Origin of the sequence: Micromonospora matsumotoense, assembly GCF_050951065.1 — a bacterium.
Classification (GTDB): Bacteria; Actinomycetota; Actinomycetes; order Mycobacteriales; family Micromonosporaceae; genus Micromonospora; species Micromonospora matsumotoensis.
This window is the reverse complement of the sequence record NZ_CP192025.1, coordinates 1,197,827-1,313,169: the sequence shown is the minus strand read 5'-3', so window position 1 is coordinate 1,313,169 and position 115,343 is coordinate 1,197,827. Positions and strand designations below refer to the sequence as shown.

Here is a 115,343-nt window from a genome sequence, read left to right as displayed (position 1 = left end):
AAGCCGCTCGGCGCGGCCCCAGCCTTCCTGGTTCAGTGCAAGGTCGAAGATGTGGGCGCTGACCAGGAACGCTTGCCGCTGGCGTGGGAGGCTGTACCGCTGCCGGGCTTCATGAATAGACGCGACGGCGTGTAGGTACCACGCGGAGTCGAGTAGTTCCTGGGCGATCTGAAGGTCGCGCAGGAACAGGTGAACTTCGACATCGGCTATGAGCTGCTGAAGCTCCTCCGCGCTCGGCAGGTTAGTCCTCCCCGCCAGCGCGTCGTGCAACAGCGCCAGGTCTAGAGACCGCTCCACACGATCTCCTTCACACGTTCGGCGAATGCCGCGAATTCAGGGATCGCTACGACCAGACACTCGGTCTGCCCTGGCGCTGTGAACTCCGGAAACGCGGTCCGGATCGAAGCGAACGCCCGCGGTGGCTTCGGCTCATGCTTCACTGATGTACCGACCGAAACCCCTACTCCCGCGCGTTCGCTGCGGTCGAACCACAGCTCGACCATGTTCGCGTACAGGTCCGCGATCGCCCCGGTGGCCTCCAGCGTCTCGGGCCCGACGATTTTCGCCAGGTACTCTGAGCCGCGCTCGCTGAGCTGTTTACTGGCTCGGTTGATCGTCGCCGACACCTTGTTCTGCGCTTCGTGTTTCTTGATCTCCCACAGGCGAAACACCAGAACGTCGTCCGGGTTCTTGTAGATGATCAGTCCATCTCCGCCTGGTTCTAGGGGATCGACCTTGACAGGGTGCGCCTTGACGAGCTGACGGCCATCGCGACACGTGGACCGCTCCCGCATGACCCGGCTCCACAGCAACTCGGCGATGTGCCCCTGTACGTGGTCGACATCGGCAGGTTTGCCCGGTGTACCGAACGCGATGCCAACGAAGGTCGCAACGATCTGCTGCCGGCTCCCACCGTGCGGAGCCCCGCCGTCACGGCGGTCACGCCACCAGTCGAGTACCGGAGCGGTACCGCATGCGATGGCAACCGCGTCATCGGCGAGCAACTGAGCTGCGGCCTCGCGGTCAGCACCGGTGAGGGCTCTGCCGCCGATCGTGTAATCCACTGCGGAGCCTGGAGGGCACTGAACCAGGCCGAGCAATGGAGTCAGAACAGCCAGCGTCGTCACAGTTGCCCGCAGCCGAACTCCACGCTGAACATCACGCGGTCATTGTCGGTCATCGCGGGCCTACAGCGCCAAGCCGTTCCCGGGCCTGTTCGCCGCGATGGAGGTGCCGCTGTGACCGGGCAGGCCAGCGTCGAGGCACGCCCGCTTCGGACGGACGCAGACCTGGTGCGCTCGTTGGAGTCCGGCCCATTGCTTTCTGGGGGGACACGGCGCGGGCGCGCGGGTCTCGCGCGGAGCCGTTATAACGGAAGCGTTGCCGGTGCCGGCCTTGCTCAGACTCGGCCTACTCCGCAGTGTCGACTCCAACGGCGGCCTCGTCGCGGGGCTTGCGGAGCAGGCGCCGGACGGTCTGCACGCTGACGTCGGTGCCGAGCCGGGCGCTCAGCGCCTCGGCGAGTTCGCGAACGGTGGGCAGTCCAACTGGCCCCCAGCAAGGGCAGGTTTGGTGGGTTCCCACGGGCCCGTAACGGAACAACCGCAGGCGAAGGCGTTCCAGACGATGCCGACCTCCTCCAGGAACGTCCGGTCGACCCGCTGATCTGTTTCTCCAGGCGTCGGGCCTGGGCCTTCAGAGCAGACATAGTGGCCCACTCATGGCGTCGCCCGCTCAAGCTGCCGAGGGTGGTGTCAGTCGTGGAACCCATGCCGCTTGCCGTCTCATCGGGGTGCCGCTCATCCCGACACCACCTTCCTGGGGAATCGTGGACCTTGGCACCAGGCCACCTGCTTGTGGCTTCGCCGCTCTGGGCGGGTCCGCAGCCTGGCTGGTCATGGGTGTCGCTCAGGTGAACGTGATCGTGCCGGCTGTGTAGATGCTGGCCACGGTGCCGAGCCCGGCGGTGCAGAGCAGTACGTCGGTGGCCGGGCCGGTCTGATTGCTGAGCACGCTGTCGCCTGCGAACAGGCCACCGGTGACGGTTCCGGTCAGGATCAAGGTGTAGACCGCGCCGACGATGGTGGTGTTGAAGTTCAGGGCCAGGGTGCTGGTCTGCCCGGTGTTCCAGGTGATCGTCGAGGTCGACGTGCCAGAGCCGGCGAGAGTCAGGCAGCTGCGGTTCGGGTCGTGAAAGGTGCCGAAAAAGGTCCCCGAGATGATCGCCGGGACGGCCAGGGATGTGTGCACGGGCCGAACAGGTTGGTCGAGGTGACATCGACCGCCTGCGGCATCAGGCCTTTAGCGCCGTCGCGGTCCTGCCAGGAAACGGCCAAGACCCAGACGGTGACCAGCAGCCCGAGGCTGTCGGTGACGATGAACCGCTTCCGGCCGTTGACCTTCCGGCGTCGCAGTCGCGACTCCGTTCGGGGATCCTGCTGGAAATTACTGGAATCTAGTGGAGGGTGTGGTAGCTTCTCCCGCATGGCGGAGGCGATGGATGAACTCGAAGACCTGATCTCAGGGCTGCGAGCGCAGATCCGCCGTGCGCTGTCCAGCGGCCAGCGCGCCGAAGTTCCTGGGCTTCGGGCTGAGCTCCGCGCGGCTGAGCAGCGATGGGACACGGGCCTGCTGGACATCGAGGGGTCGGATACGGGACGGTCCCCGCTGGCCCCGTTGCCTTCCGGGGCGTCGCTGTTGCCGATGCGGGAGCAGGTTCATCAAGTGCTGACGCTGTTGGGGGTGCCGGCTGCGCCGAAGCTGATCGTGGCGGTGCATGACGCGTTCTACGCCGGTGAGCTGGTCAGCGCGAAACTGACCAGCCTGCGGCGAGACGAGGAGCGGTCGTTTCGGTCGGCGCCCTTTGCTCGCCCGTACTACTTGTGCAGTGCGCTCGCGGTGGACCAGTGGGTAAGCGTGCGGGGGTTGTTGGCCGTCTCCACGTGGTCTCTGGACCGGCGGATGATCGGTCCGCTGTCCCCGCGTGTCGATTTCCTTTCAGGGGCGATCAGGCTTGCCGAGCACGTCGAGCGGACCGGTGATCCCGGGCCGCAGACGAGCAACCTTCTGTGGCGGTTTGCGACCAACATTCCCGGCGCGGCAGAATCGTTCGGCTCGGCCAGGCCTGCGGCGATCATCGCGGCTGCGCGAGCCGAGCTGGCGGTCCATGACGACTCTGATCGGGCACAACGCAAGGCTGCTGCCGAAGCGGCACGACGTCGACTCGATGACGTCCAGCAGCTGTTCGGTGCTCAACCGCTCAGGGTCGTCCGGAGCGCTGACTAAGAACTTCCCCGATATCGGCGGCCCGGTACCGCGAAGACCGGACCCGTCATTCCAGAGGATACAATGACCGTCATCGACGACCGCCTCAACGCCATCCGTGGTGCGGCACCGCGAAAGCCGCACAACGCACGAACTCTCGCTGCTCTTGCCGCTAACCCCGGCTGCCGCCGTCGCACGCTCATGGATGCCGCCGGCGTGAATAAGGTACTGATCGCTGATCGTCTCGGCCACGGCATGACTGTCGGCCAGATGTCCAGTATGGCGCTGGCCCGCGGCAAGAGCTTCGAAGCGCAAGTCAAGGCCGAGGGCGGTAACGACCTTCTGCGGCTGCTGCGGGGGCACCTCGATCTGCCAACTGCGCAGGCGCATTATCACGACCTCAACCCGGCCGACGACGACGACCGCATCAGCGCTCGGCTTAGGCGGTCACAGAGCGCCCTGGAGGAAGCGGCGCGAGCATCGGACCCAGTGGGGACGATGTTCGATCACCCGATTTTGCAACTCACCATGAACGGCGTCCGGGTCCACATCGAGCCTGACCTGATCGCCTTCAAGTTCGGCGACCGCTTCCATGTCGTCGAGATCAAGTCGTTCCCCATCGTGGACGGCACGGCAGACTCGGGCAAGGTCGCCGCCGCCGCGCAGCAAGCGGCGGTCTACGTACTGGCGATGCGCGAGATGCTGCAAACCGCCGGGCTTTCACCGGAGCTGGTCTCCCATAAAGTGATATTGGTGTGTCCCAGGGACTTCACGAACCAGCCAGTGGCCGAGTTGGTCGACGTGCGCAAGCCGCTGGCGTCCCTGCGGCGTCACCTCACCCGCATGGAGTCGATCGAAGCCCTATTGTCGCTCCTTCCTCCTGGCTTGACCTTCGACCTTGTTCTTGACGAGACGGGGCAGGCGACCCGGAGCCCGGACGATCTTGCCGCCTCCGTCGCGCAGGTCTCGGCCCGCTATTCACCGGATTGCCTTCAGAGTTGCGAGCTGGCGGGGGTGTGCCGGGCGGAAGCGGACGGCACCGTGCCGGTGCTGGGTCGGGTGGTTCGCGAGGAGTTGGGCGGCATCGATTCCATCGCGGAAGCGATCGAGCTGGCGACCGGCGGCCGGGTGCCTGACGACAGCCAACGTCAGGCCGCTCGTCTGCTCCGTAGCGCTTACCAGATGCGCCAGCAGGCTCTGGAGGCTTTGCGGTGACCGTGATGAGTTCGCTGGCCCGGGTGCTCGCCGCCGGCTCGCAGACGCCCCAGCGTGTCACCCTGTATCGCCACCTGCACATATCTGAGCGGCCGATCGTCCTGGTGCCGATCATCCTGGCCGGCGAGACGAACGCTCCGCTCGCGGTGATGGTGGGCTCTGACCCCGGGCGGCCGGAGGTCATCGTTACGCGTCAGCCGCGCGAGCGAGCCGAACGGCTTCGCTTCGCGGAACGTCTCGCCGGCCATCTACTGTTCCCGATCGCGTCGATGGCGGCGACCACACAGCGGGTCGAGACCCGCAGATCGGAACTGTCTTTACGGGCAACCCAGGCGCCTCAGGTGTGGGTGCCTAACCCGGCTGGCATCGATTACGTCCGGTTGCTGGGGCGCATGACGCGGTTCCGCTCCAGTGAAGGCCCCTGGGCCGTTGCCCCGTCCGTGCGGCAATTGGGTATCTGGCTCACCTGGCTGGCGGAGCAGGCCGAGTTCGCCGACTCCAGCGTCCTGGTGCCGGCTACCCGAGCGTTGAGCGCGGTGTGGGCGACCGGGCAGAGCGACGTCGAGGACGGCAATCTCGCCGCGCTGATGGCCTGGCTGACGCCGCCGCCGGGCATGTCCGTCATCGATGCGGCGCGCCGGGCCGAAGATCCAGCCGTGTGCCCGCCTGCCGGCCCGGCGACTGATCCCACCTTCGATCGGCTGTTCCTGCAGCCCACCCTGCGCGATCTCGCCTCAGCGGCGACTGAACCGGCCAGGCGGCAGGTCCTCAACCGGATGACCGGCATGCTCGTGGAACAGATGCGGCCCACCTGGGATCTGGTGTGGCGAGCCATCGACCTGCTGCGGGCGGAGCCGCCGGCAGCGCGGGTGGCCCGCCGATGGGAGCGGCAGCGTGATCGCTTCACCGCGTTTCATCACTACGTCACGAACGGCGGGTATCCCCAGGCCAAGCGCGACAACGCGGTACGCGGCGCACAACGCCTTGCCGAGATGGAGCAGCGGTTGGCCAGCTTCGACGCCGAGCGCGCCTACGACGACCCGCTGGTCCTCGCCGACTACCGGCTCGCTGGCGAGGCGTTCGCCGGCGAGGTCGTCGCAAGCGATCCCGATCGTCGGGTACCCGGCGCGCAACGATCCGTGACGCGGCCCCTGGTCACCGTCACCACCACGGACCCGGTACGTCTCGACAAGGGACAGCAGGTGCACGACCCGAGCCGCAACGGGCAGCGGGCGCTCATCACCAGACTCGACGAGACCACCGACGGTTGGATGATCGAACTCGAACTGCAGGACAAGATGGGTCGCGGCCGGGTACCGGAACCAGGATCCGTCCCGGCCGTCGGGGACGACGTGGTCTACACCGCGCTCGCCGATGCGTTCGTGCGTCGCGGCCGGGCCTGGCCCGCGCGGGAGAATATTCCGTGGACCCACGGCGGTCCACCGCCGGAAGCTGTTCCCGTTCCCGAGGACGCGGCGGAGGACTGGTCATGACGACACCGCAGCAGCTCGCCGAGGCCCGCACCGCCGAGATCATCGCAGCTTTTACCGGCACCCAGCGATCGGGCGTGGTCGTCGATTCGCCGCCCGGGGCGGGTAAGTCCACGCTCGTCGTTCGGACGGCCGCGGAGATCGCCGAAGCCGGTGAGCCGATCATGGTCGTTGCCCAGACCAACGCGCAGGTGGACGACCTCACCGCAAAGATCGCCGCGCGGCTGCCGCACCTTCTGATCGGCCGCCTCACCCGCGAGGACTACCGTCCGCCCGGCTCAGTCCAGCTACCGAACGTGCAGATCGGCAATCGCCTGGACGCCCTCGCGGACTGTCGCGTCGTGGTCGGAACGGCGGCGAAGTGGAGCCGGGTCGAAACGGCCGGAAAGCTGCCGTGGGCGATCGTCGACGAGGCGTACCAGATGCGTTCCGACATGCTGCTGCTCATCGCCGCGCTGTTCCAGCGGATGCTGTTCGTCGGCGATCCCGGGCAGTTGGACCCGTTCTCCCCGGTCGACGGCGAGCGGTGGGCCGGTCTGCCGTGGGATCCGATGCAGAGCGCGGTCGCCGTGCTGCTGCGGAACAACCCGGAGATCACGCCGCACCATCTGCCGCTGTCGTGGCGGCTGCCGCCGAGCGCGGCGGGGGTCGTCCAGGAGGCGTTCTACCCGTTCACCCCCTTCCAGTCCGGCACCGGCTCCGCAGACCGTAACGCCGTGATGCGCGTGCCGGGCCTGCGGCCGACTCCGGTCGACGAGGTAATCGCAATGGCGGCCGAGACCGGCTGGGGCTTCTACGAGTTACCGCACCGCAACACGCTGCGCACCGACGAGGAGGCGGTCGCCGCGACGGCAGACATCGCCGCGCGCCTACTGCAACGTGGTATGGAAACCTACTGCGAACACGCCCGCGAGGGGCGGCCATTGACCGCCGACCGGATCGCCGTCGGCGCGGCGCACCGCGACCAGGTCGCCGCGCTCGGCCGGGAACTACGCGCCCGCGGTGCCACCGGCATCCGCGTGGACACCGCCAACCGGCTGCAGGGCGCTGAGTTTGACATCACCGTCATCCTGCACCCGCTGTCCGGTCGCATCGACGCTACCGCATTCCACCTTGAGTCCGGTCGCCTGTGCGTCCTGGCCTCTCGGCATCGGCATGCCTGCATCGTCGTGGGCCGCCAAGGCATCCCGGAACTCCTGGACGCGCACCCGTCGACCGAACCGATGCACCTCAAAGCCTTCATCAAGTTCCCCGACGGCTGGGAAGCCAACCAAGCCGTCCTCGCCCACCTCGCCGGCCACCGGGTCCGCGGCCTCGGCTAAACGCCCGATCCCCCTTCGACGTCAGCGCACGTCCCCTTCGCGAAAGGGTTCCGCTCGCATGCAACTGCTGCACACTTCCGACTGGCACGCCGGACGGACCACCTACAACCATTCCCGCGCCGCCGACCTCGACGACGCCCTCACCGAGTTCATCGCAATCGCCCGGGACGTCCGGCCCGACGCGATCATCAACTCCGGTGACCTGATCGACCACTCCAAGGTCAGCCACGCCGAGATCGAGCGGGTCGTCGACGCTCTCGCCGAACTCGCGGCGATCGCCCCCACCATCGTGGTCGCCGGCAACCACGACAACTTCAGCTTGCTGCGCTACCTGGACCGGCTCGGACGCCTCAACCGGCTCTACTTCGTCAACAAGCCGCTCGGCATCGGCGGTGACCACCTCGTTCTGCCCGGCCGGGACGGCAACACGCTGCGGATCGGCGCGCTGCCGTTCGTGTCCGCCGAACGTGGCGTCGATGTTTTCGACGACCCTCGCCGATGGGCCGGCGCCTACCGTGCCCGCATCGCCGACATGCAGGCGAGGATCACCGCCGGCTTGTCGGCGGGCCTGGACCCGCGTCGCGAGCTGACGGTCTTCGCAGCGCATCTGCACGTCACCGGTGCCGGGCTCTCAGGCAGTGAGCGTGCCCGGCATTGCAGTGACGACTACGCCTGCGACCCCGCCGCCATCCCACCGGTCGACTACGCCGCGTTCGGCCACATCCACGACCCGCAGGACCTGCCCGGCCCTGTCACCGGCCGATACGCGGGATCGCCGATCCCGCTGGACTTCGGTGAGGCCGGCCAGCGCAAGAGCGTCACGCTGGTCACGCTGGAGCCTGGCATGCCCGCGCGCTGCGAGGCGATCCCGCTGCGCGGTGGCCGAGCCCTGTTCCGATTCGAAGGCAGCTTCGCGGATCTTCAATCCCAGGCCGCCGTGATCAACGACGCCCTATGCCTTGCGACAGTGCACACCGACACCCACGACCCTGCACTCACGCAACGCGTCCACGACCTGCTCGAACGCGCCACCGTCTTGGACGTGCAACAGCGTGTCGCCGGCACCCAGGGTTCCGCGCTCGTGGTCGAACCCGGCACCGCTACCGCCCAGCGGCCACTGTTGGACGCCTTCGGCGCCTACCTCCAGCAGATCGACACCCGCACCGCTGCGATCGACACGGTGCTGGCAATCATGGGCGAGTTCCTCGCCGCCGACAACGAGGACCGCGACCCCTGCTTCGCCGTCGACGCGCTGCTCACCGACGATCAGACGGCGGGTGTCGCATGAGACCGCTTGAACTCACCTTCTCCGGCCTGCGGTCCTACATCAGCCGGCAACACATCGATTTCCGCGGCAAAACGCTCGTCGGGATCACCGGCGAGACCGGCGCCGGCAAATCCTCGATCTTCATCGCCATCAACTTCGCCCTGTTCGGGACGTGTACCTTCGAAGCTCCCACCCCGAAGGTGCTCATCGCCGACGGCGGCGACGGCACGCTCGCCGTGGAACTCGTCTTTGAAGCACGCGGCAAAGAGTGGAAGGTCAGCCGACGACTGTCGAAGAAGTCGACTAACTCCCACCACCGGCTGGAGGCAGTCGACGGCTCGGAGACGCGTCTCGGCCGAGACGCCACCAACACCCGCATCCAGCAACTCATCGGGCTCGACCAGAAGACCTTCGTCCGCGCGGTGCTCCTGCGGCAGGGCAAATTCGAACAGCTACTGCACGCCTCGCCTGCTGAACGGGCGCACATGCTCAAAGGCCTGCTCGGCCTCGACATCCTCGACACCATCAGCCGGCATGCCCGCGACCGCCGTGACGCACTCGCCCCCCGGCTGCACAAACTCCGTGAGCGCAAAGCCGCTCTGCTCGACGACCCGCGCGCCGCCGCAGCTGAGGCCGCCACCCAGATCGGGCAGGCCGACGAGCAGATCAAACAGCTCGGGGCGGCCCAAGAGCAGCTCGCCGGCATCGACGCGCGGCGCGTCGACGCCGAGAACGAACGCACACGCCTGCTGGAGCTGATCGGCAAGCTCGCATCGATCATGGATACCGGCGCACCCGAGCAGCTCAAAAAACTCGCCGAACTCGATGACACCATCGCCGTGATGGACGGTGCCCTTATCGCCGAACTGAACCCCCTGCGTCAGCAGCGCGACGATCTCCTTACCCACCTCGGAGACCGCAGACCAGGCGGCCCGCTCGCAGATGTACCCGCCACCGCCGCTACCGGGCTCGGCCAACTCGGCGAACTGATCGACCGCGAGGCCGACGCCAGGTCCCGCTACGACACCGAGACCGCCGAGCTGCGAGCAACGGAGTCCGGGGCAACCGGCGCACGGGAGGAAGCCGAAAAGCTCGCCACGCTGCGCAAGGACACCGAGCAGGACCGGAAGAACGCCGCGGACCGTGAAGGCGACCTTGAGAAACAGCTTGATGCGTGGCGCGCTGCCCTGCGCGACGTCCGTGACCTGACTGCTCGCGTCACGCAGCTCACCCAGCAACTGCGTGACCGACGATCCGACCACTCAGCCTCGGCGGAGAAGCTAGAGCAGCAACGCGCCGCCGAGGAGGAAGCCCATCAGGCGGTGACGGCGGCGGAGGAAACGCTCGAGGGGCAGAAACGCCTGAACGCCGCCGCATACGCCGCCGCCGGCCTGCAGCCGGGCGACGCCTGCCTGATCTGCGACCACGAACTGCCCGACGGCTTTATACCTCCGCACGCGCCGGGCCTGCACGACGCCGAACAAGCCATGAAGAAGGCCCGAGCCCACGCCAAGCGCGAAGCCGAACTGACGACGGCGGCACTGAGCAAGGAACGAGAGACGTACACGGTCGCCGAGCAGAAAGCCACCCAGCTCACAGACCAGTCCGCCCAGGCGAGCAGCGCCCTCACCGTCCTCACGCAGCAGCTCGGCGTGATCGACCTCGACCGGCACAACGATCACAACCTCGCGCCACATATCGAGGTCCTCGCGGCCGCCCGCCAGCAGACCGCGGCCAAAGCCACGCGCGTCGAGGAGATCCGCAACAGCGCCGCGAAAGCCGCCGCGGTCGTCGAGGCCATCGACAAGGACATTGCCGGTCGTACCGCCCAACTGGAAGACGTTCACATCCAGGTGGCGGCGCTGCGCAAGAGGATCACGACCCTCATGCAGCAGATCCCGGCTGAATACCGCCCGGAACAACCCACCACGGAACTGGTAACCCGCCTACGGGACCAAGCGACCGCCGACCGGCTACGTCTGGGCGAGCAATGGAGCGAACTCACCCAGCTCAGCACCGACATCGACGCGCTGGAGACGCGACGTGAGCAGCTGGTAGAGAAACGCGTCGATCAGGTCACAACACCGGCGAAGCAGAGCCAGCAGCGGATGCTGGACGTCTCCGCGGGCCACGCCGCCCTCGCGGCGTTGCTGCACACGCCGCCCGCCACCCAGCTCGATCTCACCGCCGACCTCATCGTCCAAGCCCGATGGGCGGCCGACCTCAAGGACCTCGCCCGGGGTGCGCTCGACGCCGGCCGGGCCCGGACCGGGGATATCAGCTCACTGCTCGAACGGCTCGCCGACGAAGCAGCCGCCATCACCAGTAACGCGCCGACCGGCGGCAAGCCCATCCGCGCCGCGTACGACGACGCCGTCGGCCGCCGGGCCATCGCCGTGAAGACACACGACACCGCACTGACCCAGATCCCGGTGATGGACGACCTGGTGCGCCGCATCGCGTCCGCCCAGCCGCACCTTGACGGACTCTCCGCATTGGTCGAGCTGCTCGGCAACGGGAAATTCGGCGCCGCCGTTGTTCAGGAGCGACAGCAAAGTTTGCTCGGTGCCGCCACCGCAATCATCCGCGGCATGACCCTCGGCCGGTTCGCCTTCGGCCCCGACTTCCAGATCTTCGACGCCCACACCGGCATCCTGCGCGACGTGAAGACCCTCTCTGGCGGCGAAACGTTCCAGGCGAGCCTCGCGCTCGCGCTCGCCGTGGTCGAACAAGCCAGCAGCAGCGGCGGGAAAGCCGAATCCCTCTTCCTGGACGAAGGTTTCGGCAGCCTCGACCAGACCGCCCTCACCTACGCTCTGGATGCCTTGTCCACCCAAGTCGCCGCTGGCCGCCTCGTCGTCGTGATCAGCCACATGCTCGCCGTGGCCCAACACGTTCCAGCACTGCTCCGCGTCTCCAACACCGCCGCGGGAAGCACCGCGCGCTGGGCCACTGACGCCGAACTACTCGAACTCGCCGACGAAGCCGGCGCCGGGCCACTACACCCCTGACCGCAGGCACCACCACCGGCTGCGCCAGCAATCGGCGCCAAGGCGCAACCTAGAGCAGCAAGTATCCGCACCCGGACGGAGGTAGCCGACATCAACGCCACCACCACTCGCGGCGACACCCCACCCATCGCCGACGAAGGCGTGCACTGTCCGCCGGCGCTGCTGATTCGCCCTCTTCCTCAGCCAGCCGCGCCCAACGGGCCTCTCCAACGCCGCACACGCGAGGCGGCCCGGAGGATCACTCACCTACCGAGCGTCGGGCAGGTGATCTCGCGGTGAAACCGGCACTCGAGGAGTTCGTCCGCCAATGGCAGCCACGCCAACGGCAGTCATTCGGCATGATCTCTGCGCTTGCCGTACGACTGCAGAACCTGGTCAACAACCACGGCGACTGGAACGTGTACGACCCGCCCACGATCGCGCTCGCCGCGTTGTACCTGGTTGTCGAGCCCAGTCGCCTTGCCGGAGGGTGGACCCGCGAGCAGCTGATCGACGAGCTGCTGCCTCTGGCGCAGCGTGCCGGAACGGGCCGGCCCGATGCCGAGCACCGGGAGGTCGTGACGGCAGTGGTTGACCTGATGCACGGCCGTTCCACCGGTGGGCAGGCGTTCATCGACTTCTACGGTGACTGGACCGGCGAGAGCTATCAGCGGCTGCAGAAGCCGTTGGAGTATTTGTACCTGGTCGGCGGCGAGGACGCCGTGCCGACGGTGAAGGCCGACGCCCGTGCGGTGAACATGTTCCAAGGCCTCTACACCCTCGATCTCGAGGACCAGAACGCGGCGGAGAATTTCATCGCCGACCGGCAGCTGGCCCGCGGTGACGTCGATGAAGTGGTCGCCACAGTACGGCGCCAGCACATGACGCTCAACGCTTTGGTCGAGCGCATCCGCGACCAGATCAAGCAGATTCGCCGTGACGTGCGTTCGGTGGACTACGTCCACGACGTACAACCGACGATGGAACGAATCATGCAGGTGCTCGGCGAGCAGCTGAAGACCACGAGCGACTTCAAACACCGTGTGCAACAGCGCCTCGAACCCGACCAGCCCGGCGAACAGCAGATGCGCGAGACCGAAGCGCTGCTCGAACGCCGCTGTGACGACCTGTCCGACGTCCTACACGAGGTCAGCCAGGTTAACCAAGTCTTCGCCGAAGAACAGGACCGGCAGGTGTGGACGCGTTACCGAGGCAACCTGCACGACCCCGAGAAGACATTGTTCGCCCCGCTCATCGGTATGAAGGCCGGCGCCCTCGAAACACTCCTGGAACCGGTATGCGCGCTGGCGCTCGGCGTCCGCCGGCCCCGCGTGCCCTCCGCCCTTGAACTCGTCGAACGAACGGCGCCCAAAGTCCGCCGCGTCACGCCGGCTCCGGTCGACAACCCGTTCGAGATCGACGACATCGTCGCGCCGGTGCCGTGGATCCGCGACGAGACGCTCAACTGCCTGCGCGAGTTGTTCGGCGCAGTCGATCAGCCGACACGCCTGTCAGAACTCTTGACTCGGGCGGTCCGCGATCATCCTGATCTGTGCCGCACCGGCGAGCACGCCACATTGACGCACCTGGTGTGCCTGGTCACCCTGACCGCGTTCGCTCCGCCGCACGCCACAGAAGCCGCCGACGACCTGACGATCGCGGTCCTGACGAGGCAGCGGGAGTTGCTCGATCCCGACCGGATCCGCGTGATCAACGACAACACGCCGCTCAGCCTGCCCGGTATTGCGGGCGACGACCTTCTCTTGCAACCCGTACCAGCCGCGGCAGGAGGGAACCAGTGATTTCTTTCGAAGATGTCGGCCGACTCATCGCCTTCGGCACCAACATAGCCATGACCCCCGGGGCCAGCGGCGACCGCGCCGAATACCGCCGGCTGATCCACGAGTACGTGATGAACCCGCACTTTCGCGACGCCGTGGACGCCGTCCTCGGCGGCGCTGAATGCGAGGTCACGGACGCCAACGAGACCATCGGACTGGTGCTGTTCCCCCGCTCGGGCAGCCCTTGGTCCTGGCCGGGAAAGGCGCCGGATTTGCCGTGGAACAGGGGCGACGACTCCGTAGACCGCGCAGCCCGGATGCTGACCATCGTGGCGCTGCTCGCCATGCAGTTCCCCGCCGGTGTCGATTTGGAGGCGACGCTCAACGACACCGACCGGGCGGTGCCCTCGGTCTCGGTCCTGCAACTCGAGGAGTACATCCGGGAATTCTGCGAGCGGGAGAAGGCCAACGCGCCTGACGTCGCGGCAGGCACTCCCGACCAGGAACTCCCAATGTGGTCGTTGTGGCTGAGCAGAACCACCTACGGCGGCGCGGTCAAGCGCACCTCCCGCACCACCTCCACCTATCTCGTCTACCAGACGCTGGACGGACTGCAGCAACTGGGATTCGTCAGCGACCTCACACCAGACAGCCCCGCAGAACAGAAAAACTACCGAATCCGGCGACGACTGCTCGCCCAGTTCCCCGACTTCCTGATGAACCCCCTGTTCGAGGCGCTGCGCCCCACCAATGCTTGACTCGTCACCCGGGAGCCCGACAAATGCTTGCCCCCACTCGGCTGCGCCTCGTCAACGTAGGTATTGAACGCCCTCGCTTCGCCGACCTAATCATCGATCTACGCACCAACGGCCAACCCGACGACACCGTCATCAAGCTGCAGAACGGCGGCGGCAAGAGCACCATCATCGCCATGTGGCTGCACGCCTACGAACCGCACCGTGACAAGTTCCTGGCCAAACTCGCCATCCGGCACCAGGGTAAGGCCGGCGAGCAGAAGAAGTTCGAGCACTACATCCCAGCCGGATCAACCACCTACGTCATCTGTGAACACGCCATCGCGGGAACCGCCGAGAACCTGTTCGGGGTAGCACCGCGGCTGATTGTCGGATACGCCGCCTGGCGCGACAGCGAAGCGCAGGACCGCGCCAGCGAGTTGTTTTTCTGCTTCCAAACCAACGACGCGCTGACCTTCGACACCCTGCCCGTCCGCGGCACCGACGGCCGCCCCATGTCTCACACCGATTTCCTTGACCACCTTATCGCCTCCAAGAACAGCGACCCCACCCTGCAACTAGCCCACACCGACGATCAGGGCAAGTGGGCGGTCGAACTGGCAAGCCGTGGCTTCGACCTCGATTTTCTCCGGCGATTCCTCCTGCAGATGAACCTCGACGAAGGAGCGGCCGACCGCATCTTTACCTACGACAGCAGCCGCACATTTCTCAACAGCCTCATCAATGTGCTGGCCGACCCGAAAGACTTTACGACGGTGGCACGCGAGATCACGCGACTCAAGGTGAAGGTCGCCAATCAGGAGGTGGACGAGGCCACCGAAGCGTTCCTCACGGCCGCCCGCCGATACACCGAGCCGCTCGCCGCCGCGGCCGACCTGTTCAAGAAGCAGCAGACAGCACGCACCGCAGCGTTGACGCAGTGGGCCGACACCACCCGGCTCGTCGAGCAGTGGACCGCGACGGCGGACACCGCAACAACCCACGTCAACCAGGTCCACGGCGCCGCCACGACCGCCCGGAACACAGCAGACCGCCGGCAGAAGCACCTCGAAGGGCAGCGAGCCGCGTTGATCGCGCGCCGATGCCAGCAGGAAGTCGACCAAGCGGCGCTGGGAGCGAAGACCGCAGACGAGGAGGTCACCAGAGCGGAGGGCGGGCTTGAAGCGGCCAAGGGCTGCATTCAACTGGCCCAGCACGCCGTCGCCGCACAGGACCAGCAGCTTGCCCTCGACCAGCTCCAGGACAAGGTCCGTGATGCGGCGCCGCTGCGCCGAGACCTCGCGACCACGGCGCAACTGCTCACCAAACGACTCAAGGACGAGATCGCCGCTTTGGCCCAGAGCGACGGCCGGCTCGACTCCCAGGAACAGGCCGATGCCCGCCGGCTCGAGGTCCTCGATAAGGCGGTCACGGCCTGCACCGTGCAGGAGGCCGAGGCCCGCGCCGACCTGGAGAAGGTCACCGAGCAACGCGCCGACGGCAAAATCCTCCGGCAGGAGCTTCGCGACGACGGGTCCCTGGAGACCGACGAGCCGGCACACCGCGCCGTCACACGACACCGGCAGACCGCCGAAGCGGCCCGTAGCAACATCACCTCGAACCGTCAGCAGGCCGCCCGGTATGACGACCGGGCCAAGGAAGCCACCCAGCAAGCCCACCGACTCCAAGGCGACCTCGACACGGCCGCACACCAGATCACCACGAACGAGAACAGCCTGGCTGAGATGGTGCGGCGCACCGACAACCTCACCAACGAGGTGACGGCATCAGGGCTGGTCGAGATCGACCGCGTCGACCTCGACGAACACGCCGACATCGTCCACGCCGACATCCGCGCCCGGCTCGACGGAACACGCGCCACCGCCCGAACCCGTGCCGTACGCGTCAGCCAGCTCGAACGCAACGTCCAGGCACTGCAGGCCAGCCAGCTGCTACCCGCCCGACCCGAAGTCGACGAACTCGTCACTCAACTGCAACACCACACCGGCCGCGGCGCCGTACCCGGCTGGACCTGGCTGTCTCGCATCGCCCCCGACAAGGCCACCTCGTTACTACGCAACCACCCCGAGCTTGCCGACGGCATCGTCGTACCCATCGAGGACGACTTCGCCGCGGTGGAGGAGTGGCTCGCCGCGAATCAACACGGGATTTCCGTACCCGGCCCCGTTGTCGTGGCTTGCGGCGCTTCGTTCTTCGACGGCACGAGCGGTGATCGGCGGACCGTCGTCCTCCCCGATCCCGCGCTCTGGGACCAGCAGGCCGGCCAGGAAGCCGTCACACGTGTCGAGCAGGAACTCGACACCGCCTTGACAAGCCGTGACAAGGCCGAAACGACCATCGTCACCGGTGAGCACCTGATGCGGGAGCTCGACCGCTGGACGAGCGAGATCGGTCAAGGCGGCGCCCATCGACTTCGTGAGCAGATCGAGCAACAGAGGATCACCCGCGCAGAACTTGTCGAGAAACAGAAGCATCTGTTCGAGGACGCGCAGGACACCCACGAGCAGGCAAAGAAGCACCTTAAGGACGCCGACGACGAGCGCGCCCGCGCGGAGCAGGCCGAAGAAGCCGAACGCAAGGTCCAACCGCTGGCCGAGTTTGACGCTGGCGAAGGCCAGCGTACTCAAATTGAAGAAGATGCCCGCCGCCGGCGTGACCAAGCCGCACACAACCAGCGTGAGCACGAGGACGAGCGGCAAGAGATCCGTAATCGCACCGGCGGACTCGCAGAGCAGCGCCGGGGTCTCGCCGTCCAGACCAGCGAACTGCGTCGCCGGCTGTCCCGCGTCCACGACATCCTCTCGGGGCATCCCGGAGAGGCGACCGAACCTGAACCCAACCTGCTCGAACTACCTCGCGACGCCCTCGACAGCCGCCTACGTGACCTGAACCAGCAATACCAAGGACTCGTCACCGACGCCGACCTACGCTCCCGCATCAGTACCGCGCAGGAAAGAATGGAGGAGTGCTCGGCTGCTCTCGGCAGACTCAGCCAGGCCGCTCAGCAGCAGGCACGAGCCATGTTCCGCCAAGCCCCGCACACGTCCCTGGTCGAATGGGATCGCGCCGACAAACAGGCCGAGCGACGGGTCCGCGCTCTCATCGAGGCGCGAGGCGCCGCCCAACAACGCCACCAAGCCGCCAAGACCGCGTGGAACGCGGCTCGCGGAGAGAAGGGAGCGCAGTCACCGCTCGACGTTCAATGGCACTCGCCTGACCTGACCACCACGAACCACCACCTGGACGAGGTCCAGAAGCTGATCGCCACTGCCAAAGAGAGCATGAGGGAGACGAAGCAGACCCTGGACCAGGCGACCCTACTCCAGAACAGGCTCACCGCTTTCGCATCGACCGTTAAAGACCGCCTCGCCGCCAACCTCACCGCAGCCGGTAAATCCCTGGCCCAGTCAGGCAAGCTCGGACAGCCCGTCAGCCTCGATGATCTGCTGTGGGAGACGAGCGCCTCGCTCGACACCACCCATCCGGTCGTCACTCGACTTCGATGGATGAACGAGGCTCTGGAAGAGGCCAAACTAGCCGCCAACCCCTTGAGCCTCGCTGCCGGTCTCGACCGCTTCAGCGCCGACGACCTCGAGCGCTTCGTCACCGGCGTCCTCGAGGCCATCGAACACGTGGAACGGCAATGCCAAACGGCCGAAGGCCAGGCCCACGCCTTGGCGGAGAAGCTGCGCGAGTGCAGCGTCAACGCACCCGGTAAGGCTTCCGGCACCATCGTGAGCCGACTCAAGTCCTCACCGCTGGCCGAACTGATCGATAACGCAACCTCCAACGACTACGACGCCAGTCAGCGCCTCGCCGCCGTCCAAGCCGAACTGCGCAACTTCAGCACCGAACTCGACCATTCCGCACAGGTCGTCAGCAACACCGTCGAGTCCATCCGCAGCAAGATCCGCACCATCGCGAGCCGATCCAAACTCCCCACCGACGACCGGCTCGGCGTGTGGTCCGGCCAAGAGTTCCTAAAAATTCAGTGGAGCGAGTCGAGCCGCGACAACCGGCAGAAATTGGTCCGGGACGCCCTCGAAGTCATGATCAAACCGGAGGAGGCGCCAGCAGGTAGACGCCCAAGTCGGAAACCGGCCCCCCTTGAGGCGCTTGTCGAAGCGATCACGCCGAACCTGCGCGCGGAAGTCCTCATCCCGAAGGTGCCGTTCGACAGCAAGCACCACCCCATGGAAGAAATTGCCATGCGCACCTCCGGCGGCGAAGGCGTCACCATGGCCGTCATCATCGCCGCGCTCATGCTCTCGATGCGCAACCCGAGCCGGAAGGAACAAACGTTCCTCATCATCGACAACATCTTCGCCAAAGTCGTCGAACCGTCCTTGCTGCGCCTCATCCGCCAGGTGGCACGCGGGCTGCGCGTCCAGCTCATCCTGCTCACCGCGTCACGCGACTCGCACGCACTCAGCGTGTTCTCCAACTGGGTACAGCTCAAGGTCCAGGAGGCGGGCAAACGAGTCCTGGTCGTTCCCGAAGCGGCCGTCGCCGCAGACCTCCCGAGGCAGCTTCGACGTGAACCCCTCGTCGCAACGACAGCACCAGTCATCCTCGACACAGCCGTCGCCAGGATCAGCATCACCGACCCGATGCTCAGGACGAGCGACCCCGGCGACTCCGACGCTGTACTCGACGACGAAGTAGACGAACTTCCATGACGCCGGCAACCACGCTCGCCGCCGCATTGCAGGCACGACTACTGGCCCACGCCATCGACACGGGCCGCACCCGGGCCTCCCTCACCACCCTGCTCACCATGCAGGCAGCCATCGAAGCGCACGCCGCCACCCGACCCGGTGCCCGCCAACGGCTCAGCAATGCTATTGACGAACTCGTCAAACAGGAAGCCGCGGAAACGCCTCGTTCAGGACAGTTGTGGGACCATGCCGCGCTACCTCCTCTGCCGCGATGGGTCGTCATCATCGCCGACATCTCCGGCAAAGTCCCTCCCATCGACATGAGCACAACCACCTGGATGCCCATCATTTCGCGATGGATCGGCACGTGGCTGCGAACGTGCAAGCCGCCGACGGCCCTGCGCGCTGCGCTCCAGCAGATCAATAGCTGGCTGCTGGAGCACCTCGGCGAACAACCCGCCATACTCGCCCGGGAAGAACGCTCACTCAGCATCTTCAACGACGAGAAGACCCTCGCTCGCATCGAGCCGAGCAGCATCTTCGCCCCCGGGCGCCTGAAACCACAGGATCTCGCCTACGAACGCCCCGTCGCCCCGCTGCGTGCAGCCCGCCTTGCCGCCGCCGGCGATCTGCTCATCGTCGAAAACCAGGCCACCTTCGACTCTGCCTGGCGCGCTCTACGTCAGTCGCGCGGCCCTTTCGCCGCAATCGCCTTTGGCAACGGGTGGGAGGCGGCCCAGGCCGAACCGGTCATCGCCCTGGCCGACCACCTACAGCTTCGCGCGACTCCCGAGCGCATCGTCTACGCCGGCGACCTGGATATCGACGGCCTCGACATACCGCAAACGCTAGCCGCCAACCTCAACGCCCTCGGATTCCCCGAGCCTCAGCCGTTTCACGCCGCCTACAGCACCATGCTCGATCCCTCCCGCGATCGAACAGGCAAACGTAATGCCCCTGTCCCGGAAGAGCTCGCACGACAGGCAGTCAAGTGGCTCCAGGACGATCAACGCGACCGGGCACACCGCCTACTCGTCAATGGACAGCGCGTCGCTCAAGAAGTCTTGGACCGTAATTGGTGGGCAACGACCGAGCTGTAACTACATGGCGATTCGGTGGCGACCATCCGGGCTTCACACCACGGCCAACACCGCGCTGGTGTGCCCGGGGGTCTGGGTCTGTGGATCTAACGGTGTTTCCGGCCTGACCCGCCAGGCGTTGTGCCTGGTGAGGAGGGTGCCGTGATGACCGCGACACTGAATGACCAGACCGGACGTAAGAAGCGGCCCGAGCCGTCGGCGGAGGCGAAGGCCGCCGCTGAGCTGGTCCGGGCGGCGAAGGAACAAGGGCTGTCGTTGACCGGCCCGGACGGGCTGCTCAAGCAGTTGACCAAGACGGTCCTGGAGACCGCGCTCAACGAGGAGATGACCGATCACCTCGGTTATGCCAAACACGAACCCGACGGAGCCGGCTCGGGCAACGTCCGCAACGGGACCCGGTCGAAGACAGTGCTGACCGACAGCACCGGCCCGGTGCAGATCGACGTGCCGCGGGACCGGGCGGGCACGTTCGATCCGCAGATCGTGCGTAAGCGGCAGCGCCGGTTGTCGGGGGTCGACGAGGTCGTGTTGTCGCTGTATGCCAAAGGGTTGACGACGGGGGAGATTTCGGCGCACTTCGCGGAGATCTACGGGGCTTCGGTGTCGAAGGAGACGATCTCGCGGATCACCGACAAGGTGATCGAGGAGATGACCGACTGGTCGCACCGACCGCTGGATGAGATCTACGCGGCGGTGTTCATCGACGCCATCGTGGTCAAGGTCCGGGATGGGCAGGTCGCGAACCGGCCCTTCTACGCCGCGATCGGGGTCACCCTCGACGGGGAGAAGGACATCCTCGGCCTGTGGGCAGGCACCGGCGGGGAGGGCGCGAAGTTCTGGATGAGCGTGCTGACCGACCTGCGTAACCGGGGCGTGAAGGACGTGTTCTTCCTCGTCTGCGACGGCCTCAAGGGCCTGCCGGAGGTCGTCACGAACGTGTGGCCCCGCACGGTGGTGCAGACCTGCATCATCCATCTGATCCGCAACACATTCCGGCTCACGTCCCGCCGCTACTGGGACGAGCTGAAGCGGGACATCAAACCGATCTACACCGCCGTCAACGCGCAAGCGGCAAGGGCGGCGTTCGACGACCTGGCCGACAAGTGGGGCGCCCGGTATCCGGCGGTGATCCGCCTGTGGGACAACGCCTGGGCGGAGTTCATCCCGTTCCTCGACTACGACCTGGAGATCCGCACGGTCATCTGCTCCACGAATGCGATCGAGTCGTTGAACGCCCGCTACCGGCGGGCGGTCAAGGCCCGCGGCCACTTCCCGAACGAGCTGGCCGCGTTGAAGTGTCTGTACCTGGTGACCCGGTCCCTGGACCCCACCGGGGACGGCCGAACCCGATGGACGATGCGCTGGAAACCCGCGTTGAACGCCTTCGCCATCACCTTCAGCGACCGCTTCCCCGCCGCTGAAACCTACTAACCAAGATCGCCGGAAACACCCTTAGCGAGGCCCTGTCTCACATTCGGTGGTGACGGAGCGTGCTGTTATCCGAGGAGGATGCGGTGGCGGAGCAGGCTGAAGCCTGCTCGTCCGTGCATTTGGCGGGCGATCCGTTTGGTCTTGGTGTTGACGCCTTCGGTGGGTCCGTTGCTGTAGGGAAGCGTGAGTGCGGCGTTCACGGCGTCGCGGTCCCGTTCCAGGCCCCTGGTGAAGGCGTGCAGATGAGGTAGATCGACCGCGCGGACCTGGACCATCCAGAGCGAGAGATGGTCGGCGTTTCCCGGATCAGGCGTCAGGAGTTCGGCGAAGCCCTCGACTACGGCAGCCAGGTGGGTCATCTCTGGGCAGGCTGCGGTGAGCCGTGCCAGGAGATCTCGATACTCGGGCTTGAGGTTGTCGGGCCTGGTGAGGATCATCCGGGCGAGCCGGCGCGGGGAGATGTGGCTGCGGTCGGCGTCCGCGCGGCCTTGGTTGATGTACTTGTGCAGGAGGTTGAGGCAGCCGGTGAAGCCGAGGGCCTTGATCTCGTCGAAGAGGTGCTTGACGCCGACGCCGGGATCCTCGGCTCGACGTTTGCGCAGGTGTTCGCGGTAGGGGTCGACGAGGCCGACACGGTACTTGGGGACGCGGAGCATCCGCTCGGGCCGGTCGGCTCGCGCGTAGCGCTTGACGGTGTTCAGAGACAACTGCAGGCGGCGGGCGGATTCGAGCAGGCCGACTCCCTGGTCGAGCAGGTCACGGACCTGGTGCCAGCGTTGCAGGGTCGTCTGCGCGCGGGGCCCGTCGTAGATGGGTGCGTCCAGTACGGGGGCCCAGCAGGTGCTGTGCGTCTTCACCTCGCTCAGGGCCGCTTCGCATAGGTTGTGCCACAGGTGCCACCTGTCCGCGACCTGCACCGCGTTGGGCAGAGCACGGCGGATGGCCTCGGCGTAGGTGGCCGAGCCGTCGCGGCACACCACCTCGACGCCGGGATGCTCACGCAGCCACGCTTCGAGGGTGTCGGCGGTGCGGTCGGGCAGCACCTCGATCCGCTCATGGGTCTCGGCGTCGATCACCACGGTGGCATAGCGGTGCCGCCGGCGCAGAGCAAAATCGTCAACGCCGATCACCCGGGGTATCCGCCCAGTGGGCAACGGAATGCGCAGCAGGGCGCGCAGGGCCGTGTGACGGGACAGGCCCATGGCCAGAATCGCCAGCAAACGCGACCCTGCCCGGCCCGCTAATTCCTTGACCACGGCTTTGACCTGCCTGTTCAAACGGGCCGTGCGACGCTGGTATCGCTCCAGCACCCCGGGAACCTGCTCGCGGAAGGTGTGACGGCAGCCGCGCGTGGGGCACACCAGACGCCGCACCCGCACACGGACCACCACCCGACGCCCGTCGACCGGAACATCGGCCACCGTCCGCCAGTAATAGCCGTGGACCCGTCCCGACGAGGCCCCGCACACCGGGCAGACCGCGGTGTCCTGCGGCGTCCGGGCCCGCACCACGATCCGCTCACCCTCGTCGACCACGTCCTCGATGACCAGCGGGGACAGCCCCGAGAACACCGTCTGTACAAGCTTGTTGGCATCCTCCACATAGGAAACAACGACGCCCTGCCACCCTCCGTCACCACCGAATGTGAGACAGGGCCCTTAGCGAGACAGCCCCGGGGGTCTGTCAAATTAGCGGCCCTGTCTCACATTCGGTGGTGACGGGCGTGCTGTTATCCGAGGAGGATGCGGTGGCGGAGCAGGGAGAATCCTGCTCGTCCGTACATTTGACGAGCGATCCGTTTGGTCTTGGTGTTGACGCCTTCGGTGGGGCCGTTGCTGTACGGAAGCGTGAGCGCCGCGTTCACGGCGTCGCGGTCCCGCTCCAGGCCCCGAGTGAAGGCGTACAGGTGGGGCAGGTCGACCGCGCGAACCTCGTTGATCCAGCGCGGGAGCCTGTCGGCGTTTCCCGGCTGGGGCGCGAGGAACTGGGCGAAGCCCTCGACTGCGGCCAGGGCAGAGCCTGGTACGTAGGCCTGATGAGGGGCACAGGTTGGTAGGCAGAGGTCACCTACTCAACCTGGAGGTGCGGTAATGCGCGGCAACGGAGTGATTTTGAAGCGGTGCGGGTGTCGCCATCCGGAGACCAGGCAACGCCTGGAGTCGTCCTGCGAGTTGCTGAGTCGGCGTGGTCACGGTAGTTGGTACTTCCACTGCTCGGTGAGCACCCTGTCCGGACGGCGGGAGCGTGTCCGACGCGGCGGGTATCTCACCCGTGGGGATGCCGAGCGGGCGCGGGACGCGCTGCTGGCCAGGTCGACCGAGGAATGCACCAGCGACACCTGGACGGTGTCCCGCTGGCTGCGCTACTGGCTGTCGACCAACCTCGGCATCCGCCCCAGCACACTGCGCTCCTACACCGACCACGTCGAGCACCAGCTCATCCCCCACCTCGGGCGCCACCGTCTGACCGACCTCACCAACCTGCACGTCACGGCGACGTTCGCCGACATCGCCGTAACACCCAACCGCCACGGCCGGCCGCCGACCCCGTCGACGCTGCACCGCATCCGCGCCACCCTGCGCTCCGCCCTCAACGCCGCGATCCGGCACGGGCTCCTGCGCGACAACCCCGCGCGATTCGTCAGACTGGCCACACCGCGACGCCCCCAGGCCCGCGTCTGGACCGACCACCGGGTACAGGCCTGGCGCCAACACGGCGAACGGTACGCAGTCGCGGTCTGGACCACCCAGCAGTTGGCACACTTCCTCGGCCACACTGCCGACGACCGGCTAACCGCCATGTGGTGGCTCATCAGCCTGCGCGGCCTCCGCCGCGGCGAAACCGCCGGACTGCGCTGGGTCGACGTCGACCTCGACGGCCGGGTAATCACCATCGACCAACAACGCATCGCCTACGGCCAGACCGTCACCGTCGGCCCACCCAAGACCGCCGCCAGCCGCCGCACCGTCGCCCTGGACCACACCACCGTCACGATCCTGCGCCAACACCGCCGCCGACAACTCACCGAGCAGACAGAGCACGCAGGCGACTGGACGGACTCCGGCTACGTCTTCACACAACCGGACGGGCAGCCGCTACACCCGGACTACCTGACCCGCCGCTTCCGGCGCCTCGTGACCGACTCTGGTCTCCCACCCGTCCGTCTGCACGACCTGCGCCACGGCGCGGCCAGCCTCGCCCACAGCGCAGGCGCCGACCTGAAAGCCGTTCAGGAGCAACTCGGTCACACCAGCATCGTGCTCACCGCCGACACCTACACCAGCGTCCTACTCGACCTGCACTTCACCGTCGCCGAAGCCACCGCCCGACTCGTCCTGGCCGCCGCAGCCCGCGTCCCCGGCCGCAAGCACCGGACACCCACCCGACACCCACGAACCGCAGCAACACCCACCGCCCGACGGCCCAAACCGTTGCCAGGAACCAGAATCAGGCGCGAGCCCCACCCAGGGGCTGGCCGCGCCCACGTGACACCCAAACGACACCCAAAGATCAAGACCGTATAGCCAGATGGCTATACGGCCTGATCAGAGGTGGTGCGCCGCCAGGGACTCGAACCCCGAACCCGCGGATTAAGAGTCCGCTGCTCTGCCAGTTGAGCTAGCGGCGCTCGTTGGCAACGGAGAAAACATAGCACGGGCCGTGAGTGGGGTTCCAATCCGATACCCGGCTCCACTCTTCGGGCGAGCTTAACGGGCAAAAGGCTTCAGATCCCCCTTATGGAGGCCGTCCGGGATCGAGCCGGTGGTCAGCATGGGGCACGATGTCCGCCAGGTACGCGAGAACAGAGGTGGGGATGGGCAGGTTCACGCGGGGCGGGGCGATGGCGGGCGCTCTCGTCCTGGCGGCGTCGCTGGCTCTAGCCGGCTGCGGCGGCGACCAGAAGAAGGAAGCCGAGTTCGTCAGCGGCACCGGGGCTTCGCCCAGTACCGAGGCGGTGACCCCGGCGCAGTCCGACGGGGCGTCGCCGTCGGCGCCGGTGGCGGACGGCCTGACGGTCAGTCCGGCCGACGGGGCGAAGAGCAGACCGGTCAGCACCGAGATCAGCGTCGGCCTCCCGGGCGGCGGGAAGGTCTCCTCGGTCACCCTCACCACGGGTGACGGCAAGCAGGTCGACGGCAAGCTGCGAGTGGACGGTAGCTCCTGGGTGCCGTCGTCGGCCCTGAAGTACGGCACCAAGTACAAGGCCACGGTGACCGGTGCCGGCGCCGACGGCCAGCCCCGGCAGGGGGTGAGCACGTTCACCACGATGGCCAAGCCGAACTCGATGATCGGCTCCGGTCTCTACCTCTTCGACGACCGGACCTACGGCGTGGCCATGCCGGTGGTGGCCGAGTTCAGTCCGGGCATCCCGAAGAAGGACCGGGCGGCCGTCCAGAAGCGGATGTTCGTCAAGACCGATCCGCCGCAGCCGGGCGCCTGGCACTGGGTGTCCAGCGGCACCCAGGCGTACTACCGGGGGCCGGAGTACTGGCAGCCGGGGACGACGCTGAGCGTCCGCATCGCGCTGGCCGGGATTCCGCTGAGTAACGGCCGGTACGGCAACATCGACCGGTCGGCGACCGCCAAGATCGGGCGGTCCTTCGAGATGAAGGTGGACAACACCACCAAGCAGATGGAGGTCTTCCAGGGCGGCCAGTTGATCAAGACGCTGCCGGTCAGCCTGGGCAAGAAGAGCACTCCCTCCTCCAGCGGCACCATGGTGGTGATGGAGAAGAAGGAGAAGACCGTCTTCGACACCATGGACGAGCCAGACCCGGCCAACCAGTACCGCACCGAGATCGACTTCGCCCAGCGGCTGACCTGGGGCGGCGAGTACATCCACGCGGCACCGTGGTCCGAGGGGGTGCAGGGCCGGCGGAACGTCTCGCACGGCTGCGTCAACGTGTCGATGGCCATGGGCCGTTGGCTCTTCGCCCAGACGAAGGTGGGGGACCCGATCACGGTCAAGGGCACCCCGCGCAAGCTCGAACCGGGTAACGGTTGGACGGCGTGGAGCCTGACCTGGGACGAGTTCGTCAAGGGCAGTGCGCTGCCGGTTCCGCAGGGCGGCTCGGGTCCGCTGGTCTGACCACCGGTCCGGGGCGGCGCTGGTCGCCGTCCCGGACCGGCACGGGCCGGTGACCCATCGTCATCGCACCCGCTCGGCGGCGTGTTTCAGTTCACCCTTCGCAACCGACGGGCGTGCCGCCGCGTCTGTGAGGGACGATGGGACATCGGGGAACACGACTGTGAGGGAATCATGCGAGTTGTCCAGGACCACCTGACCGGGCCTGCCGGTCGACGCCGAGTGCTCGCGGCGGGGGTCCTCGCCGCGGCGCTGGCCCTCACCTCCGCTTGCACCGGCTCGGGCGGCGACAAGCCGTCGAGCTGGCAGGGCGGCGGCGAGGAGAGCACGCCGAAGGCCACCGCGACGATCACCGAACCGAAGGCCGACGCCACCGACGTCCCGGCCTCCACCGGCATCGTCTTCACCGCCAAGGACGCCAAGGACACCACCGTCGCGCTCACCGACGCGGCCGGCAAGGCCGTCGAGGGCAAGCTCGCCGCGGACGGCGCGAGTTGGCTCCCCAGCGGCACCCTGGAGTACGGGGAGAAGTACACCGCCACCGTGACGGCGACCGGGGAGGACGGCAAGCCGGCGACGGCGACCAGCGCCTTCACCGTGATGGCCAAGCCGGACAAGCAGGTGCGGGTCACCAGCTTCCTCGGCGACAACCAGGTGGTCGGCGTGGGCATGCCGTTGATCGTGAAGTTCGGTCGGGCCGTCCCGGAGGACTACCGCGACGACGTGCAGCGCCGGATGACGGTCACCAGCACCCCGGCCCAGGAGGGCGTCTGGCACTGGGTCAGCCCCACCGAGGTCCGCTACCGGCCGAAGGAGTTCTGGCAGCCGGGCACCACGGTCTCGTACCGGGTGCAGGCCGGCGGGCTGCCGATGGGCGACGGCTGGTACGGCCGGTCCGACCTGACCGTGGACGTCAAGATCGGCCCGTCGGTGGTGATGCAGGTCGACAACAAGAACAAGCGGATGACCGTCAGCAAGGACGGCAGGGTCGTCAAGACGATCCTGGTCAGCCTCGGCAAGAAGAGCACCCCGTCGTCCAGCGGCACGATGGTGGTGATCGAGAAGCTCCGCAAGACGGTCTTCGACACGATGGCGGAGCTGGGCCCGGAGGAGGGCTACCGCACCAAGATCGACTATGCCCAGCGGCTGACCTGGGGTGGCGAGTTCATCCACGCCGCCCCCTGGTCGGAGGGGCAGCAGGGCAGCACCAACGTCTCGCACGGCTGCGTGAACGTGTCGATGAAGGACGGCGCCTGGCTGTTCGCCAACACGAAGATCGGTGACCCGATCACGGTCAAGGGCACCGAACGCAAGCTCCAGAACGGCAACGGCTGGACCGACTGGAACATGAGCTGGGACCAGTACGTCAAGGGCAGCGCCCTGCCGTACGACCCGGACGCCGGGCAGCCGGACGCCGCCGCCTCCCCGGACGACACCACCGGGACGCCGAGCGCCGAGCCGACGCCCTGACCCCTCCGGCAGACCACGGACCGGCCCCCGCCTGGCGGCGGGGGCCGGTGTGCGTCCGGGGCGGCCGTGCGGGGGGTCGACCCCTGTCCGACCCCGGAAACGACGCAAGCCCCCTCGGGTGAGGGGGCTTGCGTCGCGGTGGAACAGATCCACCAACCGGGTGACTGATGGGAATTGAACCCACGACAACCGGGACCACAACCCGGTGCTCTGCCAACTGAGCTACAGCCACCATGCCGTCCGCGCCGGTTTCCCGGGCGGGTGCGGACTAATAATAGCCACACCCGGGCGGGGGCCGTCCAGCGGGTTCCATCCGTCGACGGGCACCGGCCTAGAGCTGCGCGGCGATCGCCTTCGCCGTCTCCACGTCCGGGCCGGGCAGCGGCACGAACAGGGTGCGCCGGTAGTACTCCAACTCCCGGATGCTCTCCTGGATGTCGGCCAGGGCCCGGTGCGCCAGCCCCTTACGCGGCTGACCGAAGTACACCCGGGGGTACCAGCGTCGGCACAGCTCCTTGATCGACGACACGTCGATCATGCGGTAGTGCAGGTGGGCGTCGAGCCGGGTCATGTCCCGGGCGATGAAGCCCCGGTCGGTGGCGATCGAGTTGCCGCACAGCGGCGCGGTACGCGGGTCCTTGACGTGGCTGGTGACGTACTCCAGGACCAGGTCCTCGGCCTCGGCGAGGGTGACCGTGGAGCGGCGCACCTCCTCGGTCAGGCCGGACTTGGCGTGCATGGTGCGGACGACCTCCGGCATCGCCTCCAGGGCCGCCTCGTCGGCGTGGATGACCACGTCCACACCCTCACCCAGCACGTTGAGGTCGGGGTCGGTGACCAGTGCGGCCACCTCGATCAGCTTGTCGCTGCCGAGGTCGAGCCCGGTCATCTCACAGTCGATCCAGACGAGAAGGTCAGCCACCGGGACAGCCTACGCGCAGCCCAGGTCCCCGCGCCTCGGCACTGTCGCGGGGTGGGACCGCTAGGGTTTCCCCGTGCCCGCCGAATCCGTCGCTTCCCCCGTCAGCGCCCCGGAGGACCAGCGAAGCCGTACGGCCCGCCGGGTCGTCACGGTGTTGGCGCTGGCGGCCGTGCTGCCGGCGCTCTACCTGCCGGGCCTGGTGCACGACTTCTTCGACCTGAAGATCTACATGCGGGCGATGGACTGGTGGGCGTCCGGGCATCCGCTCTACGACTATGTGCAGCCCGACCGGGTGCAGGGTGAGCTGTACTTCACGTACCCGCCGTTCAGCGCCCTGCTGCTGCGGCCGTTCGGGATGCTGCCGCTGGGCCTGACCATCGTCATCTTCACCGCGCTGACCTGCGTCGCCGTCGTGGTCACCACCCGGTGGCTGATGTTGCCGGTGATCGCCCGGCACGGTCTGCACCGGACGTTCGCGCTCACCGTGGCGGTGCTGCTGGTCTTCGCGGTGGAGAGCACCCGGGAGACGATCACCTTCGGCCAGATCAACATGCTGCTGGTGGTGCTGATCCTGGCCGATCTGCTCTTCGCCGTACCGGGGGCGCGGCGGTGGGCCGGGGTGGGCGTCGGGCTGGCCACGGCGCTCAAGCTCTTTCCGGGCATCTTCATCGTCTACCTGCTGGTGACCCGGCGGTGGCGGGCGGCCGTGGTGGCGAGTGTCACGGCGGCGGCGGCGACGCTGTTGGCCGCCGCGGTGGCGCCCCGCGACTCGTGGCGGTTCTGGACCCACGAGCTGTGGGCCACCGACCGGGTCGGGCGCACCGACTACACCGGCAACCAGTCGCTGTTCGGGCTGCTCAGCCGGATCGACGCGCCGCAGGAGCCGAACCGGCTGCTCTGGCTCGTCCTGGTCGTGGCGATCCTCGGGTACGGGTTGTGGCGGGCGGCCCGCGCCGCCGCGGCCGGCGACTGGTTGACCGGCCTCACCCTCACCGGGCTGGTCGGTGGGCTGGTCAGCCCGATCACCTGGACCCACCACATCTACTGGTTCATTCCGGCGGTGGTGGTGCTGGTGGACGCCGCGCTCGACGCCGACCGGGAGACCGAGGCGGGGGCGCGACGCCGTCGGCGGCTGCTCACCCTGGCCACCGGCACCGGCCTAGTGATCGTCTACGGGGTGGTCTCGTTCTATGACTGGGGGGTGGCGCCGGCCCGCACGGACAACCCCTGGGAGTTCCTGCTCCGCAACGCGTACGTGCTGCTGGCGCTGCTGCTGCTGGCGCTGCTCCCGATCCGGCGGGACCCACTGCCGACCGCCCGGTCGACCGCTTAAACGGACAGATATTCCCTTATCCGGCTTTTGGCGCTAATCTGGTGTCAGCCGGTCACGGCCCGCAGCGCACCGATCCCCCGGTGAAGACGGCCCTCCGCGTCGGCAGCGCGGAGGGCCGTCACCGTGTCCGGCCCGCCGGACGGATCCGACGGGCCGGTGGGGCGGTAAGGGTCAGGACTTCGGCGTCGGCTCCCGCCGGGTCCGGGCGAAGGCCAGCCCGCCCAGGGCGAGCCCGCCGAGCCCGGCCAACAGCCCGACGACACCCAGCACGGTCACCGTCGAACCCGAGTCGTCGTCATCGTCGTCGTCCTTCGCCGCCGTCGCGGCCGACGCCGGGGCGGCCGAGGGAGACGCGGCCGCCGCCGCCAGGGCCAGCACCGGCGCCGGGTTCTCCGGCTCCTCGGCGCCCGGCGTGGGCTCCTCGATCCAGCGCGACACGTTGCCGTCGGAGTAGGTCTGGAGCGTCTTGAGGACCATCTTGTCCACCTGCGGCAGCGGGCCCAACGAGATCGGGAACTCCTGGAACTCGCCCGGCTTGACGCCCCCACCGGCGGCGGCCGTCCAGGTCAGCTTGGACACCGCCTCGGTGAGCTGGCTGCCGTGCACCTCGATCGGCGGGTCCACCTTGCGCTTCTCCACCGCGACCGTCCACCCCGGCACCGGCATCGTGGAGACCGAACCGACCGGGGCGTTCTCCGGCAGGTTCACCTCGATCTTGACGGTGGAGGCGGTGTCGCTCTCGTTGGGCACCCGCAGGGCGAACCGACCGTAGCTGCCCTGGGTCGCCTCCTTCGGGTTGACCGTGACGTGCGCCGCGGCGGGCCCGGCGAAGCCGAGCACCGTGGCGGCGACGGCGGTGAGGGTGAGCGCGGCGGCGGATGCGGAACGCCGGAGACGGATCATCTGGGACGGGCCCTTCTTACTTGATCGGCACGGTGGCGGTCACCGTGGCCTGGTCGATGTCGGACGTGCGGACCGTGAAGCGCAGTTGCCACTCCCCCGCCGACGGGAAGCTGAACTCCCCCGTCGCGTGGTTGTCGGTGAGCTTGAGCAACGGAATGTCGATCGGCTCCACCCCGGCCGAGGGCAGCGCGGCGGTGGCCTTCCACTCCACCACCGGCTGCGGCCGGTTGTCCGGCGTGTACGCGTACAGGTGCATCGAGTTGTTGCCCCGCTCGGCCGGGTCCAGCTCCACCTGGAGCGACAGGATCGGGCTGGTCAGCGTGGTCGAGTAGTAGCCGGCGTCCGCGCCGGAGCCGCCGTCGACGGCGGTCCGGGCCGGTGGGGTCTGCACCAGGGTCGCCGTGACGCCGAGGATCACCGCGGTGATCGCCAACTCCACCCAGACCGCGCGCCGCACCGGCACCGGCCGGGCCGCCGCGGTCCGCCGTCGCACCAACTGCCGGGAGTACGCGGCCACCCCCACCACCAGCGCGAACAGCCCGATCTTGGCGAGCAGCAGCCGACCGTACGTGGTGCCGGTGAGGGCCTGGAGGGTGGCCACCTCGATCAGCCCCTGCACGACGCCGGCCAGCAGCAGTGCCGCCACCGCCAGCGCCGCCCAGCGGGACCAGATCGGCAGGATCGCCCCCAGCTCCCGCTCGTCGGCCTGGCGCAGCAGGAACCCGGCCAGCATCACCAGACCGCCCAACCAGACCGCCATGCTGCCCAGGTGCACCGCGTCGACGAGGACCGACACCGCCGGCGCCGGGGAGGCCGCCGGGTGCCCGGCCAGTGGCCAGGTGAACAGCCCGGCCACCCCCAGCCCGGTCAGGATGATCCCGTCGGTGCGGCCCACCGGCCCCCGGGTCAACGGCCGGAGCAGGAAGACCGCCGCCGCGAGCAGGCCCAACCGGATCAGGTGCGTGGTGCCGTACCCGCTGCCCAGCACCTCGGACAGGCCCTCACCGGTGACGTCGAACAACCCCCCACCGGCGGTGTACGGCACCTGCATCCACACCTCGGCCGCCGTCGCGGCGGCAAGCAGCCCCGCGCCGGACCAGAGCAGCCGGGCGGGCCCCCGCCGGGGCAGCCGCAGCGGCCAGAGCGCGGCCAGCACCAGCGCCGGGCCGACCACCAGCAGCAGACCCGCGTACCCCAGGTACTTCGTCACCTTCACGCCCACGCCGACCACCGGGTCGGCCCGGCTGTCCGAGCCGGCGTCGGTCGGCGGCGTCGACGGTGCCCCCACCGAGTAGGTGAACGCCCCGGAGACCGGGTGGCTGTCGGCGGAGATCACCCGGTAGCTGACCAGGTAGGTGCCCTGTGGGCCGGCCGGGTCCACCCCGATCGTCACCACCGAGCCCTCGAAGCGGGGCTCGCCCCGGTCGGCCCGGGAGCCGTCCGGCGCGATGACCCGCACCTTGTCGGGCACCTTGCGGACCGACTCGCTGAACGTCAGCACCACCTCTGACGGGGCGCTCGGCACCACTGCCGAGGCCACCGGGCTGCTGCTGGACAGCACGGCATGGGCGCTGGCCGACCCGGCCGGGGCGAGCAGCAGGGCGACGAGGGTGATCAGTAGGCCGGCAGCGGCACCCACGCGGGCCAGCCAGCGACGATCGACGGCGTTCATCCCGCCATGCTCGCTGACCGGAGGCCGGAACGCCCACCCGGCCACCCCACGGCGGCACGGCGCGGCCACGGCGGCCGGGGTGCCTGCCGGAGGTGGTGGGACGTCATGAGCAGGTAGTCGTCCGGCAGCGGGGATAAGTTCCCGGCGTGAGCGGGACCATTCAAAGGGCCGAAGGACCCTGCCCCTCCCCGCCACGCCGCGTAGCCTGGCTTGTCGTGATCCCCGCTCACCGCGACCCCACCGCCACCGCCCGTTACGGCCCGCTGGCCGGCCCTGACCGGCCACCGGTGGCCCGTCCGGCGACCCGGCGACCGGGCACCCGGGGGAACCCGGCGACCGGGCGGTACGACCAATGGGCGTGACCACAGCACGCACCGCCGCCGGCCGTTGGCCGGTCGTCCGGCCCTGGTTCGGCCTCGCCGCCCGGCTCGGCCTCGCCGCCGTCTGGCTGTTCGCCGGCGGCGCCAAGGTGGGTGACCTGGCCGCCTCCGGGCGGGCCGTCAACGCGTACCAGGTGATGCCGTACGAGGTGGCGACGGCGATCGGCGCGGCACTGCCCTTCGTGGAGCTGGCGCTGGGCCTGCTGCTGCTCGCCGGGCTGGCCACCCGGCTGAGCGCCGGGATCTCCGCCGCGCTGCTGCTGGTCTTCATCGCCGGCATCGCCTCGGCCTGGGCCCGTGGCCTGGCCATCGACTGCGGGTGCTTCGGCAGCGGCGGGCAGCTCGCCGCCGGCCAGGCCCCGAGCTACCTCCCGGAGATCCTCCGGGACCTGGGATTCCTGGCGCTGGCCGGATTCCTGCTGATCTGGCCCCGCACCCCGTTCTCGGTGGACGGCTGGCTCGCGGGCGACCCACCCGTGGAGGACGACGATGAGTAGTCGCAAGGGACGCAACGAGGCCGCGCGGGTGGTCCGCGAACAGCTCGCCCGGGAGAAGCGGCGCAAGCGGACGCTCTGGACGTCCGTCGGCGCGGTGGTGGTGCTGGTGATCGCCGGCCTGATCGGGTGGAGCGTCTACTCCAGCCAGAAGTCGGACACCTTCACCGCCCCGCCGGGGGCCAACGACGCCGGCACCGGCGTCGTGCTCGGCACCGGGCCGGTCACCATCGACCTCTACGAGGACTACCTCTGCCCGGCCTGCAAGCAGTTCCAGCAGGCCAGCGGCGAGACCGTCAACCAGTTGGTCTCCTCCGGCAAGGCCAAGGTGGTCTTCCACCCGGTCGCCTACCTCAACCGGTTCTCCACCACCGAATACTCCACCCGGTCCTCGGCCGCGTCCGGCTGCGCCGCCAAGGGCGGCAAGTTCAAGGAGTTCACCGACGCGCTCTTCGCCCAGCAGCCCGCCGAGGGCAGCGCCGGGCTGAGCAACGACCAGCTGATCGACATCGGCGCGGGGGTGGGGCTGGACAGGGACGACTTCGGTTCCTGCGTCAGGGACGGGACGTACACCGCGTGGACCGAACACGTCACCGACGACGCCAGCAAGGCCGGGGTCACCGGCACCCCGACCATCAAGGTGAACGGCACCGCAGTGGAGGACCGCAGCCCGGCCGGCATCACCGCAGCGGTGGAGGCGGCCGGCAAGTGACCCCGGCACCCCTGCGCCGGGCCGTCCTGCTGCTCACCGCCGCACTGCTCGGACTGCTCGGCTCCGCCGCACCGGCGTACGCGCACGGGGCGGACGCCCCCGACGGCACCGACTACCGCACGGCGGTGACCGGGATCACCCCGGCCCGGCCGGGGCTGACCGTCCGGGCCGTCGAGGCGGGCGCCCGGCTGGAACTGGTCAACCACACCGGCCGGGACGTCGAGGTGATCGGCTACTCCGGGGAGCCGTACCTGCGGGTCGGGCCGGGCGGGGTGTACGAGAACAGCCGCTCCCCCGCCACGTACCTCAACCGCACCCTGGCCGGCGACACCGCGCTGCCCGCCACCGCCGACCCGGCCGCCGCGCCGCAGTGGCGCAGGATCGGCGACGACCGGCGGGTCCGCTGGCACGACCAGCGGGTCCTGTGGCGGGAGTCCGGGGTGCCCGCCCCGGTGGCCGCCGACCCGGACCGGGAGCATCGGGTCCGCGACTGGACGGTGCCGTTGCGCGACGGCGTCGAACCGGTGGAGCTGCGCGGCACCCTCGACTGGGTGCCGCCGCCGGACCCGTACCCGTGGTGGGTGGCCGCCACCCTCGGCGCCCTGCTGGTCGCCGCGGCGGGGCTGCTGCCGGCCGGCACCGGCGCGGGGAGCCGGGCGCTGCGCGGCGTCGGCGCGCTGCTCGCCCTCGGTGGTGTCGCCGCCGTCGCCCTGGTGCTGGGGCGGGAGCTGGACGCCGGGGCGCAGGGCGTCGGCGGGGTGCTGCTCGGGCTGGCCGCCGGGCAGCTCTGGCCGCTGCTGACCGGGCTGGGCGCGCTGGCGGCCGGCGGCTGGGCGCTGGCCCGACGGCCCGCCGCCGACTTCGTGCTCGCCCTGGCCGGCGCGTGCCTGACCCTCTTCGTCGGCGTCGCCAACCTGACCGTGCTGTCCCGCGCGGTCGCCCCGGTGCCCTGGTCCGGCGGCACCGCGCGGGTGCTGCTGACCGGGGTGCTGATCGCCGGGGTGGGCGCGGTCGGCGCCGGCCTGCTCCGGCTGCACGCCGCCGCCCGCGCCGCCGCGCCCCGGACCGCCGCCGACCCGGCCCGGACCTGACCCGGCCCGTGACCTGACCCGGCCCGGACCTGACCGCGCCTGCGGGCCCCGGCGTGGCGACCATGCCCCGGGCACCGGGATGCGGGCTTCCTGAGGCAGCCGGTGAGGGCCGGGGCCGGTTGCCGGCATCGCGGGGTGCTCCCGGGGCCGTCCCGGCCCGACCCACCACCGGCGCGGCTCCGGCAATCGCGGGGTGCTGCCGGGGCCGGCCTGCGGCGATCAGCCGATCGGTCGGGGGTGGAAGCCGTAGGGCAGTTCCAGGCGGTGGCGGGAGAGCAGGGCCGAGTCGGCGAGCAGATCGGCGGTGGGGGCGTCCGCGACGATCCGGCCGGCGTCCAGGATGACCGCCCGTTCGCACAGCTCCGCCGCGTAGGGCAGGTCGTGGGTGACCATCAGCAGGGTCACCGGCAGGGCGCGCAGGATCTCGGCCAGCTCCCGGCGGGCCGCCGGGTCCAGGTTGGACGACGGCTCGTCGAGGACCAGGATCTCGGGGCGCATCGCCAGCACGGTGGCCACCGCCACCCGGCGACGCTGCCCGAACGACAGGTGGTGCGGGGCCCGGTCCCGGTGCTCGGCCATCCCCACCGCGGTCAGCGCCTCGTCCACCCGGGCGGCCAGCTCGACGCCGCGCAGCCCCAGGTTGGCCGGGCCGAACGCCACGTCCTCGGCCACCGTGGGCAGGAAGAGCTGGTCGTCCGGGTCCTGGAAGACGATGCCCACCCGGCGACGGATCTCGGCCAGGGTGTCCCGGTCCCGGGACACCGTCAGCCCGCCCACGCTCACCACCCCCTCGGTCGGGGTGAGGATGCCGTTGAGGTGCAGCACCAGCGTGGTCTTGCCGGCGCCGTTCGGGCCGAGCAGGGCCACCCGGCCACCGCGCGGCACGGCCAGGTCCACCCCGGCCAGGGCGACATGACCGTCCGGGTACGCGTACCGGACGCCACGGACGTCCAGGGAGACAGCGGTCTGCACGTACCCGATCATGTCAGGGCGAGTGCGGTCGCGGCGATGGTCACCGCCACGACGGGCACGGTCGCCGCCGCCGCCCACTGCCCGGCGGTCGCCGCGCCGGACCCCTGCCAGACCGCCGGCATCCGCCCGGTGTAGCCCCGGGAGAGCATCGCCAGATAGACCCGCTCACCGCGTTCGAAGGCGCGCAGGAACAGCGCGCCCACCCCGGCGGCGAAGCCGCGCAGCTGCCACAGGAAACGCGGGTCGTCGCCCCGGGAGATCCGGGCCACCCGCATCCGGCGGGCCTCACCGACCAGCACGTCGAGGTAGCGCAGCATGAACGTGGCGATCTGGGTGATGATCTGCGGGCAACGCAGCCGGTCCAGGCCGACGATCAGGTCCCGGGTGGTGGTGGTCGCGGCCAGCAGCAGCGACGCGAGCACCCCGAGGGTGCCCTTGGCGACGATGTTCCACGCCCCGTGCAGGCCGTCCACCGACAGGCTCAACCCGGCGACATCGGTACGCGCACCGGCGCCGAGGAACGGCAGGGCGACGGCGAAGAGCACGAACGGCAGTTCGATCGTGGCGCGCAGCAACAGCCAGCGCGGACCGACCCGGGCCAGCGCGGCGACGACGGCGACCAGCAGGGCGTACCCGCCGAAGGCCCAGAACGCCTCGCGCGGGGTGGCCACCACGGCGACGGTGAACAGCACCATCGCGGCGATCTTCACCTCGGGCGCCAGCCGGTGCACCCGGGAGGGGGTGTCCCGGTAGAGCACGTGCGCGTGTCCGGCACCCACGTCGTACCGCCTGGTCAGCCGACGGTGCCGGCGGGCTGCCGGTCGTCGTCGTGGCCGGCGGGCCGCCCGTCGGGGCCGGGGGTGTCGGCCGGGCGACGGCGCAGCAGCCAGAACAGGCCGCCGCCGACGGCGAAGGTGAGCAGCACCCCGACCACCCCGGACAGGCCGGTGGAGAGGAAACCGTTGTCCACGCCCCGGATGCCGTAGTCGGCGAGCGGGCTGTCGGCCAGCTCGTGGTCCCTGGCCCGCTGGGCCGGGCAGGAGCCGCCGGTGATCTCGTCGTCGGCGTTCACCGTGCAGCCCTTGAGCAGCGACGAGTCCAGGCCGTCCGGATGCGACGAGGCGTAGTTGCTGACCACGCCGGCCAGCAGCAGGGCGACCAGCAGACCGGCCGCCACGAACCCCCAGGAGCGCTTCCTCACCGGACACCTCCGACAGCCGGGACGGGGGCCGGCGCGGTCGCCGGCTTCAGCGCGCGCAACGCGTACACCAGATCGGGTCGGACCTTGGCGACGGTGGCGACCGTGGTCGCGGTGATCAGCCCCTCGCCGATGCCGATCAGCAGGTGGACGCCGGCCATCGTGCCGGCCAGGCCGGTCAGGTTGCCGCCCAGGTCGGTGGTGCCGCCGAGCCAGTACTGCACGACGAACCCCTGGGACGCGACCACCACGCTGACCAGCGCCGAGACGAACGCGGTCACGGCCAGGCCGGTGGGGGTGCGGGGCAGCACCCGCAGCAGGCCGGCGATCAGCAGGTACGCCGCCGCGGTGCCGAGCAGCGCCATGTTGGTGATGTTCAGGCCGAGCATGGCGACGCCGCCGTCGCCGAAGACCAGGGCCTGCACGATCAGCACCACCGACACGCAGAGCGCGCCGACCCACGGGCCGACCAGCAGCGCGGCGAGCGCGCCGCCGAGCAGGTGACCGGAGACCCCGGCCGTGAAGATCGGGAAGTTGAGCATCTGCACGGCGAAGATGAACGCGGCGACCAGGCCGGCCATCGGCGCCAACCGGTCGTCCAGGTCACGCCGGCCGCGCAGCACGCAGAAGGTCAGGGCGGCCAGCGCGACGGCCGCGAAGACGCCCGCGACGGGACCGTTGATGATCCCGTTCGAGATGTGCATCGCCAGGGTTTCCACATGACCTCCAGTCGGCCGGCGGGCTCAGCCTATTTCCCGGTGAGTGTTGTTGCCAAGGTGCGGCAACAAGCCATGGTGTTGTTCACCGGCGGGCCAACGCCGGGTCACCAACCGGCCTGGGTCCCGCCCGCGTTGCCGGGAACGCCGGGCCCCGAACGCTCCCGCACGGGCGACGCCCTGGCCCGCCGGAACGCCCCGGGTGTCCCGGCGGGGATCGGCCGGGCCGTCACCGCCCGGCGGTAGGGTCGTCGCCATGACCGCGCCCGACCGGCTCTCCCCCGGCGACCCCGCTCCCGACTTCACCCTCCCCACCGACACCGGGGAGACGCTCGCCCTGGCCGCGCTGCGCGGTCGCCGGGTCATCCTGTACGCCTACCCGGCCGCGATGACTCCCGGCTGCACCAAGCAGGCCTGCGACTTCCGCGACTCGCTCGCCTCGTTGCAGACCGCCGGTTACGAGGTGGTCGGCATCTCCCCCGACAAGCCCGCCAAGCTGGCGAAGTTCCGCGAGCGCGACGCGATCACCTTCCCGCTGGTCGCCGACGTCGACAAGGCGGTGCTCACCGCGTACGGCGCCTTCGGCGAGAAGCAGCTCTACGGCCGTACGGTGACCGGGGTGATCCGGTCCACCTTCGTCATCGACCCGGACGGAAAAGTCGAGCACGCGTTCTACAACGTCAAGGCCACCGGCCACGTCGCCAAGCTGCGCCGCGACCTCGGCCTCGCCTGAGCCCCTCGCACCCGGCCACCACGGTCGGTAGCTGATCCGATACCGATACCCACCCCCGGTGCTCGCCGAGGCGGCCGCCGCCGCCCACTCCGTCGCCGGTGTGCTGAGGCTGCTCGGCGTTCGCCTCAACCGCGCTTCCCCGCACCATCAGACCGTGGTCCGGTATGCGCTGGCCCGCCCCGAGCCGGGACCTCGAAACTGGCCGAGTTCATCCGACAGGCGACGGACGGCACCTGCGCCCTCAGTCACGGGACGGTCTCGAACATTCTGCGTCGGACCGGGCTGTCCACCGTTTCCGCGCGACGCTCTAAACTCTGACCCGAGCGGGAGTGGCGGAATGGCAGACGCGATAGGTTTAGGTCCTATTGTCCGAAAGGGCGTGGGGGTTCAAGTCCCCCCTCCCGCACCACAACGTCCTGTCGGCAACGTCACGATCGCGGGTCCGCGGCGGGTCGGGGCAGCAGGATTGGCGGCGTGAGCCTGCGCTTCGTCCTCGACCCCGACCTCACCCCCGAGCTGCGGGAACGCGTCATCGACCTCTGGGTCGACGTCACCAACGCCGGTGGCGCGGTCGGCTTCGTCGCCCCCGTCACCACCACCGACGTACGCCCCGTCGCCGAGGCGACCTTCGCCGCCGTCACCCACGGACCGGACCGGCTGCTGGTCGGCTACGAGGGCGACCGACCGGTCGCGGTGCTGTTCCTCGCCGACAACCGGTTCCGACTGAAGGCCCACTGGGGCACCCTCAAGCGGGTGATGGTCCACCCGGACGCCCAGGGACGCGGGCACGGGCGGGCGCTGATGCGGGAGGCCGCCCGGCGCGCGCCCGAGCTGGGTTGGCAGGCGCTGCACGTGACGGTGCGCGGCGGGCTCGGCCTGGAGAAGTTCTACGACCGGCTCGGTTACCGCGAGGTGGGCCGGCTGCCGGGCGCGCTGCGGGTGGCGCCCGGCGACGACCGCGACGAGATCCTGATGTGGCGCGACCTGGGCACCCCGGCCTGACCACCGCTCGATCGACTCAGGTCCGGCGACGCGGCGATGTCGGTGGCTCCGCTACCGCGACCTTCCCGGTGAGCCGGTCGACCCGGTCCAGGCACTGTTCGGCGAGGTCGAGCGAGGCGTACACCTGGTCGACCAGCACCTCGAAGCGGGCGTGGCAGTCCCCGGCGGTGTGGGTGACCACCGGCACGTCGAGATGGTCGTACGCCAGGCGGTCAGCCCCGCGCGGCGCAGTCGACCTGCCGGCTGGCGTCCGACGCCGACGATGCGGCGAGCGCGGGTGGGCCGGTCCCGTCCTGCGGGGCGGGTGGGGCGGGTGGGGCGGCGGAGGCGACCGTCGACGGGCTGGCGGGGGTCCGGCTCGGGGTGGCGCTGGGGCGGGGCGAGGGCGGCCGGGTGGACGGGGCGGTCCGCGCGGCCGGGGCGCTGCCGCCGTACATCTTCACGGTGCTGCGCTGGACGCGGCCGGGGGACATGGTGATGCCGGTGGCGGTGACGCGGTGGCCGTACACGTCGGTGACCCGGACGGCGTACGGGCCGGGGCCGGCCCCGGAGTCGATCAGCCAGTAGTTGTAGTCCTGCCGGGCGGCGGTGCGCCAGGCACCGGAGCCCTGTCGTACCTCGACGGCGCGTAGCGGGTTGCCGTGCTCGGCGACCAGCGCGGCGAACCAGTACTGCGACGCACCCTCCTTGATCCGGAAGGTGAGCGGGCCGGACAGCGGCGGGTCGACCGCCGCGCGGTAGCTGACGCCGACGATGCCCTGCACCGGATCGGCGATCCGGGCGAACGCCTCGCGGGAGAGGTCGACGTGCCCGGGGGCGCACTCCGGGCACTGGTCCATGATCAGGACCCGGACGGTGCCCCGGGGACCGGTGACGTCGAGGTAGCCACCACAGGCAGCACCGGCGCTGTACTCGGTGGGGCCGAGCGCCACGTAGAGCCGGTTGGCCGGGGCGGACGGATACGAGCAGTTCCCACCGGCCCCCTTCGAGTCGTAGAAGGTGGCCTTACCCTTGTGGACCGTACCGCCGATGGGCGGAGCCGCCAGCGGCATCCGCCCGGCGGCCAGGGCGACACCGGCCGGCGCGGCAAGCCCGGCCGGCGCGGCGGCGCAGGCGGGGGCGGCACCGGAGCGCAGCGCCAGGCTCAGCCCGAGCACGGTGGCGAGCGCGGCCACGCCCCGGCGGCCAGCCACCGGCGGCGTCCGCCACCCCGGGCACGGCGACGCCCCGGCCCGGGACGCCCGGCGGACCCGTCGGGGGCCGGCCCGGGATCGCCGGTGGATTCCTCGGACACGCTGCCATCGGTCACGCCGACCGATGCTGCCGGAGCGGGCGACCCGGGACAAGCCGGCTAAGCGAAAGCTAAGCCGGTCAGCCGATCTGGTTGCGGTAGTGCCCGGACGCGATCACGGTGAGCGACCGCAGCGGCTCGGCGACCTCCGGTCGGGTGCGCAGCAGATCCTCCAGGCGGACCCGCCAACGGCCGGCTTCGACGGCGGCGGCGTCGGGGGTGGTCCGGGCCCACGGCCGCAGCCGCTGCTGGGTGTCGCGCAGGGACCGCGCGTGGTCGGGGCCGAGCAGCGCGCCGGATTCGGCGCACAACCAGTCGAAGAGCCGGTCGTCGGGGACGGCCGAGACGATCAGCCGGGCCATGTCCCAGGCCACGCGGGGCTGGTGGAGAACCTGCATCTCGACTCCTTCGTCGACGGTGGTGGCGATTCGGCCATCATCGATCCGTGACCGCCCCTGGGGCAACCCCCGGTCGGCGGAGGACGCCTCGACCGTCCGGCACCGCCCCTGCCTCGGTGTGCCGTCTCCCGCCCGGTCCCGCCGGCCAGGCCCGGTTCACCGTCGGCCGGACCTCACCAGGCGACACCGATGCCGTCGCCGGGATACCAGTGGTCGAGCGGGGTCTCCCGGTAGGCGAGGAACCGACGGCCGGTGCGCTCGGCGTGCTCGGCCAGGACGCCGGTGGTGGTGACGTTGTCGGTGAGCAGGATCGCGCCGGGGGCCAGCTTCGGCTCGACGGCGTCGCACTCGCGGCGTTCGTGGTCGTGGCTGTGGTCGCTGTCGTGCAGGAACAGGTCGACCGGCCGGTCCAGGGCGGCGATCGCGGTGACCGAGTCGCCGACCACCAGGTCGATCACGTCGGACCAGGGCGCGCTGCGGGCCAGGTAGCCGGCCTCCGGGTTGACGTCCAGCGAGGTGAGCCGGCCGGGGTGCCCCTCGGCGGCGTTGCGCAGCAGGGCGGCGGCGAGGACGCAGCTACCCAGCCCCTTGTCGGTGCCGGTCTCGACGACGTGGGCGGGCCGGGTGGCCCGGACGATCGCGTACCAGCCGACCCGGCGCGCGTAGCGGACCCGGCGGTCGGCCAGGCCGCGCCGGGCGGACCGGGCGGTGGCCTGTTCGATGTGCCGGCGCAGCGCCGCGTCGCCGGTGATCTCGGCGAGGTGTCCCCTGACCTGGGCCACCGGGACGTCGCAGACCACGCTGACGAACCAGGTCAGGTGCTGCCGGCTGAGCTGGGTCAGCTCGTAGGTGTAGTTGTGGTGTTCCCGGGAGGTGGCGAGCCACCGGGCCGAGGCGCGGAGCACCTTCGCGTCGTAGCGGGCGACCCGGGCGAGCCGGCCGGGAAAGGCGGCCACCGGTGCCAGCGGGGTACGGGCGATGGCCCGGCGCAGTTTCGTCGCATCCACGGCGAGGTTCTACCAGCCGCAGGTGACCAGCGACTGAACGTCCAGCGTACGGCAGCTTTTCGGCCCTCGGCCCGTCGGGCGTACGCGGGCTGCCCGACTGCGTGGCGGCTCAGTAACATGCGGCCATGGCCGCAGGCGAACATCTCTCGGATTCCGTCCCCGTCGCGTCCCCCGAGAGCCCCGGTCCACCACCGAAGCGACGGCGGGGCTGGCGGATCGCCCTCGTGGTGATGCTGGCGCTGGCCCTGCTCGGGGCGGGCGGCGTCGGTGCGGGCGCGCTCTATCTGCGTTCGGTGGAGAAGGACGTCGCACGGGTGGACGCCTTCACCGGAGTGCCGGCGGAGAGCCGGCCGCCGGTGGTGGCCCGGGACGCCACGAACATCATGATCCTGGGCAGCGACTCCCGGGACCCGGAACGAACCGAGGGGTCCCGCACCGACACGATCATCCTGGCCCACCTGCCGAAGGACCGGAAGAGCGCCCAGCTCGTCTCGATCCCCCGCGACACCTGGGTCCGGGTGCCCCGGTCGACCGACGGCCGGCACGGCGGCCGGACCGCGAAGATCAACGCGGCGTACGCCTGGGGTGGGATTCCGCTGATGGTGCAGACCGTCGAGGAGTTCACCCGGGTGCACGTCGACCACGTGGCGGTGGTCGACTTCGCCGGTTTCCAGGAGATCATCGACGCCCTGGGCGGGGTGGACATCACCGTCGACCACCGGTTCACCTCGATCCATCCGCCGCTGCGCACCTTCTCGGCCGGCCGGCAGACGATGGACGGCGCGACGGCGCTGGACTACTCCCGGCAGCGCAAGCAGTTCCCGGACGGCGACTTCGCCCGGATCCGGCACCAGCAGCAGGTGATCCGCGCGATCCTCGACAAGGCGGCCACCGGCGGCATCCTGACCAGCCCGGGGAAGCTCAACGGCTTCGTCCGGGCCGCCTCGTCGTCGGTCTCCGTCGACCGGGAGATGTCGCTGCTGGACCTGGCGACCGAGCTGCGCGGCCTGCGGGGCGGCAACCTGACCTTCGTCACCAGCCCGTCACGGGGCACCGGCCGGGTGGGCACCGAGAGCGTGGTCTTCGCCGACGCGCAGAAGTCGCGGGAGTTCTACGACGCGGTCCGCCGGGACGCCACCGCCGAGATCGTCCGCGCCGCCCGCTGACCCGCCGCCGGGGCGCGTGCCGCTGGGGCGGTGCATGCGCACGACTCCCGTCCGGCAGACCGTCCCGCATTCCGGCAGGTGTGCTGCCGGAACGCCTTGCTCCTGAAATATTTCATGCATAGAGTCGCGGCATGAATGACGGAGCCGTCGCCGCGTCGCCGGACCGGCTGCTCGACCTGTTCCACGGGGTCCGGCTCACCCCCACCCAGCGGCGCATCGCGCACTGCCTGGTGCAGCACGCGGGCACCGTGGCCTACCTGTCGGCGGCCGAGGTGGCGGAGCTGGCCGGGGTCAGCCAGCCGTCGGTGACCCGGTTCGCCGTGGCGCTCGGCCACGACGGCTACCCGGCGCTGCGCCGCCGGCTGCGCGAGCTGACCGCCGCCGACCCCGACGGTCGCCCCGACGACGGCAACGAACTGCAACTCGCGGTACGCGCCGAGATGGCGAACCTGGAACGGCTGGCCGGCGAGTTGGCCGACCGGGACAAGATCGCCACCGCCGGCCGGCTGCTCGCGGCGAGCCGCCCACTGCCGGTGCTCGGCCTGCGCGCCGCCGCGCCGCTGGCCGCCTACTTCGCCTACTTCGCCGCCAAGGTGCTCCCCGACGTCCGGGTCATCGACGACGGCGGCAGCCTGCTCACCGACCGGCTCGAACAGGCCGCCTCGGCCGGGGCGGACGCGTTGCTGGCCTTCGTGCTGCCCCGCTACCCCCGGGAAACCCTCGACGCGCTGCGCGCCGCCCGCGACGCCGGCCTCACCGTCGTCGCGATCACCGACTCCCCGGTCAGCCCCGCCACCGAGTACGCCGCGCTGGTGCTCCCCGCCGCCGTCGGCACCGACCTCGTCTTCGACCTGCACACCGCCCCGATGACCCTGGCGATGGTGGTGCTCCAGGCCATCTGCGACGCCGCACCGCTCCAGACCCAGCGCCGCCTGGAGGCGTTCGAGTCGTCCGCCGCCCGTCGTCAGTTGTTCCTCGGCTGAGAGGAGTACGCCATGCACCAGCCCGTCCGCGCCGCCCGCGGCACCACCCGTACCGCGAAGGGGTGGCCGCAGGAGGCCGCCCTGCGGATGCTGATGAACAACCTCGACCCGGAGGTGGCCGAACGCCCCGACGACCTGGTGGTCTACGGCGGCACCGGGAAGGCGGCCCGGGACTGGCCGTCGTACCACGCGCTGGTGCGCACCCTCACCGAACTGCGCGACGACGAGACGATGCTGGTGCAGTCGGGCCGCCCCGTCGGGGTCATGCGGACCCACGAGTGGGCCCCCCGGGTGCTGCTGGCCAACTCCAACCTGGTCGGCGACTGGGCCACCTGGCCGGAGTTCCGCCGGTTGGAGTCGCTCGGCCTGACCATGTACGGGCAGATGACCGCCGGTTCGTGGATCTACATCGGCACCCAGGGCATCCTCCAGGGCACCTACGAGACGTTCGCCGCGGTCGCCGCGAAGTGCTTCGGCGGCAGTCTCGCCGGGACGCTGACCCTCACCGCCGGCTGCGGTGGGATGGGCGGGGCGCAACCCCTCGCGGTCACCATGAACGACGGGGTCTGCCTGATCGTGGACGTGGACCGGACCCGGCTCGACCGGCGGGTGCACGACCGCTACCTCGACGAGGTCGCCGACGACCTGGACGACGCCGTCGCCCGGGTGCTGGCCGCGAAGCGGGACCGGCGGGCGCTGAGCGTCGGCGTGGTCGGCAACGCCGCCACGGTCTTCCCCGAACTGCTCCGCCGGGGCGTCGCCATCGACGTGGTGACCGACCAGACCAGCGCGCACGACCCGCTGTCGTACCTGCCGGAGGGGGTGGAGCTGGCCGACGCGCGGGACTACGCGGCGGCGAAGCCGGCCGAGTACACCGACCGGGCACGGGCGTCGATGGCCAGGCACGTCGAGGCGATGGTCGGCTTCCTCGACGCGGGTGCGGAGGTGTTCGACTACGGCAACTCGATCCGGGGCGAGGCGCAGTCGGGCGGGTACGCGCGGGCGTTCGACTTCCCCGGCTTCGTGCCGGCGTACATCCGGCCGCTGTTCTGCGAGGGCAGGGGGCCGTTCCGCTGGGCGGCGCTCTCCGGTGACCCGGCCGACATCGCCGCCACCGACCGGGCCGTGCTCGACCTGTTCCCGGAGAACGAGTCGCTGGCCCGGTGGATGCGGATGGCCGCCGACCGGGTCGCCTTCCAGGGCCTGCCGGCCCGGATCTGCTGGCTGGGCTACGGCGAACGGGACGTCGCCGGGGTGCGGTTCAACGACATGGTCGCCTCCGGTGAGCTGTCCGCACCGGTGGTGATCGGCCGGGACCACCTGGACTGCGGCAGCGTCGCCAGCCCCTACCGGGAGACCGAGGCGATGGCCGACGGGTCCGACGCGATCGCCGACTGGCCGCTGCTCAACGCGCTGGTCAACACCGCCAGCGGGGCGTCCTGGGTGTCCATCCACCACGGCGGCGGAGTGGGCATCGGCCGGTCCATCCACGCCGGTCAGGTCTGCGTCGCCGACGGCACCGCGCTGGCCGGGCAGAAGATCGAACGGGTGCTCAGCAACGACCCGGCGATGGGCGTCATCCGGCACGTCGACGCCGGCTACGACACCGCCCGCGAGGTCGCCGAACGCACCGACGTCCGCATCCCCATGGCGGAGGGCACCGCGTGAGCGACCTCGCCGGCCGGTTCCGGGAGTTGTGGGGCGGGATCGCGCCGGTCGGCCGGGACGCCGACAGCGGCGGCTATCTGCGGTACGCGCTGACCGCGCCGGAGCTGCGGCTGCGGGAGTGGTTCCGGGCGCAGGCCGACCACCGGGGCATGCCGGTCAGCGGGGACGGCAACGGCAACCTGTTCGCCTGGTGGGGCGACCCGCCCACCGGAACCCAGGCCAACGACGCACAGGCCACCGGCACCCGGGACAGCAGCACGCAGGACCGCGACGGGCCGACCAGGGGCGGGGCGGTACTCACCGGCAGCCACTTCGACTCGGTGCCGCACGGCGGGGCGTACGACGGGCCGCTCGGCATCGTCAGCGCGTTCCTCGCGGTGGACGAGCTGCGGGCCGCCGGGGCCACCCCGGTCCGGCCGGTGGTGGTGGCCGCGTTCGTCGAGGAGGAGGGGGCCCGGTTCGGCGTACCGTGTCTGGGGTCCCGGCTGCTCACCGGCGAGATCGACGTCGACAGCGCGGCCGGGCTGCGCGACGCGGCCGGGGTGAGCTTCGCCGAGGCGCTGGGCCACCGGCCGGCGGGGGCCGACCCGGCGCTGCTGGGCCGGTTCGCCGCCTTCGTGGAGCTGCACGTCGAGCAGGGCCGGGCGCTGGTCGACGCCGACGCGCCGGTCGCGGTGGCGAGCGCCATCTGGCCGCACGGGCGGTGGCGCTTCGAGCTGCGCGGCGAGGGCAACCACGCCGGTACGACCCGGATGGCCGACCGCCGCGACCCGATGCTCACGTTCGCGTTCACCGTGCTGGCGGCGAACAAGGAGGCCCGGTTGCGCGGCGCGCACGCCACCGTCGGTCGGGTGGCGGTGGAACCGAACGCCACCAACGCGATCCCGTCGAAGGTGACCGGCTGGCTCGACGCCCGGGCCGCCGAACCGGAGACCCTGCACGACCTGGTCGAGGCGGTGCAGGCCAAGGCCGCCGAGCGGGCCCGGCGCGACGGCACCGCGCTGACCGTGACCCCGGAGTCGACCACGCCGCTGGTCGCCTTCGACGGTGGGCTGGCCGGGCGGTTGGCGGCGCTGCTGGCCGCGCCGGTGCTGCCCACCGGGGCCGGCCACGACGCCGGGGTGCTGGCCGCGCACCTGCCCACCGCGATGCTGTTCGTACGCAACCCGACCGGGGTGTCGCACTCCCCCGCCGAGTCGGCCACCGACGACGACTGTGCGGCCGGGGTGGTCGCGCTGGCCCGGGTGCTGGAGGAGCTGGCATGCCACTGACCCGTTGGCTGGCCGAGCAGGCGTGGCTGCCCGATCATGCCGCGCCGACCCCGGACGTGCTGATCGAGGCCGAGGACGGCCGGTTCACCGCCGTCACGCCGCTCGCCCGGGGCGCGTCGCCGCACACCGGGGTCGAGGTGCTCGCCGAGGCGGTACGGCTGCCCGGGCTCACCCTGCCCGGCCTGGCCAACACCCACTCGCACGCCTTCCACCGGGCGCTGCGCGGGCGTACCCACGGCGGTCGGGGTGACTTCTGGAGCTGGCGGGACGTGATGTACGACGTCGCCGGCCGACTCGATCCCGACTCCTACCTGGCCCTGGCCCGCGCCGCGTACGCCGAGATGGCGTTGTCCGGGGTCACCTGCGTCGGTGAGTTCCACTACCTGCACCACGGCCCCGACGGCCACCCGTACGACGATCCGAACGCGATGGGCGCGGCGCTGGTCGAGGCGGCGGCGCAGGCCGGCATCCGGATCACCCTGCTGGACGCCTGCTACCTGACCGCATCGGTGGCCGGTGAGCCGTTGGCCGGGACGCAGCGGCGCTTCGGCGACGGGGACGCGCTGCGCTGGGCGGACCGGGTCGACGGGTTCCGGCCGGCCGGGGCGCACGCGCTGCGCGGGGCGGCGATCCACTCGGTGCGCGCGGTGCCGGCGGACCAGCTCGCCACCGTCGCCGGGTGGGCGTACCGGCAGGGCGCCCCGCTGCACGTGCACCTGTCGGAGCAGCCCGCCGAGAACGACGCCTGCCGGACGGTGCACGGGCGTACGCCGACCGGGCTGCTCGCCGACCGTGGGGTGCTCGGCCCGGACGTCACCGCCGTGCACGCCACCCACCCGACCAGCGCCGATCTGGCCCTGCTGGCGGAGCACCGGACCGGGGTGTGTCTCTGCCCCACCACCGAACGGGACCTGGCCGACGGGATCGGGCCGGCCCGGCTGATGGCCGACGCCGGCATCCCGCTGAGCCTGGGCAGCGACAGCCACGCCGTGGTCGACCTGTTCGAGGAGGCCCGCGCGGTGGAGCTGGACGAGCGGCTGCGTACCCGGCGACGCGGGCACTTCACCGCCGCCGCGCTGCGCGACGCGGCCACCGTCACCGGGCACGCCGCGCTGGGCTGGGCCGACGCCGGACGGATCGCCGTCGGCGAACGCGCCGACCTGGTCACGGTCCGACTGGACAGCCCGCGTACCGCCGGGGTGCCGTCGGTGGGGGTGTTCTTCGCGGCCACCGCCGCCGACGTCGACCAGGTGGTGGTGGAGGGGCGGCAGGTGGTGCGCGACGGCCGGCACCTGACCGTGGACGTGCCGGCGGAGCTGCACGCCGCGATCGCGGCGGTGACCGGTGCCTAGCCGCACCAGTCCGGCGACGCGCGGAACGCGACGCCCGGCGTGCGGTATCCGACGGCCGACGCACGGGACCCCACGCCCCGCGCGCGGGGCGCAGCGGCCGGCGGCGGGAGGGGCGGCGTGAGCAGCCTGTTGGTCGACAACATCGGCGAGCTGGTCACCAACGTGCCGGCGGCCGGCGGCGACGGGCCGCTGGGCCTGCGGCGCGGGGTCGCCCTGCTGGTGGAGGCGGGTCGGGTCGTCTGGATCGGGCCGGCCCGCTATGCGCCGGCCGCCGACCGGCGGATCGACGCCGAGGGTGGCGCGGTGCTGCCCGGCTTCGTGGACAGCCACGCCCACCTGGTCTTCGCCGGGGACCGGGCGGCCGAGTTCGCGGCCCGGATGGCCGGCGAGCCGTACACCGGGGGTGGCATCCGGACCACGGTCGGCGCGACCCGGGCCGCCTCCGACGACGACCTGCGGGACACCGTGCACCGGCTGCGCGACGAGGCCATGCGGCAGGGCACCACCACCATGGAGATCAAGAGTGGGTACGGCCTGACCGTCGTCGACGAGGCCCGCTCGCTGCGGATCGCCGCCGAGGTGACCGCCGAGACCACCTTTCTCGGCGCGCACGTCGTCCCCGCCGAGTACGCGGGCCGGCCCGACGACTACGTGGGGCTGGTCTGCGGGCCGATGCTCACCGCCGCCGCGCCGTACGCCCGCTGGGTGGACGTCTTCTGCGAGCGGGGCGCCTTCGACGCCGACCACGCGCGGGCCATCCTCACCGTCGGGCAGTCCGCCGGGCTGGGCCTGCGGCTGCACGCCAACCAGCTCGGCCCGGGGCCGGGGGTGCGGCTCGGGGTCGAGCTGGGCGCGGCCAGCGTCGACCACTGCACCCACCTGTCCGACGCCGACATCGACGCGCTCGCCGACTCGGCCACCACCGACGGGTCGACCGCCGGGGACGGCTCGACCGCCGAGGACAGCCAGGCAGGCACCGTGGCGACCCTGCTGCCGGGCGCGGAGTTCTCCACCCGGTCGCCGTACCCGGACGCCCGACGGCTGCTCGACGCGGGGGTGACCGTGGCGCTGGCCACCGACTGCAACCCCGGGTCGTCGTACACCTCGTCGATGCCGTTCTGCGTCGCGCTGGCCGTCCGCGAGATGCGGATGACCCCGGCGGAGGCGGTCTGGGCGGCGACGGCGGGCGGCGCGCGGGCGTTGCGCCGCACCGACGTCGGGGTGCTGCGCCCCGGCGTACGCGCCGACCTGATGATCCTCGACGCCCCGTCCCACCTGCACCTGGCCTACCGGCCGGGTGTCCCACTGGTCCGCCAGGTCCTGCACAACGGAGTGCCGCAATGTCGACTGTGACCGTCCAGCCCACCGGTATCACCCCCGCCGACGTGCTCGCCGTGGCACGCGGCGACGCCCACGTCGTGCTCGCCCCGGCCGCCGTCGAGGCGATGATCACCAGCCGGTCCATCGTGGACGGCATCGAGGCCGACGGCCGCCCGGTGTACGGCGTCTCCACCGGGTTCGGGGCGCTGGCGAACACGTTCGTCGCCCCGCAGCGCCGGGCCGAGTTGCAGCACGCGCTGATCCGCTCGCACGCCGCCGGGATCGGTGCGCCGATGCCCCGCGAGGTGGTCCGGGCGATGATGCTGCTGCGGGTCCGCTCGCTGGCGCTGGGCCGCTCCGGGGTCCGGCCGCTGGTCGCCCAGGCGCTGGTCGACCTGCTCAACGCCGACGTCACCCCGTGGGTGCCGGAGCACGGCTCGCTCGGCGCGTCCGGTGACCTGGCCCCGCTGGCGCACTGCGCGCTGGTGCTGCTCGGCGAGGGGTGGGTACGCGGCCCGGCCGGCGAGCAGGTCGACGCCGCCGACGCGTTGCGGGCAGCCGGGCTGGCGCCGATCGCGCTGGCCGCCAAGGAGGGGCTGGCGCTGATCAACGGCACCGACGGCATGCTCGGCATGCTGCTGCTGGCCGTCGCGGACGCCCGGCACCTGTTCGCCATGGCCGACGTGACCGCCGCGCTGGCCATCGAGGCGATGCTCGGCTCGGAACGGCCGTTCCTGCCCGAGCTGCACACCATCCGGCCGCACCCGGGGCAGGCCGCCTCGGCGGCGAACATCCACCGGCTGCTCCAGGACTCACGGGTGATGGACTCGCACCGCGACGATCTGGCGCACGCCGTGCAGGACGCGTACTCGATGCGGTGCGCCCCGCAGGTGGCCGGCGCGGCCCGGGACACCCTCGACTTCGTCGAGACGGTGGCCGGCCGGGAGCTGGTCTCGGTGGTGGACAACCCGGTGGTGCTGCCGGACGGCCGGGTCGAGTCGACCGGCAACTTCCACGGCGCCCCGCTCGGCTTCGCCGCCGACTACCTGGCCATCGCCGCCGCCGAGGTGGGGGCGATCGCCGAGCGCCGGGTGGACCGGCTGCTCGACGTGACCCGTAACCGGGACCTGCCGGCGTTCCTGTCCCCCGACGCCGGGGTGAACTCCGGGCTGATGATCGCCCAGTACACGGCCGCCGGGATCGTCGCGGAGAACCGCCGGCTGGCCGCGCCCGCCTCGGTCGACTCGCTGCCGACCAGTGGCATGCAGGAGGACCACGTCTCGATGGGCTGGGCGGGGGCCAAAAAGCTGCGCACCGTGCTGGACAACCTGACCAGCCTGCTCGCCGTGGAGCTGCTGTCGGCCGTCCGGGGCCTGCAACTGCGCGCGCCGCTGACGCCGTCACCGGCGGGACGGGCAGCACTGGACGCGCTCGGCCCGGCGGCCGGCGCGCCCGGCCCGGACGTCTTCCTCGCCCCGGTGCTGGCGGCGGCCCGGTCGGTGCTGGCCGGCCCGGACCTGCGCGCCGCCATCGAACGGCAGATCGGACCGCTGAGCTGACGCTGACGGGATCGTAGCGGTCAGTAGTCAAGGCCGACTCGCCGCGACAGGCTACCGAGCGTGAGCAAACTCCCGAGAGCCACTACCCCGATGCAGACCCTTTGCTCTGCTGCCACTGACGCGACAGTCGCTTGAACAGCGAAAACCCATACGCAAATTCCAAGGACAGTAATCCTGGCGAACACTCTGTGTGCCTGTCGCCTGGAGAGCAGCAGAGCAAAGGATGTCGGGTGGAGATGTGGGGGGCCTAACCGAGACTACTTTCGGTGACTAGTCATGGTGCCGTTCCTTACTCGACGGCCGGGCGTCGTCGCGTATCCCGGCGACGATGAGTCGGTCCACGGCCGGGTGTCGTCGCATACGCCCGCAGGGCGACGGGTCGGTCGACGGCTGGCTCAGCTGGCGGGGAGCACCTTGGCGGCCAGCTTCGCCAGCTCGCGCAACGCCTTGCCCCGGTGGCTGATCGCGTCCTTCTCCTGCGGGGTCAGCTCCGCGTTGGTGCGGTCCTGGCCGTCACCGAGGAAGATCGGGTCGTACCCGAAGCCGCCGTCGCCGCGCGGGGCGCGCAGCAGCCGGCCGGGCTGACGGCCGTCGACCAGGTGCTCCTTGCCGCCGGGCAGCACCAACGCGACGGTGCAGACGAAGGCCGCGCCCCGGTGCGCGTCGGGCAGATCGGCGATCTGGTCCAGCACCAACTGGAGGTTGGCCCGGTCGTCGCCGTGCCGCCCGGCCCAGCGGGCACTGAACACCCCCGGCATGCCGTTGAGCGCGTCGACCGCGATGCCGGAGTCGTCGGCGATGGTGGGCAGGCCGGTCCGCCGGCATCCCTCCCGCGCCTTGATCAGGGCGTTCTCACCGAAGGTGAGGCCGGTCTCCGGCAGCTCCGGGTACTCCTCGACGTCGTCCAGCCCCAGCAGGGCGATCCGGTGCGCGCCGAGCGCGCCGTCGAGGATGCGCTGGAGTTCCACCAGCTTCTTACGGTTACGGGTGGCGAGCAGGACCTTGTTCATGATGCGAGCGCCTTCCGCTGGGCCTCGGCCAGTTCCAGACAGCCCAACGACGCGACGTCCAGCAACGCGTCGAGCTGCGCCCGGGAGAAGACCCCGTCCTCGCCCGTGCCCTGCACCTCGACGAAGTCGCCGTCGCCGGTGCAGACGACGTTCATGTCCACCTCGGCCGCCACGTCCTCGACGTAGCAGAGGTCCAGCAGCGGCTCACCGGCGACGATCCCGACGCTGACCGCGGCCACCGACCGGTGCATCACCTTCTCCGGCTTGCCGGCCAGCGACTTGCGGGCGGCCAGCCAGCTCACCGCGTCGTACAGGGCGACGTACGCGCCGGTGATCGAGGCGGTACGGGTGCCGCCGTCGGCTTGGAGCACGTCGCAGTCGAGCACGATCGAGTTCTCCCCGAGCGCCTTCAGGTCGACGCAGGCGCGCAGGCTGCGGCCGATCAGCCGGGAGATCTCGTGGGTCCGCCCACCGATCTTGCCGCGGACGCTCTCCCGGTCGGAGCGGGTGTTGGTCGCCCGGGGCAGCATCGCGTACTCGGCGGTCACCCAGCCGAGCCCGGAGCCCTTGCGCCAACGGGGCACACCCTCGGTGACGCTGGCGGTGCAGAGCACCCGGGTGCCCCCGAACTCGACGAGCACCGAGCCCTCCGGGTGGGTGCTCCAGCCCCGGGTCAACGTCACCGGTCGGAGTTGGTCGGGTCGCCGCCCGTCAGGTCGTGCCATCCCTGCACCCTATGCGGTCGCATGATCGGCGCATGCCCGGGTGCCCGGTGTGCTCAGATGTCGTAGGTGGCGCCGGCCCGGACGACTTCCAGCGGTCCGGTGAACGCCCCGGCCGCCGAGGCGAGGGTGTGCGCCTCGCTGCCCCAGGCCACCACCAGGTGGGTCAGCAGCAGCCGGCCCACCCCGGCCTTGGTGGCTGTCTCGCCGGCCTCCCGGCCGGTGAGGTGCAGGTCCGGCGGGTTGTCCACCCCGTCGAGGTAGCTGGCCTCACAGAGGAAGACGTCGGCGTCCTGGGCGAGTCGCAGCAGCGCGTCGCAGGGGGCGGTGTCCGAGGAGTAGCAGAGCACCCGGCCCTCGTGCTCCAACCGCACCCCGTAGGTCTCGACGGGATGGTTCACCCGGTCGACGGTGACGGTGAACGGGCCGATCGGGAAGGTCCCCGGTTGGAGGCCGTAGAACTGGTAGACGTCCTCGACGCTGCTGTCGTCCTGGCCGTAGGCGGTGGCGAGCCGGTCCGGGGCACCCGGCGGCGCGTATACCGGAAGCGGCGGGTACGGGCCGTCCGGGGCGTACCGCCGGACCACCACGTACGACGCGGCGTCGAGGATGTGGTCGCAGTGCAGGTGGCTCAGGAGGATGGCGTCGGGGGCGTGCAGGCCGGCGTAGCGCTGCAGGGTGGACAGCGAGCCCGGCCCGAAGTCCACCAGCAGGCGGAAACCCTGCGCCTCGACGAGGTAGGCGGAGCAGGGGGACTCGGGACCGGGGAAGCTCCCCGCGCAGCCCAGGACGGTCAGCCGCATCCGGTCGCCCCACGATTACTGTGAGTAGTCGACACGCCGGGGTCAGCAGCGCTGGTGATCTCAACCGACGCGTACGCCACGCTGCGCAGCCTACGCGCAGCTACGGCAGGGCAAGAATCATCTTCTGGAAGTTGTCATCAACGCGACACCCACGGGGCCGGCCGACGGTCCGTCGGCCGGCCCACCCGGTGGGGTCAGGCCCAGAGCTGCCCCTCCAGGGCGCCCTCGGCGTCGGCGAGGGTGCCGCCGTACGCCCCGGTGGAGAGGTACTTCCAACCGCCGTCGCAGACCACGAAGGCGACGTCGGCCCGTCGACCGTCCCGCACCGCCTCGTGCGCCACGGCCAGGGCGGCGTGCAGGATCGCCCCGGTGGAGAAGCCGGCGAAGATTCCCTCCACCTCCACCAACTGCCGGGTACGCAGCACCGCGTCCCTGGTGCCGACGGAGAAGCGGCGGTTGAGCACCGTCGCGTCGTACAACTCGGGGACATAACCCTCGTCGATGTTGCGCAGGCCGTAGACCAGCTCGCCGTAGCGCGGCTCGGCCGCCACCACCTGGATGCCCTCGACCTTTTCCCGCAGGAACCGCCCGGTGCCCATCAGGGTGCCGGTGGTGCCCAGGCCCGCCACGAAGTGCGTGATGGTGGGCAGGTCGTGCAGCAGCTCAGGCCCGGTGGTCTCGTAGTGCGCCCGCGCGTTGGCCTCGTTGCCGTACTGGTAGAGCATCACCCAGTCCGGATGATCGGCCGAGATCTGCTTCGCGGTGGCGACCGCCTGGTTCGAGCCACCCGCCGCCGACGAGAAGATGATCTCCGCACCGTACATCCGGAGCAGCTGGATCCGCTCGGTGGAGACGTTCTCCGGCATCACGCAGACCAGCCGGTAGCCGCGCAGCTTGGCCACCATGGCCAGCGAGATACCGGTGTTGCCGCTGGTCGGCTCCAGGATGGTGTCCCCGGGGCGGAGGCGGCCGGCCTGCTCCGCCGCGCGGACCATGAACAGGGCCGCGCGGTCCTTGATGCTGCCGGTCGGGTTCCGGTCCTCCAGCTTCGCCCAGAGCCGCACCGGCGGCACCCCGTCGGGCACCGTCGGCGAGAGCCGGGGCAACCCCACCAGGGGGGTGCCGCCGCAGGCGTCGAGCAGGCTGTCGTACCGCGCCATGACGCCCGCCCTCAGCGGGGGGCGACGGCCGCGCGCCGAGCCGCCACCGACGCGGTGGTCGCTCGGTGCTGGCTGAGCGCCGCGGTGGCGGCACGGTGCTGGCTGATCGCCGCAGCGGCGGCGAAGCCGAACGCCCCACCGGCGACTGCCGGCAGCACGGTCACGCTGTCGCCGTCGCTGAGCTTGGCGTCCAGCGCGCCCAGGAACCGGACGTCCTCGTCGTTGACGTAGACGTTGACGAAACGGTGCAGCGCACCGGCGTCGGTGACCAGCCGGGCCTTCAGGCCGGCGTGCCGGGAGTCCAGGTCGGTGAGCAGGTCGCTCAGGGTGTCCCCGGCGCCCTCGACGACCTTCGCGCCGCCGGTGTAGCTGCGCAGGATGGTGGGGATGCGAACCTCGATGGCCATGACGTACTCCTTGATCGGGTGTGCCTCGGTGCCGGACGGGAAGGGTGCGCGGAGCTGAAGGTCAGCTACCGGAACACTCGTAGTCGACCGTCGCCGGGCTCTGCCCGAACATGTAGGACTGGACCGCGTGCGGGTCCACCCCGGCGTCCACGATCCGCACCGGCTCCTCGGTCACCACACCGTCGACGATCCGGAAGGACCGGATCTCCTCGGTGTCCGGCTCGCGGGTGGAGACCAGCACGTAGTGCGCGCCCGGCTCACCGGCGAAGGCGACGTCCGTCCGGGACGGGTACGCCTCGGTGGCCGTGTGCGAGTGGTAGATGACGACCGGTTCCTCGTCGCGGTCGTCCATCTCCCGCCACACCCGCAACTGCTCCATCGAGTCGAACTCGTAGAACGTCATCGAGCGGGCCGCGTTGTCCATCGGGATGTGCCGGGTCGGGGTGTCGCCGCCGACGGGTCCGGCGACCACCCCACACGCCTCGTCCGGGTGGTCCCGGCGCGCGTGGGCGACGATCGCCTCGACGATCGACCGGTCGATGCTCAGCACGTCGACCAGCCTAGCGCCCGTCTGCCGGAACCGGCGAGGCGGTGACCGTCACAGTTCAGTCGATCAAGGCGTTGAGCAGGGATTCCTGGAGATAACCCAGATAGGCGTAGACCGACAGTTGGAACACCCGGGACGAGGTCGGGTCCTCAGCGACCGCGTCGTCGAGCTCCTCGCCCAGGTCGGTGCCGTCCTTGATCTCCAACCGGACGCCCATCGCGAGCCGGGCGTCGTTGAGCGCCCGCAACCACGCCTCGGCCGCCTCGGCGTCCAGCCGCACCTCGCCCCCGGCGGAGTCGGGCAGCGCGGCCAGCACCGCGCCGGCCTGGTCGATCTTGGCGGTCTTCAGGTCGCCCTCGGTGTAACGGCGGAACTCCGCCGTACCGGCCGGATCGTCCGGGTAGGCGTCGGGGAAGAGTCGGCCGACGACCGGGTCGGTGTGGTCGAAGCCGTCGGTGAGCAGACCGACCACCTCACTGGCGACCTTGCGCAGCACCCGGACCTCGTCCACGGCGAAGGTCGCCACGTAACGGCCGCCCTGGCGACGGAACATGCTCACCGTTTCGCCTCCGTTCGCGACTGCGGGGCTCGCAGGCCCGGCTCACTCCTCGCGCTCACCGGACCGCCTCGGTTCGCGACTGCGGGGCTCGCAACACCGGCTCACTCCTCGCGCTCACGACCGGTCCACCGTTGCCCAGAGGCCGTACGCGTGCAACTGCGACGCGTCGTGCTCCATCCGCTCCCGGGCGCCGCTGGACACCACGGCCCGACCCTTGTGGTGCACGTCCAGCATCAACTTCTCGGCCTTCTCCCGGCTGTAACCGAACAGCTTCTGGAAGACCCAGGTCACGTACGTCATGAGGTTGACCGGATCGTCCCAGACGATCGTCACCCACTGCCGGTCCGCGACCGGCACCTCATCGGTGTCCGGCGTCTCGACCGGTGCAACCTGTGGAGCCGCCATGCCCCCCATCGTGCCACCGGAAGTGGCGATCCGATGAACCGGAACGCCGGGGCGGCGTGGATCACCCTCCCGAGCTGCGGAAACCGGGCAGGGTACGGACACGGCGGGAATACCCACGGGGACCCTCGGCGGCTCAGGCGAGCAGGATGCCGTGGTCGAGGGCGTCGGAGAGGACCCCGTCGAGCGAGAGCCGCAGCGCCTCGAACCGCCGGGTCACCTCACGGGACACCTCCAACTCGACCTCCCGCAGCGCCCGTTGCGCCCAGGACCGGGCGGCGTTCGAATCGTCGTTGCCGGGGCTGCGCCAGTGCTGCCAGCACCCGCCGGAGAGGGCGATCCCGATCGGCGGCAGCACCTCGGCACGCAACGCGCCGGGATGACCGGGCAACGCGTCCAACGCGCCTGCCCCGGGCAGCAACGCCACCCCGGCGGTTCTGGTGACCAGGAGCACCCGGTCCAGCTCCCGACCGGACGGATGGTCGGCCAGCCCCCACCGGACGGCGGCGCCGATCCGGTGGCGCACCCCCTCGGGCAGCGGTGCGCCGAAGACCTGGGCGGCGGCACCCTCGATGATCTCCCGGGCGGCCCGGTCCTGCTGGTCGGTGGCGAGCAGAGAGAGCGCCTCCAGCTCCCGGTCGAGCAGTTGCGGCAGGCCCGCGCAGCCCACCCCGAAGACGATCTCCTGGACGGCGCGCAGGTGGATGGCGGCCAGTTCGAGGGCGAGGTGCTGACCGACAGCACGGGCGCAGGCCCGGGTCTGCCGCTCCAACCGGTCGGCCCAGTCGTCGCCGGGCGGGTCGGCGACCACCGGCACCCGCCCGTGCGTGCCGGGTGGCTCGGGCGACCGGGAACTCGCCCGGCGCAGCCCCTCGGCGGCGGCCCAGCCGACCAGCGCCCGGCGCAGCGCCGGGTGCTCGCCCCGGTGCACCGGAAACCAGTCGGCCCCGGCCAGCGCCGGCACCGTGGCCAGCAGCGTGGCCCGGTGCGCCGCGACGGTCACCGCCACCGGGTCGACCGGTGGGCCGACGGCGGGCCCGACCGGGGGCGGCGGGACGGACACCCCCGTGCCGTCCGTCGCCACCGCCTCCGATGCCTCCCAGCCGCCCGCTCCGGGGGTGACCACGAAGAGGACCCGCACCGACGCGCGGGCCACCTCGGCGAGCAGGTGCAGCTCGGCGGCGGTGAGGGTCTGGTCGGCGCCGATCACGAAGAGCAGCGCGCCGGACCGGACCACCGCGTCCAGCAGGACCCGCCCGCCGGCCACGCCCAGGGTGTCGGTGTCCGGCGTGTCGAGCACGGCGAAGTGCCGCAGCAGCGGCTCCGGCAGGCTCAACTCCACCCGGCGCGGTGCCCGGGCCAGCGCCGGACCGGCCGCCGCCTGGTCTGCGCCGTAGGAATGGGGCTGGCGGTAGCCGGGCACGTACGCCGCCCGGGTGGCGACCCGGGCGTGCCGGACCAGCAGGCAACTGCCCGCCGGTACGACGAGCATCCCGGCGGGAATGGCGAGCAGCGCGGCGAGCACCTCGCGGCGGGCCGCTCCGGCGGGGCCGGCGGCGACCACGGTGAGTGGTTCGTCGGGGTGGACTTCGGCGACCCGGAGGTGGTGCGGGAACGGGCCCCGACGGGGCGGCCCGGCGGTACCGGGATCGTCGGACGGGTCGTCGGTCATGTCGACCCCGGGGAGTGGTCCGAGCTTCATGCGGCCTCCGCTTGACGCGGGCGACGGTCTGCACCCGCGTAGGACGTCAGATCGGTGACGTTTGGCTGACGGAAGGTTACGGGGCGCACCCGGTTCCGCCGGAACATCTCGGATACTCAGCGGCAACTGCGACATTACTCAACTTCGCAGCGTGACCAGGCCCCTCCGGACCGATTTACATCGATATGCTGCTCGGATGAGTCGGTGGAGTTTCGTCGGCCGAACGGATGAACTCACCCGTCTGTTGGCAGCGGTGCACGAGGGCCAGGGACACGGGCTCTTCCTCAGCGGCAGCGCGGGCATCGGCAAGAGCCGGTTGCTGCGCGAGGGAGTGGCCGCACTGCCCACCGACCGGTACGCGCTGTCGTTCGTCGCGGCCAGCACCGCCACCGCGGCACTGCCCTTCGGCGGGCTCGCCCCGGTGCTGCCGGCCGAGCAACCGCCGGGCCTCTCCCCCGCCGGGGTGCTCCGCTGGGGGGTCGAGGTGCTCCAGGAGCAGGCGGCCGGGCGGCGCATCGTGCTCGCCATCGACGACGCCCACCTGCTCGATCCGCCCTCGGCGGCGCTGGTCCACCTGCTCGCCCGTGCCGAGAACACCACGGTGCTGGGGACGCTGCGCAGCGGCGAGCAGATCCCGCTGCCCATCCGCGCACTGTGGACCGACGATCTGGTCGCGCACGCCGAACTGGCCCCGCTCGGCCCGCGCGAGACCACCGGTCTGCTCGCCGCCATCCTGGCCGGGCCGGTCGACGCCGGTTCCGCCGAACGGTTGTTCCGGCTCTCCGCCGGCAATCCGCTGCTGTTGCGGGAGCTGGTGCTGGCCGCTGCCACCGGCGGCGAACTGGTCCGCACCTACGGGGTGTGGCGGTGGACCGGGCGGCTGGAGCTGGCCCCCAGCCTCACCGACCTCATCGACACCCGGATCGGGCAGTTGGAGCCCGGCGTCCGGGCGGTGGTGGAGCTGGTCGCCTTCGGCGAACCGCTCGGCCTGCGGCTGCTCGACCAGGCCGCCGACCAGGCCGACGTGGAGGTCGCCGAGGAACGCGGCCTGATCACCGTCGTGCCGGACGACCGGCGGGTCGACGTCCGACTCGCCCACCCGCTCTACGGCGAGGTGATCCGCCGACGCTGCCCGGTCAGCCGGACCCGCCGCCTCAAGGCCCAGCTCGCCGAACGGTTGGAACTGGTCGGCACCCGCCGCCGGGGCGACCTGCTGCGGGTCGCGGTGTGGCGGCTGGACTCCGGCACCGCCCAGGACCCGGCCCTGCTGCTGCACGCGGCCGTCCAGGCGTTCACCCGGTACGACGTGCCGCTGGCCACCCGACTGGCCCGCGCGGCCCTCGACGCCGACGGCGGTTACGACGCCGCCGAACTTCTCGCCACCATCCTGATGTTCGGCGACCGGCCGGCGGAGGCGATCGGGGTGCTCGACGCGGTGGCCGGTGACATCGCCTGTGAGCAGCGCCGCAGCCGGTGGCTGACCGTACGCGGGATGGTCAGCTACTGGGGGCTGAGCGACGAGTCCACGGTGGACACGATCGCGGCGGCCGGGCAGTCCCTGAGCGATCCCGGGCACCAGGCCCGGGTCCGCGCCTTCGAGGCGATCATGCGGTTGCACGGCCTGGACGTCGACGCCGCGCTGCGACTCGGCCGGTCGGTGCTGGACCGGCCGGCAGCCAGCGTCGCGGCCCGGGAACTCGCCCGGTCCACGATCGCCCATGCCGACGCGGTGCGCGGCCGGTTCCGGGCCAGCGCCACGGCGATCGACCGGGTGCAGGCGGAGGCGGCAAACTGGCGGGTCGACATGCCGTACCTGCAACTGGCCATGGAGCTGGCCCGGGGCACCTGGCCGGCATCGACGCCATCGCGGCCGACGAATTCGCCGACCAGGCCGGCGCCGGGGACTTCCGGCTCGGCACCGGCTACCTGTCCATCCTCCAGGCGTACGCGGCGCGGCTGCGCGGTCGTGGCGACGACGCGCTCAAGGCCAGCCTCGACGCCTGCGCCGTGCTCGCCACCAGCCGGGTCTTCGCGGGCCTGGCCCACGCCGAGCGGGCCCAGGCGGCGGTGTTGCGCGGTGACGTGGCGACCGCGGTGGCGGCGATGGCGGAGGCCGACCGGACCCAGGCCCCCGGGATGGCGGTGCTCCAACCCTGGCTGGAGCAGGCCCGGGGCGCGGTGCTGGTGGCCGGGGGCGACCTGCCCGGGGCGACGAGGCACCTCTGCGAGTCGGCCGACCGGCTGCGCGCCGACGGCTTCGCCGGGCACGAGGTGCTGGTCCTGCACGACCTGGTCCGGCTCGGCCAGGCCGCCGCCCCGGTCGGGCCGACCTGCACCGACGGCAACCGGCGTACGGTGGCGCAGCGGCTGGCGGAACTCTCCGAGACCGTCGACGGGGTGCTGACGCCGCTGCTCGCCCGGCATGCGCGAGCAGCGGCCGAGCGGGACGGGGCGGCCCTGCTGGAGGTGGCCGACGAATTCGCGAAACTCGACCTGACGGTCTGGGCGGTGGACGCCACGGCGATGGCGCTGCGTGGGTGGCGGCGGGACCGGTCGACGTCCGCCGCCGCCGCGCACGAACGGCTCGCCGCCCTGCTCACCCGCTGCGACCAGATCCGCACCCCGGCGCTGGACGGGCTACGCCCCACACTGAGCGACCGGGAGTTGGAGATCGCCGGTCTCGCCGCCGCCGGGGTGACCAGCCGGGCCATCGCGGGTCAACTGTTCCTGTCGCCCCGGACGGTGGAGAACCATCTCCAGCGGGTCTACAGCAAGCTCGGCATCACCGGTCGCGGTGAGCTGGGCGCGGCGTTGCGGTCGATCCCGGGCCACGACGGCGGCCGGACCCGGTGAACTCTAGGCTGGGCTGGTGAGCCACCTTCGCCCCGCCCTGCTGACCGACCACTACGAGCTGACCATGGTCAGTGCCGCCCTGCGGGACGGCACCGCCGACCGCCGGTGCACCTTCGAGGTGTTCAGCCGGCGGCTGCCCACCGGACGCCGGTACGGGGTGGTCGCGGGGACCGGCCGGCTGATCGACGTGATCAAGGATTTCCGGTTCACCCCGGAGGAGGTCGAGTTCCTGCTCCGGACCGGGGTGGTGGACGAACCGGCCGCCCGGTGGCTGGCCGACTACCGCTTCACCGGCGATATCGACGGGTACGCCGAGGGCGAACTGTTCTTCCCGGGCTCGCCGATCCTCACCGTCTCCGGGGGGTTCGCCGAGTGTGTGGTGCTGGAGACGCTGGTGCTGTCGGTGCTCAACCACGACTGCGCGGTGGCTGCGGCAGCCGCCCGGATGGTCACCGCAGCCCGGGGCCGGGCGCTGATCGAAATGGGTTCCCGGCGGGCCCACGAGGAGGCGGCGGTGGCCGCCGCACGGGCGGCGTACCTGGCCGGATTCCGGTTCACCTCCAACCTGGCGGCCGGCCAGCGCTACGGCATCCCCACCGCCGGCACCGCCGCCCACGCGTTCACCCTGCTGCACGACGACGAGCAGACGGCGTTCGCCTCGCAGGTCGCCACGTTGGGCCGGGACACCACGCTGCTGGTCGACACGTACGACATCAGCCAGGGCATCCGGACCGCCATCGAGGTGGCCGGGCCGCAACTGCGGGCGGTCCGGATCGACTCCGGCGACCTCGCGGTCATCGCCCAGCAGTCCCGGGAGCTGCTCGACTCGCTCGGCGCCACCGAGACCAAGATCATCGTGTCGGGTGACCTCGACGAGTACGCCATCGCCGCGCTCGCCGCCGAACCGGTCGACATGTACGGCGCGGGCACGGCCGTGGTCACCGGCTCCGGCGCACCCACCGCCAGCCTGGTCTACAAGCTGGTCGAGGTGGACGGGCGGCCGGTGGTCAAGCGGTCCGAGAACAAGGGCACCATCGGCGGCCGGAAGGTCGCGGTGCGCCGGCACAAGCCCACCGGCACCGCGACCGAGGAGGTCGTCGTCTCGCAGGGGGTGCCGGACCGGCAGGCCAACGACCGGCTGCTCCAGCACTCGTTCGTGGTCGACGGTGAACCGGTCGTCCTGCCGAGCATCGCCGAGTCCCGCGAGCACCTGCGCCAGTGCCTGATCTCCATCCCGTGGGAGGGGTTGAAGCTCTCCGCGGGCGATCCGGCGATCCCGGTCACCGTCGTACCGGCAGGTTGAGTCGTCCTGGCAGGCTGGGGCGTACCAGCCGGCTGAATCGTGCTGGCGAGCGGGGAGGAAGGGGACACCGATGGCCAACGCGCTGATCATCGTGGACGTGCAGAACGATTTCTGCGAGGGCGGGTCACTCGCCGTCGCCGGGGGTGCGGGGGTCGCCGCCGGCATCTCCGGACTGTTGGCGGACGCGCCGCAGCGGTGGGACCACGTGGTCGCCACGAAGGACTACCACGTCGACCCGGGGGCGCACTTCGGTGATCCGCCGGACTACGTCGAGTCGTGGCCCCGGCACTGCGTGGTCGGCACCTCGGGCAGCGAGTTCCACCCCGGCCTGGCGACCGACCGGGTCGAGGCGATCTTCCACAAGGGCGAGCACGCCGCCGCGTACTCCGGGTTCGAGGGGCACGCCGACGACGGTGAGTGCCTGGCCGACTGGCTGCGCCGGCACGACGTGGACCGGGTCGATGTGGTCGGCATCGCCACCGACCACTGCGTGCGGGCCACCGCCCTGGACGCCGCGCGGGAGGGCTTCGCCACCACCGTGCTGCTCGACCTGACGGCGGCGGTCGCGCCGGCGACGCTGGACGTGGCGCTGCGGGCGATGGACGGTGCCGGGGTCACCATGCACGGTGCGCCGGTGATCAACGCCGCATGAGCCGGTAATCACTTGCCGATGTCGTACCCCCGGTCGAGGATGACCGCCGGAGGTACGGAGCATCATGACGTTGACGCCTTACCGGCAGGCCCTGGCCCAGCCCGGTCTGCGGGCCCTGCTGCTGGTGGCGGTGCTGGCCCGCATCCCGCTCACCGCGACGGGGGTGACGCTCACCTTCTTCGTGGTGCTGGAGCTGGGCCGGGGTTACGGTGCCGCCGGCCTGGTCGGTGCCGCGTCGGTCGCCGGCGCGGCCATCGGTTCACCCCTGCTCGGCCGGTTGGTGGACCGGCGCGGCCTGCGTCCGGTGGTCGCGGTGACCACCGCCGTCGAGGCGGTCTTCTGGGCGAGCGCCCCGACGTTGAGCCTGCCGCTGCTGCTGCCCGCCGCGTTCGTGGCCGGGTTGTTCGCGCTGCCGGTCTTCTCGGTCATCCGGCAGTCGATCGCCGCGCTGGTGCCGGCGTCCCGCCGACGCCCCGCATACGCGCTGGACTCGATGTCGATGGAGCTGTCCTTCATGATCGGGCCGGCGCTGGCCGTGGCGCTGGCCACCGCCGTCTCCCCCCGGGTCACCCTCTGGGCGGTCGGCGCGGGCATCGTCGGCGCCGGCATCGCCCTCTGGCTGCTCAACCCGCCGACCCGCGGTGCCGAGGAGCCGGCCGGCCCGCAGCCCCGGGTGCCCAGGCGGCAGTGGTTGACCAGCCGCCTGCTCGCCGTGTTCGCGGTGAGCGCCGCCGCCACGCTGGTGCTCGGCGGCACCGACGTGGCGGTGGTGGCCGTGCTGCGGGCGGGTGGCGAGGTCGGCTGGACCGGTGCGGTGCTCACCGCTTGGGCGGTCGCGTCGCTGATCGGCGGCTTCGCGTACGGCGCGGTCCGCCGGTCCTTCTCTCCGTTGGCCCTGGCCGCCCTGCTCAGCCTCTGCACCATCCCGGTCGGGTTGGGCGGCGGTCACTGGTGGCTGCTCTGCCTGGCCCTGCTCCCCGCCGGTGCGCTCTGCGCCCCCACCATCGCCGCCACCGCCGACGCGGTCAGCCGGCTCGCTCCCGCCGGTGTACGCGGTGAGGCGATGGGTCTACACGGCTCCGCCACCACGGTCGGCATCGCGCTCGGCGCTCCCCTGGCCGGCGCGGTGATCGACGCCTCGGTGCCGCTCTGGGGCTTCGCGGTCACCGGGGCGGTGGGGTTGCTGGTGACCCTCGTGGTCCTCCCGCTGGAACTGCGGCACCGCCGCTCGCCCGCCACCCCGGCACCGACCGCGCCCACCCCGGCACCCGCACCGACCGTGTGAGGCCACCACCGCCGACTGGCGGCCCTGGTCGCCCACGCCCTGGTCGCCCACGCCCTCGTCCCGGCCGACGCGCCGAGGCACCGACCGCGTGAGCCACCACCGCCCACCGCGGCCGGGTCGCGTCAGGGCGGCGGTGGGCCGTGGTCGGCGTGCGCTGCCACGACAAGGAGATTGCCGCGATCATCGGGGCCAACCCCCATGGGTGCGCTCGGCATCGAGATTCTCCACCCGGGAGACACCGCCGTTCCCGATGGTGCGCGGGTCGTCACGAACCGCCCCGCCGTCGCGAAACCGACCACCTCGCCGGCCAACTCCACGTCGGCACCTTGCGCCGTGACCCCACACGTCTGCTGATGAGCCTTATGCCTCAGCGTCATAGTTATGCTCCTGGGGCATAGAGCCCCATCGAGAATGTGTCACCCGACGGGTTCCATACCCAGCGGGAGGCCCGGCGAGGCGAGGGACGGCCGTTGCACCGCTCGTCGCCCCACTTCGCGACGATCTCGCTCAGCTCCTCAGCTCCTCAGCTCCTCAGCGAGGCTCGCGACGTCGCTGCGGGCGGCGTTGCGGTCCCCGCTGGGTGCCGGCCCGGGACAGGGCGGTGCGCACCAGCACAACGGGCAGGAAGCCCCGCACCAGCACAGCGGGCAGGAGGCCCGCACCAGCGCAACGGCCGGGAAGCCCTGCACCAGCGGAACCCGGGCGCTGCGCAAACGCGGATTCCGGCAGGCACAGAACAGCGACCGGACCTGCCCCGTGGCACCCGGAAACGGCGAAGGGCACCGTGCCCCGGGTGGGGTGCGGTGCCCTTCGGCGGTCTGGGTCGGGCGTCAGCGCTGGTCGAGGTTCCCGGACGTGTCCTCCTGGTAGCTGGCGCCACCGTTGACCGCGCTGGTCAGCGGCTTGGCACCACCCTCCGGCGGGCCGGCGAGGCTCTGGCCGGCGGCCAGCTCGGGGAACTTCGCGTCGAATGCCGGGCGCTCCGAACGGATCCGGGGCATCCGGTCGAAGTTGCGCAGCGGCGGCGGGCAACTGGTCGCCCACTCCAGCGAGTTGCCGTGGCCCCACGGATCGTCCACCTCGACGACCGGCCCGGTCTTGTACGACTTCCAGCAGTTCCAGATGAACGGCAGGGTCGAGATACCGGTGATGAACGCCCCGATCGTGGAGATCATGTTGAGCGTGGTGAAGCCGTCGCTGGGCAGGTAGTCGGCGTACCGGCGGGGCATACCCTCCGCGCCGAGCCAGTGCTGCACCAGGAACGTGGTGTGGAAGCCGATCATGGTGAGCCAGAAGTGGATCTTTCCCAGCCGCTCGTCGAGCATCCGGCCGAACATCTTCGGGAACCAGAAGTAGATGCCGGCGAAGACGGCGAACACGATGGTGCCGAAGAGCACGTAGTGGAAGTGCGCCACCACGAAGTAGGAATCGTGCACGTGGAAGTCCAGCGGCGGGCTGGCCAGGATCACCCCGGTGAGACCACCGAAGAGGAAGGTGACCAGGAAGCCGAGCGCGAAGAGCATCGGCGTCTCGAAGGTGATCTGGCCGCGCCACATCGTGCCGATCCAGTTGAAGAACTTCATCCCGGTCGGCACGGCGATCAGATAGCTCAGGAAGCTGAAGAACGGCAGCAGCACCTGGCCGCTGGCGAACATGTGGTGCGCCCAGACGCTCATCGACAGCGCGGCGATCGCGATCGTCGCGGCCACCAGGCCCTTGTAACCGAAGATCGGCTTACGCGAGAAGACCGGGATGACCTCGGTGATGATGCCGAAGAACGGCAGCGCGATGATGTAGACCTCGGGGTGGCCGAAGAACCAGAAGAGGTGCTGCCACAGCATCGGACCGCCGGTGGCCGGGTCGTACACGTGGGCGCCGAGCAGGCGGTCGGCGGCGAGCGCGAAGAGCGCGGCGGCCAGCAGCGGGAAGACCAGGATCGCCAGCAGGCTGGTGACCAGCATGTTCCACGTGAAGATCGGCATCCGGAACATGGTCATGCCGGGCGCGCGCAGGGTCAGGATCGTGGTGATCAGGTTGACCGCGCCGAGGATGGTGCCCAGACCGGAGATGGCCAGGCCGACCACCCACATGTTCGCGCCGACACCAGGCGAGTGCTCCATGGTGCTCAGCGGGGTGTAGGCGGTCCAGCCGAAGTCCGCGGCGCCGCCCGGGGTGAGGAAGCCGGCGGTGGCCATGGTGCCGCCGAACAGGTACAGCCAGTAGGCGAAGGCGTTCAGCCGGGGGAACGAGACGTCGGGGGCGCCGATCTGCAGCGGCACGACGTAGTTGGCGAACGCGAACACGATCGGCGTCGCGAAGAACAGCAGCATGATCGTGCCGTGCATGGTGAACAGCTGGTTGTACTGCTCCGGCGACAGGAACTGCAGGCCCGGTCGCGCCAGCTCGGCTCGCATGACCAGGGCCATCAGGCCGCCGACCATGAAGAACACGAACGCGGTGACCATGTACATGATCCCGATCTGCTTCGCGTCCGTGGTGCGCAGCAGCCGCGCGATGGCCGACCCCTTGACCGGCTCTCGGACCGGCCATGGCCGGGTCACGACCGGCTTGGGTGCGACGGTGGTCACGAATGGCCTCCGGTTCTCGGTTGTCCCGCTCGGCACGCGCTGTCAGCTGCGAGCCGTCATCCGAAAGGATGTTAGTCCCCGGTAGGTCGCAGCACCGCTCGGGGTGCTCTGGCACCATGTCCGGCCGACCGTCGCGCCTACAGCGGGCCGACCAGGAGCCGGTAGTGCTCACCGAAGATCCGCCCGCCCCGCCCACGCAGCAACGGGTCGCGCAGCGCCGGCGGCACGTCGCGGGTGCGGTTGCGGTCCCGGGTCCGGTCGCGCACCCATCGGGTACGCGGGCGGCGGCGGCTCTCGTACGCCACCAGGGCCGCCTCGACGCTGCCGGCGGCCCGCAGCGACTCGGCGAGCACCACCGCGTCCTCCAGTGCCATCGCTATCCCCTGGGACAGGGTCGGCGCGGTGGCGTGCGCGGCGTCGCCGACCAGCAGCACCCGCCCCCGGTGCCAGCGGCCCAGCTCGACCTCGTCGGTGAGCCCGACCTGGACGTCGTGCCAGGCGGCCAGCACCGCGGGGACCGGCCCGCCGTAGTCGCCGAAGAGTTCGTGCAGCCGGGCGACCGGGTCGGCCGGCGCGACGGTGCCGGCCTCGTCGGCGTAGCAGTACAGCCGGCCGGCACCGAGCGGCACCACCAGGAACCCGGCCCGGCGGCCGAGCAGCGCCGTCCAGTCGGCGACGTCCGGGCCGTCGCGCACCACGCCCCGGTAGACCACCTGACCCGCGGGCCGGGGCGGGCCGCCGAGCGCGGCCAGGGCGCGCACCGCCGAGCGGGGGCCGTCCGCGCCGATCACCAGGTCGTACTCGCCGCCGGTGCCGTCGGTGAAGGTGACCGCGACCCCGTCGGGCAGCAGCTCGACGGCGCTCACCTCGGCGCCGTGCCGGACCGCGCCCCCGGCCCCGCTGAGCAGCACCTGGTAGAGGTCGCGGCGGGGCAGCGCCCGGCACTCGCCCACCTCGGCCCAGAGCGCGTCGAGGTCCACCTCGCAGAGCGGGTCGCCCGCGGCGTCGAGGAAGCGCTGGCGGTGGATCACCTGCCCGAGGGGGCGGACCGGGCCGTCGAGGTCCAGTCGACGCAGCGCGCGGGCGGCGTTGCCGGGCAGGTAGAGGCCGGTGTCGGTGAGTTCGTTGGGCGGGAGTCTCTCGGTGACGTCCGGCCGGAAGCCGGCCAACCGCAGGGCCCGGGCGACGGCCAGACCGGCGATGCCCGCGCCGACGACGAGGATGCGCAGGGGGGAGCCACGCATGGTGGTGTACGCCTCCGGAGGGGATCGGTACGCGGTGAAGGCAAGACACTACTCCGCGCGATCGGCGCACACCAGAGTCGGTGAGCCCCACCGAACCACTCCGGATTGGACAGAAAGTTGTTCCGCCAGCTGAACGCCGTTCGATCGAAGAATACCCATGGGCTGAATGTCGCTCGTCTCACTAGAGTGACGGCGTGACGACGGACGAGTCATACCGCTCGGTCAAGTCGGCGGGTCGGGCACTGGACGTGCTGGAGGCGCTGGCCGCCCCCGCCGGCCCCCGCTCGCCGGTGGAGCTGAGCCGGGCGCTGGGCATCCCGAAGAGCAGCCTGCACGCCATCCTGCGGACCCTGCTGGACCGCGAGTGGGTGGCCGCCGACCCGACCGGCACCCGGTTCTCAGTGGGGTTGCGGGCGCTGGAGGTCGGCGCGGCGTTCCTCGCCGGCGCGGACGCCGCCGCCCTCTACGACGTGACCCTGGACCGGCTGGCCGAGTGCTCCGGCGAGACGGTGCAGCTCTACCGCCTCGACCGCGGTTCGGTGGTGCTCCTGGCCCGGCGGGACTCGGCGCACATCGTCCGGCCGGTCTGCGCGGTGGGGCGGCGGCTGCCCGCGCACGCCACCGCGGCCGGCAAGGCACTGCTCGCCGCCCGGACCGACGAGGAGGTCGACCGGCTGCTCCAGTGGCCGCTGCCGGCGGTCACCGGTCGGACGGTCACCACTCCGGAGGCGCTGCGCGCGGAGCTGGCCGCCGTCCGGCGGCGCGGCTGGGCCGAGGAGTGGGAGGAGTGCAGCCCGGGGCTGGCGGCGGTGGCGGTGGCCGTGCCACTACAGGAGGCGGCGGTGGACGCGATCGCGGTGGCCGCACCGGTGGACCGGCTGGGACCGGAGGCACGGACCCGGCTGGCGGCGGTGTTGCGGGAGGCGGCGGCCCAGGCGCGGACCGCCCGCGCCCTGCTCGCGCCCCATCGGTAGGACGAGGTTCCCGTACAGGGACGTGAATAGTTGTCAACTTAACCGGTTCAGTTGCGCCATAGTTTCAAGTATGTAAATGTGTTCAGGACCATGGGAGCGCTCCCGGTCACATCCGAGACAAGGTCCGGCGCCCCCGCGCCGCAGCCAAGGAGCATCATGAAGCGTCCATTGCGGGCCCTCGCCGCCGCCGGCCTCCTGGCCGTCGGTTCGATCGTCGCCGTCGCCTTCGGCGGCACCGCCTCCGCCGACACCCAGATCTGCGAGCAGTACGGCTCGACCGTCATCGGCGGCCGGTACGTGGTCCAGAACAACCGTTGGGGCACCACCGCCCAGCAGTGCATCAACGTCACCGGCAGCGGCTTCAACATCACCAGCCAGCAGGGCTCCGCGCCGACCAACGGCGCACCCGTGTCGTACCCGTCGATCTTCGTCGGCTGCCACTACACCAACTGCTCGCCGGGGACCAACCTCCCGGCCCAGGTCAAGTCGATCAGCAGCGCCCCGGGCAGCATCTCCTTCAACTACGTGGGCGGCGCGATCTACGACGCCGCCTACGACATCTGGCTCGACCCGTCGCCCAAGCGGGACGGGGTCAACGCGATGGAGATCATGATCTGGTTCAACCGGCAGGGCAGCATCCAGCCGATCGGCTCGCCGGTGGGCAACGCGAACATCGCGGGCCGCAGCTGGCAGGTGTGGCGCGGCAACAACGGCGGCAACAACGTCATCTCGTACGTCGCGCCGTCGGCGATCCAGGGCATGAGCTTCAACGTGCTGGACTTCATCGCCGACACCCGCAACCGTGGGGCGATCACCAACGACTGGTACCTGACCAGCATCCAGGCCGGCTTCGAGCCGTGGCAGGGCGGCGCCGGGCTGGCCGTCACCAACTTCTCCCAGACCGTCAACACCGGTGGCAACCCGCCGCCCACCACCGCCCCGCCGACCACGCCCCCGGGCAACGGCGGCGGCTGCGCGGTGAAGTACACGTCGAACTCGTGGAACAACGGCTTCACCGCCGACGTGACCGTCACCAACCGGGGTTCCAGCGCCATCAACGGTTGGACCCTGACCTACAACCTGCCCAGCGGGCAGCAGGTCACCAGCTCCTGGAACGCCAGCGTGACGCAGAGCGGGTCCACGGTGACCGCCCGCAACACCAGCCACAACGGCACCCTCTCCCCCGGTGGCAGCGCGACCTTCGGCTACCAGGGCTCGCTCAACGGGACGTACTCGGCGCCGACCAGCTTCTCGCTCAACGGCGTCGCCTGCGCCCGCGCCTGACCCCACACCACCCACCACCACGCGGGGGGCGTGACCGACAGGTCACGCCCCCCGCGCCCCTGCGGCCCACGCCGCCAGGTCGGAACCGCGGGCGTCGCACGGGTCGGCCCGACGCCCGCGGGTGACCAGGCCGGCCTCCCTGGCGACCGCTCAGCCGCCCAGCGCGTCGATGTCGCGCATCTCCTCGGCGGTCAGGGAGAAGTCCCAGATGGCGGCGTTGGCCCGGATGCGTTCCGGGGTGACCGACTTCGGGATCACCACGGTCTCGTGGTCGATGTGCCACCGCAGCACCACCTGCGCCGGGGAGACGTCGTGCGCGGCGGCGATCCGGGTCAACACCGGATCGGCCAGGTCGCTGGCCTTGAACGGGCTGTAGCCCTCCAGCACGATCCCCCGGTCCCGGTGCTCGGCGTGCCGCTGCCGGTCGTACAGCGACGGGCTCCACCGGATCTGGTTGACCGCCGGGTTCTCCTCGGTGGCCTGGATCAGCTCGTCGAGCTGGGCGGTGGCGTAGTTGCTCACCCCCACCGCCCGGGTCAGGTTCTCGTCCCGGGCGGCCAGCAGCTCGCGCCAGACCGGGATGCTGTCCGCCGGCGACGACGGCGGCCAGTGGATCAGCCAGAGGTCGACGTGGTCGGTGCCCAGCGCCCGCAGGCTCGCCTCGATCGTCTCGCGTTCCCGGCCGACCCGGTCCGGCGGCAGCTTGGTGGTGATGAAGACGTCCTCCCGGCGCAGTCCGCTCTCCCTGACCGCCCGACCCACCTCCTCCTCGTTGCCGTACATGGTGGCGGTGTCGATGTGCCGGTAGCCGGCGTCCAACGCGGACAGCACGGCGTCGTAGCCGGCCTCGCCGGTGGCCTGCCAGGTGCCGAAACCGAGCAGCGGCATCCGTACGTCGCCGGGGAGCAGGACGGTGGGTTGGTCGAGGTCCATGCCCAACGTTCTACCCGACATCGCACCGGACATGCCGGGCACCCGGCGAACCGGGACGGATTGCCGGAGAATGCCGGTGTGCCGCGCATCGACCCGGGCCGACGGCGAGGAGCATCGTGTACCTGACCCACCTGGAGTGTCCCCGCTGCGGCCGGGAGGACGACCCCGGCCGGCTCACCAACCTCTGCACGTGCGGCTCACCGCTGCTGGCCCGCTACGACCTGGCCGCGGTGGCCGCCACGGTGACCCCGGAGCGGTTCGGGTTACGCCCGGCCGACCTGTGGCGCTACCGGGAGCTGCTGCCGGTGGCCGACGAGCGGCACGTCACCACGCTGGGCGAGGGGTGGACGCCGCTGTTGCGCGCCCCCGCGTACGGCCACGAGATCGGCATCGACGACCTGATCGTCAAGGACGAGGGGCTCACCCCGACCGGGTCGTTCAAGGCCCGCGGAGCGGCCGTCGGGGTGAGCCGGGCCCGGGAGCTGGGCGTACAGCGGTTGGCCATGCCCACCAACGGCAACGCCGGAGCGGCCTGGGCGACGTACGCGGCACGGGCCGGGATGGCGGCGACCATCGTGATGCCGCTGGACGCCCCGGCCATCTGCCGCCGGGAGTGCGTGGCCGCCGGGGCCGACCTGCGCCTGGTGGACGGGTTGATCGGCGACGCCGGACGCTGGGTGGCCGAGCTGGTGGCCGACGCGGACGGGGCGATCTTCGACGCCGGCACACTGCGCGAGCCGTACCGGTTGGAGGGCAAGAAGACGATGGGGTACGAGATCGTCGAGCAGCTCGGCTGGCAGGTGCCCGACGTGATCATCTACCCGACCGGTGGCGGGGTCGGCCTGATCGGCATCCACAAGGCCCTGCACGAGCTGCGCGAGCTGGGCTGGGTGGGCGACAAGCTGCCCCGGTTGGTGGCCGTGCAGTCCACCGGCTGCGCGCCGATCGTCCGGGCGTTCGCCGCCGGTGAGGACCGGGCCCGGCCCTGGGTCGAGGCGCACACGGTGGCGTTCGGGATCACCGTGCCGGCCCCGCTGGGCGACGAGCTGATCCTGACCGCGCTGCGGGAGAGCAGCGGCACGGCGGTCGCCGTCGACGATGCGGAGATCCTCGCCGACCTGCGGGACTTCGCCGCCCGGGAGGGGCTGCTGCTCTGCCCGGAGGGGGCGGCCTGCCTGACCGCCGCCCGGCACCTGCGGGCCGGTGGCTGGATCCGGGCCGACGAGCGGGTGGTGGTGCTGAACACGGGCTCGGGGCTGAAGTACCCGGAGACGGTGGACGTCTCCGGCGTACCCGTGCGCTGACCTCGGGCCGAGGCCGGCCGGCGTCCCCTGTCCCGCCGGTCCCCTCGGTGGCGGAGGGGACCGGCCCGCGCAGGAACCCGGCCCGCGCGGCGCCCCAGGAATGTGCGGGAACCCGGCACGCGCAGGGCCCCGGCGCGCATCGGCGCGGGTCGGGGCCCTGCGACGGTCCTCGGCGGGGCCGGGTCAGGAGGTCGGCGGCTCGTCCTCACCGGCGGCCTCCGCCGCGTCGGCCTCCTCCTTGGTCCGGTGCACCACCTGGTCGGCGTGCTCCGGCGGGCCGTACACGGTGTAGAGGACCAGCGGGTTGGGCCCGGTGTTGACGAAGTTGTGCTTCGTCCCGGCCGGCACCACCACCAGGTCACCCTGGGCGACCTCCCGGGTCTCCCCGCCGACCCGGGCCTCGCCGGTGCCGCTGACGAAGGTCAGGATCTGGTCGATCCCGTCGTGGACCTCCTCGCCGATCTCACCGCCCGGCGGGATGGTCATGATCACCAACTGGGTCTTCTCGCCGGTCCAGAGCACCCGGCGGAAGTCCGGGCTCTTCTGGGCGACCGTCGCGATCGTGAAATGCTCCATGTCCCGCCCATACCCGCAACGGCAACGAATCACGCCGGGCTGTGCAGATGATGGAATTCCCCACCCTGGGAAGGTTTGCCGGTCGCCGAATCGGGCAACGAGCACTTCGACCGGCGCAGCGATCGCACCGGTCGAACCAGGTCCCCGCTGGCGTACCGCCGGATGGCTGCGGTGGTGGGAGACGGTCGGAGCGCGGCGACGGACGGCCGATGGGCCGTACGGCGCCGTGCGCCCGTATCTGCCTGCCGAGCTGTGGAAACTCCGTACGCCGGCCGTCGTGCGCCCGGCCGCCGGCCCGGCTGCCGGCCGGGGCTAGCCTGCTGGGGTGGCCCGACTGCTGCTCGTCGAGGACGACCTGACCATCCGCACCCCGCTGGTCCGGGCGCTGCGCGACCGGGGGCACGCGGTGGCCGCCGCGTCGACCGCGATGGAGGGGCTACGGCACACCCTCGACGACCGACCCGACCTCGTCGTGCTCGACCTCGGCCTGCCCGACCTGGACGGCGGCGAGCTGCTGCGGATGTTGCGCGCGGTCAGCGCCGTACCGGTGATCGTGGCCACCGCCCGCGACGACGAGCGGGAGATCGTCCGGCTGCTCGACGCCGGGGCGGACGACTACGTGGTCAAGCCGTTCACCGCCGTCCAGCTCGACGCCCGGGTGCGGGCCGTGCTGCGCCGGGGCGGCCCCGACCGGCCCGACGAGGAAGCCGCGCTGGTGGTCGGCGGGCTGCGCATCGACCCGCGCGCCCGTCAGGTCACCCTGGACGACGTGCCGGTGGAGCTGACCCCGCGCGAGTTCGACCTGCTGCACCACCTCGCTGGCCGGCCCGGCGCGGTGGTGACCAAACGGGAGCTGCTCACCGAGGTCTGGCGGATTCCCTACGGCGGGGCGGACAAGACCGTCGACGTGCACCTGTCCTGGCTGCGCCGCAAGCTCGGGGAGAGCGCCCAGCAGCCGCGTTACCTGCACACCGTCCGAGGGGTCGGGGTACGGCTCGCCCCGCCCGGGACGGACGGGTGAGACGGCCGGCTCTGCCGGTCGCCCCTTCGGCACGTCCCCCGGGCGGGGCGACGACCGCACCGGTGCACCGGGGTCGGGCACCGGCTCGGCCGTGGGTCAGCGGGCGGCGCAGGTCAGCACCGTCGGGGGTTGGTTGTCGCCGGTGACGACGAGCCCCCAGGTGGTGGTCGCGCCGGGGCTCAGGTTCCCGTTGTAGTTGGCGTTGGTCGCGGTGACCTGCCGGCCGGACTGGCTGACCGTGGCGCTCCAGGACGAGGCGATCTGCTGGGTGCCCGCGAAGGTGAGCGCGGTGCTCCAGCCGGTGCTGGCGGCACCGCCGATGTTGCGGACCGTCACCTCGGCCTGGAAACCACCCGACCAGGAGCCGGTCACCCGGTAGCCGGCCGAGCAACCGGTCACCGGCGCCGGCGTCCCGGTGGGGGTCGCGGTCGGGGTGGCCGTCGGCGTCGCGGTGGGAGTGGGGGTCGCGGTCGGGGTGGGGGTCGCGGTCGGGGTGGCGGTGGGAGTGGGGGTCGGGGTGGGCCCGTCCGAGGTGGTGTAGTCGGCCGGGGTGTACGCCGCCGCGCACGTTCCGCCGCAGGAGGCGGGCAGCGCGAAGCGGTAGACCCGACCGTTGTTGACCAGCGTGCCGGCCGCGTCGCGGACCCGGATCTGGAAGTCGGTGCCGCCGGAGGCGGTCGCCCCGATCACGTACGACTGTCCCATGTCGCTGTTCATGGTGGCGGCCGTCCACACCCCACCGGCCAGGTACTCCACCCCGTGGATGCCGTTGGCCAGGTGCGAGACGGCGATCGCCGGCCAGTACCGCTGGGCGCCCTTCATGAAGCCGATCCGGATGTCACCGGAGTAGTTCGGCGCGGGCACGAACGACCAGGAGACGTGCCGGTTGTTCCAGTGGGTGGGGTTCATGTCCCCCACCGGCGTCCCGTTCCGGACGAACCGGTTGAGCGAGGCGGTGGAGAGGTCCAGGTGGTAGGGATCGTCGCGGCACCAGGCGTTGCCGTCGCCGCAACTGTCCGCCACCACCATGGTCAACGTCGCCCCGTTGTAGGCGTCCGTGGTCCACGAGCCGTTGCGGCAGAACGGCTGCCCGGGTGCGCCGTCGTTGACGCCGGTGCAGTAGTCGCCGACGGTGACCCGGACGAAGCGACCACAGTTCAGGCCGTTGTTCCACAGGCCGATCTTCGCCGCCTGGCTGGCCGGAATCGGCCGGATCGGGTACGACGAGTAGTCACCGGGCAGGTCGTAGGCGTTGAGCGCGACGAAGTCCGGCGAGTCCAGCTCCGACTGGGGCAGGCCGCAGCCGCCGTACGGGGCGCCGAGGCCGTCGAAGTGGGTGGCGTTGCCGGTGACCGGGGTGGTCGGCTCGGGCACCGCGAGCGCCCGGGCGGGCAGCGGGACGGCCAGCAGCAGCGCGGCGGCGGTCAACGCCGCGAGCAGGCCGGCACGGTGACGCGACGATGTCATGGGGGTACGCCTTCCGGGCAGGATGGAGCGGGGACATGGTGTTCGGATGCCCTTCCACGCCCGGCGTGCCGCCCACCCATGCCATCACCGGCACCGACCACTGTCAATGCCCGATGTGGAGGGCCCGGGTACGACGCCGATCCGTCACCACGATTACCGGGCAACCCCTGTGACGGGGGCGGTCGGCCCGGTAGATTGAGGTATGGTGCCCGCCCCCGGGGGTCGGGTGGCGGAACCCGTCTACCGACCCATCCTCACCAGCAGACGGGGTGAGCTGGAGGCGCTGGGTCATCTGGACAGCGCCTCGGCTCCCCTGGTCGCCCCGCTCCTCGACGTGTCCACGACCGACACCGGCCTGCCCGAGCTGCTGCGCCGGCTGCCCGCCGGGTTGGTGCCGGCCGTCGATGTCTGCGCGCTGCCCGAAGGGCCGGGTGGCGAGCTGGCCCGGTGGGACGTACCGGTGCTCCCGGTGGTCGGGTTGGCGTGCGGCGACCGGCGGTTGGCGGCGCACGGCGCGGCCTGTCGCGCGTACGCCCGGGGTGCGGTGGTGCGGTTGCGGGTCGGCCGGGACCGGGCCGGCCCGGATGCCGCCACGACGGCGGTGGAGCGGGTGTGGCGGCGGACCGGGCTGGTCCCGGAGCAGTGCGACCTGCTGGTCGACGCCGGTGACGTGTGCTGCCTCGCCGACCTTCGGGCCGCCGAGCCCCGGGTGCGGTGGATGGTGGACTGGGCCTGCCGGCACGCCTGGCGCACGGTGACCGTGGCTGCCGGCGGGATGCCGCCGTCGCTGTCCCGGCTGCGCACCGACGAACCGGTCCGGGTGGACCGCTGGGACCTGCTGTTCTGGCGTCGGCTGGCCGACCTGGGCGTGGGGTACGGCGACTACGGGGTGGTCGCCGCCCCGCCGGGCGACGTGGAGCCGGGCGACCGGCTGCCCACGGTGCGGTACACCACCGAGGACGGGTGGTGGATCTACCGCTGGTCGCGGCGGGGTGGCCGGGGCGACGAGCGGTTCGCCGACCTGTGCCGCACTCTGGTCACCGCCGCACACTGGCCGCCCGCCGGGGCGAGCTTCTCCTGGGGTGACCACGAGTTGCTGCGGCGGGCCCGCCGGGCGACCGGGGCCGGCTCACCGGCCAACTGGACGGCGTGGAGCACCTCGCACCATCTGGCGCACGTGCTGACGGAGTTGACCGGTCCGGTCGACGGGCGTCGTCGGGCCCCGCCGACGAGCGCCGAGGACCGGGACGGGTTCACCAGGCCGCATCGCGGCGGAGAGCACTGGCGGGCCCGCTGATCGGGTCACTCCTGCTCGGTGAAGCCGAACTGGACCACGCCCTCGTCGTCGACGGAGGCGTCCACGGAGGTGTCGTTGAGCAGTTCGGCGGCATCGGGGTCGAGGAAGATGCGGGCCCCCTCGGTGTCGACGACCTGATCGCCCTGCGCCGGCACGGGCACCAGTTCGATGGTCAGCGCGCCGGCCTCGGTGTCGGCGGCGATCCGCAGCCCGCCGTCCTGGGCGACGTCCTGCTGGGCCGTGAGGTCACGGATCACGAGCACGGCGTTGTCGGTCATGGTGAGCATGGCGGGACTCCTCGGCATCTTCGGGATGTTCGGGATCGGACGTCGCGCGACGACAGTTGCGCGCTCCCTGCGGCGGGCCGGTGCCCGCCGGGTGATTCGGGGCGCCTTCGCGCGGCCCTCCCACCCACCGTGCCCGCTGCCCGGGGGTTCGTCAAATAGAGCGGGGTCTGTCGAAGGCCCCCGCCGAACATCCCCGTTTCCGCTCCTCAGCGCCCTGATCCTTCCTACCCTGAGCGCATGGACGCTGCCAGAAGGTACGCCGCCGAACTGCTCGGCACCCTGCTGCTGGTCTTCGTCGGAGTGGGCACCGCAGTCTTCGCCCAGATGCAGGGCGGAGTGGTGGTCGTGGCGCTGGCCTTCGGGTTCGTCCTGGTGGGGCTGGTGTACGCGATCGGCCCGCTCTCCGGCGCGCACCTCAATCCCGCGGTGACGATGGGGGTGCTGCTCTCCGGCAAGATCTCCGTGGTCGGCGCGGTCGCGTACTGGATCGCGCAGTTCGTGGGGGCCACGGTGGCCAGCTTCGTCATCTGGGGGCTGGTGCGCTGGGGAGGAGTGGCGGACCAGACCGGGGCGTTGGGCACCAACGGCTACGGGGTGCACATCAACCGGGGAGGCACGGCGGTGCTGGAGGTCGTCCTGACGTTCCTGTTCGTGCTGGTGGTGCTGGTGGTGACGAGTCGGGTCGAGCACGCCGGCTTCGCCGGCCTGGCGATCGGCCTGACCTTGGTGGCGGTGCTGCTGGTGGGGATCACCCTGGACGGCACCTCGATCAATCCGGCCCGGTCGTTCGGCCCGGCCGTGTTCGAAGGCGGTGCGGCGCTGCGGCAACTGTGGGTGTTCATCGTCTTCCCGCTGCTCGGCGGGGCGCTGGCCGCACTGGCCGCCCCGCTGCTGGTGGAGCCGAGCCGGCACTTCCGCGCCGAGCCCGACGCGCCCGATCCGGCTGCGCCGGACCCGACCTGACCGCCACCGGCGGACCACCGGCCCGGGACCATCACCCTGGGAAGAAAATCTACGGTGTCGCGGCTTGCTTGACGGAAATCTTCGTGACAGCGTCAGCGCATGCATCGTCGTCTCTTTCCCCGGACGCTGGCGCTGGTGGCACTGGTCGCCACCGTGGCCGCCGCCGGTGCGCTTCCGGCCACCGCCGAGTCACCCGGCCCGGCGGCCACCCGGCTGCACGCCACCATCGACGCCGTCCTCGCCGACCCCCGGCTCGCCGGGGCGCAGGCCGGGGTGGTCGTGGTGGACACGGCCACCGGCCGGACCCTCTACGACCGCAACGGCGACCGCCAACTGGTGCCCGCCTCCAACACCAAGCTGCTGACGTCGACGGCAGCCCTGGCGCTGCTCGGCCCCGGGCACCGGTTCAGCACCGACGTGCTCACCGACGGCCGGCGTCGGGCCGGGCTCGTCGCCGGCAACCTCTACCTGCGGGGCGGCGGCGACCCGACGATGCTGGCCGCCGACTACGACGCGCTGGCCGCCCGGGTCGCCGCCGACGGGGTACGGATGGTGACCGGGCACCTGGTCGCCGACGACACCCGCTACGACGCCGCCCGGCTCGGTGCGGAGTGGGCCTGGGACGACGAGTCCTACTACTACGCCGCGCAGGTCTCCGCGCTGACCGTGGCGCCGGACACCGACTACGACGCGGGCACCGTCATCGTGCGGGCCGCCCCGGCGGGCGCGGCCGGGGCGAAGCCGGTGGTGACCCTGAGCCCGCCCAACGGTTACCTGCGGATCGACAACCGGGCCGAGACGGTCGCCGACGGCGAGACGACGCTGTCGTTCGAGCGGACGCACGGCGGCAACACCATCGTGGTCACCGGCCGGATCGCGGTCGGCGCGGCGGCGACCAGCGACTGGATGACCGTCTGGGAACCCACCGGCTACGCCGCCGCCGTCTTCCGGGACGCGCTGCGCCGGCACGGGGTCCGGGTGCTCGGTCGGACCGTGCCCGGCCGGGCCACCCCGGCGGACGCCACGCCGGTGGCCCGGCACGACTCGATGGCCCTGGCCGAGTTGCTGGTGCCCTTTCTCAAGTTGTCCAACAACGGGCACGCCGAGGTGCTGACCAAGGAGATCGGCCGGGTCATCTCCGGTTCCGGCAGTTGGCCGGCGGGGTTGACCGCGATCAGCGAGTACGTCGCCGACACCGGAATGGACACCGGCACCCTGCGCCAACTCGACGGCTCCGGGTTGTCCCGGCGCAACCTGATCCCGGCCGACGAGTTCGTCGCCCTGCTCTCCGCCGTCCGCCGGGAACCCTGGTTCGACACCTGGTACGCGGCGCTGCCGATCGCCGGAAACGCCGAGCGCCTCGTCGGTGGCACCCTGCGCAGCCGGATGCGCGGCACGGCGGCGGCGGACAACGTGCACGCCAAGTCCGGCAGCCTGGCGGGGGTGTCCGCCCTGTCCGGCTACGCCACCGACGGCGACGGGCGGGTGCTGGCCTTCTCGGTGGTGTTCAACAACTACCTCACCTCGTCGGTCAAGGCGTTGGAGGACCAGATCGCCATCGCGCTGGCCTCCTACCGGGAGGCGGACGGCAGGTCGACGCGCGCGACGCCGCCGGTGGCCCCGGAGTCACCACGGGTGCCCGAGGGCCGGGAGTGTTCCTGGGTCAAGCCGATCGTCTGCTGAGCGCGCCCGATGGGTCAGCGCCGCTGCAACACCACCACCGGGATCTCCCGGTCGGTCTTGCTCTGGTACTCGTTGTAGGCCGGCCAGATGGCGGTCATCGTCGGCCACATCCGGGCCCGCTCCGCCGGCTCGGCGGTACGCGCCCGGACGGTGAACGCCTCCGCACCGACCTGCACCTGCGCCTCGGGTTCGTCGCGCAGGTTGAGATACCAGGAGGGGTGCTGGGGCGCACCGCCCTGGGAGGCGACGACCAGGTAGTCGTCGCCGTCCCGGCCGTAGATGAGCGCGGTGCGGCGCAACTTGCCACTGCGCCGGCCCCGGGTGGTCAGCAGCAGCGTGAAGACGCCCGGCTGCCACTCGTGCCCCTCGACGCCGCCGGTCGCGACGTACCGCCGGATGTGATCGGCGACCCAGCCCTCGGGGCTGTCCAGCACCTGCTCGTCGGTCGACATCTGGGCCTCCGGGTAGCTCGTGGGCATCGACCCGGCCACGCTATCCCGACATAAAGCCCAAAGGAGGGCTAACGACTCAACGCACCGCTGCCGCCTGGAGGTTCACGTTGCCGCAGCTGCTGTTGAAGGTCTTCTCGACGGTCCAGCGGATCAGCAGCTTCGCACCCCGGGGCGCCTGGTACCGGATGACGAACTGGGCGGTGTGGGTGGTGTGCGGGTCCTCCAGCCGCAGCGTGCGGGTCGCCCCGCCGGTGGACAGCCGCGCGTCCAGCCGCCCCTGGGCCATCCAGACCCCGGCGAAGAGGTGCACCGTTCGCGGTTCCCCGTCACCCGCCACGGCCAGCGCGAACCCGTTACCGACACCGCAGACGAACACGCCGGTGCCGGTGGCGGAGACGGCCGGCACCGGAGCGCCGTCGCGCCAGCCGAACAGCTCGGGGTTGGTGTCGTACCGGTCGCGTGCGCCCCGACCGCCCTCGTCCCGGATCTCGCCGCTGCCGCCGCCCTTGCGGACCAGGGTCTCCGGCCGGTTGAGCCCCCAGTGCACCCAGTCCCGGGTGCCCAGCGCGGTCAGGTCCACCTCGGCGGGCACGTCGGCCCGGGAGACGCTCAGCGTCGGCGCGGCCGGGGACGCCACCGGGGTGGCGGTCGGCGTCGGTGGCTCGCTCGGTGGCGGGGTGCGTTCCCGGGGCTGCAACCCGGGCGTGACGACCCCGGCCTCGGCCGAAACGCCCACCCCCGCCGCCCCGGTCGGGTATCCGGCCGGGGTCGGCGCGCCGGCCGGCAGCACCAGGTCGGACTCCGGCGGGTCCGAATCCGGACCCAGATAGGTCACCAGCACCGCGAGGCAGGCCAGGCCGGCCACCGCCTCGATCGCCCAGCGGCGACGTTGCCGACGTCGGGCCTCCCGACGCTGCGCGATACGCGTCGTCGGGCCCGGCCCGATCCGCCAGGTTTCTTGGTCGTTCACGTGTGTCCCACTCCCCAGCCCGACGCCCGCGACCGGTCGGGGAGGGGGTGCGGTCGCGCCGTGAGCGTTCTCACGTTGTCATTCCAGGGCCGGGATGCGCCATATGCCAGCGGGTGGGCGTTTCCAGTTTGTTACCAAGTGCGAGCGATGGAAAGTTACCTGCCAATCATGAAAGCCCAGCTCAACCTCACGATGGCGCGGAGATCAATAATAGGTGGTCGTCAGCGGATCTCGAAACCCAACGACTGGACGAGCACCATCGCCTGCTCCGGGTCGATCACCGCGCCGGCCCGCTCGACCGCCGTCGGGTCCAGCGCGGTGAGGTCGCTGCCCCGCAGATCGGCCCCGGTGAACCGCACCGCGTGCAGTTGGGCGGCCGACAGGTCCACCCGGGCCAGGGTCGCGCCGGTCAGATTCGCCCCGGTCAGATCGGCCTCACGCATCCGTACGTCGCTGAGCTGCGCGCCGCGCAGGTCGGCCCCGGGTAGCGCGACGAACGACCAGTCCCCACCCGACACCCGCAACGGACGCAGCTCGCACTGGTCGAACGTGCTGCCGACCAGCTTGCAGCCGGTGAACTCGGCCTCGAACAGGTTGCACCGGCGGAACACGCAGCGGACGAAGGCCGAGTCGGTGTGCCGGGAGGAGTTGAACGACACCCCGCCGAAGGAGCACTCGGTGAACGAGGCGCCCCGGCTGACCGCTTCGGTCAGGTCGACGTCGGAGAAGACGCAGCGGACGAAGTGCCGGTCGACCAACTCCTCGGCGTACCAGTCGGTGTGGCGGAACGTCTCGTCCTCGGCGGCCTGCGGCATCGCTCCACCATAGGTGCGAGCACCGACACCGTCGGCGCACCTACCGCCCGGCGCGCACCGGCTAGTACGTTCGGTGACGTGAACGTGGCACGCAGCACCGACCCGGACCGCATCGGCTTCGACCCGGGCCGGCTGGCCCGGATCGACGACCACTTCGGCCGGTACGTCGACGACGGGCGGCTGGCCGGCTGGCAGATCGTGGTCACCCGGCGCGGCGAGGTCGCGCACTCCTCGGTCCACGGGCTGCGCGACCTGGAGGCGGGCACCCCGGTCGAGCCGGACACCATCTGGCGGATCTACTCGATGACCAAGCCGATCACCTCGGTCGCGGCGATGATGCTGTGGGAGGAGGGCCGGTTCGAGCTGACCGACCCGATCAGCCGCTGGCTGCCGGAGTTCGCCGACGTCCGGGTCTTCGACAAGGGCTCGGCGCTCAAGGCGTACACCGTGCCGGCGGTCGAGCCGATCCGGGTCTGGCACCTGCTCACCCACACCGCCGGGCTGACCTACGGGTTCGCGCAGACCTCGGTGGTCGACGCGCTCTACCGGGCCGCCGGCTACGACCTCGGCGTCCCGCCGGGGCTGGACCTGGCCGGGGCCAGTGCCGGGATGGCGAAGCTGCCGCTGCTGTTCCAGCCCGGCACGGGTTGGAACTACGGCGTCTCCACCGACGTGCTCGGCCGGCTCGTCGAGGTGCTCTCCGGGCAGAGCCTGGCCGATTTCCTCACCACCCGCATCCTCGCCCCGCTGGGCATGACCGACACCGGGTTCTGGGTCGACCAGGCGGATGCCAAGCGGCTCGCCGCCCTCTACACCCCGCACCCCGGCACCGGTCGGGCGGTCCGCGCCGATCAGCTCGGTGCCGCCGCGCTGGCCCCGCCGCAGTGCCTGTCCGGCGGGGGCGGGTTGGTCTCCACGGCCGCCGACTACCACCGGTTCACCCAGCTGCTGCTGCGCGGCGGCGAGCTGGACGGCGTACGACTGCTCGGGCCCCGGACGGTGCGCTACATGACCCGCAACCACCTGCCCGGCGGCGGCGACCTGGCGTCGTTGCAGCCGCAGGGGTTCGCCGAGACGGTGCTGGACGGCATCGGCTTCGGGCTGGGCTTCGCCGTGGTGCAGGACCCGGTGCCGGCCAAGGTGCCGAGCAGCGTCGGCGAATACTACTGGGGTGGGTTGGCCAGCACCGCGTTCTGGGTCGACCCGGCCGAGGAGATCACCGCGCTGCTGTTCACCCAGCTGATGCCGTCGAGCACCTACCCGCTGCGCTCCCAGCTCCGCCAGCTCGTCTACGCGGCCCTGGTCGGCTGAGCCGGGCCTGCCGGCGGCGGCACCGCCCCGGCCGGCAGCGGCGGTGCCGGCCGGGTCAGTCGGCGAGCCGGGCCGGAAAACCGCCGGTGGCGATCGGGCCCCAGCTCTCGACGGTGATCCTGATCAGCGACTTGCCCTGCGCCACCATGGCCGCCCGGTACTCGTCCCAGTCCGGGTGTTCCCCGGAGATGCTGCGGAAGTAGTCCACCAGCGGCTCCAGCGCGTCGGGCAGGTCGAGCACCTCGGCCACCCCGTCGACCTGCACCCACGGGCCGTCCCAGTCGTCGGAGAGCACGCAGGCGGAGACCCGGGGGTCACGGCGGATGTTGGCGGCCTTGGCCCGTTCCGGATAGGTGGAGATCATCAACCGCCCGGCGGCGTCGACCCCGCAGGCGACCGGGGAGGACTGCGGACGGCCGTCGGCCCGGGTGGTCATCAGCAGCACCCGGTGCCGGGGACGGACGAACTCGATCAGGGCGTCCCGGTCGACCCGGGTGGTGGTTGCGATGCTGCGTGCCATCCCCCGGTTCTACCAGGCCCGTCGGCCGGCGACTCGGCGGGCGTCAACCGGACCGGCCGCCGACCCGGCCCGGCGCGGGCTGGGCGGGGACCCGGGGCCGGGCCGTGGGCCGCCAGGCGCGGCCGTTGGCGTAGATCACCCGGAACCCGAGGTACGCCGCGAGCGGCGCCCAGTGCGCCGAGCCCATCCGCAGCTCGGCGGCGTTGTGCCGCTGGCCGTTGGCGAGCACGTCGAGCAGCACCGTCTCGAAGGCGGCCGACTCGACCCAGTCGACCTCGCGGGTGAAACCGCAGATCAGGGCCGCGCCGGTGACGTCGAGGAAGTCGCGCAGCGTGGCGTCGGAGGCGCGCAGCACCGAGCAGCTGCCGAAGTAGAGCCGCCGGCCCTCGGCCCGGCCGGCCATCCGCTCGGCGACGTCGGCCAGCTCGACGGAGTCCCAGTCGGTGAGGCAGAGCCGGCTGGGCTCGCCGTGCATGGCGAAGAAGCCGACCCGGTGGTCGGCGTACTGCTTGAGCAGCCAGCGGTCGAGGAAGTAGAACAGCTCGTCGCGGGTGGCGGCGTCCTTGTGGATGTAGCGGATGCGGCCGAGCCGTTCGAGCAGGTCGAGGGTGGGCAGCACGGACCCGCGTTCGTTGAGGTCACGGTGCCACTGCCCCTCGACACAGAAGACCCCGCCCCGCGCCACCTGCACCTCCCCGACCTCGCCGGCGCGGACGACGTTACCGGGTCCCGGTCACGAACCCACATCACCCTGGATGCCCGACTGATCCGTTTCGGGATACTCCGCCGCTATGGGGAAATCCGTCCCGCGCCGGCACGACCTGACCGAATTGCAATTCACCGCAATTCACAGGTGACACCCAGCTATCACCAACTGTGAGGACAATTCCCCTTTATCACCGCGAATCAGCCGGCCAGCTGTCAGGGTGGAAGTCGCAGGACGTCCCGGGCGATGCCCTGTTCACCACCCCAATCACTGCCAATCGGGAGGACTTCTGTGCGCCAGAACACTGTGAAGCGGGCACTCGTCGCGTTCGCCCTGGCTCTGCCGGGAGCCGCGATCGCCACGGTGGTCGCCGCGCCAGCGGCCCACGCCGACGGCTGCTACACCTGGAAACGCGACCTCTACCAGGGGCGCTCCGGCGATGACGTCCGCCAGTTGCAGATCCGGGTCGCCGGTTGGGCGGGCCGCGGGGGAATCGTCCGGATCGACGGGGACTTCGGCCCCGAGACCACCGCCGCGGTCAAGCGCTTCCAGACCGCGTACGGGCTGCGCAGCGACGGCGTCGCCGGCCGGCAGACCTTCACCAAGCTCTACCAGCTGCAGGACAACGACTGCACGCCGGCCCACTTCAGCTACCGCGAACTGGACGACGGCTGTGGCGAGGGCGGGTGGAGCGGCGGTCCGGTCTCCGCCACCGACACCAAGGCCACCGCCGTGCGCACCATGTGGAAACTGGAGGCGCTGCGGCGCGGCCTGGGCGACAAGCCGCTCAACGTCACCAGCGGCTTCCGCGACTCCAACTGCAACAAGCAGGTCGGCGGGGCGTCGGACAGCCAGCACCTCTACGGCAACGCCGCCGACCTGACCTCGGGCAGCAGGTCACTCTGCGAGATCGCCCGCGCCTCCCGCGACCACGGGTTCAGCGGCATCTACGGTCCCGGGTACGCCGGCCACGACGACCACGTCCACGTGGACTCCCGGCGGGAGAACAACCGCGACACGTCGACGAACCGCACCAGCTGGGCGGCTCCCGACTGCGGCGTCAGCCGCTGACCGGCACACTGGCCGACGCCGGTCCGGCCCCACGGGATCATCGGGGCCGGGCCGGCGTCGGGGCACCAGGGGCGCCGGACGGGCCTGCCCGCTCAGCTCGCCCGGGGCCAGCGCGGCGCGGTGGCGGGGGCGCCACCGGCCGTCCCGGCACGCCGGAGCGCACCCCGGGCCGCAGCCCCGAAGTGGTGGGCCGCGCCCCGGGTGTGCCGGGTCGGCCGACCTGGTCACGGGCCGGGTAGCCGGCCGCCGGGGCGGTCCGCGCCGGGGCCGTGCCGGGCCGGGGCGTGGTGTACGTAAACGGGAAGGGCACGTGCACGAACGGGTTTCCGTGCCGGATCAGCGCGTCGATCTGACGCTCGTTCAATCCGTGGTTCTCCAGCACCCGCCGTCCCCAGCGGTGCAACCGGCACGGGTAGGACGCACCGTCGTTGCGGCACAGCGGCCCGTTGGGCCATTCCTCGGCGGCGTGCACCACCACCGCCCGCACCGCGAGCCGGACGTCCTCGGGTGTCAACGAGGCGGGCACCGGCACCTCACCCAGAACCTGATCGATGGGGTCCGTCGACTGCTCACCAACTCGCACGGCAGGCCTCCCGCAGTTCGGCAGCAGTTGCGGCTGAATCGCCGCAACGCATCCTCGCGCAGTGGTACGGGCGGTGACCGGCGGCGGTTCAATCCCCCCAGGCGGTGAGCAGATCCTCCGGCGTCAACACCCGCACACCGTCCACCACCGCACCGGCCCGGGCGACCGCCAGCAGCGCCACCTGTTCGTCGGCACCGGGCAGCCGGGACCGGTGCAGGGTGAGCCGACCCAGGTCGTGCCCGTCGAAGGGTCGGTTCTCCAGCCACTTCACCGAGCCGACGAAGGTGATCCGCCGGGCGACCGGCCCCCGGTCCGCCCCGACCAGGTCGATCTCCGGGTCGTTGGTCCGGGTCCAGTAGCCGCCCACCACGGCGGTGTCGTCGGGCAGGTGGCCGGCCGGCAGTCGCCGCAGCGCCTCCCGTACCACCGGCTCGATCGCCCGGCCCCGCCAGGACGTCCAGGAGGTGCGGATCCTGGCGAGGGTGAGATCGCCCCGTCCGCGCTCGATCTCGGGCAGGTACGGGCCGAGGAAGGTCAGCCAGAAGCGCAGGTACGGGTCGGCGACGGTGTAACGGGTCTCCCGGGAGGGGCGGGTGGACAGCGGGGTGGCCACCTCGACGATGCGCTTGTCGGCCAGCAACCGCAGTGCCCGGCTGAGCGAGGCCTGGGGCAGGTCACCGGCCGCTCGCGCGATCAGGGAGAAGGTGCGTTCACCGGAACCGATGGCCCGCAGCACCAGACCGGCCTGCGACTGGGTCGGGAACTCGGCGGCCAGCGCCCGTTCCGCACTGACCAGCAGGGCGGAGGTCGGGTCGGTGACCGCCTCGGCGAGGTAGTCGGCGAGGCCGGCCCCGGCGGGCCACTCGTCGAGGATCAGCGGCAGGCCGCCGGAGACCAGATAGGCGTCGAAGGCGTCGGCCGGTGCCGCCCCGAGCATGTCCCGGACGTCGGTGGGGCTCAGCGGCGGCACCACCAGCTCCGTCGCCCGCTGGTGGAACGGCCGCCCGTAGTCGTTCAGCGCCTCCATCATCGCCAGGTCGGAGCCGATGCAGACCAACAGCACCGGCAGCCGTGACAACTCCCGGTCGAACACCTTCTGCAGGGTGCCCTCCAGTCCGGGGTCCGTGGCGATCAGGTAGGGCAACTCGTCGAGCACCACCACGGCCGGCCGGTCCGTCGGCAGGGCGGCGGCCAGCAGGGTGAGCGCGGCGTCCCAGGTGCTCGGGCGTTGGGCGGCGAAGAGTTGCGCACCGGGCAGGCTGGACCCGACCACGGCCTCGACGAACAGGGCGAGATCGGCAGCCAGGGTGGGCTGGGCGGATGCGGTGAAGAACAGGTAGGGGACCCCGGCCCGGTCGACGAACTCCTCGACCAACCGGGACTTGCCGACCCGACGACGTCCACGCATCAACAGCGCCCGACCGGGGCGTCCGGCCCGCCCACCCCGGCTGACCTTGCCCAGGATGCCGTCGAGAAGGCCGAGTTCCCGGTCACGTCCCACAAAGCCGTCCACGCCCAGCTCCGATACTCTCATCGGTGATACCACCACAGATGAGGGTATCAACTCTGAGGGTCTGGTGCTGTCAGGCCAGGCCCGCGTCGTGGACCAGCAGCGCCACCTGGACCCGGTTGTTCAACGCCAGTTTGGTCAGCAGCCGCGACACGTACGCCTTCACCGTCGCCACGCTCATGAACAGCTCCGCCGAGATCTCCGCGTTGCTCCGGCCCTGGCCGAGCGCCACCGCCACCTCCCGTTCCCGCTCGGTGAGCCCGGCCAGCAGCCGCAGCGCCCGGTCCCGGCGCGGGTCCGGGCCCGGCGTCGGCCCGTCGGTCAGGTGGCTGATCAGCTGCCGGGTCACCGTCGGCGACAGGGTCGCCTCGCCGGCGGCCACCCGGCGCACCGCCCGGACGATCTCGGCGGGTGGGGTGTCCTTGAGCAGGAAGCCGCCCGCGCCGGCCCGCAACGCCCGCAGCACCTGCTCGTCGGCGTCGAAGGTGGTCAGCACCAGCACCTCCGGCGGGTGCGGCAGCGCCCGCAGCGCCTCGGTGGCGGCCAACCCGTCCACCCGGGGCATCCGGATGTCCATCAGGACCACGTCGGGCGCGCACCCGGCGACGGCGGCGGGCACCTCGTCGCCGTCGGCCGCCTCGCCCACCACCCGCAGGTCCGGCACGCCACCGAGAATCATCGACAGCCCGGCGCGGACCAGCGCGTCGTCGTCGACGATCAACACCCGCACCGGGGCGTCGCCGCCGTCCGTCGTGCCGGTCACCGGGTACCACCGGGCAACCGGGCGGCGGTCCCGGCCGGGCGGTTCATGCCCGCCACGGCAGTCGGGCGGCCAGCCGGAAGTCGCCGGTCGCGTCGTCCCGACCGTGCGTCAGCCGGCCACCAGCCAGGGTGACCCGCTCGGCGATGCCGACCAGCCCGGTGCCGGCGCCCGGCAGCACCGACCAGGGTGGGCCCACCGGCCACGGGTTGCGGATCTCGACGCTCAGCTCCCGTCCCGGGCCGCCGGCCAGCCGGACGGCGACCGTCGCCCCGGGAGCGTGCTTGCGCGCGTTGGTCAGCCCCTCCTGCACGATCCGGTACGCGCCGCGCCCCACCGCCGTCGGCACGTCCGCCGGGTCGGCGACCTCGTCGACCAGGGTGACCCGCACCCCGGCGGCCCGGGACTCGGCGACCAGCGCGGGCACGTCGGCGAGGGTGGGTTGGGGGCGTTCCGGGCCGGTGTCGCCGCCGGCGGTGTCGGCGCGGAGCACCCCGATCACCTCGCGCAGGTCCTGCAGGGCGGCGTGGGCGCTGCCCCGGATCACCCCGGCCGCCCGCGCCACCTCCTGCGGTGACGCGTCCGGGCGGAACTCCAACGCCCCGGCGTGCAGGCTGAGCAGCGAGATCCGGTGCGCCAGCACGTCGTGCATCTCCCTGGCGATCCGGGTGCGTTCCAGCTGGCGGGCCTGGTCGACGCGGAGCTGCTGCTCGGCCTCCGCCCGGTGGGCGCGGTCGCGCAGTGACAGCACCAGTTGCCGGCGGGCCCGGACGAACATCGCCCAGGCCACCACCACGCCGATGAACATCACCGTCCAGGCCACCGTCCCCCAGTAGGGCAGCGACGGATCGGGGCGGACGGCGGTGTAGAGCGGGACCGTCAGCAGGTGGAAGCCGACCAGCGCCGCGCCGACCGGCAGCGGCCGGTGGACCAGCACGGTGAACACCACGATCAGCAGCGCCACCCCGGCGGTCACCGAGAACAGGGCCAGCGGCAGTCCGACCACGGCCAGCCCGACCGGCCAACGCCGGCGCAGCCAGAGGGCCGCGCAGCAGGCGAGACCCGCCAGCAGGTCGACCCCGACCAGCCAGGACGGGCCCGCGTTGTGGGCGAACTGCGGGTTCGATGACACCGCGTCACCGAACGCCACCAGCGCCCAGCCGAGGGCGAGCAGGAAGGCCACCACGTCGACCAGCCAGTCCCGGGGCGTACGCCGGGGCGACCTCGCCTCGGGCGTCAGCGCCCCCGGCAGCAGCCAGGGATGATCGGGTACGACGGCAGCACTCACCCACCCATGCTAGAAACCCGGCCGGCCTCCCGGACACCGACCAAAGTCGAGGTCTGCCGGTAGACCTAGGTAGGGGTGACGCTCGACCGCCGGCCGCAGCGCCCGGCCGGGTGGCTCCGACAGGCTCGACGGCATGATCACCGCTGACCACCTCACCAAGCGGTACGGCCCGCACGCCGCCGTCGATGACGTCTCCTTCCGCTGCGAACCCGGCACGGTGACCGGCTTCCTCGGCCCGAACGGGGCCGGCAAGTCCACCACCATGCGGATGCTCTGCGGGCTGACCCGCCCGACCTCCGGCGCCGCTGCCGTCGCCGGCCGCCCCTACCGGGAGCTGCCCAACCCGGGGCGGGAGGTGGGCGTGCTGCTGGACGCCTCGGCGCAGCACGTCGGGCGCAGCGGGCGGGAGACGCTGACCCTGGCCGCCCGGACCATGGGCGTGGACGCCGGGCGGGTGGCCGCCGTCCTCGACCGGGTGGGCCTGAACCCGGTGGCGGCGAAGCGACGGGTCGGGGCGTACTCGCTGGGGATGCGGCAGCGGCTCGGCCTGGCGCTGGCGCTGCTCGGCGAGCCCCGGGTGCTGGTCCTCGACGAGCCGGCCAACGGCCTGGACCCGGAGGGGATCTTCTGGATGCGCGGGTTGCTGCGCGACTTCGCCGACCGGGGCGGCACCGTGCTGCTCTCCTCCCACCTGCTGCGGGAGGTGGAGGCGGTCGCCGACCGGTTGGTGGTGATCGGCGGTGGCCGGGTGGTGGCCCAGGGCGGCAAGGACGAGCTGCTGGCCGGCGCGGGCACGCTGGTCCGGGCCCGCGACCCGCACGCCCTGCGGCTCACCCTCGACCGGGCCGGGCTGGACGCCACCGGCAGCGCCGACGGCGGGTGTGTGGTCCGCGCCGAGCCCGACGCCGTCGGGCAGGCCGCCGCCGACGCCGGGCTGGTCCTGACCGAGCTGCGCCCGGCCGGTGGCGGTGGCCTGGAACAGCTCTTCCTCACCCTGACCGCCGGCGCGAGCACCAAGGAGGCCGTGAAATGACCACCGTGACGACCACACCCCCCGCCCCCGTCCGGGAAGCGGTCCCCGGACCGTCCCTGGCCCGGCTGATCGGGGTGGAGCTGCGCAAGCTCGGCGACACCCGGGCCGGCCGCTGGCTGCTGGCCTCGATCGGGCTGATCGCCGCCGCGATCGTCGCGCTGCAACTGCGCTTCGTCGACGACGCCGCGCAGACCTTCACCAATTTCTTCACCGCGTCACTGGCGCCGGTGGCGCTGCTGCTGCCGGTGCTGGGCATCCTGTCGATCACCGCCGAGTGGTCCCAGCGCACCGCCCTGACCACGTTCGCCCTGGTGCCACGCCGGGAGCGGGTGGTGGTCGCCAAGCTCGCCGCCGTGCTGCTCGCCGCGCTGGCGTCGGTGCTGGTCAGCCTGACCGTCGCCGCCGCCGGCACCCTGCTGGCCGGGGTCACCGGCGGGGCGGGCAGCTGGGACTTCGACTGGACGGTGGCCGGGCACGCCGCCGTGTTCCAGGCCATCAACGTGCTGATCGGCGCGGGGTTCGGGTTGCTGCTGCTCAACACCCCGCTGGCGATCGTCACCTCGCTGCTGCTGCCGACGGTGTGGGGCATCCTCTCCGCGATGATCTCGGCGCTGCACGGCCCGGCCCGCTGGCTGGACACCTCGATCACCATGGAGCCGCTGCTCGGCCCGGACGTGACCGCCGGGCAGTGGGGCCGGCTCGGGGTGTCCCTGCTGGTCTGGGTGGCCGCGCCGCTCGCCGCCGGGCTGGTGCGCACGATGCGGCGGGAGGTGCACTGACCATGCGGGCGGGGGAGCCGGGCGCACCGACCACGGTCGGGGGTGACGTCGGGGAGCTGGTGGTGATGTGGGTCGGCTTCCCGCTGCTGGGCGCCGCCGTGGGCGGGCTGCTGCCGCTGGTCGCCGACTGGGTGGCCGGGCTGCCCTGGGCCCCGGTGCAGGGCTGGTTCGAGCTGGTCGCCGGGTTGCCGTACCGACGGGCGCTGGCCGGGGGCGTGGCGCTCGGCGTGCTGGCCGGCCTGTTCGTCGCCTTTGTCGGAACCCAGGAACGGCTGATCGTCACCGTGGACCGGGCCGGGGCACGGCTGCGCCGCGACGGCGTCGACCGTGATCTGGCCCGCCGGACCGTCACCGCCGTCTTCGCCGACCGCAAGGAGCTGGTGCTGCTCGACCCCGCCGGTGCGGAACTGGCCCGGGAACGGTCCGACCTCAGCCCGCGTCGACTGCGCGACGCCTTCCGTGAACACGGTTGGCCGTGGCAGGACGCCGACCCGCACCGGGACGCCTTCCGCCGATGGGTGGCGGGGCTGCCCGACCTCCCGCCGGGGGCCGACCCGCTGCTGCGCGTCCGGCAGCAGGCCGTCGAGGCCGACCGGCAGCGCGAGGCCCGGGAACTGCGCGGTGAACTGGCCCGGCTCGGGGTGGTCGTCCGGGACGAGGGCAGCCGGCAGTACTGGCGGACCGTTCCGCTTCCCCGGGAGGAAAACCCCGACGGGCGGTAGCCTTGCGGTGGAGGAGATCTCCGGAACCGGGAGCGTGCCCCATGACCGAGCAGCAGCCGTACCGGGTGCTGGGCCGGCACCCCGGCTTCGAGCTGCGCCGGTACCCGGCCCACCTGGTCGCCGAGCTACGGATCGACGGTGGGTTCGCCGCCGCCGGCACCGCCGCGTTCCGGCCGCTGGCCGCGTACCTGTCCGGGGCCAACCGGTCCCGACGGCGGATGGGGGCGAGCGGGCCGGTGGTCCAGGAGGCGACCGGCTCCGAGCAGATCGCGATGACCGCGCCGGTGGTCCAGGAGGAGGGCGACCGACCCGGGAACTGGTTGGTGTGGTTCGTGCTGCCGGCGCGGCTCAGCCCGGCCACCGTGCCCGAGCCGGAGGACCCCCGGATCACCGTCCGGGAGATCCCGGAGCAACTCGCCGCGGCGGTCCGGTTCGCCGGGCGGTGGACCGACCGGGCCTTCGCGCAGCGGGCCACCGCGCTGGGCCGGGCCGTCACCGACGCCGGCCTGACCCCGTCGGGGGCGATCCGGTACGCCCGGTACGACCCGCCGTGGAAGCCGTGGTTCCTGCGACACAACGAGGTGGTGCTGCCGGTCGTCGAGTGACCCCGGCGTGCAGCAACGCGGTGCCCAGACCGGCGAGCAGCCCGGCCAGCGACGGGAGCGCATCGGAGCCGGCGATCGGGCTGTTGCCGGCCAGCGCGGTCAACGGGGCACCGAGCCCGAGAACCGCGCTGACCAGCAGCGCGCCGGACAGCAGCGCCAGCGGGACGACCAGGGTGACCGGGACGAGCAGCGCGTACCGCCGCCATGCCGGTCGACCGCCCGACCAGGGCCGGGTCAGCACCGTCACCCCCACCAGCAGCACCGCGCCGAGCACCGCCGCCGGGGGCAGCCGGTCGGCCGGCCCGACGAGCCGGACCAACGGCAGGCCGACCCCGCCGACGACGGCCACCCCCACCGCCACCGCGGTCCGGGCCCGCCCCCGCCCGGGTGCGGCGGCCAGCGCAGCCGCCACGGTCAACGCCAGCAGGAGCAGACCGGTCATCAGGGCGGCCGGACCCAGTTCGGGTTCCCGGTCGGTCGGTGCCCGGGTCAGCACGGCGACCAGCGCCAACACCGCCGCGACGACGGAGAGTCCGGCCAACACGGCTCGGTCCCGACCGGGCGCTGCGTCCCGGCGTACGGCGGAGGCAGCGGTGAGGGCGACGGCCAGCCAGCCGAGGACGACGAGCGACACGGTCGCGCCGGGGCCGGTGGGGTCGGCCCGGTCGACGGCGACGTCGGCGGCCAGCGCGCCGCCGCCGAGCAGCACGGCCCGCAGGGTCCAGGGTCGCCGGCCGCCACCGGCCAGCACCAGCCCGGACACGACCGCCATCAGCGCCAGGAAACGCAGGTCACGGGCCCAGTAGGTGTGCGCCTCGGGGAGCCGCTCCGACCACGGGCCGACCGGCTCGGTGAGCGGTTGCCACACGGTCATGCCGACCGCCCAGAGCAGCACGGCCAGGGCGGCGAACCCGGCACCGACGGCGACGAGCCGGCCGGCCGATCGCGGAGCGTGACCGGCCGGGGAGGACATCATGGATGGTCAGACGCCATCCTGGCGGTTACGGTTCCCCCTCTGGGGAGGTGCCGTCGGTGTACGTGGTGTCCGTGATCAACTACAAGGGCGGGGTGGGTAAGACCACCGTGACCGCCAACCTCGGAGCCGAACTGGCCAACCGGGGGATGAAGGTGCTGCTGATCGACCTCGATCCGCAGACCAGCCTGACGTTCAGCTTCTACGACCCGGACGACTGGCGGGAACGGCTGCGCGACGGCCGCACCGTGAAACGCTGGTACGACGGCCTGCGCGGGGACACCCCGGCGGTGACCCTGGGTGAGCTGGTGGTCTCCCCCGGCCCGGCCAACGCGCACCTGTCCGGGGCCGGGCGGCTCGACCTGATCGCCTCGCACCTCGGCCTGGCCGACATCGACCTGGCGCTGGCCCGGGGCGTGGCCGACGGGGAGGACTACGACCGGGAGCTGTTCCGGGTCCGCGGGGCGCTGGCCGAGGGGCTGCACGACGCGGCGCTCGACGGCTACGACCTGGTGCTGATCGACTGCCCGCCGAACTTCAACGTGGTCACCCAGTCCGCCGTCATCGCCAGCGACCACCTGCTGATCCCGGCGAAGGCGGACTACCTGTCCACCCTCGGCATCGACCACCTCTGCGGCAGCGTCCGCGAACTGGTCGACCGCTACAACGCCGACGCCCGCCGGTTCGCCACCAGCCGCCGGCACCACAAGGTGGCCCCGGACATCGCCGGGGTGGTCTTCACCATGATCCAGCTGACCGCGCAGCGGCCCATCGCCGCCCACCAGGGCTACCTGGACCAGGTCCGCGCCCTCGGGCTGCCGGTCTTTCCCACCGCCCTGCGGGAGAACATCACCCTGTTCGCCGGGAACACCCCGCGCGGGGTGCCGGTGGTGCTGCGTCACCGGGTCACCTCGCCGGTGGTGCAGGAGGAGTTGCGGCAGATCACCACCGAGTTCATCGCCCACCTGCAACCGCGCGAGGTGGTGGTGTGACCGGGACGCCGCCCGGCGGGGACCTCGCGGCCGGGGTGCTGGCCCGGGTAGGTGAGTTGCTGTCCGGGCTGTCGGCCGCCGACGTCGCCGCGCTGGCGCAGGGCCGGGCCCGGCTGGTCGTCGTCCCGGTGGCACCGACCGGTGACGCCGCCGACCGGCCGGCCGCCCCGACGCCGGCGACTCCCCCGCCGGCCGCGCCGGTGCAGCCCACCCCGTCGGGCGTCGACCTGGACGCCGCATCGGCCACGCTGGACACCATGGCGCACCGCCGGGACGGTACGGCGTACCTGACGCCCTGGTCGATCCGGGACCTGCGGGCGCTGGCCGCCCGGCTCGGGTTGCGCGGGGTGGGCGGCCTGCGCAAGGCGGAACTGGTGGAACGGCTGGTCGACCGGACGATCGGGTTCCGCGTCGCCTCCGCCGCCGTCCGCGCCCGCTGAGCCGGCTCCGGCTCCGCACCGACCCGCAATCGATCCGACCGGCCCGGCACCGACCCGACCGGCGGCCATCCGACCGGCCCGATCCGTGTCCATCCGACCGGCCCGATCCGACCGGCGGCGGGGTCCGTGGCCGGCTCGCGGTCGGGGGGCCGGTCGCACAGCCCGGACCTGCTCGTCCCTCCGGTCGGAGCCGACACTTTCGATCTTGTGCGACACCGGGCCGGTGGATACGCTCCCGCGACTGTCTCCACCTGAGAAAGGACCGCAGTGACCTCTCCTGTCACCGCCCAGAAGTCCTGGGTCGTCGCCCTGCTGCTCTGCTTCTTTGTCGGTGTGCTCGGCGCGCACCGGTTCTATACCGGCAAGGTCGGCACCGGCGTGCTCCAGCTGATCACCCTCGGCGGATTGGGCATCTGGGCCTTCATCGATCTGATCATGATCCTGGTCGGCGCGTTCCGCGACAAGCAGGGCCAGCCGCTCGCCAAGTGAGCCGGTGAGGCCGGGGCCGACCGGTCCCGGCCCCACCCGCAGCGGCCCCGGTCCCGGGGGCGTCGCCGGGTGGGTGGGGCCTCGGCCCGCAGCGGTTGGCGGTGGGCGGGAATTCACCTCGTCGACCTCCCGCCGGCCGGGTTCCGGCCGATAACATCGCCGGGCATGGATATGAAGAGCAGCACCCGCCCGCGACCCGGGCGGCTGATCGCCGCGCTCGCCGCCGCCGTCACCCTGGCGGTCCCGGTGGCGGTGACCGCGACCTCGGCGTCCGCGGCGGCCACGTCGACCGTGGCGCAGGCCCTCGCCGCCCAGGACGGTCGGACCGCCACGGTCACCGGTTACGTGATCGGCCAGCCGACCGGCGCCAGCACGGTGCTCACCTCCGGCTACACCGCCGACACCGCCATCGCCCTGGCCGACACCGCCACCGAGACCGGCACCAGCCGGATGCTCTACGTCCAGATCACCGCCGACTACCGCAGCACGTTCGGGCTGTTGACCAACCCGACGCTGCGCGGCCGGCAGGTCACCGCGACCGGGACGCTGACCGCGTACTTCAGTCACGGTGGGTTGAAGAGCCCGAGCGCGATGAGCCTCGGCGGCGGCAGCACGCCGACGCCCACCGCGACCGCCGCCCCCACCCCCGCGCCCACCGGCTCCACCGGGCCGTACGACTCGACGTACTACGCGAACGCGGTCGGCAAGAGCGGCAGCGCGCTGCGCGGCTCGCTGCACACCATCATCAGGACCCAGACGAAGCTCAGCTACGACCAGGTGTGGGACGCGTTGAAGGACACCGACCAGGACCCGGCGAACGCCAACAACGTCATCCTGCTCTACAGCGGACGGTCGCAGAGCAAGAGCAGCAACGGCGGCGGGTCCAACGACTGGAACCGGGAGCACGTCTGGGCCAAGTCGCACGGTGACTTCGGCACCGCCACCGGGCCGGGCACCGACGTGCACCACCTGCGCCCGGAGGACGTGACGGTCAACTCCGCACGCGGCAACAAGGACTTCGACACCGGCGGCAGCGCGGTCGCCGAGGCCGCCGGCAGCTACACGGACGCCGACTCGTTCGAGCCCCGCAACGCGGTCAAGGGCGACGTCGCCCGCATGATCATGTATATGGCGATCCGGTACGAGGGTGACGACGGCTGGCCGAACCTGGAGATGAACAACTCCGTCAGCAACGGCAGCGCGCCCTACCTGGGCCGGCTGCCGGTGCTGCTCCAGTGGCACCGGCAGGACCCGCCGGACGCCTTCGAGCAGCGCCGCAACCAGCGCATCTACGAGCGCTGGCAGGGCAACCGCAACCCGTTCGTCGACCACCCGGAGTGGGCCACCGCGATCTGGGGCTGAACGGTCCGGTTGTCACAGATCACCCCGGTCGGGCCGTGAGGACGCGGCCTGACCGGGTAAACCCCCGGCATGGCACACACCGTTCCCGACATCAGCCTCAACGACGGCAACACCATCCCGCAGCTCGGCTTCGGGGTCTACCAGATCGAGCCGAAGGACACCGCCGCGGCCGTCAGCCGGGCGCTGGAGATCGGCTACCGGCACATCGACACCGCCGAGATGTACGGCAACGAGGCGGAGGTCGGCGAGGCGATCCGCACCTCCGGGCTGGACCGGGGCGAGGTCTTCGTGACCAGCAAGCTGAACAACGGCTTCCACCGCCCCGAGGACGCCCGCAAGGCGTTCGAGTCGACGCTGTCCGCGCTGAAGATGGACCACATCGACCTGTTCCTCATCCACTGGCCGCTGCCGACCCGTTACGACGGCGACTTCGTCTCCACCTGGAAGGCGCTGGAGGAGTTCCAGCGCGACGGCCGGGCCCGCTCGATCGGGGTGTCGAACTTCCAGGTGCCGCACCTGGAGCGGCTGGCCGCCGAGGCGGACGTGGTGCCGGCGGTCAACCAGATCGAGGTGCACCCGTACCTCACCAACGAGCAGGTGCGCGCGTACGGCGACGCCCACAACATCCTCACCGAGGCGTGGTCGCCGATCGCCCAGGGCAGGGTGCTCGACGACCCGACGATCGTCGACATCGCCGAGCAGGTGGGGCGCACCCCCGCCCAGGTGGTGCTGCGTTGGCACGTGCAGCGCGGCGACATCGTCTTCCCGAAGTCGACCACGCCGAAGCGGATCGAGGAGAACTTCCGGATCTTCGACTTCACCCTGGACGACACGGCCATGGAACGGATCAGCGGGCTGGACAGGGGCGAGACGGGCCGGACGGGCCCGAACCCGGACGTCTTCGACTACATCCCCGCCTGAGCGCGACATGCGCCACGGGCGGGACCCGCGCGCGGGTCCCGCCCGTGGCGCGTCTCGGCGGGAATGCTGCCTGGTGGGCGCGGCCGACGACGGGTAGGCGTGCGCCCATCGGTGCCGGCCCCGGGCGCGGGCGTCGGCGAGGGCCGCCAGCGTGGCGGCGGTGGCCAGCCCCCGGCCCTGGTGATCGGGGAGGATCGCCCAGCCCAGCTCGTAGACCGGGACGTCGTGCCAGACCCGTTCCCAGTAGCCGACGCTGCCGACCTTGCGCCCGTCGGGCAGCACCACCGTGAACATGCGGCCACTGCGCGGGCCGTGGCCGCGTACGTACCGTTCGTGCCGGGCGACCACCTGCTCGTCGGTCTCCGGGCCGCCGGTGTGGTCGCGAACCTCCGGCACGTTGAGCCGGCGCAGCAGTTCCAGGTCGTCGGCCTGCCACCGCGCGATGCGTACCCCGGTCATCCGGCTGCCCCGTCCGTGTCGGCGGCACCCATTGAAGCAGCCGGCACCGACAACCGGGCGGTTCCCGGCGGCTCGTCACCGCCGAGCCGCCGGGAGCCGGTGGCGGGTCACCACGCTGTCGAGCTGATGACGCAAACGAGTCAGCCACCATATCGGTCATTGATAGATGCGCATCTAGGTCCGTAGCATCCCCGGCATGCGTGCCGCCCGCATCACCGCCACCGCCACCGTCGCCGCGCTCGTGAGCCTGGTCGCGGTCAGCGCCGCCCGCGCCGACGACACCCCGGCACTCACCACCCCCGGCGCCCCGGTGGTGGTGACCAACGACCCGCACCGGCTCACCCTGAGCTGGACCCCGTCGACCTGGAAGGGCGAGCCGGGCGGCCCGGTCACCTACGACGTGCTCTCGCCGATCGGGCCGAACGCCTACCGGGGTCTGGGCAGCACGGAGACCGCCGGCATCACCCTGACCAACCTGGCCCCCGGCACCGACTACCGGATCGCCCTCCAGGCGTACGCGATCGGCGGTTACTCCGACGCCTCGCCGGTCACCGAGGTGCGCACCGCGTACGGGCGGGCGAAGGTCGACTACCTCAACCTCGACTGGGCGCCCACCGACAACCAGGCCCAGTTCCGGCTCGCCGTCACCAACACCGGCACCGCGCCGCTGGACCTGACCACCGTGCGGGTCCGCTACCACCTGCGTTTCGAGAACGGCAACGCCGCGCTGAGCACCGAGTGCGACTGGGCGACGCTGGGCTGCGCCACCATCCGGCGTACCCTCCAGTATTTTCCGCCGCCCGCGCCGCCGCCTGGTCCCAGCCCGACCCCGACCGTCTACCCGGTGCCCGGCACCCCGTTCCCCGGCTGGGTGGAGCTGACCTTCACCACCGGCGTGCTCGCCCCCGGGGCGTCCTCCGGGCCGATCCAGCTCCGGTTGCACCGCCCGAACTGGACGGCGATCGACGAACGCGACGACCCGAGCTGGCAGGCGGCCACCGGCGCGTGGGCCGCCAACAGCCGGATCACCCTCGACGTCAACGGGGTCCGTGAGTACGGCGACAACTGGGGCTGACCACCGGCCCACCCTCCACGGGCAAAGGCCGCTCGCCAGCGGCATGCCTCACGCGTGTGCTTCGCCGGCGACGGCGCGCTGGGCCGCGACGATCGTGTCGACCGGCAGGCTAAGGCCGCACAGCACGGCGGCCAGGTAGTCCAGCACCCGCCAGTGCTGCTCGTCGGTCAGTCCGAGCCGCCGCCACGCCCCGCCGGCCGCCCGGCCACCGTCCCCGCCGGGGTCGCCGAGGGCCACGGCCAGTAGGGCGGTCAGGCGGCAGGCGAGCCGGGGCCGGTCCAGCCCGATCAGGTACGGCGCCAGCTCGGCGTCCGCGGCGACCAGACGCAGCCAGCGGATCACCACCGCCCGTACGCCGGCCGGGCCGAGCCAGTCGAACGCGTTCCGGGGGCAGGTGACCAACTCCGTCGTCCGCACATCCGTCAGTACGGATCACCGCGCACCCTCAGTTCATCAGGCGACCTGGTGATGGCGAGATCACCGCCGGGCGGCGTACGGAGGCAGTATTCCCGGTGCGGCGTATGACGGTGGGTCATATTCATGCCCGACAGGCATGACCGCTTCAGGAGTCGTCGTCACCCGGCGAGAGCGGTCCTGTCGGTCGTCACCCGGCGAGAGCGGCCCCATCGGGCGTCGTCACCCCTGACGAGAGCAGTCCCGGCGGGCGTCATCCGGCGAGGTCCATCCCGTCATCGCAGCAGCATCGGGTGGTGGGACACAGTGCGACCGGCCCCGGCGCACACCGAATCGGGGTCAGGCCGACGCCAGATGGTCGGCCAGGAACGCCATGGTGGTCTGGTTGGCGGCCCAGCCGTCGGGGAACTTCACCGGCACGTCCAGGTACACCGACTCCGTCGACGGGTGGGCGTCCAGCAGCTCACCGATCCCGGCGCGGGCCACCACGATGCAGGCGTGCCGGTGCCGGGAGGTCAGCACGCACAGCCGCCCCGACTCCAGGTGGAAGTTCGTCGCGTCCCGCCGGCCGGAGAGCGGGTGCAGCACGATCGTCACGTCGTACTCCCGACCTTGGAGCCGGTTGGCGGTGTCCACGGTGATGCCCGCCCCGGCCGCGCCGAGCTGGGCGCGGATCGCGGCGACCTGGTCGCGGTGCGCCGCACCGACGGCGATCCGGTCGGCGGTCACCGGCGCGCCGGCCGGCGCGTGCTCGGAGACCGCGACCGCCCCCGGCGCAGCACCCGCAGGGCGAGCGCGGCGCACGCCGAGGCGGCCTCCGCGTCGGTACGCAGGGTGTGCCGGGCCGACAGCTCGTGCAACGCCCAGCCGGTCCCGACGGCCAGCTCCACCGCCGCGTCCAGCGCGTCGCCCGACCCCGGGCCGGTGAGCGTCAATGCCCGGTCGGCCGGGCCGGTGCCGGCCCGGAAGCCGGTGAACGGGTAGAACGCCGCCGCGACCACCGGGGCCGCCGACGCCGGCAGCCGCCAGGACACCGGCAGCCGGTGCACCGGCAGCTCCGGGTTGTGGCGCAGCAGCACCGCCACCGCCGCCTGCATCGGGTCCCAGCTCAGGCCCGTCCAGCGCAGGGTCTCGACGGTGGAGAACGGGTCGAGCTGCCCGGGATCACCCACGAACAGCGCCCGCTCGAACCGCCCGGCCACCCGCAGCAGCGCATCCGAGCGCATCTGGTACGCCTCGTCGACGATCGCCCACGGCCACCGCCCCTCGGTGACCGTGGCCCACTTGGCCGCCGTACCGATGGTGACGGCCGGACCCCCGAGGTCGGCGACCTTGGACGCGACCCGGACCGTGTCGTGCCCCCGGACCCGCTCCGACGGCCGGTAGTCGGTCGCGGACAGCCGGCCGATGCGCAGCTCGGGGGCCTTGGTGGCGAGCCGGTCGATGAGGTCGTCGACCTGCTCGTTGGTCTGCGCCACGATGATCAGCGGCTCACCGGCGGCGGCCAGCTCCACGGCGGCCCGCACGACGAGGGTCGACTTGCCGGCCCCGGGCGGCGAGTCGACGACGACGCCCCGGTGGTCGCCCGAGCGCAGGTCGGCCAGCACGGCCGTGACGACCCGTTCCGCCTCGACGGCCGGCGGCACCTCAAGCCCGAGCATCGACCTCACCTCCCACCAGCACCTACCGCCTATGCCAACGGCGGTACCGTCACGATACGGATGTCATCAGCTAGTTGGCTCGTCACCCAGCTCCTCGCGCTCCAAGTCATAGGCAGACGCAGACTCGTCACTTTCGGTTTCACCGCTGCGAACAGCCCGCTTACCCATCGCAGCTCCTACAAGATTCAGGAGCGCCTCGGCACGCGCGTCGAAGAATTTATCAAAGTCGGCCCGTCGGAGATACTTCGGCTCAATGGCGTGCGTCGCCAGGATAGCGTCCAGATCCTTCGACTTGATTCCAGCGGCACGCTCGATCTTTGGCAGGTAGTCCCGGGGCGACTGGCCGCCGATCTTGAGATTAGTCTGCCGGGAAAGGGCTGTCTTATTGACGATACTCTCCCGCCATATCGGGTCAATTCCATTCCGCTCGCACCACACCTTGGGAAAAATGTGGTGAATATCTACCTTGTAGTTGTAGAACGCGGCTTGACCGAGCGCTTCCGCCTTCATCCAGTCCCTCCCACCCTGTCGCATCAACAGCGCATAGATTCCCTTGTAAGCAGCACTGTTGCGAGTCCGAAGGGTATAAAGGCGATCTTCATGGAAGGAGGCATCGGTAACTGTAAGCGGTTCCCTGATTCTACCCTCCAACCAGGAGGTGACCTGTTCGAGATCACGGGCGAAGCGGGTGTCCGTCGCGCCGCCATACAGCTCACCGAGCACACCGCACCAAAACCACTGTCGCAGTTTTGTGTCATGGCCCCACAGCGCGGCCTCGTCGCCAAGGGCCGCGCCGATCGCAGCTAGCGGAACCAGCTGGGTTCGGTAAGGCACGTCGCGGGCATCGAAGATGTGCTCTGCCGCCAGAAAAGCAGCCGCCCATTCCAATGCCTCGGTAACCTTTGGCGCCCAATGCAGGAACTCGGTCAACTTGAGTCGCAGCATGTCTCGTCGCTTGCAGCCCACGCCAGGCGCATTACGCGCATCACCCTCATAGGCCCGCTTACGCTCCCAAGTGGCGAGTAGAGTTACCGCCTGCAGAAAATCGGTATTCTCCAAGAAGCGGAGCACCCGATGCGGTTCCAGCCTTTGCTGCACGTCCCGCCAGTAATCATTGAGGCGAAAATCTTCACCCTGCGCAGTGAAGTACGCCTTGTCGCCTGCGTAGGTTGCGGTCAGCAGCTCGAAGACGTTCAGTGCGACGCCACCGGTGTTCACCTTCTCGAAGACAGTGCAAACCGCTTCCTTCGGCGTCGTCTTGGTCAGCTTGATGACTGGCACAAGATACGAGCTTAAGTTATCGAGAACGCTACTCTGGAACTGCTTCCACTTAGCTCGCCGATCGAGGTCGACCCCGATAAATTCGAGCGACCAGTCAAGCTTGGCGTCACCATCGAGCGCGATGCTAAACGGGAACATCCCCGCCGCGCACTCCTTCTCCATGGTGCTGTAATCAGCGACAATCCGCCTACCGAAATCGTCTCGGATTACGCGGTCCTCGGGAACACTGACGATCGCCTCCTCGCGGTCGCCCTCGTCACGAAGAGCCTGGTCGACATCGATGTAGTACCACCGCTTCAGGCGCTTTCCCCGGTCATCAGTGGTGTCAACAACCTTCCCAGACATCAACGATTGGTACAGGGATGTGAGACGTTGTTGCCCATCAAGAAGTAACTGCTCCGGCCCGGGAAGGCCCGTGGCGGGAACGCCGGCAAGTGGTTTCGGCTTGAAGCGCGCCCCATCGCCACCGGTCTCCAAGGTCATGACCACACCGATTGGATAGCCGCGCGTTATCGTAGCCAGCAAGCTTACGATACGCGCATCATCCCATTTCCAGTCGCGCTGAAAGTCGGGCAGTTGCACCTTCCCCGCCCGGATGTCGCGAAGCAGTTCAGCCAAAGGCCAATCTGGACTTTCGAACGGCATAGGTCGATGCACCTCTTTTAGGCGATGGTCGAGCCAGCTGGACAGTCACGCCGACGACCGGTAGCGGACCACGTCAGGTAACCCTGCCACGCTCGCGACAGCATCAACTGTCCCACTGCGGGCCTCGGACCTTACCCCTCAAGACCTAGGAAGGGAGGAGGCCAAGGTAGCCTCCCGTCCGGAGACCCCGCTCCACCTCATCGCTGGTGAACGAGTTCCGTCGATGATTCGCGAGAATCATCTCGGCCGAGCCTGCCGTGTCTGCGCTGATCAGCGCTACCGCAATGGGCAAGCAGAAGCAACGGGAACAGTCATGTCGACGCCACCAGTCGCTGCTTGGCCCTATGCCTTCTGTCTGGGATCTGACAGCATCAGTTCAACATTATCCACGTAGCTACATCAGCTTCGGCTGATCCGCTTGGCGGTATGGCAGTCCTGACGCCCATCAGGGCCTCGGCAGGTCGGACAGGTGCAGGCGGTCCCCCGGTATGCCGGCCAGGGGCAGCCAGCGGCGGGCGACGGCGAGCATGGCGGGTGGGCCGCAGACGTACACCTGCTGGTGGGTTCGGTGGTAGCGCAGGGCATAGGTGACCGCGTCGCCCTGCTCGGCCGGGTCGGCGTGCGGGTCGTCGGAGAAGACGGGCACGATGGTCAGCCAGTCGTGGGCGCACTGGAGCTTGTCGAGGGCGATCGAGTCGTAGAGGTCGAAGAAGGTGCGGGCGCCGACGATCAGGGTGACCCGGCGGCCGTCGGGGGCGGCGGCGACCTGCTCGACCAGGGCGCGCAGCGGGGCCAGCCCGGTGCCGCCGGCCACCAGCAGCAGGTCACCGTCGCGCAGGTGCTGGCCGGTGTCGTAGGGCGGGCCGAGCCAGAGCAGCTCGCCGGGGCGTACCTCGTAGGCGAGGCTGACCGAGACGCTGCCGACGTGGACGGCGCGGACGTGCAGCTCGATGGTGCCGTCGGGGCGGGGCGCGTTGGCGGGGGAATACCAGCGCCACCGACCGGGGACGTGCGGCGTGCTGACGGGGACGGCCTGGCCGGGGAGGTACGACAGTCGCTGCCAGGGTCGTACCGTCAGGATGGCGGTCTCTTCGCCGGCCTTCTCGCGGGCGACCACCAGGGCGGGCCGCCACGGCGGGTCGTCGTCGGCCCGCGCCGCCGCCTGCCGCAGCAACTCCACCGGCACGTCGGCCCGGGACAGCTTGACGATCAACGCGGCGTGCGGCAGCAACGCAAACCGGCGAAAGGCGTGACCCAGCACGGTCAGCGTCACGGCCTGCGCCGCTGGCTCCGGGTCGGTGGCGAGCCGGCACAGCGTGGCGATCAGCAACTCGGCATCGTGCGCGGCGAGCCGACCCGGCAACGCCACCCGCAACTCGTCGGCCTCCCTCACCGGGCCACCGCCCGGCGTACCTGGGCGATCCGCTCGTCGGGCAGGTACGCCGCCCAGCAGACTCCGACCAGGTAGTCACCGATGCGCCGGTGCTGCGCCTCGGACAGGCCGAGCCCACCCCAGGCGTCCGCCGGCTCCCCGGCGAGCGCGGCGGTCACGCTCGCCGTCAGTTGCCCGGCCAGCCGATCAACATCCACCCCGATGAGGTACGGGGACAGCTCCGCGTCCGCCACCACCAGTCGCAGCCACCGGCGTACGATCTCGGCCGGCGTCACGCCTGCTCCCCGCTCGGGCGTGGCCGTCGGCTGGGATGGGAAACCTGTTGCGGCGGTAGTCATGGTGTCTGCGGCCCCTGCACGTCGCGGAAGTGGTGACGGGCACCGGGGCGGGCGGGGACGAGGTCGTGTCGTTCGGGTCGACACGCCCCGGAGCCCAGCACCCGCCCCGGGCCATGCATTCACCCTGGTCAGGCGATCCCGCAGACGACATGACCACGGACTGCACCTCCACGGTCACCGCGCTGCACGGACTGCCGATACAGTGCACGTTGACCTAACTCGACATGAGCTGAGGCGGCACCATGACGACCGTGCAGCGATGGAGCGGTCAGGAGAGCAGGACCCTCCGCCACGCACTCCGGATGAGCATCCGCGACTTCGCGTCACATCTCGGCGTGGCTGAGCGGACAGTGTCCAAGTGGGAGGCCGGCGGCGCTAGTGTCACCCCACGCCCTGAGATGCAGTCAGCGCTCGATACCACGCTGGGCAAGGCTCCTGCGGAAGCACGGGACCGTTTCGTGGCCACGCTGCAAGCCGCAGCACCGTCCCCCACTGTCGCGCCTTATCCGCCGGTTAGCGACGCAACGCAGCTCGGTGACCTCGTCGCCGTCTTTTCGAGCCGCTCAGAGTTCTCCACCCAGATCTCGCCCGACCATCTTCTGGGCGGCGCAACGATGGTTCGCGCTATCGGGCTCTCGCTCAACCTGCTTGCCCAGGGCTTCGCCGACAGCCAGTGGCGTGGCCTACTCGGAGCAGGTGGACGAGCCCGCTGCCTGTTCCTTGATCCCGCAGGGCCGGCCGTGCAGGCACGCGAGGCAGAGGAAGGATTCACACCAGGTCAGCTCTCCGGGCTGACCAAGCTGAACATCGAGACGCTGATGCGGGTTCGCGAGCGGCTGCCGGAAGGACTACGCGATCACCTGGAACTGGCCGTCTACGACGACACACTCCGCTTCAACGTGGTCTTGGCGGATGACCTCTGTGTGGCGCAGCCGTACCTGCCGGTGAGCCGAGGGGTCGATTCTCCGACCTTCGTGGTCAGACGGCAGGATGACCGGTCCTGCCTGTATCCGATCTTCGAGCAGTTCTTCGAGGCGCAGTGGCAGCGAGGCCGGCAGTTATGAGCGACCTGCTTCCGGTGGCCGAGGAGGCAGTGGCACGGGCAGCCGAGATGATGCGGCACCGCTCCCCCGGTGCCCTCACCGCCAAGGGCGAGCGGGACTTCGCGTCGCAGCTCGACTACGAGATCGAGCGGGAGGTTCGCGCGTTCCTCCAGGCCGCTACTCCCGAGATCGGGTTCCTTGGTGAGGAAGGCGGGGTCCAGGCCACTGGCGAGATGCAGTGGGTGCTCGACCCGATCGACGGGACGGCCAACTTCGTGCGCGGCATTCCGCTGTGCGCGGTGTCGCTGGGGCTGTTGCACGGGGATGACGCAGTCCTCGGCGTCATCGAGGCACCCTTCCTGGGGAACCGGTATGTCGCCGCCCGTGGCGACGGCGCGACAGTCGACGGGAAGCCCATTCGGGTCAGCGACACCAGCAGGCTGAGCGATGCGGTGGTGGCGATCGGCGACTACGCCGTCGGCTCGGACGCCGCCATCAAGAACCGGGCGCGTCTCGCTTTGACGGCACGGTTGGCCGAGGCGGTGCAGCGAGTGCGGATGACCGGGACCGCCGCGCTGGACCTGGCCTGGCTTGCCGAAGGCCGGATCGACGCGGCGCTTACCCTGTCCAACCATCCGTGGGACATGACGGCCGGAGTGGCAATCGCTCGCGAGGCGGGCGCTGTCGTTGTGGACCGAGACGGAAGCGGACACTGCCCACGCTCGTCCGTAACCCTCGGCTTAACTCCCCGTCTGGTGGAGGAGGCGCTGACGCTGGTCGGCGCAGTCTCTCGGACGGCTGACCAGAGGCGTCATCGCATCCGCGCAACGTGACGGCGCACGGCCGGCGGCATGAGCGCGCTCCGACCATTCCAGGTTGCCCGAACGACGTAGCTTGGATGATGGCGCCTACGAGTTAATGGCATGGCCCGCCCTTCCGAACAGGAGAGCTATGGACGCAAATTCGATAACTGCCATTTCTGCAACTGTGATTGCCATCGCCTCACTTGTAGTCTCGATCACCGAAGCAAGGGCAAGCCGAAGGCACAACTTCCAATCGGTTCGTCCGTTGCTGAGCCTGGACTGCCTCCGGACGGATGGCGGCCTGACAGGAATCCGAATCCAAAATGCCGGCCTCGGACCGGCCATTATTCGGAAAGCTACGCTTTATCTCGACGGCGAGGAGGTCGGGCCGTGGGAGAAGCAGGCTGTCGATCACCTGCGGAGCACGTTCGCAGTCTTGCCTAACTTTACATCTCTTCGCCGAGGCAGACCCATTCCAGTCGGCCGAGAACTGATAATCCTTGCCGTAGAGTCTTACGACCCGGCGAGAGACGACGAATTTTGGACGGCGGTAACGCAACGGATCAGGATTCATGTGCAGTACGAGTCGATTTATGGCGATAAACAGCATGAAGCACGGTTTGAAGGGTCACCTCGCCATAAAATCGAACTGGCTAGATCAAGACAGGGATGATGTCAATTTTCGCACTGCAGTGCGAATTTCGCTGGTCAGGCCAGCTGCTGGAACAACCAGGCGGCGCCCAGCGAGAGCAGTAGGACCTCAGATGGATGAGACCCCGTACTGTCAAAGAACTGACAGCCAACGCAGACACACCATGCCGGCCGCTACCTTGCCCGAGTGATGGATCTTGAGATGGGTGTCTACGAGCATCTGATCACTCGCCAGCTCGCCACCCATCTCCACCACCTCGACCCAGCCCACGTCCAGCACCACCCCCTCGACCCCGCCGACTCCCACCACCCCCTCACCCGCCACCTCTCCGCCCTGATCAGCCGGGCCCTGCAAGCCGTCCCCAACGGCGAGGACAAGCTCCGCCACCAGGTCGACCTGACCAACCGGATCGCCGAAGCCATCGCCACCCTCAGCCCCGCCGCGACCGACCAGCACGACCAGATCGCCGATGCCAGAAACCTCCTGCACGCCATCGCCGCCCCACCCACGCCCCCGGCGCAGCCGACCTTCCCGCAGCGCCCCACCACCCCGCTCTCCACCGGCGCGCTGCTGGTCAACGGCCGCCACCAGCCCCGCATCGGCCACGAGGTCAACCACGAGATGGCGTCGGCGGAACGGGTCGACCTGCTCTGCGCGTTCATCAAGTGGCACGGCCTGCGCATCGTCGAACCCGCCATCCGTGAGCTGATCCAGCGCGGCGGCAAGCTACGCGTCATCACCACCACCTACCTGGGCGCGACCGACCAACGCGCCCTCGACCGGCTCGCCGAACTCGGTGCCGACATCAAGGTCTCCTACGAGACCAGGACCACCCGACTACACGCCAAGGCGTGGCTGTTCCGCCGCCACCACGGGCTGACCACCGCGTACGTCGGGTCGAGCAACCTGTCGAAGGCCGCACTGGTCGACGGGGTGGAGTGGAACGTCCGGATCTCGAACGTCGAGCAGCCGCACGTCATCGACACGTTCACCGCCACCTTCGAGGACTACTGGAACGATCCGGCCTTCGAGACCTACGACGCCGGGCGGGACGCCGAGCGTCTGCGCCGTGCCCTCAGCGGGGAACGGCGCGAGGACTCGCCGACGCAGATCGCCAACCTGGATGTGCGGCCGTACCCGTACCAGGCGGAGATCCTGGCGGACCTGGACGCGGAGCGGCAGGTACACGGCCGGCACCGCAACCTGGTGGTGATGGCGACCGGCACCGGCAAGACGGTCGTCGCCGCCCTGGACTACCGACGCCTGCACCGCGCCGGGCAGGTCGACTCGCTGCTCTTCGTCGCGCATCAGGAGCAGATCCTGCGGCAGAGCCTGTCGACGTTTCGGCAGGTCATGGGGGACGGCAGCTTCGGCGAGACGCTGGTGGGCGGCCAGGTGCCGACGCGCTGGACGCACGTCTTCGCCTCCATCCAGTCGCTGCACCGGCGGGAGATCGACCCGCAGGCGTACGACATGGTGATCGTCGACGAGTTCCATCATGCGGAAGCGCCGACGTACGCCCGGTTGTTGGCGCGGCTCGCTCCGCGCGTACTGCTGGGGCTGACGGCGACGCCCGACCGGGCTGACGGCGGCGACGTGCGGCGGTGGTTCGACGGCCGGGCGGCCGTGGAGCTGCATCTGTGGGAGGCGCTGGAGCGGCAACTGCTCGCACCGTTCCAGTATTTCGGGGTACACGACGACACGGATCTGTCGCACCTGCGCTGGCGGCGCGGCCAGGGGTACGACCTCGCGGAACTCGACGGCGTCTACACCGGTGACGACGCGCGGGCGCGGATCATCCTCCGGGCCGTCCGGGACACTGTGGACACCGACCGAATGCGGGCGCTCGGGTTCTGCGTGGGTATCGGGCACGCCGAGTTCATGGCCGACTGGTTCACCCGGCACGGCGTACCGTCGGCGGCGGTGACCTCGCGGGTCGACCGGGCGGACCGGGACGGGCTGCTGCGGGAGTTCCGGGCCGGGAAGCTGCGGGTGCTGTTCACGGTCGACCTGTTCAACGAGGGCGTCGACCTGCCGATGGTCGACACGATCTTGATGCTGCGGCCCACCGAGAGCGCCACCATCTTCCTGCAACAGCTCGGCCGTGGACTGCGCCTCGACGACGACAAGCCGTGCCTGACGGTGCTCGACTTCATCGGTGGGCAGCACGCCAACTTCCGTTTCGACCTGCGGTGGCGGGCGCTGACCGGGGTCAGCCGCCGGGCCGTCAAAGCCGCCGTCGAGCAGGACTTTCCGTCGCTACCCAGCGGCTGCCACGTGCAGCTCGACCGGGTCGCCAAGGAGATCGTGCTCGACAACCTGCGCACCGCGCTGCCCACGTCCAAGAAGGGTCTGGTGGCCGAGCTGCGGCAGCTCGGTGACGTCAGCCTCGCCGAGTTCCTGCGGGAGACCGGCCTTGAGGTGGCCGACGTCTACCGGTCGGCGTCGGTCGGCGGGTGGGCCGGGCTGCGGCGGCTCGCCGGCCTGGACCTCTCCGCACCCGGCCCGGCCGACCGGGAGTTGGGCCGGGCCATCGGCCGGATGCTGCACCTGGACGACGTCGACCGGCTCGCCCTGCTGGCCCGGGTCGCCGCCGGTGACCCGCCACCGGACGGGCGACTATGGAACATGTTGCACTTCGACCTGTGGGGGCCGCAGGTGCCGCTGGCCGCCCGGGAGGATCGACTCAAGCGGTTGTGGGCAGAGCCGGCGCGGTGCGCCGAACTGCGTCAGCTCGTCGAGGTGTTGCGCGACGGCATCCACCGGGTCACCGCGCCCGTCGGGGTGCTACGGGTGCACGCCCGCTACAGCCGCAACGAGGCGTGCGCGGCGTTCGGGATGCCGAATCCCGGGTCGCTGCGGGAAGGCGTGAAGTGGCTGCCAGCCGAGCAGGCGGACCTGTTCTTCGTCACCCTGGTCAAGTCGGAGCAGCACTACTCCCCCACCACCATGTACGCCGACCGGGCGATCACCGAGCGGCTGTTCCAGTGGGAGTCGCAGAGCACCACGTCGGCCGGCTCGACCACCGGACAGCGCTACATCCACCACGCGGCACGGGGTTCGACGGTGCACCTGTTCGTGCGGGAGACCCGGGTGCCGGACCGGGACCTCGGCGCACCGGCCTACCTGTACGCCGGCCCGATGACCTACCAGCAGCACAGCGGGGAACGGCCGATGCGGATCGTGTGGGAGCTGGCGACCCCGCTACCCGCCGACCTGTACGCCGCGGCCCGCACCATCGCCGCCTGAGCGGTGGCGACACCGGGACGACTGATCCCGGTCCCGCTCGAAGCCGACCCGGGTCGCCTCATACCCCGCGCTCCGGGCTCGGCCAGCTGGCGGTCACGCAATCGTTCCAGTCGCCCCGATCACTCACCGTGCCGCCGCTGTTTCATGATGTGCTGCACCGCCATTCACCGCTCAAACGCTCGGCGAGCCGGGCGGTGACGCGGCGGCCACGGTGAGACAATCCCCGGATCGACCGCGAACGATCATACGGGGGCCCTCCATGAGCTTCGACTCTCTCATGACGGACCACCCCGCCTGGCAGGCAGCGGGCTCGGGCAGGGCTCGCGCACTGACCCTCGATACGGGTGCCGTGTGGATCGTCAAGGTTCGCGGTCAGCAGTTCACCACGACCCTGATACGCGGTGAACAGACAGCGCTGCCCCTGGAGGTCTTCTCGCTCCCTCCGGTGCCTCATCCCCAGGCTGATCCGATCCACACGTCACTGGCCAAGGTGGGATCGGTAGCACGCCTGCGCAGCCCGAACCTGTGGGAGGCGCTCGCGACAGCGATCATCCGGCAGGTGATCCGGGCGGGGCAGGCCCGAAAGTTGTACCGGGAGTTCTGCCTCCGCTTCGGAGACGTGATCGCACTATCCGATGAGACGGACCTTCACACTTTCCCATCCGCCGAACGTGTGCTAACTCTAAGCGATGACGACTTCACTGAAAGTGGCATGTCGTTCAAGCGCCGACCGCTTCGGCACGCCGCAACGGCATTCCTCAGCCACGGTGCGTCCTGGGTGGACCTCTCACCGCCAGTGCTGGTCAAGGAACTCCAAACCGTCTCCGGCATCGGACCGTGGAGTGCCGGGGCCGCTGTTGCCGACTGGAGCAACGACTGGGCCCTCTACCCCTACGCCGACCTGGCCGTCCGCACCTGGGCCCGACACGCGAACCCCCACCACCACTGGGCCTCTGACGAGCCGACTTTCGGCCGGCAGTGGCGGCGGGTGACCGGTGACCACCTGGCCACGTACACCCTCCTCACCCTTGCCTACGGCACCCAGCAGGCCGGAGCTGTCTGACCCTCCCATCCTCGGCGTCACCCCCGGCACACCAATTGATTTACTCCTGGTCAATGCCCCGTTGCGTGACTACACCCTCCGTCCCCGGGTCAACGACTTCACCCTGCCGGTACTCGGCATGGGCTACCTCGCCACCTATGCCGCCGCCCAAGGCTTCACCGTCGGCGTCCTCGACGGTGAAGCCCTCGGTCTCGGTATCACACAGATCCAGACCATGGTCAACGAGGCCGCGCCACGCTGGGTGGGCTTCAATCTGCTGGCACCGACCTACCAGCTGAGCGCTCGCATCGCTTCGGGACTCGACCCGGCGATCCAGCTCATGGTCGGCGGCCATCAGGCGAAAGCGATGCCGCAGGCCGTGATCGGGGACCCCCGGTTCGCCCGACTGGAAGCGCTGGTCCTCGGCGAAGGCGAAACCCGGGTAGCGGCGCTCCTCGAAGACCGCCGCAATCGGGTGCGGTTGCCCGGGGTGATGTGGCGGGATCCGGTGCTACGTACGCCGGTCACGGGCGGCATGCCGGGCATGGCGTGGCACCTGGCTCCCGACATCAATGCCCTGCCGTTCGTCGACCGTCGGTTCTTCTCTGCCGACCCGTACCGGCCGGAGGGTGGACCGCTTGAGGCGGCCATGGTGGGCGCACGCGGCTGCCCGTACGACTGTTCATTCTGCGGGGCAGCCGTCAGTGCCAACCCGGACGTCACCATCCGCACCCGCGAGCCGGCCAACATCATCGCCGAGATGGACGAATTGCACGCCTGCCTAGGCGTGACGGCGTTCCGGTTCGTGGACGACCTCTTCCTGGGCCACGAACGCTTCATCCGCCGATGCATGGCGGCGTTCTCCGAGGCGGGCATCGGCGACCGGTACCTCTGGGACGCCACTGGTCGTATCAACGTCCTCGCCCGGACCAGCGACGCCCTGCTGGAGACGCTCGCCGGCAACGGCTGTCGTGAGGTGGCCCTGGGCATCGAATCCGGCAGCGAGCGCCTACTCGGCCACATCGGCAAGCGGATCAGACCGGAACTGACGCGGAAAGTCGTGCACCGACTCACTCGCCTGGGCATCAGCGTCAAGGGCTACTTCATCCTCGGCCTGCCGACCGAGACACATGCCGAGCTGGAAGCGACCGTCCGACATGTCCACGAACTGTGGGATCTCGCCGAGAACATGCCTGGCAGTTTCCGGGCGAGCGTCTTCGAGTTCCGGCCCTATCCGGGCACCCCCGAGTGGCAGCGACTGATGGCGACCGGCCGGTACGACCCCGCCGATCTCCTCGACTACACGGCCGTAGACCTGACCGGCGACGGACTGGATGAGGCGATGCGCGCTCGCGACGAATTCAACTTCTCGGTGAATCTCCAGTTCGGAGAGGTCGAGCTACCCCAGGTACGACGCCAACTCGTCGAGTTGGCGCGCGCCCAGCATGAGCGGTCGTCCACCCGATGACCGGTCGGTTCATCGTCGTCGACGGCCCGAGCGGCGTCGGCAAGACGACCACTGTCGCACTGCTCGCCAACCTGGTGACCGCGGACGGATGGGAGGTCCACCGCACCAAGGAACCGAGCCACACCACGCTGGGCGAGACAGCACGACACGGCACGGACGAGTATCGCGGTCTGACGCTCGCCTGCCTGGTGGCCGCTGACCGCTACCACCACCTTGAGACCGAGATCCGTCCGGCACTCGCCGCCGGGAAGGTGGTCATCTGCGATCGGTATCTCGCCACCTCGTTGGTGCTGCAAAGACTCGACGGTGTCGACGGCCCGTTCATCTGGGCTATCAATCAGCACATCGAACGTCCGGATCTCACCATCATCCTCACCGGCGACCCGGTCCGCTCCCGCGCTCGAGCCGCCGCTCGCGGCATCCACAGCCGTTTCCATCGCGGGGGCCCGGAGGCAGGGCGGCAGGAACGGGAACGCTACGACCAGGTGGCGAAGGAGCTGACGGACGCGGGATTCCCCAT

Annotated in this window: 99 protein-coding genes, 3 tRNA genes and 6 pseudogenes (2 of these 108 running past the window's edge); 58 read left to right on the top strand and 50 right to left on the bottom strand. The window is 71.0% G+C overall.

The window, feature by feature from the left end; translation table 11 throughout:
* The 4 genes and pseudogenes from ACQP1S_RS06125 to ACQP1S_RS06110 form a co-directional block, all read right to left on the bottom strand.
* Positions 1–297: the beginning of a DEAD/DEAH box helicase gene (locus tag ACQP1S_RS06125; protein WP_432903953.1), read on the bottom strand. Its footprint begins 3,189 nt before the window's first position; 297 of the gene's 3,486 nt are visible here — the first part of the coding sequence; the start codon lies at positions 295–297; the stop codon falls past the left edge of the window.
* Positions 282–1,064, bottom strand: coding sequence for a hypothetical protein (locus tag ACQP1S_RS06120; protein ID WP_432903951.1), 783 nt, complete (start codon positions 1,062–1,064; stop codon positions 282–284). The genes ACQP1S_RS06125 and ACQP1S_RS06120 overlap by 16 nt, the downstream gene beginning before the upstream one ends.
* An 844-nt stretch (positions 1,065–1,908) precedes the next feature.
* Positions 1,909–2,250: a hypothetical protein gene (locus tag ACQP1S_RS06115; protein WP_432903948.1), complete on the bottom strand. Its 342-nt coding sequence runs from the start codon at positions 2,248–2,250 to the stop codon at positions 1,909–1,911.
* 41 nt (positions 2,251–2,291) lie between these two features.
* Positions 2,292–2,405: pseudogene (locus ACQP1S_RS06110) on the bottom strand (IS5-like element ISFal3A family transposase); the annotation flags it as partial.
* A 79-nt stretch (positions 2,406–2,484) separates the two neighbouring features.
* Between ACQP1S_RS06110 and ACQP1S_RS06105 the strand changes: the two are divergent.
* From ACQP1S_RS06105 to ACQP1S_RS06055, 11 genes are all read left to right on the top strand, one after another.
* Positions 2,485–3,285, top strand: coding sequence for a hypothetical protein (locus ACQP1S_RS06105; RefSeq protein WP_432903946.1), 801 nt, complete (start codon positions 2,485–2,487; stop codon positions 3,283–3,285).
* Between the two features lie 63 nt (positions 3,286–3,348).
* Positions 3,349–4,479 (top strand): hypothetical protein, encoded by a 1,131-nt coding sequence (locus ACQP1S_RS06100; RefSeq protein WP_432903943.1) that lies wholly within the window; start codon positions 3,349–3,351, stop codon positions 4,477–4,479.
* Between the two features lie 5 nt (positions 4,480–4,484).
* Positions 4,485–5,972 (top strand): hypothetical protein, encoded by a 1,488-nt coding sequence (locus ACQP1S_RS06095; protein ID WP_432907829.1) that lies wholly within the window; start codon positions 4,485–4,487, stop codon positions 5,970–5,972.
* Positions 5,969–7,291 (top strand): AAA family ATPase, encoded by a 1,323-nt coding sequence (locus ACQP1S_RS06090; RefSeq protein ID WP_432903940.1) that lies wholly within the window; start codon positions 5,969–5,971, stop codon positions 7,289–7,291. Before ACQP1S_RS06095 ends, ACQP1S_RS06090 begins: the two co-directional genes overlap by 4 nt.
* Before the next feature lie 58 nt (positions 7,292–7,349).
* A complete protein-coding gene (locus ACQP1S_RS06085) occupies positions 7,350–8,579 on the top strand; it encodes a metallophosphoesterase family protein (protein ID WP_432903937.1) in 1,230 nt (409 codons plus the stop codon).
* Entirely contained in the window at positions 8,576–11,569 is a 2,994-nt protein-coding gene (locus ACQP1S_RS06080; RefSeq protein ID WP_432903934.1) for an AAA family ATPase, read from the top strand. The genes ACQP1S_RS06085 and ACQP1S_RS06080 overlap by 4 nt, the downstream gene beginning before the upstream one ends.
* A gap of 275 nt (positions 11,570–11,844) precedes the next feature.
* Positions 11,845–13,350 carry a hypothetical protein gene (locus ACQP1S_RS06075; protein WP_432903932.1) on the top strand — a complete coding sequence of 502 codons (1,506 nt, stop codon included), beginning with the start codon at positions 11,845–11,847 and terminating at the stop codon, positions 13,348–13,350.
* Positions 13,347–14,087: a hypothetical protein gene (locus ACQP1S_RS06070; RefSeq protein WP_432903929.1), complete on the top strand. Its 741-nt coding sequence runs from the start codon at positions 13,347–13,349 to the stop codon at positions 14,085–14,087. The genes ACQP1S_RS06075 and ACQP1S_RS06070 overlap by 4 nt, the downstream gene beginning before the upstream one ends.
* Positions 14,088–14,110: 23 nt before the next feature.
* Positions 14,111–18,763 carry a hypothetical protein gene (locus tag ACQP1S_RS06065; protein ID WP_432903927.1) on the top strand — a complete coding sequence of 1,551 codons (4,653 nt, stop codon included), beginning with the start codon at positions 14,111–14,113 and terminating at the stop codon, positions 18,761–18,763.
* Entirely contained in the window at positions 18,760–19,842 is a 1,083-nt protein-coding gene (locus tag ACQP1S_RS06060) for a Wadjet anti-phage system protein JetD domain-containing protein (RefSeq protein ID WP_432903924.1), read from the top strand. The genes ACQP1S_RS06065 and ACQP1S_RS06060 overlap by 4 nt, the downstream gene beginning before the upstream one ends.
* 144 nt (positions 19,843–19,986) lie before the next feature.
* On the top strand, positions 19,987–21,273 hold the full coding sequence (locus ACQP1S_RS06055; RefSeq protein WP_432903921.1) for an IS256 family transposase: 1,287 nt from the start codon (positions 19,987–19,989) through the stop codon (positions 21,271–21,273).
* Positions 21,274–21,338: 65 nt separating this feature from the next.
* Here the strand turns inward: ACQP1S_RS06055 and ACQP1S_RS06050 are convergent, their stop codons facing one another.
* Positions 21,339–22,874 carry an ISL3 family transposase gene (locus ACQP1S_RS06050; protein WP_432903918.1) on the bottom strand — a complete coding sequence of 512 codons (1,536 nt, stop codon included), beginning with the start codon at positions 22,872–22,874 and terminating at the stop codon, positions 21,339–21,341.
* A 128-nt stretch (positions 22,875–23,002) separates the two neighbouring features.
* Positions 23,003–23,278: pseudogene (locus tag ACQP1S_RS06045) on the bottom strand (transposase); the annotation flags it as partial.
* Positions 23,279–23,489: 211 nt separating this feature from the next.
* On the opposite strand from ACQP1S_RS06045, the gene ACQP1S_RS06040 reads away from it, so the two are divergent.
* A complete protein-coding gene (locus ACQP1S_RS06040) occupies positions 23,490–24,797 on the top strand; it encodes a site-specific integrase (RefSeq protein ID WP_432903915.1) in 1,308 nt (435 codons plus the stop codon).
* A 28-nt stretch (positions 24,798–24,825) separates the two neighbouring features.
* Here ACQP1S_RS06040 and ACQP1S_RS06035 read toward each other — a convergent pair.
* A tRNA-Lys gene (locus ACQP1S_RS06035) sits at positions 24,826–24,901 on the bottom strand.
* 186 nt (positions 24,902–25,087) lie between these two features.
* Here ACQP1S_RS06035 and ACQP1S_RS06030 point away from each other — a divergent pair.
* Entirely contained in the window at positions 25,088–26,362 is a 1,275-nt protein-coding gene (locus ACQP1S_RS06030; protein WP_432903913.1) for an Ig-like domain-containing protein, read from the top strand.
* Positions 26,363–26,533: 171 nt separating this feature from the next.
* A complete protein-coding gene (locus ACQP1S_RS06025) occupies positions 26,534–27,829 on the top strand; it encodes an Ig-like domain-containing protein (protein WP_432903910.1) in 1,296 nt (431 codons plus the stop codon).
* Positions 27,830–27,988: 159 nt separating this feature from the next.
* Here the strand turns inward: ACQP1S_RS06025 and ACQP1S_RS06020 are convergent.
* Positions 27,989–28,061: transfer RNA gene (locus ACQP1S_RS06020), tRNA-His, on the bottom strand.
* A gap of 99 nt (positions 28,062–28,160) precedes the next feature.
* Positions 28,161–28,718 (bottom strand): oligoribonuclease, encoded by a 558-nt coding sequence (gene orn, locus ACQP1S_RS06015; RefSeq protein ID WP_244252394.1) that lies wholly within the window; start codon positions 28,716–28,718, stop codon positions 28,161–28,163.
* A gap of 106 nt (positions 28,719–28,824) precedes the next feature.
* On the opposite strand from orn, the gene ACQP1S_RS06010 reads away from it, so the two are divergent.
* The gene (locus tag ACQP1S_RS06010) at positions 28,825–30,084 is read left to right on the top strand and encodes a glycosyltransferase family 87 protein (protein ID WP_432903907.1); all 1,260 of its coding nucleotides are present in this window, start codon (positions 28,825–28,827) and stop codon (positions 30,082–30,084) included.
* 171 nt (positions 30,085–30,255) lie between these two features.
* On the opposite strand, the gene ACQP1S_RS06005 is transcribed toward ACQP1S_RS06010, so the two are convergent.
* The gene (locus tag ACQP1S_RS06005; protein WP_091251649.1) at positions 30,256–30,987 is read right to left on the bottom strand and encodes a YcnI family copper-binding membrane protein; all 732 of its coding nucleotides are present in this window, start codon (positions 30,985–30,987) and stop codon (positions 30,256–30,258) included.
* 16 nt (positions 30,988–31,003) lie between these two features.
* A complete protein-coding gene (locus tag ACQP1S_RS06000) occupies positions 31,004–32,659 on the bottom strand; it encodes a copper resistance CopC/CopD family protein (protein ID WP_432903904.1) in 1,656 nt (551 codons plus the stop codon).
* A gap of 352 nt (positions 32,660–33,011) precedes the next feature.
* On the opposite strand from ACQP1S_RS06000, the gene ACQP1S_RS05995 reads away from it, so the two are divergent.
* The 3 genes from ACQP1S_RS05995 to ACQP1S_RS05985 are packed head-to-tail and all read left to right on the top strand — an operon-like array spanning position 33,012 to position 35,336.
* Positions 33,012–33,536, top strand: a complete 525-nt coding sequence (locus ACQP1S_RS05995) for a MauE/DoxX family redox-associated membrane protein (RefSeq protein WP_091251647.1) — start codon at positions 33,012–33,014, stop codon at positions 33,534–33,536.
* Positions 33,529–34,245 (top strand): thioredoxin domain-containing protein, encoded by a 717-nt coding sequence (locus ACQP1S_RS05990; protein WP_091251646.1) that lies wholly within the window; start codon positions 33,529–33,531, stop codon positions 34,243–34,245. The genes ACQP1S_RS05995 and ACQP1S_RS05990 overlap by 8 nt, the downstream gene beginning before the upstream one ends.
* The gene (locus tag ACQP1S_RS05985) at positions 34,242–35,336 is read left to right on the top strand and encodes a hypothetical protein (protein ID WP_432903900.1); all 1,095 of its coding nucleotides are present in this window, start codon (positions 34,242–34,244) and stop codon (positions 35,334–35,336) included. Before ACQP1S_RS05990 ends, ACQP1S_RS05985 begins: the two co-directional genes overlap by 4 nt.
* 219 nt (positions 35,337–35,555) lie before the next feature.
* On the opposite strand, the gene ACQP1S_RS05980 is transcribed toward ACQP1S_RS05985, so the two are convergent.
* From ACQP1S_RS05980 to ACQP1S_RS05965, 4 genes are read right to left on the bottom strand one after another with little or no spacing between them, the layout of a single operon-like run.
* Positions 35,556–36,320, bottom strand: a complete 765-nt coding sequence (locus ACQP1S_RS05980) for an energy-coupling factor ABC transporter ATP-binding protein (RefSeq protein ID WP_432903897.1) — start codon at positions 36,318–36,320, stop codon at positions 35,556–35,558.
* A complete protein-coding gene (cbiQ, locus tag ACQP1S_RS05975; RefSeq protein ID WP_432903894.1) occupies positions 36,317–37,087 on the bottom strand; it encodes a cobalt ECF transporter T component CbiQ in 771 nt (256 codons plus the stop codon). The genes ACQP1S_RS05980 and cbiQ overlap by 4 nt, the downstream gene beginning before the upstream one ends.
* A gap of 14 nt (positions 37,088–37,101) precedes the next feature.
* A complete protein-coding gene (locus ACQP1S_RS05970) occupies positions 37,102–37,509 on the bottom strand; it encodes a PDGLE domain-containing protein (protein WP_091251637.1) in 408 nt (135 codons plus the stop codon).
* The gene (locus ACQP1S_RS05965; protein WP_357674718.1) at positions 37,506–38,225 is read right to left on the bottom strand and encodes an energy-coupling factor ABC transporter permease; all 720 of its coding nucleotides are present in this window, start codon (positions 38,223–38,225) and stop codon (positions 37,506–37,508) included. Before ACQP1S_RS05965 ends, ACQP1S_RS05970 begins: the two co-directional genes overlap by 4 nt.
* 253 nt (positions 38,226–38,478) lie before the next feature.
* Here ACQP1S_RS05965 and bcp point away from each other — a divergent pair, with 253 nt between their 5' ends.
* From bcp to ACQP1S_RS05950, 3 genes are all read left to right on the top strand, one after another.
* Positions 38,479–38,955, top strand: coding sequence for a thioredoxin-dependent thiol peroxidase (gene bcp / locus ACQP1S_RS05960; protein WP_432903890.1), 477 nt, complete (start codon positions 38,479–38,481; stop codon positions 38,953–38,955).
* Between the two features lie 323 nt (positions 38,956–39,278).
* Positions 39,279–39,364: transfer RNA gene (locus tag ACQP1S_RS05955), tRNA-Leu, on the top strand.
* Positions 39,365–39,429: 65 nt separating this feature from the next.
* Positions 39,430–39,957, top strand: a complete 528-nt coding sequence (locus ACQP1S_RS05950) for an N-acetyltransferase family protein (RefSeq protein ID WP_432903887.1) — start codon at positions 39,430–39,432, stop codon at positions 39,955–39,957.
* 43 nt (positions 39,958–40,000) lie between these two features.
* On the opposite strand, the pseudogene ACQP1S_RS05945 reads toward ACQP1S_RS05950, so the two are convergent.
* The 4 genes and pseudogenes from ACQP1S_RS05945 to ACQP1S_RS05930 form a co-directional block, all read right to left on the bottom strand.
* Positions 40,001–40,165, bottom strand: a pseudogene (locus tag ACQP1S_RS05945) (NADH-quinone oxidoreductase subunit D); the annotation flags it as partial.
* Positions 40,166–40,169: 4 nt separating this feature from the next.
* On the bottom strand, positions 40,170–41,150 hold the full coding sequence (locus tag ACQP1S_RS05940) for an expansin EXLX1 family cellulose-binding protein (RefSeq protein WP_432903883.1): 981 nt from the start codon (positions 41,148–41,150) through the stop codon (positions 40,170–40,172).
* Between the two features lie 178 nt (positions 41,151–41,328).
* Complete coding sequence (locus ACQP1S_RS05935) at positions 41,329–41,646, bottom strand: hypothetical protein (protein ID WP_432903880.1); 318 nt, start codon at positions 41,644–41,646, stop codon at positions 41,329–41,331.
* Positions 41,647–41,819: 173 nt separating this feature from the next.
* Positions 41,820–42,653 carry an O-methyltransferase gene (locus ACQP1S_RS05930; RefSeq protein WP_432903877.1) on the bottom strand — a complete coding sequence of 278 codons (834 nt, stop codon included), beginning with the start codon at positions 42,651–42,653 and terminating at the stop codon, positions 41,820–41,822.
* 125 nt (positions 42,654–42,778) lie between these two features.
* Between ACQP1S_RS05930 and ACQP1S_RS05925 the strand changes: the two genes are divergently transcribed.
* The 7 genes from ACQP1S_RS05925 to hutH all read left to right on the top strand — a co-directional run bounded on the left by ACQP1S_RS05925 (position 42,779) and on the right by hutH (position 51,972).
* Positions 42,779–43,819, top strand: a complete 1,041-nt coding sequence (locus tag ACQP1S_RS05925) for an LCP family protein (RefSeq protein WP_432903874.1) — start codon at positions 42,779–42,781, stop codon at positions 43,817–43,819.
* Between the two features lie 131 nt (positions 43,820–43,950).
* Positions 43,951–44,802: a MurR/RpiR family transcriptional regulator gene (locus tag ACQP1S_RS05920; RefSeq protein WP_432903872.1), complete on the top strand. Its 852-nt coding sequence runs from the start codon at positions 43,951–43,953 to the stop codon at positions 44,800–44,802.
* 12 nt (positions 44,803–44,814) lie between these two features.
* The gene (hutU, locus tag ACQP1S_RS05915) at positions 44,815–46,470 is read left to right on the top strand and encodes a urocanate hydratase (protein ID WP_091251617.1); all 1,656 of its coding nucleotides are present in this window, start codon (positions 44,815–44,817) and stop codon (positions 46,468–46,470) included.
* Positions 46,467–47,741, top strand: a complete 1,275-nt coding sequence (locus ACQP1S_RS05910; RefSeq protein ID WP_432903868.1) for an allantoate amidohydrolase — start codon at positions 46,467–46,469, stop codon at positions 47,739–47,741. Before hutU ends, ACQP1S_RS05910 begins: the two co-directional genes overlap by 4 nt.
* Entirely contained in the window at positions 47,738–49,093 is a 1,356-nt protein-coding gene (locus tag ACQP1S_RS05905; protein ID WP_432907827.1) for a formimidoylglutamate deiminase, read from the top strand. Before ACQP1S_RS05910 ends, ACQP1S_RS05905 begins: the two co-directional genes overlap by 4 nt.
* Positions 49,094–49,210: 117 nt before the next feature.
* Entirely contained in the window at positions 49,211–50,446 is a 1,236-nt protein-coding gene (locus tag ACQP1S_RS05900) for an amidohydrolase family protein (RefSeq protein WP_432903865.1), read from the top strand.
* Entirely contained in the window at positions 50,434–51,972 is a 1,539-nt protein-coding gene (gene hutH / locus ACQP1S_RS05895; protein WP_432903862.1) for a histidine ammonia-lyase, read from the top strand. The genes ACQP1S_RS05900 and hutH overlap by 13 nt, the downstream gene beginning before the upstream one ends.
* A gap of 395 nt (positions 51,973–52,367) precedes the next feature.
* Here hutH and rdgB read toward each other — a convergent pair whose 3' ends face one another.
* The 9 genes from rdgB to ACQP1S_RS05850 all read right to left on the bottom strand — a co-directional run bounded on the left by rdgB (position 52,368) and on the right by ACQP1S_RS05850 (position 59,284).
* Positions 52,368–52,982 (bottom strand): RdgB/HAM1 family non-canonical purine NTP pyrophosphatase, encoded by a 615-nt coding sequence (gene rdgB / locus ACQP1S_RS05890; RefSeq protein ID WP_091251610.1) that lies wholly within the window; start codon positions 52,980–52,982, stop codon positions 52,368–52,370.
* Positions 52,979–53,707 (bottom strand): ribonuclease PH, encoded by a 729-nt coding sequence (gene rph / locus ACQP1S_RS05885; RefSeq protein WP_091251607.1) that lies wholly within the window; start codon positions 53,705–53,707, stop codon positions 52,979–52,981. Before rph ends, rdgB begins: the two co-directional genes overlap by 4 nt.
* A gap of 53 nt (positions 53,708–53,760) precedes the next feature.
* On the bottom strand, positions 53,761–54,507 hold the full coding sequence (locus tag ACQP1S_RS05880; RefSeq protein ID WP_432903858.1) for an MBL fold metallo-hydrolase: 747 nt from the start codon (positions 54,505–54,507) through the stop codon (positions 53,761–53,763).
* A gap of 194 nt (positions 54,508–54,701) precedes the next feature.
* Positions 54,702–55,667, bottom strand: a complete 966-nt coding sequence (locus ACQP1S_RS05875; RefSeq protein WP_432903855.1) for a PLP-dependent cysteine synthase family protein — start codon at positions 55,665–55,667, stop codon at positions 54,702–54,704.
* Between the two features lie 11 nt (positions 55,668–55,678).
* Complete coding sequence (locus tag ACQP1S_RS05870) at positions 55,679–56,074, bottom strand: MoaD/ThiS family protein (protein ID WP_432903852.1); 396 nt, start codon at positions 56,072–56,074, stop codon at positions 55,679–55,681.
* 61 nt (positions 56,075–56,135) lie between these two features.
* Complete coding sequence (locus tag ACQP1S_RS05865) at positions 56,136–56,624, bottom strand: Mov34/MPN/PAD-1 family protein (RefSeq protein ID WP_091251597.1); 489 nt, start codon at positions 56,622–56,624, stop codon at positions 56,136–56,138.
* A 55-nt stretch (positions 56,625–56,679) separates the two neighbouring features.
* Entirely contained in the window at positions 56,680–57,174 is a 495-nt protein-coding gene (locus ACQP1S_RS05860; protein ID WP_176739142.1) for a DUF2017 domain-containing protein, read from the bottom strand.
* Between the two features lie 120 nt (positions 57,175–57,294).
* On the bottom strand, positions 57,295–57,585 hold the full coding sequence (clpS, locus tag ACQP1S_RS05855; protein WP_091251593.1) for an ATP-dependent Clp protease adapter ClpS: 291 nt from the start codon (positions 57,583–57,585) through the stop codon (positions 57,295–57,297).
* Between the two features lie 133 nt (positions 57,586–57,718).
* Entirely contained in the window at positions 57,719–59,284 is a 1,566-nt protein-coding gene (locus ACQP1S_RS05850; protein WP_432903847.1) for a hypothetical protein, read from the bottom strand.
* A 196-nt stretch (positions 59,285–59,480) separates the two neighbouring features.
* Between ACQP1S_RS05850 and ACQP1S_RS05845 the strand changes: the two genes are divergently transcribed.
* From ACQP1S_RS05845 to ACQP1S_RS05825, 5 genes are all read left to right on the top strand, one after another.
* Positions 59,481–61,688, top strand: a complete 2,208-nt coding sequence (locus ACQP1S_RS05845; protein WP_432903845.1) for an AAA family ATPase — start codon at positions 59,481–59,483, stop codon at positions 61,686–61,688.
* Positions 61,640–62,137 (top strand): response regulator transcription factor, encoded by a 498-nt coding sequence (locus tag ACQP1S_RS05840; protein ID WP_432903842.1) that lies wholly within the window; start codon positions 61,640–61,642, stop codon positions 62,135–62,137. The genes ACQP1S_RS05845 and ACQP1S_RS05840 overlap by 49 nt, the downstream gene beginning before the upstream one ends.
* Positions 62,138–62,153: 16 nt before the next feature.
* Positions 62,154–63,440: a nicotinate phosphoribosyltransferase gene (locus ACQP1S_RS05835; protein WP_432903839.1), complete on the top strand. Its 1,287-nt coding sequence runs from the start codon at positions 62,154–62,156 to the stop codon at positions 63,438–63,440.
* 70 nt (positions 63,441–63,510) lie between these two features.
* Positions 63,511–64,092: an isochorismatase family protein gene (locus ACQP1S_RS05830; RefSeq protein ID WP_432903836.1), complete on the top strand. Its 582-nt coding sequence runs from the start codon at positions 63,511–63,513 to the stop codon at positions 64,090–64,092.
* Positions 64,093–64,156: 64 nt separating this feature from the next.
* Positions 64,157–65,377, top strand: coding sequence for an MFS transporter (locus ACQP1S_RS05825; RefSeq protein ID WP_432903833.1), 1,221 nt, complete (start codon positions 64,157–64,159; stop codon positions 65,375–65,377).
* An 830-nt stretch (positions 65,378–66,207) separates the two neighbouring features.
* On the opposite strand, the gene ctaD is transcribed toward ACQP1S_RS05825, so the two are convergent.
* The gene (gene ctaD / locus ACQP1S_RS05820; protein ID WP_432903830.1) at positions 66,208–67,965 is read right to left on the bottom strand and encodes an aa3-type cytochrome oxidase subunit I; all 1,758 of its coding nucleotides are present in this window, start codon (positions 67,963–67,965) and stop codon (positions 66,208–66,210) included.
* A 137-nt stretch (positions 67,966–68,102) separates the two neighbouring features.
* On the bottom strand, positions 68,103–69,209 hold the full coding sequence (locus ACQP1S_RS05815; protein ID WP_432903827.1) for an FAD-dependent monooxygenase: 1,107 nt from the start codon (positions 69,207–69,209) through the stop codon (positions 68,103–68,105).
* A gap of 194 nt (positions 69,210–69,403) precedes the next feature.
* Here ACQP1S_RS05815 and ACQP1S_RS05810 point away from each other — a divergent pair, with 194 nt between their 5' ends.
* The gene (locus tag ACQP1S_RS05810) at positions 69,404–70,183 is read left to right on the top strand and encodes an IclR family transcriptional regulator (protein ID WP_091251573.1); all 780 of its coding nucleotides are present in this window, start codon (positions 69,404–69,406) and stop codon (positions 70,181–70,183) included.
* A 156-nt stretch (positions 70,184–70,339) separates the two neighbouring features.
* Positions 70,340–71,467: a GH12 family glycosyl hydrolase domain-containing protein gene (locus tag ACQP1S_RS05805; protein ID WP_432903824.1), complete on the top strand. Its 1,128-nt coding sequence runs from the start codon at positions 70,340–70,342 to the stop codon at positions 71,465–71,467.
* Between the two features lie 150 nt (positions 71,468–71,617).
* Here the strand turns inward: ACQP1S_RS05805 and ACQP1S_RS05800 are convergent, their stop codons facing one another.
* Entirely contained in the window at positions 71,618–72,400 is a 783-nt protein-coding gene (locus tag ACQP1S_RS05800) for an aldo/keto reductase (RefSeq protein ID WP_091251569.1), read from the bottom strand.
* A 116-nt stretch (positions 72,401–72,516) separates the two neighbouring features.
* Here ACQP1S_RS05800 and ACQP1S_RS05795 point away from each other — a divergent pair, with 116 nt between their 5' ends.
* Complete coding sequence (locus ACQP1S_RS05795) at positions 72,517–73,704, top strand: threonine synthase (RefSeq protein WP_432903821.1); 1,188 nt, start codon at positions 72,517–72,519, stop codon at positions 73,702–73,704.
* 183 nt (positions 73,705–73,887) lie between these two features.
* On the opposite strand, the gene ACQP1S_RS05790 is transcribed toward ACQP1S_RS05795, so the two are convergent.
* Positions 73,888–74,280 carry a cupin domain-containing protein gene (locus tag ACQP1S_RS05790; protein WP_091251564.1) on the bottom strand — a complete coding sequence of 131 codons (393 nt, stop codon included), beginning with the start codon at positions 74,278–74,280 and terminating at the stop codon, positions 73,888–73,890.
* 325 nt (positions 74,281–74,605) lie between these two features.
* On the opposite strand from ACQP1S_RS05790, the gene ACQP1S_RS05785 reads away from it, so the two are divergent.
* The gene (locus ACQP1S_RS05785; protein WP_432903818.1) at positions 74,606–75,301 is read left to right on the top strand and encodes a response regulator transcription factor; all 696 of its coding nucleotides are present in this window, start codon (positions 74,606–74,608) and stop codon (positions 75,299–75,301) included.
* A 96-nt stretch (positions 75,302–75,397) separates the two neighbouring features.
* Here the strand turns inward: ACQP1S_RS05785 and ACQP1S_RS05780 are convergent, their stop codons facing one another.
* Positions 75,398–76,768: a cellulose binding domain-containing protein gene (locus ACQP1S_RS05780; protein ID WP_432903815.1), complete on the bottom strand. Its 1,371-nt coding sequence runs from the start codon at positions 76,766–76,768 to the stop codon at positions 75,398–75,400.
* 226 nt (positions 76,769–76,994) lie between these two features.
* Here ACQP1S_RS05780 and ACQP1S_RS05775 point away from each other — a divergent pair, with 226 nt between their 5' ends.
* Positions 76,995–78,065 (top strand): beta family protein, encoded by a 1,071-nt coding sequence (locus ACQP1S_RS05775; protein WP_432903813.1) that lies wholly within the window; start codon positions 76,995–76,997, stop codon positions 78,063–78,065.
* Positions 78,066–78,070: 5 nt separating this feature from the next.
* Here ACQP1S_RS05775 and ACQP1S_RS05770 read toward each other — a convergent pair whose 3' ends face one another.
* Positions 78,071–78,352: a HesB/IscA family protein gene (locus ACQP1S_RS05770; RefSeq protein WP_091251560.1), complete on the bottom strand. Its 282-nt coding sequence runs from the start codon at positions 78,350–78,352 to the stop codon at positions 78,071–78,073.
* Positions 78,353–78,589: 237 nt separating this feature from the next.
* Here ACQP1S_RS05770 and ACQP1S_RS05765 point away from each other — a divergent pair, with 237 nt between their 5' ends.
* Positions 78,590–79,315 (top strand): MIP/aquaporin family protein, encoded by a 726-nt coding sequence (locus ACQP1S_RS05765; RefSeq protein WP_432903810.1) that lies wholly within the window; start codon positions 78,590–78,592, stop codon positions 79,313–79,315.
* A 99-nt stretch (positions 79,316–79,414) separates the two neighbouring features.
* Complete coding sequence (dacB, locus tag ACQP1S_RS05760; RefSeq protein WP_432903807.1) at positions 79,415–80,998, top strand: D-alanyl-D-alanine carboxypeptidase/D-alanyl-D-alanine endopeptidase; 1,584 nt, start codon at positions 79,415–79,417, stop codon at positions 80,996–80,998.
* A 14-nt stretch (positions 80,999–81,012) separates the two neighbouring features.
* Here dacB and ACQP1S_RS05755 read toward each other — a convergent pair whose 3' ends face one another.
* From ACQP1S_RS05755 to ACQP1S_RS05745, 3 genes are all read right to left on the bottom strand, one after another.
* Positions 81,013–81,450 carry a nitroreductase family deazaflavin-dependent oxidoreductase gene (locus ACQP1S_RS05755; protein WP_091251699.1) on the bottom strand — a complete coding sequence of 146 codons (438 nt, stop codon included), beginning with the start codon at positions 81,448–81,450 and terminating at the stop codon, positions 81,013–81,015.
* Positions 81,451–81,526: 76 nt separating this feature from the next.
* Positions 81,527–82,420: a hypothetical protein gene (locus ACQP1S_RS05750; RefSeq protein WP_432903805.1), complete on the bottom strand. Its 894-nt coding sequence runs from the start codon at positions 82,418–82,420 to the stop codon at positions 81,527–81,529.
* 221 nt (positions 82,421–82,641) lie between these two features.
* Entirely contained in the window at positions 82,642–83,235 is a 594-nt protein-coding gene (locus ACQP1S_RS05745) for a pentapeptide repeat-containing protein (protein ID WP_432903802.1), read from the bottom strand.
* Positions 83,236–83,313: 78 nt separating this feature from the next.
* Between ACQP1S_RS05745 and ACQP1S_RS05740 the strand changes: the two genes are divergently transcribed.
* A complete protein-coding gene (locus tag ACQP1S_RS05740) occupies positions 83,314–84,546 on the top strand; it encodes a serine hydrolase domain-containing protein (protein WP_432903800.1) in 1,233 nt (410 codons plus the stop codon).
* A gap of 55 nt (positions 84,547–84,601) precedes the next feature.
* Here the strand turns inward: ACQP1S_RS05740 and ACQP1S_RS05735 are convergent, their stop codons facing one another.
* The gene (locus ACQP1S_RS05735) at positions 84,602–85,066 is read right to left on the bottom strand and encodes a PPOX class F420-dependent oxidoreductase (RefSeq protein ID WP_432903797.1); all 465 of its coding nucleotides are present in this window, start codon (positions 85,064–85,066) and stop codon (positions 84,602–84,604) included.
* Positions 85,067–85,109: 43 nt separating this feature from the next.
* Positions 85,110–85,751, bottom strand: a complete 642-nt coding sequence (locus ACQP1S_RS05730) for a DUF6642 family protein (RefSeq protein ID WP_091251693.1) — start codon at positions 85,749–85,751, stop codon at positions 85,110–85,112.
* A gap of 312 nt (positions 85,752–86,063) precedes the next feature.
* Between ACQP1S_RS05730 and ACQP1S_RS05725 the strand changes: the two genes are divergently transcribed.
* Positions 86,064–86,843, top strand: coding sequence for a D-Ala-D-Ala carboxypeptidase family metallohydrolase (locus ACQP1S_RS05725; RefSeq protein ID WP_091251547.1), 780 nt, complete (start codon positions 86,064–86,066; stop codon positions 86,841–86,843).
* Between the two features lie 37 nt (positions 86,844–86,880).
* On the opposite strand, the gene ACQP1S_RS05720 is transcribed toward ACQP1S_RS05725, so the two are convergent.
* From ACQP1S_RS05720 to ACQP1S_RS05705, 4 genes and pseudogenes are all read right to left on the bottom strand, one after another.
* Positions 86,881–87,426, bottom strand: a complete 546-nt coding sequence (locus tag ACQP1S_RS05720; RefSeq protein ID WP_432903794.1) for a hypothetical protein — start codon at positions 87,424–87,426, stop codon at positions 86,881–86,883.
* An 88-nt stretch (positions 87,427–87,514) separates the two neighbouring features.
* Entirely contained in the window at positions 87,515–88,960 is a 1,446-nt protein-coding gene (locus tag ACQP1S_RS05715) for an ATP-binding protein (RefSeq protein WP_432903791.1), read from the bottom strand.
* 49 nt (positions 88,961–89,009) lie between these two features.
* Positions 89,010–89,746: pseudogene (locus tag ACQP1S_RS05710) on the bottom strand (response regulator).
* Positions 89,743–90,984: a sensor histidine kinase gene (locus ACQP1S_RS05705; protein ID WP_432903789.1), complete on the bottom strand. Its 1,242-nt coding sequence runs from the start codon at positions 90,982–90,984 to the stop codon at positions 89,743–89,745. Before ACQP1S_RS05705 ends, ACQP1S_RS05710 begins: the two are co-directional and overlap by 4 nt.
* Before the next feature lie 133 nt (positions 90,985–91,117).
* Here ACQP1S_RS05705 and ACQP1S_RS05700 point away from each other — a divergent pair, with 133 nt between their 5' ends.
* The 4 genes from ACQP1S_RS05700 to ACQP1S_RS05685 are packed head-to-tail and all read left to right on the top strand — an operon-like array spanning position 91,118 to position 94,123.
* Positions 91,118–92,017, top strand: coding sequence for an ABC transporter ATP-binding protein (locus ACQP1S_RS05700; protein ID WP_091251538.1), 900 nt, complete (start codon positions 91,118–91,120; stop codon positions 92,015–92,017).
* Positions 92,014–92,796 (top strand): ABC transporter permease, encoded by a 783-nt coding sequence (locus ACQP1S_RS05695; RefSeq protein WP_363671192.1) that lies wholly within the window; start codon positions 92,014–92,016, stop codon positions 92,794–92,796. Before ACQP1S_RS05700 ends, ACQP1S_RS05695 begins: the two co-directional genes overlap by 4 nt.
* Positions 92,797–92,798: 2 nt before the next feature.
* Positions 92,799–93,518 carry a YqeB family protein gene (locus ACQP1S_RS05690; protein WP_432903784.1) on the top strand — a complete coding sequence of 240 codons (720 nt, stop codon included), beginning with the start codon at positions 92,799–92,801 and terminating at the stop codon, positions 93,516–93,518.
* A 41-nt stretch (positions 93,519–93,559) separates the two neighbouring features.
* The gene (locus tag ACQP1S_RS05685) at positions 93,560–94,123 is read left to right on the top strand and encodes an SOUL family heme-binding protein (protein ID WP_432903781.1); all 564 of its coding nucleotides are present in this window, start codon (positions 93,560–93,562) and stop codon (positions 94,121–94,123) included.
* On the opposite strand, the gene ACQP1S_RS05680 is transcribed toward ACQP1S_RS05685, so the two are convergent.
* The gene (locus tag ACQP1S_RS05680) at positions 94,011–95,099 is read right to left on the bottom strand and encodes a hypothetical protein (RefSeq protein WP_432903779.1); all 1,089 of its coding nucleotides are present in this window, start codon (positions 95,097–95,099) and stop codon (positions 94,011–94,013) included. The genes ACQP1S_RS05685 and ACQP1S_RS05680 overlap by 113 nt on opposite strands.
* A 56-nt stretch (positions 95,100–95,155) precedes the next feature.
* Between ACQP1S_RS05680 and ACQP1S_RS05675 the strand changes: the two genes are divergently transcribed.
* The 5 genes from ACQP1S_RS05675 to ACQP1S_RS05655 all read left to right on the top strand — a co-directional run bounded on the left by ACQP1S_RS05675 (position 95,156) and on the right by ACQP1S_RS05655 (position 99,300).
* A complete protein-coding gene (locus ACQP1S_RS05675) occupies positions 95,156–96,088 on the top strand; it encodes a ParA family protein (RefSeq protein ID WP_432903776.1) in 933 nt (310 codons plus the stop codon).
* Positions 96,085–96,528, top strand: a complete 444-nt coding sequence (locus ACQP1S_RS05670) for a Rho termination factor N-terminal domain-containing protein (protein WP_432903773.1) — start codon at positions 96,085–96,087, stop codon at positions 96,526–96,528. Before ACQP1S_RS05675 ends, ACQP1S_RS05670 begins: the two co-directional genes overlap by 4 nt.
* Before the next feature lie 267 nt (positions 96,529–96,795).
* Entirely contained in the window at positions 96,796–97,017 is a 222-nt protein-coding gene (locus ACQP1S_RS05665) for a TM2 domain-containing protein (RefSeq protein ID WP_432903770.1), read from the top strand.
* A gap of 165 nt (positions 97,018–97,182) precedes the next feature.
* Entirely contained in the window at positions 97,183–98,379 is a 1,197-nt protein-coding gene (locus ACQP1S_RS05660) for an endonuclease (RefSeq protein ID WP_432903767.1), read from the top strand.
* A gap of 69 nt (positions 98,380–98,448) precedes the next feature.
* On the top strand, positions 98,449–99,300 hold the full coding sequence (locus ACQP1S_RS05655; protein ID WP_432903764.1) for an aldo/keto reductase: 852 nt from the start codon (positions 98,449–98,451) through the stop codon (positions 99,298–99,300).
* A gap of 99 nt (positions 99,301–99,399) precedes the next feature.
* Here ACQP1S_RS05655 and ACQP1S_RS05650 read toward each other — a convergent pair.
* Positions 99,400–99,759: pseudogene (locus ACQP1S_RS05650) on the bottom strand (GNAT family N-acetyltransferase); the annotation flags it as partial.
* A gap of 196 nt (positions 99,760–99,955) precedes the next feature.
* On the opposite strand from ACQP1S_RS05650, the gene ACQP1S_RS05645 reads away from it, so the two are divergent.
* Entirely contained in the window at positions 99,956–100,834 is an 879-nt protein-coding gene (locus ACQP1S_RS05645; protein ID WP_432903761.1) for a cellulose binding domain-containing protein, read from the top strand.
* Between the two features lie 48 nt (positions 100,835–100,882).
* On the opposite strand, the gene ACQP1S_RS05640 is transcribed toward ACQP1S_RS05645, so the two are convergent.
* The 5 genes and pseudogenes from ACQP1S_RS05640 to ACQP1S_RS05620 form a co-directional block, all read right to left on the bottom strand.
* Entirely contained in the window at positions 100,883–101,251 is a 369-nt protein-coding gene (locus ACQP1S_RS05640; RefSeq protein WP_432903758.1) for a globin, read from the bottom strand.
* 336 nt (positions 101,252–101,587) lie between these two features.
* Positions 101,588–102,909 (bottom strand): annotated as a pseudogene (locus ACQP1S_RS05635) (AAA family ATPase).
* A 66-nt stretch (positions 102,910–102,975) separates the two neighbouring features.
* Positions 102,976–104,835, bottom strand: coding sequence for a GmrSD restriction endonuclease domain-containing protein (locus ACQP1S_RS05630; RefSeq protein ID WP_432903755.1), 1,860 nt, complete (start codon positions 104,833–104,835; stop codon positions 102,976–102,978).
* 445 nt (positions 104,836–105,280) lie between these two features.
* Positions 105,281–106,228 carry an FAD-binding oxidoreductase gene (locus tag ACQP1S_RS05625; protein ID WP_432903752.1) on the bottom strand — a complete coding sequence of 316 codons (948 nt, stop codon included), beginning with the start codon at positions 106,226–106,228 and terminating at the stop codon, positions 105,281–105,283.
* Positions 106,225–106,503 carry a hypothetical protein gene (locus ACQP1S_RS05620; RefSeq protein WP_432903749.1) on the bottom strand — a complete coding sequence of 93 codons (279 nt, stop codon included), beginning with the start codon at positions 106,501–106,503 and terminating at the stop codon, positions 106,225–106,227. The genes ACQP1S_RS05625 and ACQP1S_RS05620 overlap by 4 nt, the downstream gene beginning before the upstream one ends.
* A gap of 365 nt (positions 106,504–106,868) precedes the next feature.
* Here ACQP1S_RS05620 and ACQP1S_RS05615 point away from each other — a divergent pair, with 365 nt between their 5' ends.
* From ACQP1S_RS05615 to tmk, 6 genes are all read left to right on the top strand, one after another.
* Positions 106,869–107,630, top strand: a complete 762-nt coding sequence (locus ACQP1S_RS05615) for a DUF5919 domain-containing protein (RefSeq protein ID WP_432903746.1) — start codon at positions 106,869–106,871, stop codon at positions 107,628–107,630.
* Entirely contained in the window at positions 107,627–108,442 is an 816-nt protein-coding gene (locus tag ACQP1S_RS05610; protein ID WP_432903743.1) for an inositol monophosphatase family protein, read from the top strand. The genes ACQP1S_RS05615 and ACQP1S_RS05610 overlap by 4 nt, the downstream gene beginning before the upstream one ends.
* Before the next feature lie 811 nt (positions 108,443–109,253).
* Complete coding sequence (locus ACQP1S_RS05605; RefSeq protein ID WP_432907824.1) at positions 109,254–112,313, top strand: DUF3427 domain-containing protein; 3,060 nt, start codon at positions 109,254–109,256, stop codon at positions 112,311–112,313.
* Between the two features lie 259 nt (positions 112,314–112,572).
* Entirely contained in the window at positions 112,573–113,376 is an 804-nt protein-coding gene (locus tag ACQP1S_RS05600) for a hypothetical protein (RefSeq protein ID WP_432903740.1), read from the top strand.
* A gap of 61 nt (positions 113,377–113,437) precedes the next feature.
* The gene (locus tag ACQP1S_RS05595; protein ID WP_432903737.1) at positions 113,438–114,823 is read left to right on the top strand and encodes a B12-binding domain-containing radical SAM protein; all 1,386 of its coding nucleotides are present in this window, start codon (positions 113,438–113,440) and stop codon (positions 114,821–114,823) included.
* Positions 114,820–115,343: the 5' portion of a dTMP kinase gene (tmk, locus tag ACQP1S_RS05590; protein WP_432903735.1), read on the top strand. It continues 133 nt past the right edge of the window; the window shows 524 of its 657 coding nt (coding positions 1–524); the start codon lies at positions 114,820–114,822; the stop codon falls past the right edge of the window. The genes ACQP1S_RS05595 and tmk overlap by 4 nt, the downstream gene beginning before the upstream one ends.

Excerpts from the sequence above, each read along its gene's own strand:
- ACQP1S_RS05765 (WP_432903810.1), top strand. The coding sequence starts at position 78,590 with ATGGACGCTGCCAGAAGGTACGCCGCCGAACTGCTCGGCACCCTGCTG.
- ACQP1S_RS05860 (WP_176739142.1), bottom strand. The coding sequence starts at position 57,174 with ATGTTCCGTCGCCAGGGCGGCCGTTACGTGGCGACCTTCGCCGTGGAC.
- rdgB (WP_091251610.1), bottom strand. The coding sequence starts at position 52,982 with ATGAACAAGGTCCTGCTCGCCACCCGTAACCGTAAGAAGCTGGTGGAA.
- ACQP1S_RS06080 (WP_432903934.1), top strand. The coding sequence starts at position 8,576 with ATGAGACCGCTTGAACTCACCTTCTCCGGCCTGCGGTCCTACATCAGC.
- bcp (WP_432903890.1), top strand. The coding sequence starts at position 38,479 with ATGACCGCGCCCGACCGGCTCTCCCCCGGCGACCCCGCTCCCGACTTC.
- rph (WP_091251607.1), bottom strand. The coding sequence starts at position 53,707 with ATGGCACGACCTGACGGGCGGCGACCCGACCAACTCCGACCGGTGACG.
- ACQP1S_RS05770 (WP_091251560.1), bottom strand. The coding sequence starts at position 78,352 with ATGCTCACCATGACCGACAACGCCGTGCTCGTGATCCGTGACCTCACG.
- ACQP1S_RS05655 (WP_432903764.1), top strand. The coding sequence starts at position 98,449 with ATGGCACACACCGTTCCCGACATCAGCCTCAACGACGGCAACACCATC.
- ACQP1S_RS05790 (WP_091251564.1), bottom strand. The coding sequence starts at position 74,280 with ATGGAGCATTTCACGATCGCGACGGTCGCCCAGAAGAGCCCGGACTTC.
- hutH (WP_432903862.1), top strand. The coding sequence starts at position 50,434 with ATGTCGACTGTGACCGTCCAGCCCACCGGTATCACCCCCGCCGACGTG.
- ACQP1S_RS05870 (WP_432903852.1), bottom strand. The coding sequence starts at position 56,074 with ATGGCCATCGAGGTTCGCATCCCCACCATCCTGCGCAGCTACACCGGC.
- ACQP1S_RS06025 (WP_432903910.1), top strand. The coding sequence starts at position 26,534 with ATGCGAGTTGTCCAGGACCACCTGACCGGGCCTGCCGGTCGACGCCGA.
- ACQP1S_RS05700 (WP_091251538.1), top strand. The coding sequence starts at position 91,118 with ATGATCACCGCTGACCACCTCACCAAGCGGTACGGCCCGCACGCCGCC.
- ACQP1S_RS05845 (WP_432903845.1), top strand. The coding sequence starts at position 59,481 with ATGAGTCGGTGGAGTTTCGTCGGCCGAACGGATGAACTCACCCGTCTG.
- ACQP1S_RS05805 (WP_432903824.1), top strand. The coding sequence starts at position 70,340 with ATGAAGCGTCCATTGCGGGCCCTCGCCGCCGCCGGCCTCCTGGCCGTC.
- ACQP1S_RS05610 (WP_432903743.1), top strand. The coding sequence starts at position 107,627 with ATGAGCGACCTGCTTCCGGTGGCCGAGGAGGCAGTGGCACGGGCAGCC.
- ACQP1S_RS05735 (WP_432903797.1), bottom strand. The coding sequence starts at position 85,066 with ATGGCACGCAGCATCGCAACCACCACCCGGGTCGACCGGGACGCCCTG.
- ACQP1S_RS06090 (WP_432903940.1), top strand. The coding sequence starts at position 5,969 with ATGACGACACCGCAGCAGCTCGCCGAGGCCCGCACCGCCGAGATCATC.
- ACQP1S_RS05920 (WP_432903872.1), top strand. The coding sequence starts at position 43,951 with ATGAATGACGGAGCCGTCGCCGCGTCGCCGGACCGGCTGCTCGACCTG.
- ACQP1S_RS05880 (WP_432903858.1), bottom strand. The coding sequence starts at position 54,507 with ATGCGGCTGACCGTCCTGGGCTGCGCGGGGAGCTTCCCCGGTCCCGAG.
- ACQP1S_RS05830 (WP_432903836.1), top strand. The coding sequence starts at position 63,511 with ATGGCCAACGCGCTGATCATCGTGGACGTGCAGAACGATTTCTGCGAG.
- ACQP1S_RS05690 (WP_432903784.1), top strand. The coding sequence starts at position 92,799 with ATGCGGGCGGGGGAGCCGGGCGCACCGACCACGGTCGGGGGTGACGTC.
- ACQP1S_RS05745 (WP_432903802.1), bottom strand. The coding sequence starts at position 83,235 with ATGCCGCAGGCCGCCGAGGACGAGACGTTCCGCCACACCGACTGGTAC.
- ACQP1S_RS05695 (WP_363671192.1), top strand. The coding sequence starts at position 92,014 with ATGACCACCGTGACGACCACACCCCCCGCCCCCGTCCGGGAAGCGGTC.
- ACQP1S_RS06085 (WP_432903937.1), top strand. The coding sequence starts at position 7,350 with ATGCAACTGCTGCACACTTCCGACTGGCACGCCGGACGGACCACCTAC.
- ACQP1S_RS06000 (WP_432903904.1), bottom strand. The coding sequence starts at position 32,659 with ATGAACGCCGTCGATCGTCGCTGGCTGGCCCGCGTGGGTGCCGCTGCC.
- ACQP1S_RS06095 (WP_432907829.1), top strand. The coding sequence starts at position 4,485 with ATGAGTTCGCTGGCCCGGGTGCTCGCCGCCGGCTCGCAGACGCCCCAG.
- ACQP1S_RS05825 (WP_432903833.1), top strand. The coding sequence starts at position 64,157 with ATGACGTTGACGCCTTACCGGCAGGCCCTGGCCCAGCCCGGTCTGCGG.
- ACQP1S_RS05780 (WP_432903815.1), bottom strand. The coding sequence starts at position 76,768 with ATGACATCGTCGCGTCACCGTGCCGGCCTGCTCGCGGCGTTGACCGCC.
- ACQP1S_RS06100 (WP_432903943.1), top strand. The coding sequence starts at position 3,349 with ATGACCGTCATCGACGACCGCCTCAACGCCATCCGTGGTGCGGCACCG.
- ACQP1S_RS05630 (WP_432903755.1), bottom strand. The coding sequence starts at position 104,835 with ATGCCGTTCGAAAGTCCAGATTGGCCTTTGGCTGAACTGCTTCGCGAC.
- ACQP1S_RS06030 (WP_432903913.1), top strand. The coding sequence starts at position 25,088 with ATGGGCAGGTTCACGCGGGGCGGGGCGATGGCGGGCGCTCTCGTCCTG.
- ACQP1S_RS06055 (WP_432903921.1), top strand. The coding sequence starts at position 19,987 with ATGACCGCGACACTGAATGACCAGACCGGACGTAAGAAGCGGCCCGAG.
- ACQP1S_RS06060 (WP_432903924.1), top strand. The coding sequence starts at position 18,760 with ATGACGCCGGCAACCACGCTCGCCGCCGCATTGCAGGCACGACTACTG.
- ACQP1S_RS06105 (WP_432903946.1), top strand. The coding sequence starts at position 2,485 with ATGGCGGAGGCGATGGATGAACTCGAAGACCTGATCTCAGGGCTGCGA.
- ACQP1S_RS05645 (WP_432903761.1), top strand. The coding sequence starts at position 99,956 with ATGCGTGCCGCCCGCATCACCGCCACCGCCACCGTCGCCGCGCTCGTG.
- ACQP1S_RS05660 (WP_432903767.1), top strand. The coding sequence starts at position 97,183 with ATGGATATGAAGAGCAGCACCCGCCCGCGACCCGGGCGGCTGATCGCC.
- ACQP1S_RS05980 (WP_432903897.1), bottom strand. The coding sequence starts at position 36,320 with ATGATCGGGTACGTGCAGACCGCTGTCTCCCTGGACGTCCGTGGCGTC.
- ACQP1S_RS05600 (WP_432903740.1), top strand. The coding sequence starts at position 112,573 with ATGAGCTTCGACTCTCTCATGACGGACCACCCCGCCTGGCAGGCAGCG.
- ACQP1S_RS05925 (WP_432903874.1), top strand. The coding sequence starts at position 42,779 with ATGGCCGCAGGCGAACATCTCTCGGATTCCGTCCCCGTCGCGTCCCCC.
- ACQP1S_RS06065 (WP_432903927.1), top strand. The coding sequence starts at position 14,111 with ATGCTTGCCCCCACTCGGCTGCGCCTCGTCAACGTAGGTATTGAACGC.
- ACQP1S_RS05685 (WP_432903781.1), top strand. The coding sequence starts at position 93,560 with ATGACCGAGCAGCAGCCGTACCGGGTGCTGGGCCGGCACCCCGGCTTC.
- ACQP1S_RS05850 (WP_432903847.1), bottom strand. The coding sequence starts at position 59,284 with ATGAAGCTCGGACCACTCCCCGGGGTCGACATGACCGACGACCCGTCC.
- dacB (WP_432903807.1), top strand. The coding sequence starts at position 79,415 with ATGCATCGTCGTCTCTTTCCCCGGACGCTGGCGCTGGTGGCACTGGTC.
- ACQP1S_RS05715 (WP_432903791.1), bottom strand. The coding sequence starts at position 88,960 with ATGAGAGTATCGGAGCTGGGCGTGGACGGCTTTGTGGGACGTGACCGG.
- ACQP1S_RS05990 (WP_091251646.1), top strand. The coding sequence starts at position 33,529 with ATGAGTAGTCGCAAGGGACGCAACGAGGCCGCGCGGGTGGTCCGCGAA.
- ACQP1S_RS05995 (WP_091251647.1), top strand. The coding sequence starts at position 33,012 with ATGGGCGTGACCACAGCACGCACCGCCGCCGGCCGTTGGCCGGTCGTC.
- ACQP1S_RS05815 (WP_432903827.1), bottom strand. The coding sequence starts at position 69,209 with ATGCGTGGCTCCCCCCTGCGCATCCTCGTCGTCGGCGCGGGCATCGCC.
- ACQP1S_RS05615 (WP_432903746.1), top strand. The coding sequence starts at position 106,869 with ATGAGCATCCGCGACTTCGCGTCACATCTCGGCGTGGCTGAGCGGACA.
- ACQP1S_RS05755 (WP_091251699.1), bottom strand. The coding sequence starts at position 81,450 with ATGTCGACCGACGAGCAGGTGCTGGACAGCCCCGAGGGCTGGGTCGCC.
- ACQP1S_RS05800 (WP_091251569.1), bottom strand. The coding sequence starts at position 72,400 with ATGGACCTCGACCAACCCACCGTCCTGCTCCCCGGCGACGTACGGATG.
- ACQP1S_RS05935 (WP_432903880.1), bottom strand. The coding sequence starts at position 41,646 with ATGCAGGTTCTCCACCAGCCCCGCGTGGCCTGGGACATGGCCCGGCTG.
- ACQP1S_RS06005 (WP_091251649.1), bottom strand. The coding sequence starts at position 30,987 with ATGATCCGTCTCCGGCGTTCCGCATCCGCCGCCGCGCTCACCCTCACC.
- ACQP1S_RS05605 (WP_432907824.1), top strand. The coding sequence starts at position 109,254 with ATGGATCTTGAGATGGGTGTCTACGAGCATCTGATCACTCGCCAGCTC.
- ACQP1S_RS05875 (WP_432903855.1), bottom strand. The coding sequence starts at position 55,667 with ATGGCGCGGTACGACAGCCTGCTCGACGCCTGCGGCGGCACCCCCCTG.
- clpS (WP_091251593.1), bottom strand. The coding sequence starts at position 57,585 with ATGGCGGCTCCACAGGTTGCACCGGTCGAGACGCCGGACACCGATGAG.
- ACQP1S_RS05680 (WP_432903779.1), bottom strand. The coding sequence starts at position 95,099 with ATGATGTCCTCCCCGGCCGGTCACGCTCCGCGATCGGCCGGCCGGCTC.
- hutU (WP_091251617.1), top strand. The coding sequence starts at position 44,815 with ATGCACCAGCCCGTCCGCGCCGCCCGCGGCACCACCCGTACCGCGAAG.
- orn (WP_244252394.1), bottom strand. The coding sequence starts at position 28,718 with ATGACCGGGCTCGACCTCGGCAGCGACAAGCTGATCGAGGTGGCCGCA.